General features: G+C 64.7%; 70 protein-coding genes and 1 pseudogene. 35 read left to right on the top strand and 36 right to left on the bottom strand.

Features of this window, described 5'->3' with window-relative positions; translation table 11 throughout:
• The 7 genes from CCR94_RS23015 to CCR94_RS22980 all read right to left on the bottom strand — a co-directional run.
• The coding region (locus CCR94_RS23015; RefSeq protein WP_206605891.1) for a hypothetical protein at positions 1-227 on the bottom strand (227 nt) is incomplete at its 3' end.
• Between the two features lie 97 nt (positions 228-324).
• Positions 325-1,779 carry a methyl-accepting chemotaxis protein gene (locus CCR94_RS23010; protein ID WP_104510602.1) on the bottom strand — a complete coding sequence of 485 codons (1,455 nt, stop codon included), beginning with the start codon at positions 1,777-1,779 and terminating at the stop codon, positions 325-327.
• A 42-nt stretch (positions 1,780-1,821) separates the two neighbouring features.
• Positions 1,822-2,160: a hypothetical protein gene (locus CCR94_RS23005; RefSeq protein WP_104510601.1), complete on the bottom strand. Its 339-nt coding sequence runs from the start codon at positions 2,158-2,160 to the stop codon at positions 1,822-1,824.
• Between the two features lie 188 nt (positions 2,161-2,348).
• The gene (locus CCR94_RS23000; protein WP_104510600.1) at positions 2,349-3,488 is read right to left on the bottom strand and encodes an ABC transporter permease; all 1,140 of its coding nucleotides are present in this window, start codon (positions 3,486-3,488) and stop codon (positions 2,349-2,351) included.
• Positions 3,489-3,714: 226 nt separating this feature from the next.
• On the bottom strand, positions 3,715-4,644 hold the full coding sequence (locus CCR94_RS22990) for an ABC transporter ATP-binding protein (protein WP_104510598.1): 930 nt from the start codon (positions 4,642-4,644) through the stop codon (positions 3,715-3,717).
• On the bottom strand, positions 4,641-5,618 hold the full coding sequence (locus CCR94_RS22985; protein ID WP_104510597.1) for an HlyD family secretion protein: 978 nt from the start codon (positions 5,616-5,618) through the stop codon (positions 4,641-4,643). The genes CCR94_RS22990 and CCR94_RS22985 overlap by 4 nt, the downstream gene beginning before the upstream one ends.
• A complete protein-coding gene (locus CCR94_RS22980; RefSeq protein ID WP_158254884.1) occupies positions 5,615-6,238 on the bottom strand; it encodes a TetR/AcrR family transcriptional regulator in 624 nt (207 codons plus the stop codon). The genes CCR94_RS22985 and CCR94_RS22980 overlap by 4 nt, the downstream gene beginning before the upstream one ends.
• 143 nt (positions 6,239-6,381) lie before the next feature.
• Here CCR94_RS22980 and CCR94_RS22975 point away from each other — a divergent pair, with 143 nt between their 5' ends.
• A complete protein-coding gene (locus CCR94_RS22975) occupies positions 6,382-7,092 on the top strand; it encodes a CBS domain-containing protein (protein WP_104510595.1) in 711 nt (236 codons plus the stop codon).
• A 252-nt stretch (positions 7,093-7,344) separates the two neighbouring features.
• On the opposite strand, the gene CCR94_RS22970 is transcribed toward CCR94_RS22975, so the two are convergent.
• Positions 7,345-9,144: a hypothetical protein gene (locus tag CCR94_RS22970; protein ID WP_146090163.1), complete on the bottom strand. Its 1,800-nt coding sequence runs from the start codon at positions 9,142-9,144 to the stop codon at positions 7,345-7,347.
• Positions 9,145-9,341: 197 nt separating this feature from the next.
• Between CCR94_RS22970 and ettA the strand changes: the two genes are divergently transcribed.
• The 6 genes from ettA (at position 9,342) to CCR94_RS22940 (ending at position 15,869) form a co-directional block, all read left to right on the top strand.
• Positions 9,342-10,994 carry an energy-dependent translational throttle protein EttA gene (gene ettA / locus CCR94_RS22965; protein WP_104510593.1) on the top strand — a complete coding sequence of 551 codons (1,653 nt, stop codon included), beginning with the start codon at positions 9,342-9,344 and terminating at the stop codon, positions 10,992-10,994.
• A gap of 418 nt (positions 10,995-11,412) precedes the next feature.
• Complete coding sequence (locus CCR94_RS22960; RefSeq protein WP_146090162.1) at positions 11,413-12,282, top strand: alpha/beta fold hydrolase; 870 nt, start codon at positions 11,413-11,415, stop codon at positions 12,280-12,282.
• A 140-nt stretch (positions 12,283-12,422) separates the two neighbouring features.
• Positions 12,423-12,944, top strand: coding sequence for a hypothetical protein (locus CCR94_RS22955; protein ID WP_104510591.1), 522 nt, complete (start codon positions 12,423-12,425; stop codon positions 12,942-12,944).
• Between the two features lie 4 nt (positions 12,945-12,948).
• The gene (locus CCR94_RS22950; RefSeq protein ID WP_104510590.1) at positions 12,949-13,989 is read left to right on the top strand and encodes a cytochrome-c peroxidase; all 1,041 of its coding nucleotides are present in this window, start codon (positions 12,949-12,951) and stop codon (positions 13,987-13,989) included.
• 131 nt (positions 13,990-14,120) lie between these two features.
• Positions 14,121-14,792 carry a PAQR family membrane homeostasis protein TrhA gene (trhA, locus tag CCR94_RS22945; protein WP_104510589.1) on the top strand — a complete coding sequence of 224 codons (672 nt, stop codon included), beginning with the start codon at positions 14,121-14,123 and terminating at the stop codon, positions 14,790-14,792.
• Between the two features lie 261 nt (positions 14,793-15,053).
• Positions 15,054-15,869, top strand: coding sequence for an SGNH/GDSL hydrolase family protein (locus CCR94_RS22940; RefSeq protein WP_104510588.1), 816 nt, complete (start codon positions 15,054-15,056; stop codon positions 15,867-15,869).
• 10 nt (positions 15,870-15,879) lie between these two features.
• Here CCR94_RS22940 and CCR94_RS22935 read toward each other — a convergent pair whose 3' ends face one another.
• From CCR94_RS22935 to mobA, 3 genes are all read right to left on the bottom strand, one after another.
• Complete coding sequence (locus tag CCR94_RS22935; RefSeq protein ID WP_104510587.1) at positions 15,880-16,107, bottom strand: PsiF family protein; 228 nt, start codon at positions 16,105-16,107, stop codon at positions 15,880-15,882.
• Between the two features lie 95 nt (positions 16,108-16,202).
• Entirely contained in the window at positions 16,203-16,700 is a 498-nt protein-coding gene (locus tag CCR94_RS22930) for a DUF2478 domain-containing protein (RefSeq protein WP_104510586.1), read from the bottom strand.
• Positions 16,697-17,527 carry a molybdenum cofactor guanylyltransferase MobA gene (gene mobA / locus CCR94_RS22925; protein ID WP_104510585.1) on the bottom strand — a complete coding sequence of 277 codons (831 nt, stop codon included), beginning with the start codon at positions 17,525-17,527 and terminating at the stop codon, positions 16,697-16,699. Before mobA ends, CCR94_RS22930 begins: the two co-directional genes overlap by 4 nt.
• Positions 17,528-17,618: 91 nt before the next feature.
• Here mobA and CCR94_RS22920 point away from each other — a divergent pair, with 91 nt between their 5' ends.
• From CCR94_RS22920 to CCR94_RS22905, 4 genes are all read left to right on the top strand, one after another.
• On the top strand, positions 17,619-18,632 hold the full coding sequence (locus CCR94_RS22920; RefSeq protein ID WP_104510584.1) for an ArsR/SmtB family transcription factor: 1,014 nt from the start codon (positions 17,619-17,621) through the stop codon (positions 18,630-18,632).
• A gap of 11 nt (positions 18,633-18,643) precedes the next feature.
• Positions 18,644-19,525: a methylenetetrahydrofolate reductase [NAD(P)H] gene (gene metF, locus CCR94_RS22915; RefSeq protein ID WP_104510583.1), complete on the top strand. Its 882-nt coding sequence runs from the start codon at positions 18,644-18,646 to the stop codon at positions 19,523-19,525.
• Positions 19,526-19,697: 172 nt separating this feature from the next.
• The gene (gene metH / locus CCR94_RS22910) at positions 19,698-23,399 is read left to right on the top strand and encodes a methionine synthase (protein ID WP_104510582.1); all 3,702 of its coding nucleotides are present in this window, start codon (positions 19,698-19,700) and stop codon (positions 23,397-23,399) included.
• A gap of 39 nt (positions 23,400-23,438) precedes the next feature.
• On the top strand, positions 23,439-25,181 hold the full coding sequence (locus CCR94_RS22905) for a hypothetical protein (protein ID WP_104510581.1): 1,743 nt from the start codon (positions 23,439-23,441) through the stop codon (positions 25,179-25,181).
• Between the two features lie 129 nt (positions 25,182-25,310).
• On the opposite strand, the gene CCR94_RS22900 is transcribed toward CCR94_RS22905, so the two are convergent.
• The 5 genes from CCR94_RS22900 to CCR94_RS22880 all read right to left on the bottom strand — a co-directional run bounded on the left by CCR94_RS22900 (position 25,311) and on the right by CCR94_RS22880 (position 31,462).
• Positions 25,311-25,694 carry an acyl-CoA thioesterase gene (locus CCR94_RS22900; RefSeq protein ID WP_104510580.1) on the bottom strand — a complete coding sequence of 128 codons (384 nt, stop codon included), beginning with the start codon at positions 25,692-25,694 and terminating at the stop codon, positions 25,311-25,313.
• A gap of 14 nt (positions 25,695-25,708) precedes the next feature.
• The gene (locus tag CCR94_RS22895) at positions 25,709-26,179 is read right to left on the bottom strand and encodes a Ros/MucR family transcriptional regulator (protein ID WP_104510579.1); all 471 of its coding nucleotides are present in this window, start codon (positions 26,177-26,179) and stop codon (positions 25,709-25,711) included.
• 689 nt (positions 26,180-26,868) lie between these two features.
• A complete protein-coding gene (locus CCR94_RS22890; RefSeq protein ID WP_104510578.1) occupies positions 26,869-30,249 on the bottom strand; it encodes an acyl-[ACP]--phospholipid O-acyltransferase in 3,381 nt (1,126 codons plus the stop codon).
• Positions 30,250-30,498: 249 nt separating this feature from the next.
• Positions 30,499-30,750, bottom strand: a complete 252-nt coding sequence (locus CCR94_RS22885; protein WP_425332355.1) for a YiaA/YiaB family inner membrane protein — start codon at positions 30,748-30,750, stop codon at positions 30,499-30,501.
• 25 nt (positions 30,751-30,775) lie between these two features.
• A complete protein-coding gene (locus CCR94_RS22880; protein ID WP_158254883.1) occupies positions 30,776-31,462 on the bottom strand; it encodes a PspA/IM30 family protein in 687 nt (228 codons plus the stop codon).
• A gap of 112 nt (positions 31,463-31,574) precedes the next feature.
• On the opposite strand from CCR94_RS22880, the gene CCR94_RS22875 reads away from it, so the two are divergent.
• From CCR94_RS22875 to CCR94_RS22865, 3 genes are all read left to right on the top strand, one after another.
• Entirely contained in the window at positions 31,575-32,159 is a 585-nt protein-coding gene (locus CCR94_RS22875; RefSeq protein WP_104510576.1) for a TetR/AcrR family transcriptional regulator, read from the top strand.
• A gap of 70 nt (positions 32,160-32,229) precedes the next feature.
• On the top strand, positions 32,230-33,546 hold the full coding sequence (locus CCR94_RS22870) for a dicarboxylate/amino acid:cation symporter (RefSeq protein ID WP_425332354.1): 1,317 nt from the start codon (positions 32,230-32,232) through the stop codon (positions 33,544-33,546).
• A gap of 193 nt (positions 33,547-33,739) precedes the next feature.
• Entirely contained in the window at positions 33,740-34,603 is an 864-nt protein-coding gene (locus CCR94_RS22865) for a class I SAM-dependent methyltransferase (RefSeq protein WP_104510623.1), read from the top strand.
• 12 nt (positions 34,604-34,615) lie between these two features.
• On the opposite strand, the gene CCR94_RS22860 is transcribed toward CCR94_RS22865, so the two are convergent.
• The 3 genes from CCR94_RS22860 to CCR94_RS22850 are packed head-to-tail and all read right to left on the bottom strand — an operon-like array spanning position 34,616 to position 35,837.
• Positions 34,616-35,119: a TspO/MBR family protein gene (locus CCR94_RS22860; protein ID WP_104510622.1), complete on the bottom strand. Its 504-nt coding sequence runs from the start codon at positions 35,117-35,119 to the stop codon at positions 34,616-34,618.
• Positions 35,120-35,133: 14 nt separating this feature from the next.
• Positions 35,134-35,526, bottom strand: coding sequence for a GtrA family protein (locus CCR94_RS22855; RefSeq protein WP_104510575.1), 393 nt, complete (start codon positions 35,524-35,526; stop codon positions 35,134-35,136).
• A 5-nt stretch (positions 35,527-35,531) separates the two neighbouring features.
• A complete protein-coding gene (locus CCR94_RS22850; RefSeq protein WP_104510574.1) occupies positions 35,532-35,837 on the bottom strand; it encodes a c-type cytochrome in 306 nt (101 codons plus the stop codon).
• A 319-nt stretch (positions 35,838-36,156) separates the two neighbouring features.
• On the opposite strand from CCR94_RS22850, the gene carB reads away from it, so the two are divergent.
• The 12 genes from carB (at position 36,157) to CCR94_RS22790 (ending at position 54,536) form a co-directional block, all read left to right on the top strand.
• Positions 36,157-39,480: a carbamoyl-phosphate synthase large subunit gene (gene carB / locus CCR94_RS22845; RefSeq protein ID WP_104510573.1), complete on the top strand. Its 3,324-nt coding sequence runs from the start codon at positions 36,157-36,159 to the stop codon at positions 39,478-39,480.
• Positions 39,481-39,601: 121 nt separating this feature from the next.
• Positions 39,602-41,011 carry a hypothetical protein gene (locus CCR94_RS22840; protein WP_104510572.1) on the top strand — a complete coding sequence of 470 codons (1,410 nt, stop codon included), beginning with the start codon at positions 39,602-39,604 and terminating at the stop codon, positions 41,009-41,011.
• Positions 41,008-42,012, top strand: coding sequence for a UbiA family prenyltransferase (locus CCR94_RS22835; protein WP_244594189.1), 1,005 nt, complete (start codon positions 41,008-41,010; stop codon positions 42,010-42,012). Before CCR94_RS22840 ends, CCR94_RS22835 begins: the two co-directional genes overlap by 4 nt.
• The gene (locus CCR94_RS22830) at positions 42,012-42,698 is read left to right on the top strand and encodes an HAD family hydrolase (protein WP_104510571.1); all 687 of its coding nucleotides are present in this window, start codon (positions 42,012-42,014) and stop codon (positions 42,696-42,698) included. Before CCR94_RS22835 ends, CCR94_RS22830 begins: the two co-directional genes overlap by 1 nt.
• A 146-nt stretch (positions 42,699-42,844) precedes the next feature.
• Positions 42,845-43,318, top strand: coding sequence for a transcription elongation factor GreA (greA, locus tag CCR94_RS22825; RefSeq protein WP_104510570.1), 474 nt, complete (start codon positions 42,845-42,847; stop codon positions 43,316-43,318).
• 736 nt (positions 43,319-44,054) lie between these two features.
• The gene (locus tag CCR94_RS22820) at positions 44,055-44,906 is read left to right on the top strand and encodes a hypothetical protein (RefSeq protein ID WP_104510569.1); all 852 of its coding nucleotides are present in this window, start codon (positions 44,055-44,057) and stop codon (positions 44,904-44,906) included.
• Positions 44,907-45,014: 108 nt separating this feature from the next.
• Entirely contained in the window at positions 45,015-46,379 is a 1,365-nt protein-coding gene (locus tag CCR94_RS22815; RefSeq protein WP_146090161.1) for a beta strand repeat-containing protein, read from the top strand.
• A gap of 179 nt (positions 46,380-46,558) precedes the next feature.
• Positions 46,559-47,899, top strand: coding sequence for a glycosyltransferase (locus CCR94_RS22810; RefSeq protein ID WP_104510567.1), 1,341 nt, complete (start codon positions 46,559-46,561; stop codon positions 47,897-47,899).
• Positions 47,896-48,579, top strand: coding sequence for a class I SAM-dependent methyltransferase (locus CCR94_RS22805; protein ID WP_104510566.1), 684 nt, complete (start codon positions 47,896-47,898; stop codon positions 48,577-48,579). The genes CCR94_RS22810 and CCR94_RS22805 overlap by 4 nt, the downstream gene beginning before the upstream one ends.
• A gap of 170 nt (positions 48,580-48,749) precedes the next feature.
• Positions 48,750-51,281, top strand: a complete 2,532-nt coding sequence (locus CCR94_RS22800; RefSeq protein ID WP_104510565.1) for a glycosyltransferase — start codon at positions 48,750-48,752, stop codon at positions 51,279-51,281.
• Positions 51,278-53,623, top strand: a complete 2,346-nt coding sequence (locus CCR94_RS22795) for a glycosyltransferase family 2 protein (RefSeq protein WP_104510564.1) — start codon at positions 51,278-51,280, stop codon at positions 53,621-53,623. Before CCR94_RS22800 ends, CCR94_RS22795 begins: the two co-directional genes overlap by 4 nt.
• A gap of 145 nt (positions 53,624-53,768) precedes the next feature.
• Complete coding sequence (locus CCR94_RS22790) at positions 53,769-54,536, top strand: GntR family transcriptional regulator (RefSeq protein WP_104510620.1); 768 nt, start codon at positions 53,769-53,771, stop codon at positions 54,534-54,536.
• Here CCR94_RS22790 and CCR94_RS22785 read toward each other — a convergent pair.
• A complete protein-coding gene (locus tag CCR94_RS22785; protein WP_104510563.1) occupies positions 54,500-55,456 on the bottom strand; it encodes a PfkB family carbohydrate kinase in 957 nt (318 codons plus the stop codon). The two genes, CCR94_RS22790 and CCR94_RS22785, sit on opposite strands and share 37 nt — an antisense overlap.
• 212 nt (positions 55,457-55,668) lie before the next feature.
• Between CCR94_RS22785 and CCR94_RS22780 the strand changes: the two are divergent.
• Positions 55,669-56,661: pseudogene (locus CCR94_RS22780) on the top strand (glycosyl transferase family protein); the annotation flags it as partial.
• A gap of 1 nt (position 56,662) precedes the next feature.
• Positions 56,663-58,072, top strand: coding sequence for a siroheme synthase CysG (cysG, locus tag CCR94_RS22775; RefSeq protein ID WP_104510561.1), 1,410 nt, complete (start codon positions 56,663-56,665; stop codon positions 58,070-58,072).
• Positions 58,073-58,810: 738 nt separating this feature from the next.
• On the opposite strand, the gene CCR94_RS22770 is transcribed toward cysG, so the two are convergent.
• From CCR94_RS22770 to CCR94_RS22760, 3 genes are all read right to left on the bottom strand, one after another.
• Positions 58,811-59,593 carry a hypothetical protein gene (locus CCR94_RS22770; protein ID WP_104510560.1) on the bottom strand — a complete coding sequence of 261 codons (783 nt, stop codon included), beginning with the start codon at positions 59,591-59,593 and terminating at the stop codon, positions 58,811-58,813.
• A 150-nt stretch (positions 59,594-59,743) separates the two neighbouring features.
• Positions 59,744-60,853: a DNA polymerase IV gene (gene dinB, locus CCR94_RS22765; protein WP_244594187.1), complete on the bottom strand. Its 1,110-nt coding sequence runs from the start codon at positions 60,851-60,853 to the stop codon at positions 59,744-59,746.
• A gap of 44 nt (positions 60,854-60,897) precedes the next feature.
• Positions 60,898-62,964, bottom strand: a complete 2,067-nt coding sequence (locus CCR94_RS22760) for an ATP-dependent helicase (protein ID WP_206605890.1) — start codon at positions 62,962-62,964, stop codon at positions 60,898-60,900.
• A 169-nt stretch (positions 62,965-63,133) separates the two neighbouring features.
• On the opposite strand from CCR94_RS22760, the gene CCR94_RS22755 reads away from it, so the two are divergent.
• Positions 63,134-63,616 (top strand): Dps family protein, encoded by a 483-nt coding sequence (locus tag CCR94_RS22755; RefSeq protein ID WP_104510558.1) that lies wholly within the window; start codon positions 63,134-63,136, stop codon positions 63,614-63,616.
• A gap of 346 nt (positions 63,617-63,962) precedes the next feature.
• Complete coding sequence (locus CCR94_RS22750; RefSeq protein ID WP_104510557.1) at positions 63,963-64,355, top strand: thioredoxin domain-containing protein; 393 nt, start codon at positions 63,963-63,965, stop codon at positions 64,353-64,355.
• 51 nt (positions 64,356-64,406) lie between these two features.
• Here CCR94_RS22750 and CCR94_RS22745 read toward each other — a convergent pair whose 3' ends face one another.
• From CCR94_RS22745 to mbfA, 4 genes are all read right to left on the bottom strand, one after another.
• Complete coding sequence (locus tag CCR94_RS22745; protein WP_104510618.1) at positions 64,407-65,225, bottom strand: ferredoxin--NADP reductase; 819 nt, start codon at positions 65,223-65,225, stop codon at positions 64,407-64,409.
• A 285-nt stretch (positions 65,226-65,510) separates the two neighbouring features.
• Positions 65,511-65,801, bottom strand: a complete 291-nt coding sequence (locus tag CCR94_RS22740; protein WP_104510617.1) for a YARHG domain-containing protein — start codon at positions 65,799-65,801, stop codon at positions 65,511-65,513.
• Between the two features lie 160 nt (positions 65,802-65,961).
• On the bottom strand, positions 65,962-66,834 hold the full coding sequence (locus tag CCR94_RS22735; protein WP_104510556.1) for a metallophosphoesterase family protein: 873 nt from the start codon (positions 66,832-66,834) through the stop codon (positions 65,962-65,964).
• On the bottom strand, positions 66,834-67,805 hold the full coding sequence (gene mbfA / locus CCR94_RS22730; protein WP_104510616.1) for an iron exporter MbfA: 972 nt from the start codon (positions 67,803-67,805) through the stop codon (positions 66,834-66,836). The genes CCR94_RS22735 and mbfA overlap by 1 nt, the downstream gene beginning before the upstream one ends.
• A 165-nt stretch (positions 67,806-67,970) precedes the next feature.
• Here mbfA and CCR94_RS22725 point away from each other — a divergent pair, with 165 nt between their 5' ends.
• Together CCR94_RS22725 and ppc are read left to right on the top strand one after the other, a co-directional pair.
• Entirely contained in the window at positions 67,971-68,411 is a 441-nt protein-coding gene (locus CCR94_RS22725) for an NUDIX domain-containing protein (RefSeq protein WP_244594186.1), read from the top strand.
• A 109-nt stretch (positions 68,412-68,520) separates the two neighbouring features.
• Positions 68,521-71,277, top strand: a complete 2,757-nt coding sequence (gene ppc / locus CCR94_RS22720) for a phosphoenolpyruvate carboxylase (protein WP_104510554.1) — start codon at positions 68,521-68,523, stop codon at positions 71,275-71,277.
• 87 nt (positions 71,278-71,364) lie between these two features.
• On the opposite strand, the gene CCR94_RS22715 is transcribed toward ppc, so the two are convergent.
• The 6 genes from CCR94_RS22715 to CCR94_RS22690 form a co-directional block, all read right to left on the bottom strand.
• A complete protein-coding gene (locus CCR94_RS22715; protein WP_184421551.1) occupies positions 71,365-72,816 on the bottom strand; it encodes a transcriptional regulator in 1,452 nt (483 codons plus the stop codon).
• Positions 72,817-73,263: 447 nt separating this feature from the next.
• Complete coding sequence (gene gatB, locus CCR94_RS22710) at positions 73,264-74,730, bottom strand: Asp-tRNA(Asn)/Glu-tRNA(Gln) amidotransferase subunit GatB (protein WP_104510553.1); 1,467 nt, start codon at positions 74,728-74,730, stop codon at positions 73,264-73,266.
• Complete coding sequence (locus CCR94_RS22705) at positions 74,727-75,041, bottom strand: chorismate mutase (RefSeq protein ID WP_244594185.1); 315 nt, start codon at positions 75,039-75,041, stop codon at positions 74,727-74,729. The genes gatB and CCR94_RS22705 overlap by 4 nt, the downstream gene beginning before the upstream one ends.
• Complete coding sequence (gatA, locus tag CCR94_RS22700; RefSeq protein WP_104510552.1) at positions 75,038-76,534, bottom strand: Asp-tRNA(Asn)/Glu-tRNA(Gln) amidotransferase subunit GatA; 1,497 nt, start codon at positions 76,532-76,534, stop codon at positions 75,038-75,040. Before gatA ends, CCR94_RS22705 begins: the two co-directional genes overlap by 4 nt.
• An 8-nt stretch (positions 76,535-76,542) precedes the next feature.
• Positions 76,543-76,830 (bottom strand): Asp-tRNA(Asn)/Glu-tRNA(Gln) amidotransferase subunit GatC, encoded by a 288-nt coding sequence (gene gatC, locus CCR94_RS22695; RefSeq protein WP_104510551.1) that lies wholly within the window; start codon positions 76,828-76,830, stop codon positions 76,543-76,545.
• A gap of 97 nt (positions 76,831-76,927) precedes the next feature.
• Positions 76,928-77,626: a metal-dependent hydrolase gene (locus tag CCR94_RS22690; RefSeq protein WP_104510550.1), complete on the bottom strand. Its 699-nt coding sequence runs from the start codon at positions 77,624-77,626 to the stop codon at positions 76,928-76,930.
• A gap of 61 nt (positions 77,627-77,687) precedes the next feature.
• Here CCR94_RS22690 and ruvX point away from each other — a divergent pair, with 61 nt between their 5' ends.
• Positions 77,688-78,185 carry a Holliday junction resolvase RuvX gene (gene ruvX / locus CCR94_RS22685; protein ID WP_104510549.1) on the top strand — a complete coding sequence of 166 codons (498 nt, stop codon included), beginning with the start codon at positions 77,688-77,690 and terminating at the stop codon, positions 78,183-78,185.
• 375 nt (positions 78,186-78,560) lie between these two features.
• The gene (locus CCR94_RS22680; protein ID WP_104510548.1) at positions 78,561-78,878 is read left to right on the top strand and encodes a hypothetical protein; all 318 of its coding nucleotides are present in this window, start codon (positions 78,561-78,563) and stop codon (positions 78,876-78,878) included.
• A gap of 41 nt (positions 78,879-78,919) precedes the next feature.
• Here CCR94_RS22680 and dprA read toward each other — a convergent pair whose 3' ends face one another.
• Genes dprA through pyrC form a run of 3 tightly spaced genes read right to left on the bottom strand, consistent with a single transcriptional unit; the run spans position 78,920 to position 82,004 of the window.
• A complete protein-coding gene (dprA, locus tag CCR94_RS22675) occupies positions 78,920-80,110 on the bottom strand; it encodes a DNA-processing protein DprA (RefSeq protein ID WP_338053018.1) in 1,191 nt (396 codons plus the stop codon).
• Positions 80,107-80,697 carry a glycerol-3-phosphate 1-O-acyltransferase PlsY gene (plsY, locus tag CCR94_RS22670; RefSeq protein WP_104510547.1) on the bottom strand — a complete coding sequence of 197 codons (591 nt, stop codon included), beginning with the start codon at positions 80,695-80,697 and terminating at the stop codon, positions 80,107-80,109. The genes dprA and plsY overlap by 4 nt, the downstream gene beginning before the upstream one ends.
• The gene (pyrC, locus tag CCR94_RS22665) at positions 80,694-82,004 is read right to left on the bottom strand and encodes a dihydroorotase (protein ID WP_104510546.1); all 1,311 of its coding nucleotides are present in this window, start codon (positions 82,002-82,004) and stop codon (positions 80,694-80,696) included. The genes plsY and pyrC overlap by 4 nt, the downstream gene beginning before the upstream one ends.
• A 97-nt stretch (positions 82,005-82,101) precedes the next feature.
• Between pyrC and CCR94_RS22660 the strand changes: the two genes are divergently transcribed.
• Positions 82,102-83,745, top strand: coding sequence for a hypothetical protein (locus tag CCR94_RS22660; RefSeq protein ID WP_104510545.1), 1,644 nt, complete (start codon positions 82,102-82,104; stop codon positions 83,743-83,745).
• The last annotated feature ends 46 nt before the right edge of the window (positions 83,746-83,791 follow it).

The following is an 83,791-nucleotide window of genomic DNA, read 5'->3' as shown; positions in this document are numbered from 1 at the left end:
GCCGGGCCGTCGGAGGTCGCCGCCGACGCGCGCTGTTCCCCCAGATGCAGCAGGAAATGGAGCGCCCCGGCGGTGACGGCGACAAAGGCGAAGCCCTTGAAGCTTTCCAGGACGACAAAGGTGTCGTGATCGAAGATCCGCGCGAAAAACTGGTCGGACAGGGCGATATACGCCGAACCGATGGCGGCGTAGATCAGGCTGGCCTTGAGCGCGAAGCCGCGGATCACGGTCGCGCCCCCCCGATGTCGAGGCGGACGCGCGCGCCCGCCGAACTCTTCAGCGCCAGAACCTTCGCCACGGTCATGCACTCTCCCGGTTCAACCTTCAGCTCGCCAGCCGGCGCAAAAACGTTTCAACGGATTTGGCCAGGCCGTCGGTCGCCGTTTCGGCCTTGACCGCCGTCTCGGCGACGCTGCCGGCGCCCTGGTCGGCGGAGCGGGTCTGTTCGCTGGCGCGACGCGACAAGTCCGAGACCTGGCGGGTGGACTGGGCGACGTGGGAGATGTTGGCGGCGATTTCGGAGGTGGCGACGCGCTGCTGGTCGATGGAGGAGACGATGCCGCCGGCGCACTGGCTGGCCTCCTCGATATGGCGAGCGATCTCCTCCATGGCGCCGACGGTCGAGCGCGTCGAGGCGTTGATGGCGGCGATGCGCTGGGAGATGTCCTCGGTGGCCTTGCCGGTCTGGTCGGCGAGCACTTTCACTTCATTGGCGACGACCGCGAAGCCCTTGCCCATCTCGCCGGCGCGCGCCGCCTCGATGGTCGCGTTCAGCGCCAGCAGGTTGGTCTGGCCGGCGATGTTCTGGATGATGGCGACGACTTCGGAAATGCGGCTGGCCTGCTCGGTCAGATGCACGACATCGCCCTGGGCGTTGGCGGCGGCGCCGGTGACCTTGTCAATCAGCGTTTTCATGCCGCCGATCTGATTCTGGATCTCCGCGACCGAATGCGACAGTTGCTCGCTCGCGGCCGCCACCGCGCCGATGGCGCCGGAGGACTGCGACGAGGACTCCGCCGCCTGATCCGCGTCGCGCGAGGCCGAAGCCGCCACGGAGGTCAGGGAAGCGCTGGTCCGCGTCATGTGCCCGGCCTGGGCGCGCAGGTTTTCGATCAGCGTTCCGATCTCGCCCTGGAAGGCGGCGATCGCGTCCTGGATGTCGGCGCGGCGCCGGCTTTCGCCTTCGGCCCGGCGCCCTTCGCTGGCCGCGCGATCCACGGCGGAGCGGCCGGAATCCTCGGCGTTCGCGTGCAAGACCTCGGCCTCGGCGAAAGCAGCGCGCAGGCGCGCCGCCAGCCAGCACAAGGCGATGGTCTGCGCGATCAGGATCGCGGCGTGGATCAGCACGCGCGGCAGGTCGGAGCCGGTTTCGGGAAAGACGGCCCAGGGCAGGACGAAATTGAGGATGAGGTGATGCACCGCGACCACAGCCGCATTGGCGATCAGCGCCTTTTCGTCCACCCATCCGGCTGTGATGGCCAGGGCGGCGAAGAAAACCATGTGCAGGTCGATCTGGAAGGCGTGACCGGCGCTGGCGTAGACCAGCATGGCCACTTCCACGGCGAGCGCGGCCGAGGTCACGACGCGCGTCGCCGGTCCCGTGCGATCCGCGAGCCAAATGGCGGTCGCGCCGCCCGCGACCGCGACGGCCGCCAGGGCCAGAATCCAGCCGCCGTCCAGGCGCAGCGCGCCGACCGTCGCGGCGAGCGCGGCCGACAGCGCGATGGCCGCAATGATGGCCGGCGCGAAAGCCGAACGCAGACGATCGATATTGTTCATAACCTACCCCTTTGTCCGCCTTTCCGGCGGGAGACCAACCCGTCAGGACGCGCAGCCTTGCAAAACCTTGCCATCCAGCACCATCAAGGCGCCATGCGCATAGAGCCGGACGATGAAATCCGGCGCGTCGCCGCGCGCGAGCATGGCGCCCGCAATACCGCTTCGCATGAGAACACCCTGGGCTTGCGCGACGATTGTCGCCGCGTCCGGCCCGAACGGACGGGGGATGACGATCACCGAACGCGCCCCGAGGCGCCCGCCCAGGCTCGACCCTTGAGGCGGCAGCAGCGCCAGCCCGAACAGGGCGACGCTCATCATGAGCAGGTTGAGCCAGAGCAGCAGCCTGACCGGGGACCGCTTCACCGGAAAGCTTTTAGGCATAGACGATCCTCGCCAAACCGAAGCCGCGCGACGGCATCCGCATTCACGGCCATTGATAGCCGAACGCCATTAACAAGCTTTCAATTTTGCGACGTTTGTACTTAAGCACAAACCATGACTTGCGTTTAAAAAATACCTCTATTTAAATTACGCACGTAATAACGAACTCTATACTTGACGCACGTAACTCAGTCCAGCGTCTGCCGGAAGCGCGCGATGGCCACGGTCATGGCGGCCAGCGTAAAGGCGGCGAGCGCAAGCGTGTCCGTGGCGAGATCGGAAAAGCCCGCGCCTTTCAGCATGACGCCGCGCACGATGCGCAGGTAATGGGTGAGCGGCAGGATGGAGCCGACATCCTGCGCCCACACCGGCATGCCGCGAAACGGGAACATGAAGCCGGAGAGCAGGATCGACGGCAGGAAGAAGAAGAAGCTCATCTGCATCGCCTGCAACTGGTTGCGGGCGACGGTCGAAAACGTGTAGCCGACCGAAAGGTTGGCGACGATGAACAGCATGGTGAGGGTGACGAAGGTGGTGAGGCTGCCCACCACCGGCACGAAAAAGATGAACCGCGCCGCGACGCCGATCAGCGCCATCTGGAAAAAGCCGACCGTGGCGTAGGGCAGGATCTTTCCCAGCATGATCTCGACCGGATTGATCGGCATGGCGAGCAGGCTCTCCATCGTGCCGCGCTCGATTTCGCGCGTCACCGACAGCGAGGTGAAGATCAGCATGGTCAGGGTCAGAATGGTGCCGACCAGGCCCGGCACGATGTTGAAGCGTGTTTCGCCGGCGGGATTGTAGCGTTTTTGCACCCGCGCCTCGAACGGCGGATTTTTCGCGGCGAGATAGCGCAGCGGGCCGGTGAGCAGGCGCGTGAACACTTGCGAGACCATGCCGTTCAGCGCCATGGCCGCGCCATTGACCGCCGTGGGATCGGCGGCGTCGGCGATCACCAGCACGGCCGGATTTTCGCCGCGCGTGAGTTTCCTGGCGAAGTCCTGGGGGATCTCGACGACGAATTGCGCGCGGCCTGACAGCATTTCGGCGTCGATCTCAGCCGGCGAAGATAATTCCTTGTCGATTTCGAAATAATCGGTGGCGCGCAGCGAGGCGATGAACAGCCGCGAGACCTCGGTGCGGTCGTTGTCGAGCAGGGCTGTGGGCAGGTGTTTCGGATCGGAATTGATGGCGAAGCCGAACAGGACCAGCTGCATCACCGGGATCATGATCATGGTGGCGAAGGTCAGCCGGTCGCGGCGCAACTGGATCAACTCCTTGACGAAGACGGCGTAGAGCCGTTCGAGCGAGGCGCGGAAGGCGGTCATGGGCAAAACAATCCTTGGCCGCGGTCGGCCTTCTCCCCTTGCGGGAGAAGGTGGCTCGCGGCGGCAGCCGCGAGACGGATGAGGGGTTCGTCCCGCGGAGGCGCCCCCTCATCCGGCGCCATAGCCCGTCGTAAGACGGGCGTCTCTAGACGCCCGATGGCGCCACCTTCTCCCGCAAGGGGAGAAGGGAGCTGCGGCGCCGCTTCGGCGAGAACGGCCAGCACCCTCATTGGTAATTGTCCTGCGCGCGGGTCATCAGGTCGATGAAGACGTCCTCCAGCGTCGGGGCGTCGGGCGTCCAGATCCCCTGCCCGGCATATTCTTGCGCCAGCGCCGCCAGCGCGAGCGCGTCGCGGCTGGCCACATGCAGGCGCGCGCCAAAGGGCGCGACCATGGCGACGGCGGGCTCGCGCTTCAACCGCGCCGCCAATGCGCCGAGATCGCCGCCCTCGACCGTGAAAGTGGAGAGGCCCGCCTGCGCGACGATCTCGTCCGCCGTTCCCCGCGCCAGCAGGTGACCATAGGCGATATAGGCGATCTCGTGGCAGCGCTCGGCCTCGTCCATGTAATGGGTGGAGACCAGCACCGTCATGCCTTCGTCGGTGAGCGCGTGGATCTCGTCCCAGAAATCGCGGCGGGCCTTGGGATCGACGCCGGCCGTCGGCTCGTCGAGCAGCAGCAGGTCGGGCTTGGGCATGATGCAGGCGCCGAGCGCGAGACGCTGTTTCCAGCCGCCGGACAGCTCCCCCGCAAGCTGGTTGGCGCGGGCGCCGAGGCCGAGACGGTCGATGGCCGCGCGCGCGGCTTGCTTCGGGTCGGGCAGGCTGAACACGCGGCCGATGAATTGCAGGTTTTCCTCGATGGTCAGGTCGGCGTAGAGCGAGAATTTTTGCGTCATGTAGCCGGTGCGGCGCTTGATCTCGCGCTGGTCCTTGCGGATGTCGAAGCCGAGACAATAGCCCTCGCCTTCGTCGGGCGTGAGCAGGCCGCAGAGCATGCGGATGGTGGTGGTCTTGCCGCTGCCGTTGGGGCCGAGGAAACCGTGGATGCGACCGCGCCGAACCTTGAGCGACAGTCGGTCCACCACCTTCCGGCCGCCAAAACTCTTGCTCAGGTTGCGGGCGTCGATGACGATATCGTCGGCTGGCCGGCTCATGGCGTTTCCGCCAGCCGCACGTTGACCGGCAGGCCGAGCGGCAAGGCGAGACGGACGTCGTCGGGGCGGGCATCGACGCGGAACACCAGTTTGCCCCGTTCTTCGAGGGAAAAAATCACCGGCGGCGTGAACTCGGCCTGGGGCGAAATGTAGATCACGCGCGCCTTCAGCGGGGATGGACAGGAATCGCAGGAAACTTCCACGGTCTTGCCGAGCGAAAGCCGCGCCAACTGGGTTTCGGCGACGAAGAACCGGATTTTGCGGTTTTCCGGCGGCAGCAGCGCCAGCACCGGCTGCCCCGCCGCCACCACTTCGCCGGGCCGGAAAAACACATCCTGGATCACGCCCGCCGTCGGCGCGAACACCGTCTGGCGGGCGCGGCGCACATCGATCTGGCGCGCCTGCGCCTCCGCCTGCGTCACCGCCGCTTGCGCCGCCAGGATTTCCTGGACGCGGGAGGGCAGCAGGCCGGCTTCGATCTGCTTTTCCGCCTCGGCCACGGCGGCGATGTCGCGGTCGAGCGCGAATTTGGCCTGGTCGCGCGCGGAAACCGTGGCCGCGCCCTTGGTCAGCAGCGCCGACTGCCGCTCGAACTCGGCTTTCGACAGCGCCAGCGACGCCTTGGCGCGGTCGAGGCTGGCGCGCAGCACCGCGACCTGCTCCGGGCGGTTGAGCGCCGCTTTCTGATTTTCCAACGTGGCGCGCGCCTGTTCGACCCGCGCCCTGGCCTCGGCCTGGGCCTGATCGAGCACGGGCGTCGCCATGGTGAACAGCGGCGTGTTGCTGGCGACGGCGTCGCCGGGCTCGACCGCGAGGTTTTGCACGCGCTCGCCCTCGATCGGGCCGATTTGCACCAGATCGCCCTCGACGTAGCCGGAAAAGCCCGACGGCGCCTGCGGCGTCGCAAAAAATTGCGCGCCCGCCCAGGCGAGTCCTGCAAGAGCCAGAACGGCGAGTGGCGCCCGTGGGTTCATTTCGCCTCTCCCTTCAGCGCCCGCAGCAGCATTTCGGTGTGGGCGGCGATCATGCCGGTCGCATCGAGTTTTTCGATCGGATCGAACACGTGCAGCCAGACCGCAGCGACCAGGGCCGGAGCGAACACCAGTTGTGGAAACCGCTCCGGCTCGTCATGGACGAATTCCCCGGAGGCCCGCCCCCTGGCGATGATGGCGCGGATCAAGGCGGCGCCGCGCGAAATCACTTCGCGGTGATGAAATTGCGCGATGGCCGGGAAACGCGCGCCCTCGGAAAACACCAGATGCATGACGCGGCGGCGGTCGGGGTCATCGGCCGCCTGGATCATGAACGCGCCGAACGCGCGCAACAGGTCGCTGGCGGGCGCCGACGAGGCCGCGACCGCTTTTTCCATCGCCTCCAGCGGCGCGCCGATGGCCGAGGCGACGAGGGCTTCGAGCAGGCGCTCCTTCGATTCGAAATAGAGATAGACCGTCCCCTTGGCTATGCCGGCCTGGGCGGCTATATCGTCGAGGCGCGCCGCCTGAAAGCCGGCGTGCGAGAACTGGTCGAGGGCCGCCGCCATGATCGCCCTGACGCGCTCTTCCCGCGCCTGTGGCGTGCGCGCCTGCTTGCTCATCGCGGCCTCCTGTGAAAATGACCATATAGTCATTTATCAACCGGACGTGAAATGCAAGCCTTGATCAGCGTCAACGTTTCGCCAGGAAAGATGTATAGTCTCCCCAATCAGGGAGAGATGCGCGCCACAGCGGGGAGGCTGGCATGAAAGCGTCTGATATCATGACCCGGGACGTCAAGACCGTGAGCCCGGACGATACCATTGACCAGGCCGTCAGCACGCTGCTGTCGATTCGCGCTTCGGGCCTTCCGGTGGTCGACGCCAACGGTCGGCTGGTGGGAATCGTCAGCGAGAGCGATTTCCTGCACCGCGTGGAGATCGGCACGGCCAAGCGCCGCCCGCGCTGGATCGAATTCCTGCTCGGGCCGGGCGAGGTCGCCGAAGCCTATGTGATGAGCCACAGCCGCAAGGTCGGCGACGTCATGACCCGCGACGTGGTCACGGTCGCCGCCAACGCCTCGCTCAACGAGATCGTCGCGGTGATGGAGAAGCGCAAGGTCAAACGCGTTCCCGTCGTGACCGGCGATGAACTGATCGGCATCGTCACCCGCGCCGACGTTTTGCGCGCGTTTACCGCCTTGCGGCAGGCTGAGACGCCCGCGCTCGACGATCAGGCCATTCTCGACCAGTTGATCGCCGAGCTGAAGGCGCAGGGCTTCGCCTCGCCGCGCACGCTCGACGTCAGCGTGGATCATGGCGTGGTGACGCTGACCGGCGAGATTTTCGACGAGCGCCAGCGTCCGGCCCTGACGGTGGCGGCGGAGAATATTCCCGGCGTGACCAAGGTGATTGACCATCTGGTGTGGATCGAGCCGTTTTCCGGCATGACGCTCGACAAGACCGGCATGATGTGAGGGGGACAGCCCATAGGCGCCAGGTTAGGCGCTGGCGGGTTGCGGCAAAAGCCGTGGACCGCCCTCGCGCTTCGAGACGGCTCCTTCGGAGCCTCCTCAGCATGAGGGCTACTCGATTGATTCCATTGAGCCCCTCATGCTGAGGAGGCGAGCAAAGCTCGCCGTCTCGAAGCACAAGGGGCTCAACCCACAAACTTCTCGGCAGCCGCCAAGGTTACCTACTAGCGCGTATGGGGGTTCGTCCCGCACGCGTCAGCCTGCCAAAGCCTCCGCCAGCGCCGCCGCGCGTTGCAACGCCTCTGGGCTGATCGGCGCTGCGATCCGCTGCGCCGTGGCGAAAATTTCGCCGCGTTGGGGCGCCGGGCCGCCTTGCAATATCGCTTCCAGCGCCTGGTGTTCGCCGCCGATTTTCAGCGCGAGGCACAGCGCCAGCGCCGGGCCGAGATCGGCTTCGGCGTCCGGCGCGGGACGCAGGAAGGCGTAAAAATTGCGCAGCCGTTTCTTTGCGCGCGGCGTATGTCCCGCCAGCGGCGCCAGCGCGTCCAGCAGACGCTCCTCCAGCGGCGACAGCGGCGCGTCGAGCGGCGCGAGCGCGGGCGGTTCCGCGGCGACATCGAGGCGCAACGGCAGTTGCAGCAGCCGCGCCCGCGCTTGCGCGCCGCACGGCGCCGGCTCCAGCGCGAACACGCCGACGAAACCCGGCCGCGCCAGCAGCGCGGCCACGCATTCGAACAGCCCGTCCTGAGCCTTTTCGAAACCGTCGACCATCACCGTCACGCACGCATTCTTGGCTTTGAGCGCGGCCGAGAGCGCGGCCAGGAAACCAAGGGCCTGGTCGCGCCGCTGACGCGCGGACTCCGGCTCCAGAAAGCCGGGCTGGGTTTTTGGCGCGCCGGCGCTTTCCGCGCGCAGCTCCGCATCGCGCGCCTGTTGCGCGGCGGCGGACGTCCGCGCCGCCAGCCGTTCGACCACGCGCCGCTGCTCCACGACAGCGTGATCGGCCTCATGCGCCCGCGTGGCCACGTCCTCGTCGAGCTGCCGCGCCGCGCGCAGGAGCGGCGCGGCGAAACTGTAGGCGCGCCAGAGGTTGAGGCCAAGGCAGGCCAGGGCGAGCGCGACGGCGAGGGTCGCGCCGGACTCGAGCAGGCCGATCCGGTCGCGCAGGAAATCGGCGGTCTGCGCCCCCGTCTCATGCGCGCGCGACAACCAGCCGAGCCAGTCGGCCTTGTTGAGGGACAGCCAGTCCAGGCCTTTCGCCAGCAGATAGAACAGCACGGCATAGACCAGCAGATTGGTCTGGCCGCGATAGCCGTGAACCGCGCGCAGGCTCGCCAGCAGCCGGCCTGGCCCGTCATGGGCGGCGAGATCGCGGGTCAAATCCTTGAACGTCAGCAGGGGGTCGCCGCCGAGGCCGAAACGGCGCATCCGCGCCTCGAAGCCGCCGCGCATCCTGCGGGCGAATTGATCGACCGGCGCGCCGGGCAGATCATAGAGCACGGTTTCGGGCAGGGCGGCGCGGCGCGCCTGCTGGTTGGCGAGCGCCTGACGCTCAGCGATCAGTTTCTTGCGCAAATCGTCGAGCCGGTCCTGCGCCAAGGCGCCGCCGGCGGCGGAGTCCTCCGCCTCGCGCGCGGCGGCTTCGACCAGCGCGCCCTGGGTGGGCGCCAGCGCCCGATAAAGCCCGGCGGCCAGCGCGCGCTCGGGCTCGGCGGCGAGATCCGCCGCTTCGAACCGAACGAGCGCAGCCTTGTCCAACCGCGCGGCGATCCAGCCGAGGGCGCTGGTTTTGCCGCCGCCCGCCGGCGCGACCAGCGCCAGGGCGAAAGGCGTGGGCGCGGCGCCCGCCAGCTCCGCGAACCGGGTCAGCAGGCTTCCCTGCGGCGCGTAAGCCTCCGGCGCCAGAGGCGAATCGCTGGCGAAGGCGGCGGGCGCGGCCCCGGAGTGTGAAAGGGCGGGCGCCGCGAGATTTGAAGGGTGCGCGGGCGGGGGTTTGGGCGCGCGAAACCGCGAAATCGAGGGTTCGGACGGAAAATCGCTTTCTAAATCGGTCACATCTGGCTCCGGCTGGCGGGCGGCGCCGGTGATGCTAGCGCAAAGCGCGCCGAGAATTAAGCCGCCGCCGACGATATCCAACACTGAAAAGACGCGCGCGGAAATGCGGCAAATTCCCCTTTGCGTCGGGCCGGAGCCACGGCTACAAGATCGCCTAACAAGACAACCCGGCTCAACGCCGACGACAGGGATGCAACATGGCGCGGCAATTCATCTATCACATGCAGGGACTTACCAAGGCCTGGCCGGGCGGCAAGAAGGTTTTGGACAATGTCCACCTGTCCTTCTACCCGGACGCCAAGATCGGCGTGCTCGGCGTCAACGGCTCGGGTAAATCGACGCTGCTGCGCATCATGGCCGGCATCGACAAGGAATTCAACGGCGAAGGCTTTGTCGCGGAAGGCGCGCGCGTGGGCTATCTGCCGCAGGAGCCCAAGCTCGACGAAACCCTTGACGTGCGCGGCAACTGCATGCTCGGCGTGGCGGAAAAGAAGGCGGTCCTGGATCGCTACAACGAACTCGCCATGAATTATTCCGACGAGACCGCCGATGAAATGACCACGCTGCAAGACGAGATCGAGGCCAAGGGCCTGTGGGATCTCGACAGCCAGGTGGAACAGGCGATGGACGCGCTGGGATGCCCGCCCGACGATTGGGCGGTGGAAAAGCTTTCCGGCGGCGAGAAGCGCCGCGTCGCTTTGTGCAAGCTGCTGCTGGAACAGCCGGAACTGCTGCTGCTGGATGAGCCCACCAACCATCTCGACGCCGAGACGGTGAACTGGCTGGAAGGCCATTTGCGCACCTATCCCGGCGCGATCCTGATCGTCACCCACGATCGCTACTTCCTCGATAATGTCACAAGCTGGATTCTCGAACTGGATCGCGGCCGCGGCATTCCCTACGAGGGCAATTATTCGTCCTGGCTGACGCAGAAGCAGAAGCGGCTGCAGCAGGAAGGCCGCGAATCCGAAGCGCGCCAGCGCGCCATCGAGGCGGAAAGCGACTGGATCGCCTCCAGCCAGAAGGCGCGCCAGACCAAATCCAAGGCGCGTATCCAGCGCTATGACGAACTGGTCGCCAAGCAGAACGACAAGGCGCCGTCCACCGCCGAAATCATCATTCCCGTGGCCGAACGGCTCGGCCAGAACGTCATCGAGTTCAAGAATCTGAACAAGGGGTTTGGCGACAAGCTCCTGATCGACGACCTCTCGTTCAAGCTGCCGCCCGGCGGCATTGTCGGCGTGATCGGCCCCAACGGCGCCGGCAAGACCACCTTGTTCCGCATGATCACCGGGCAGGACAAGCCCGATGCCGGCGAAATCGAGATCGGCTCCAGCGTCCAGCTCGGCTACGTCGATCAGTCGCGCGACGCGCTCAACGACAAGAAGACCGTCTGGGAAGAGATTTCCGGCGGCAATGAAGTGATCTACTTAGGGAAACGCGAGATCAATTCGCGCGGCTATTGCTCGACCTTCAACTTTAAAGGCGCCGACCAGCAGAAGAAGGTCGGGATGCTCTCGGGCGGCGAGCGCAATCGCGTTCATCTGGCGAAAATGTTGAAACAGGGGGCCAACGTCCTGCTGCTCGACGAACCGACCAACGATCTCGACGTCGACACGCTGCGCGCGCTAGAGGAAGCCCTAGAGGAATACGCGGGCTGCGCGGTGATCATCTCGCATGATCGCTTCTTCCTCGACCGCATCGCCACGCACATGCTGGCGTTTGAAGGCGACAGCCATGTCGAATGGTTCGAGGGCAATTTCGCCGATTACGAGGAAGACAAGAAGCGCCGGCTGGGCGTGGACAGCGTGATTCCGCATCGGTTGAAGTACAAGAAGTTTTCGAGGTGAGGCGACCCCTTCTCCCCTTGCGGGAGAAGGTGGCGCGAAGCGCCGGATGAGGGGTTCGTCCCTCCCCCGGCTTTCCCCCTCATCCGTCTCGCGGCTGTCGCCGCGAGCCACCTTCTCCCGCAAGGGGAGAAGGAAGAGTGGCGCATTTTCGCTTTTCCCTGCTGGCGCCGTCATGCCCGCGCTTGCGGCGGCGCGCCGTCACGCCGGGCCGCCTTCCGATCGGTTTGATGGCGCGCTTGTGACGCATTGACGTCCATTGGGCCGACCCTCGGCCTTGCGCCATCAAGGCCGGTTTCAAACGCGCGAAAGAATTCGTTTCAATGGCCTAGCCGCGCTGTTGAGGTCGCGTTAGATTTGATCTTAACGATTTCCCTGTCCCCTGTTGGAGGGAACCAGATTTTTTCAGTGAGGCCCCCATTTGTCCCAAGACGAGATGGAAACCGTTCGCAAATTGAACCCGGAGGCCGTGTCGGTCGCGCGGACTCCGGCGCCGGCAAGGTCTCATCCAGAGGGAGGCGCCCAACTTAATTCCATCGCGGACTTGCCCGACGGCGCGCCAGAGCAAGATGCGCGCCACCCCGTCGTCATTCTCATTCACGGCATCCGCACCTGTTCGTTATGGCAATCGGAAATCCAGGCGACCTTGCGGAATGGCGGAGTCGTGGCGCACCTCACCCATTACGAATATTTCGATCTGCTTCGTTTTCTGGCGCCGGGTCCGTATTTTCGCCGTCGCGTGATCGAAAAGGTCAAAACGCAGATTCGCCATATCGTGCAAGACAGCGCGCCCGCGCCCGTCTCCGTCATCGCCCACAGTTTCGGGGCTTATGTTTTCGCGCAGATCTTTCGAGAATGCCCGGACCTCGCTTTTGACAGGATCATCTTCTGCGGCAGCGTCGCGCCGTCGAGCTTTCGCCTCGAGGACCACGAGACGCGCTTCAACGCGCCGCTGATCAATGAAATTGGCGCGCGCGATGTCTGGCCGGCCATCGCCGAGGCCGTGACATTCGGCTATGGCTCGGCGGGAACTTATGGATTCCGCCGGCCATTTGTTCGGGATCGCAGGCATCACGGTTTTGCCCACAGCGATTTTCTCAATGCCGGGTTTTGCCGGAAATATTGGCTGCCCTGGCTGCGCGGGGGAGAATATATTGAAGGCGATGCGCCCAAGCCCGCGCGTTCGCCGCGATGGCTCTACCTGTTCGTGATCTTCAACATACGGACTCTTCTGGCGTTTCTGCTTCTGTGGTTTGGCGCGCCCTATGCGCGGGCTTATTGGGGCGGCTGAACCCGATCCGGCGCCTCGCTTCAGGCCAAGGAGAAGTTTTGAGCGCCGGAGCGCCGCCGTTGCGGAAGATGATGCTTTTTTGCCCTTGATCTTGTTTATTAATGTAATCACACTTCATGTTGATGAACTGGAATTTTGCAATGCTCCGCTCCCTGCCCGCCCTCGCCCTGTGCGCCTTTCTCGTTACGCCCGCCTGCGCCCAGGAGAGTCCGGCGCCCAAATGTCCGGAAGATGCGGCCCCCCTGCCGGCTGAATTGTCCGCCTGGACCGCGCCGAAACCCTTGACCGCCGCGACCCGGCCGGAGGATGCGGGCAAGGCCGAGATCGCCGTCGGCGCCGCCGTCAAGGCCCAACTGGTCCACACGCCCGAAGTGACTTACGCCGCGCGCCCGACCAAACCGGGCGGCGGCGTGGCTTATGGCGGCCTGCTCCATGTCGCCATCGCCGAGGCCGGAACCTATCGCGTCGCGCTCGGCAACGCCTCTTGGGTCGATGTGGTGAAGGGCGGCGAAAAGATCGAATCCGTCGGCCATGGCGGCGGTCCCGCCTGTTCCGGCATTCGCAAGATCGTGAATTATTCCCTGCAAAAGGGCGACTATTTCGTCCAGTTGTCGGCGGGCGCGGAAGCGCAAACCGGCGTTCTCGTTGTCAAACTGCCCTGATCGCATGGGTCCCATTCGCCGCGCCGCGCTGTCCTTGGTCCTGATGGGCGGCTTCGCCTCGCCTGGGGCGGCGCGGGAGGTCGCGTTTGCGGCGGACAATCCGTCCTCGCCCATAAAGATCGAACTGGGGCGGCGGCTGTTTTATGACGCCGATCTTTCCATCAACGGCACGATGGCCTGCGCCACCTGCCATGAGCAGCATCGCGGCTTCGCCGACGGCAACCGCACCCATCCGGGCGCGCTCGATCATCCGGGCAAGCGCAATGTGCCGGGTTTACAGAATGTCGCCTTGCTCAAGCATTTCACCTGGGCGAGTCGGACGACCGTCGATCTCGAACATCAGGCGCGGACGCCGTTGCTCGGCGAAACCCCCATTGAAATGGGAATGAAAGAGGCTTTGTTGGCGCCGCGTCTCGCGACCCCTTGCTATACAAAACTGTTCGCCGCCGCTTTTCCCGAAAAGCAGGGTGAGATCAGCCTGACCACGGTCACGCAGGCGATCGCGACCTTCGAGCGCACGCTCGTCTCCTTTGAATCGCCCTATGACAAGGCCGAGCGGGGTGGCCCGCCGCTTTCGGCCGACGCGGAAGCGGGACGGGCGCTTTTCAGCGGCAAGGGCGGGTGCCAGACCTGCCATTCCGGCGAGAATTTCACCGACAACGCTTTTCACGCGCTGGAGCCGGCGGCGCATGGTTTGGAGCTGGCGGCGCATGGTTTGGAGCCGGCGGCGCATGGTTTGGAGCCGGCGGCGCATGGTTTGGAGCCGGCGGCGCCTGCGGATCGCGGTCTCGCGGAAGAAACCGGCCGCTCAGAGGATTCCGGGCTTTTCCGGACGCCGGGCCTGCGCAATGTGGCGCTGACCGCCCCCTATTTCCACGACGGCAAGGCGGCGACCCTGCCCGAAGCCATCCGGCGCCACGGTCTGCCGATGGCCCTGTCCGCAACGGAAATGGACGACATCGCGGCCTTTCTCGGCAGTTTGACCGATAAATCCTTGCTGTCCGACCCGCGCTTCTCCCTGCCCGCCGAGGCCTGCCCGCTGTAAGCGCGCGAATTTTGCGCGCGCCGCGCAACCTTTCGGGCCGCTGAAGCTTATTCCGAGCGGCGGCGCGCCCTTGCCATCATGCCGCCGCACGCATTAGTTTAACTCTAAACATTGCTGAGCCGGAGCCGTTCATGTCGCTTCCCGAAAATCATCCGCGTATGGACAAGCGCCCCTATGGCGTCGACGAGTTGGTCGCCGATGGTTTCATCCATGCCCTGGCCATTGTCGCCGGGTTGATCGCCTTCGGCGTTCTGATCGATCATGCCGTGGCGCGCGGCGCTTTGTCCGACGCTTTCGCCTTCGGCGCCTATGCGGCGGGCTTCTTCCTGCTGTTTGGTTTCTCCTGCGCCTACAACATGACGCCGCCGTCCAACCTGAAATGGATCCTGCGGCGCTTCGACCACGCCTCGATCTACCTGATGATCGCCGGCACCTATACCGCCCTGCTGTCGCGCCTGCCGGAGGGGGTTTTCGCCTGGGCGCTGGCGATTTTCGTCTGGACGGTTGCGCTTGGCGGCGCGGCGGTGAAGGTTTTCCTGCCCGGCCGCTACGACCGAGCCTCGCTGTTTGTCTATCTGGCGCTCGGCTGGGTCGGCGTCGTCGCGGCCAAGCCGATTTTCGAGAACCTGCCGACCGCGACGCTGGTGCTGACGCTCGCCGGAGGGTTGCTCTATTCCGTCGGCGTGATTTTTTATCGCTGGCACACGCTGAAATTCCAGAACGCCATCTGGCACGGCTTCGTCGCGCTCGCGGCCGGCTGCCAATATGCGGGTATCGCGCAGGCGGTGGCGGCGGCGGGGTGAAGCGCGGGATCGCATGTCTCCCTGAAAGCGACAGCCGACGCGGCGCGGGCGCGCCAAAGGTGATTATTGACTAGAGTCATGGCGCTGAACATGATTTGGTCATAGTCAGACATTAGTCGAACGCTCGTCCGTCACCTGTTTTCACAATGTGGAAAGTCTAGCGGAAGGTTCGATGTGCTTTTTCGCGCCACGGGATTGACGCCGGCGCGCCTGAGCGGCAAGCATTAGATTGCTTTCAGGATAGCCCATGAATAATAGCCCATGAATAATCGTCTGCGTTTCTCCATGATGATGGTGGTGGTGGCTTTGGCGGGATTTCCCGCCGTCGCGCCCGGCGAGACGCATGAGCATCGGCTGCGCATCGCGCCCGAGGCCTCCTGCGCCGTCACCGACGCCCTGCCCGCGCGCGTCGCCAGCCTGCCGAAATTCTCACGGGCGCTGCTGTCCGGCCGCAAGGTGCGGATCGTCGCCATCGGCTCCTCCTCGACGCAGGGGGTCGGGGCCTCCGCGCCGAACCGGACCTATCCCGCCCAATTGCGGGCGCTGCTCGAACTGGCGCTGCCGGCGAGCGATTTCGACATGGTCAATCTCGGAATCGGCGGCGAGGTGGCGGCGGCCACGGCGGAGCGGCTTCGGCTTGAAATCCCGAAGCTCAATCCAGATCTGGTGATCTGGCAGGTCGGCACCAACGACGCTTTGAGGGGGGTGTCGCCCGACGACTACCAGCGGACGCTTCGCGCGGCGCTCGGCTTTTTGAAAGCGCGCGGCGACGAGACGCTTCTGGTCGGGATGCAATGGACGCGCAAATTCTCCGCCAATCCAAATTATCTGGCGGTGCGTGACGCCACCGCGCGCGTCGCCGGCGAGCAGGGCGTGACTCTGGTCTCGCGTTACGACGCCATGCGTCGGCTCGCCGACCTCACCGGCCGCGAGGACTTGATCAGTCCCGACCAGTTGCACATGAACGACCGCGGCTATCGCTGCCTGGCCGAACAGGTGGCCGCGACGCTTTCGCGCGCGCTGGTGGACGAGGATCTCGCGGGCGCGCGCACCCTCGCCCTTTACGTCCCGCAATAGCGGCGGCGCCTTAAGCCTTCTTGCACTTGCTCATGAAGTGCTTGCGCGGCTTGCCGTGCAGGTTCTGCGCGTCGGCCTGTTTCGAGCATTCCAGCGATTTCGCGCTGCGCTCCGGCTGGTCCTTGGACGCGGCGGCGGGCGCGGCGGCCGGAGCCGCCGGCGCGGCGGGTTGCTGGGCGTAAGCGGCGCCTGTGAAGGCGAACATGGCGACAAGGGCGATTGAAGCAGCGATTTTCATGGCGTTTCCCACTTTTTTTCCGGCCGCTCCTCCCGGAGGGGGCGACCGGCGCGAATGCTAGCCCCGCCGCGCCTGCTTGTCTGCGGTGAAATCGGTCAGGTCGCGAGGCTGTCGCGCCAGGCCAGCACCGCCGCCGCGTCGCAGGGCAAGGTTTCCGCAAAATCGCCGGCATAGGCGCGCCAGTCGGCCTCGCGCTTGCGGGCGACGCCGACCAGCGTCGGCTGGCCGGAGGCCGCCGCCGCGCCGATTTCGGCGAGAAAGCCGCCGCCCTCCGCCTCGACCCGGCCGAATCGGCTGACGATCAGCAGATCGGGACGCGCCGCGAGGCTCTGCGCCAGCAGGCCGGCGACCTCCGCCAGCGCGCCGCTGTCGAGCCGGCAGCCGGTGGCGCAGACGCCCAGGTTCTGCATCAGGTCGAAGGTTCGGCCGCTGTCGATATGGACGGCGTGGATCGTCTCGGCGCAGGGAGTTTGCAGCACGCCGCCGACTTTTTGCCCGCGCCCCTCCAGCGCCGCGCGCACCTGCGCCAACAGCGCGTCGATGGGGTCGCCATCGTCGTAAACCACGGCGGCGAGCGGCAAGGATTCCGTCATCGAGCCTCCCGGCGGATCACGAACACGGCCACGCCGTCGGCGCGGCTTTGGGCTTCCAGCACATCGCCGGTTTGACGCAGGAGATGCGGCACATCGACCAGACTCATCGGATCGGTGCACAAAACCTCGACTTTTTCGCCCGGCGCCATCGTCGCCAGGAATTTCTTGGTCTTCAGCACGGGCATCGGACATTTGAGGCCGCGCAGGTCGAGGGTTTTCACAGCCAGGAGCGCCTCCGCTTCGGCCAGATCGGCCGGCGTGTTGACGTTGAAGAAGGGATCGCGCGGTTGCGCCGGCCATTCGACCGTGGCGCAATCGTAGCGGCGCTGGAACGGACCGATGGCGCGCGCGCCCTCGTCGATCAGGGCGCGGCGCAGGTCTTGGCGCAGGCCGACCGGCCAGAGCGCGATCACCGGATGGACCCGCCCGCCGGAACCCGCGCAGGCGAGGCCGTCGCGGGTGTTCCGCGCGGCCTCGGCCAGACGCGGCGCCAGATCGTCAGGCAGGAAGGGGCAATCGCAGGGCAGGCTCAGCACTGAATCGTAATTTTCGCGCGCGGCATGGTCCAGCGCGCCCAAAATTCCCGCCAGCGGGCCGGCGTGGCCGGGGATGGCGTCGGCGATGACCGGCAGGTCGAGGTCCAGTTGGGCGGCGTCGCCGGAGTCGTGGAGGTTGAGCGCGACCTCCCCCTGGCCGACAGCGCTTTCGACCACGAGGTCGATCAGGCGGCGGCCACCAAGCTTGAGCAACGGCTTGCGCGCGCCCTCCATGCGGCGGGCGAGGCCGCCGGCGAGAATGACCGCGAGTGTCCTGGGATTGGCATGCATGCCCGCATATTATCGCAAAGCGCGATATTGGCGATGGACAGCCGGATAAATCACGCATAAAGATATCTTTATATCCTTTTCAGCGAGTCCGATGATCCACGCCAAAGCCCCTCTGAGCGCAGCGCTCGCCACACTCGACGCCATTGGCGAAGAGACGCGTCTGCGCCTGTGCGCGCTGCTGGGCGAGGCGGAACTGGCGGTGTCCGAACTCGTGACCATTCTCGGCCAGTCGCAGCCGCGCGTGTCGCGGCATTTGAAGCTGCTGCTGGAGGCCGGGCTGGTCGAGCGTCATCGCGAGGGCGCCTGGGCGTTTTTCCATCTGGCGGCGCAGGGAACGGGCGCCACGCTGGCGCGCGCCGTTCTGGCTGGCGTCGACGGCAACGATCCGCGCCTGATCGCCGACCGCGTTCGGCTTGACGAGGTGCGCGCGGCGCGCACGGCGCGGGCGGAGAAATATTTCGCCGCGCAAGCCCCCGTCTGGAGGGAGACGCGTCGCATGCACGCGCCGGAGGCCGAAGTCGAGGCGGCCATCGTCGAGGCGGCCGGGACCGGGTTCGCGCGGCTGCTCGACATTGGCTGCGGCGCCGGCCGCCTGCTGGAGCTGCTGGCGCCGCGCGCGGAGACCGCCGTTGGCGTCGATCTGTCGCCGGCCATGCTCGGCGTCGCCCGCGCGCAGATCGAACAGGCGGGCCTGCGCAACATCCAGTTGCGCCAGGGCGACATTTACGCGCTGCCGGTCGAGGGCGGCGTGTTCGATCTCGCCGTTGTGCATCAGGTGCTGCATTATCTCGACACGCCGGCGCGCGCTTTGCGCGAGGCGGCCCGGGCGCTGGCGCCGGACGGCCGCCTCATCGTGGTCGATTTCGCGCCGCATCAATGCGAGCTTTTGCGCGAACGCCACGAGCACCGGCGGCTCGGGTTTTCGCGGCGCGAGGTTGACGATTATCTCGTCGGCGCGGGCCTCACCCCCATCGCCCATCGCGATCTCGCCCCGGATAGCCCGTCGTCGGAGGGGCGTCCCACCGGACAAAGGCTGGAGGCCCAGGGGTCCGCGCGCGGCGACAAGCTGACCGTTTCACTTTGGCTGGCCAAGAAAAGAGCATAAGGAAGGCGCCCATGGATACGCAAAGACCCAGTCGCGAACGGCACAAGCCCCTCGACGTCTCCTTCGAGTTCTTTCCGCCGAAGACCGATGAAATGGACGCCAATCTGTGGGAGGCGATCGGGCGTCTCGCGCCGTTAAAACCCAAATTCGTTTCGGTGACCTATGGCGCGGGCGGCTCCACCCGCGAACGCACCCACGCCACGGTGGCGCGCATCGTGCGCGAGACGGCGATCGCGCCGGCCGCGCATCTCACCTGCGTCGGCGCCACGCGCGAGGAGGTCGATGAGGTCGCGCGCGCCTATTGGACCGCCGGCGTGCGCCATATCGTCGCCCTGCGCGGCGATCCGCAGGGCGGGGTTGGCGGCGCCTATGCGCCGACGCCGGGCGGCTACGCCCATTCGACCGATCTGGTCGCGGGCCTGCGCCGCTTGCACGATTTCGAGATCACGGTCTCCGCCTATCCGGAACGGCACCCGGAGAGCGCGAGCTTCGATCAGGACCTGGACGTGCTCAAGCGCAAGATCGACGCCGGGGCGACCCGCGCGATCACGCAATTCTTCTTCGACAACGACATCTACTTCCGTTTCCTCGACAAGGCGCGCAAGGCCGGCATCGACATACCGATCGTGCCCGGCGTGACCTGCGTGCAGAATTTCAAGCAGACCGCCAGTTTCGCCAAAAGGGCCGGGGCGAGCGTGCCGGACTGGCTGGGGGAGCGTTTCGAGGGCCTCGACGACGACCTCGCCACGCGCCGGCTGATCGCGGCGGCGGTGGCGGCGGAACAGGTGTTCGATCTGCTCGACCGGGGGGTGGAGCGGTTCCATTTCTACACGATGAACCGCGCCGATCTGGTGTTCGCGGTTTGTCATTTGCTGGGCGTGCGCGCGGGCTGACGCCGCTTCCCTTCTCCCCTTGCGGGAGAAGGTGGCTCGCGCGAAGCGCGAGACGGATGAGGGGGCCGACGGCAGCAGGGGACGAACCCCTCATCCGGCGCTTCGCGCCACCTTCTCCCGCAAGGGGAGAAGGAGAGCTGCGGCAAGATCGAGTTTTTGACGGGATAATACGATGACCACGCAAAATCGCTTCGGCGGCAAGACTTCTTTCGAGGCTCTGAACGACGCGGCGCGCGAAAAAATTCTCGTGCTCGACGGCGCCATGGGCACGATGATCCAGCGCCACAAGTTTACCGAAGAGGATTTTCGCGGGAGCCGGTTCAAGGACTGGGCGAAGGATCTGCGCGGCAATAACGACCTGCTGACGCTGACCCAGCCCGACGCTGTCCGCGCCATTCATCTCGCCTATTTCGACGCCGGCGCCGACATTGTCGAGACCAATACGTTCTCCTGCACCACCATCGCCCAGGCCGATTACGGCATGGAAGCGCTCGCCCGCGAACTGAATGTTTTTGGCGCGCGGCTGGCCGTCGAGGCGGCCATCGAGGCCGAGAAGAAAGACGGTCGCAAACGTTTTGTCGCGGGCGCGCTCGGGCCGACCAATCGCACCGCCTCCATTTCGCCTGATGTCTCCAATCCCGGCTTTCGCGCGGTGTCGTTCGACGATCTGCGCATCGCTTACAAGGAGGCGGCGAGCGGGTTGATCGAGGGCGGCGCCGACATTCTTCTCGTCGAAACCATCTTCGATACGCTCAACGCCAAGGCCGCTTTGTTCGGCGTTGACGAGGCGTTCGAGGAGGCGGGCGTCACCCTGCCGGTGATGATTTCCGGCACCATCACCGACCTGTCCGGCCGCACCCTGTCGGGCCAGACCGTAGGCGCGTTCTGGACCTCGCTGCGCCATGCAAAACCGTTTTCCATCGGGCTGAATTGCGCGCTCGGCGCGCGCGAGATGCGGGCGCATGTCGCGGAGCTGTCGCGCATCGCCGACACGCGCATCTGCGCCTATCCCAACGCCGGCCTGCCCAATGAATTCGGGCTTTACGACGAGAGCCCGGAGGCCATGGCGGACCTCGTTGGCGAGTTCGCCGACAGTGGGCTGGTCAATGTCGTCGGCGGCTGCTGCGGCACCACGCCCGATCATATCGCCGCCATCGCGCGGCGCGTCGCGGGCGTCGCGCCGCGAAACATCCCTGAGATCGCGCCGCTGCTGCGGTTGTCCGGCCTGGAGCCGTTCGCGCTGACTTCGGACATTCGCTTCGTCAATATTGGCGAACGCGCCAATGTCACGGGCTCCGCGAAATTCCGCAAATTGATCCAGGCGGGTGACTATGCCGCCGCGCTCGACGTGGCGCGCGACCAGGTCGCCAATGGCGCGCAAATCATTGACGTCAACATGGACGAGGGCCTGCTGGATTCGCAAAAGGTCATGGTCGAGTTTATGAATCTCGTCGCCGCAGAGCCGGATATCGCGCGCGTGCCGGTGATGGTGGATTCGTCGAAGTTCGAGGTGATCGAGGCCGGGTTGAAATGCCTGCAAGGCAAGCCGGTGGTGAATTCGATTTCGCTCAAGGAGGGCGAGGAGAAATTCATCGCGCAGGCGAAAATCGTGCGCCGCCATGGCGCCGCCGCCGTGGTGATGGCGTTCGACGAACAGGGGCAGGCCGACACGCAACAACGCAAGATCGAAATCTGCGCGCGCGCCTATAAAATCCTCACGGAAAAGATCGGCTTCCCGGCCGAGGACATCATCTTCGATCCCAATGTTTTCGCGGTGGCGACGGGCATTGAGGAGCATGACAATTACGGCGTCGATTTCATCGAGGCTGTCAGGGAAATCCGCAAGAGAATGCCGCTGGCGCATGTGTCGGGCGGCGTGTCCAATCTGTCGTTTTCGTTCCGCGGCAACGAGCCGGTGCGCGAGGCCATGCACAGCGTGTTCCTCTATCACGCCATTCAAACCGGCATGGATATGGGCATCGTCAACGCCGGCCAGCTCGCGGTCTACGAGAAGATCGATCCGGAGCTGCGCGAGGCCTGCGAGGACGTGGTGCTGAACCGCCGAAAGGATTCGACCGAACGGCTGCTGACGCTGGCGGAAAAATATCGCGGCAAGAGCACCGAGCGCGCGGAAAAGGACGCGGCCTGGCGCGAGGCTTCGGTCGAGGCGCGTCTCGAATATGCGCTGGTCAATGGCGTCACCGAATATATCGACGCGGACGTTGAGGAAGCGCGGCAACGCTCGTCGCGCGCCCTGGATGTGATCGAGGGGCCGCTGATGGCCGGCATGAACCATGTCGGCGACCTGTTTGGCGAGGGCAAAATGTTCCTGCCGCAGGTGGTGAAATCGGCGCGGGTGATGAAGGCGGCTGTCGCCTATCTGCTGCCCTATATCGAATCCGGCAAGGACGGCGCGCGCCAGAGCGCGGGCAAGATTTTGCTGGCGACCGTGAAGGGCGACGTCCACGACATCGGCAAGAACATTGTCGGCGTGGTGCTGGCCTGCAACAATTACGACATCATCGACCTCGGCGTGATGATCCCGGCGCAGAAGATTCTCGACGAGGCGAAAAAGCATAAAGTGGACGCCATCGGCTTGTCCGGCCTGATCACGCCTTCGCTCGAAGAAATGGCGTTTGTCGCGGCGGAAATGCAGCGCCAGGGCTTTGACGTGCCGCTGCTGATCGGCGGCGCCACCACCTCGCGCGTCCACACGGCGGTCAAGATCGCGCCGAATTATCCGGCCGCCGTGGCGGTGCATGTCAATGACGCCAGCCGCGCCGTGGGCGTCGTGCAGGGCTTGCTCGGCAAGGACAGAGCGGCGCAGGTGGAGAAAATTCGCGTGGATTACGCGCATGTGGCGGAGACCCACGCCAAGGCGGAACTGGCCAAGCAGCGGGTATCGCTCGCCACCGCGCGAAAAAACGCGGAGAAGCTGGACTGGGCGTCGTACACGCCGCCCAAGCCGACATTCACCGGCACACGCATCCTGTCGCTGATCGATGTGAAAGAGTTGATCCCCTATATCGACTGGACGCCGTTCTTCCATTCCTGGGAACTGAAGGGGCGCTATCCGAAAATTCTCGAAGACGAGAAGCAGGGCGAAGCCGCGCGCGCCTTGTTCGTCGATGCGCAAAAAATGCTGTGGCGCATTGTCGATGAGCGCTGGTTCACGCCGAAAGCCATTTTTGGCTTCTGGCCCGCCAATGCCGTCGGCGACGATATCGCGCTTTACACCGGCGAGTCGCGCACGGAGAAACTGGCGACCTTCTTCACCCTGCGCCAGCAACTGGCGCGCGGGGACGGCAAGGCCAATATGGCGCTGGCGGATTTCGTCGCGCCCGAGGGGATTGCCGACTATGTCGGCGCCTTCGTCGTCACCGCCGGACCGGAGGACAAGCGCATCGCGGAGAAATTCGCCGAGAGGAACGACGACTACGATTCCATTCTGGTGAAGGCGCTCGCCGACCGCCTCGCCGAGGCCGGCGCGGAATATCTGCACGCCCGCGTGCGGCGCGAATTCTGGGGCTATGCGCCCGACGAGACTGTCAACGCCGAGGATCTCGCCCACGACAATTATCGCGGCATCCGCCCGGCGCCGGGCTATCCGGCCCAACCCGACCACAGCGAGAAACAGACGATTTTCGACCTGCTCGGCGCGACCAAAAACCTCGGCGTGGCGCTCACCGAAAGCTTCGCCATGACGCCGACCTCATCGGTCAGCGGCCTCTATTTCTCGCACCCCAAGGCGCATTATTTCGGCGTGGTGAAAGTGGAGCGCGATCAGGTCGAGGATTACGCCAAGCGCAAGGGCATGAGCGTGGCCGATGTCGAGCATTGGCTGGCGCCGGTGCTGAATTACCAGCGCGGGTGAGGCGCGCGAAATGGCTGAAGTTCGGATGAGAACCGTTGCATGATTGAGGCGAAAGTTTCTCCTGATCGGACAACGGCGCTGCTCTGGTGCGTTCTGTGCGCGCTGTTGCTCTGGTCGATCTCGCCGATCCTCGATCCGGTCAATGTCGAAGGCTTCAGCGCCGCGATCGTCGGCCTCGGCGAGCGCCTCTTCCAAGGCGATCTCCAGCGCTTCGATCAGCTTCATCCCTTCAATGTCGAATTTTTCGCGCTGTCGAAATTCGGCGCTGTGCTCAATGTCGCTGTCTTGACGCGCTGGTTCGGTCTTGACGGCGTCACCGCGATAAAGATCGTGATCTGGGCGAGCGAAATCGTGCTGCTGGCCGCCACGGCGGTCCTGGTCCGGCGATGGTCCGGCGCCTCGCGCCTGACCGCCGCCGCCGCGATCCTGCTCGTTCCCGGCCTGCTCGAAAACAGTTTTTTCATCAATGACAACGTCCCGGCGGCGGCGCTGGCGGCGTTGGCCTTGCTGTGCTGGAGCCGCACACCCACCGCGGCGAAAGCCTTGCTGGGCGGCGCCTTGCTCGGCTTCGCCGCGCTGACGCGCAGCGACACGATCCTGCTCGCCGTCGCGGCGCCGCTGATTTTTTTCGAGCAGACCAAAGACGCAAGGCGGTGTTTGGGACTGCTGGCCGCCGCCGCGATTGGCGGCGCGCTGGTCTGGTGCGGCGGCCTCGCGCTGTTCGGCGCCAGCGTGCTGGACGTGTTGCGCGTCGGCCGCCACGCCGTGGCGCTGTGGGCGCGCCCGCAAAACTTCCAATATCAGGAAGTCCTGATTTTCATCGGTGTTCCCGGCCTGTTGCTGGCGATGACTGGCGTCATCGAAGCGCTGACGCAAAAACTGTTCGTGCGTCTCGCCTTCCTGATGGCGCCTGTGCTGGCGGTGGCCATCGTGATCGGGAGCAGCCTGTGGCAGTCGCGCCAGTTGCTGACCCTGGCGCCGTTTTTTGCGACCCTGGTCGCCTTCGGTCTTGACCGCATCGTGGGGAGATCGGCGCGCCAGAACGAAACCGTGTTGCGGGCCTGTGTGATCGCGCTCGTCGCGGTGGCGTGGCTTTGGCCGCAAAAGGCCGCGCTCGACGAGGGGCCGCGCGCCTTGTTCGGGCGCCTCTACAGTCCCTGGCAATGGTCGGATTGGCAAAAGCGGGCGCGGGCCGATGTCGCGGTCATCGACAGACTGATCGCCGGAGCGCCGGGACAGACGCGCGCGCTGGTGACGGACGACTGGAGCATCGATCGCTACGTGAATCAGCAGGCGACGGCGGCCGGCTTCACCCTGGCGTCGCCGCAACAGACTGAGGCGGCGTGCCGGACGATCGCCGAAATCTTCTCACGCGGCGACCGGCGAATCGCCCACATCCGCATCCACCAGCCCTTCCTCCCGGAAACGCGACTGCTCGATCGCGCGCGCTTTGACAGTCTGGCCCTGCCCTGCCTCGACGCCCTTGCGCCGAGCCAAACCGTCTGGCTGCGAAGCGGCATGCCTTCTCCCCAGGACGCCCCCGCCAGCGACAAGGTGACGTCGTCGATCTTGTCCCGCGTCGAGGCTTTTCTGCGCGCGGACTCTCCGCCCCTCATCGCCACCCCGCTCGATCAGGCCGGCTTGCAGCGGCTGAAGGCGCGGTACGCCGAGGAAGAAGCGGAAGAAAAGCCGAAATTCGCGGAGGCGCGGCGCGGCGCCAGATCGGTTGAAGCGGCCATGGCCGCGACGCGCCAGATCATCCCCTTTCCGCGACCCAAGTGAGGCGCTCGAGTTGAGGCTCTCCAGTTGAGGCTCTCGGCCAAGGAGCCGGCGCGCTTCAGTTCAGCCGCGCAAGCCCGCCACGCGTAAAACTTCGTCGTCGGAGTCGATGACCTCGAAGGCCGAGCGCACCTACTGGCTTATCGGAATCGACCGTCCGGTCGCGAGGTTGACGAACGTCCACAAGGTCTCCGACTGAGCGACGATCTGCCGGCGCTCCGCACAGCGCACGAACAGGGTGCGACGCGGCGACTTTCGGTCTGTCATCCCCGCGATCCAGGTGTAAACAGCGATTTCATCGTGAAGCATCGCCGGGCGCAAGTATTCTATCGTGTGCGATCGGACGTACCAGGAGGCTCCGGTTTCAAGGTAGCGCGCCATGGGCCACCCCTGCGCCGAGGAATGTTCGATGGCGATCTCCTCCATCCAGCGGAGGTATTCCTGGTTATTGACGTGGCCGTGGACGTCAATGGCGTCGCGCCCGACCCGAATGGTCTTGACGAAAATTCCTGGCATTGTCGCTGATGGTTTTATTCCGCCGCCGCTTTGATCGCCACCTTCTTTCTGATGGGCTTCTTCTCAACACTGGTCACTACTTCGCCAGCCTTTCGGCCCAGCCCGGCGCTCTTGGCCAACGAGGACCGCTGAGCGGAATAGTCCGGGGCCACGATGGGATAATCGGACTTCAAGCCAAACGCCGCGCGATACTCGTCCGGAGACAGGTTATGTTCGGACTGGAGATGACGTTTGAGGGATTTGAACCGCTTGCCGCAGCACAGGCACGTCAACGCATCCGAACTGATGGACTTCTTGACTGAAACCGCCGGCTCCATTTTCTTCGGCTCTTCAGCCGCAACGACTGTCGCCGTTCCGCCAGCGGCGCCGAAAGCGGTCTTGACCGTTTCAATCACAGACATGAGGTCCGCAGGGGCCACGGTATTATTGGACAAATATGACGAAAGAATTTGCGCTATCAGCGCCGTATTCTCATTCTCGGCCATTTGATTTTTCTCCGAATCACTCTTATAGATCACGACATGAAACTACTCTTTTAATTTTAACATTCAATTGATGAATGACGCTCATTGATTTTTGCATTGCCGAAATCGAAAGCTTTGCCGCAAGTGGAAGCATGTTTCGTCGGTTGACAGTCGCCAGACGAAGAGGCGGTATTTCACCTGTCGATTGATCAAACTGTCGCGAAGCGAAATGGCGGATCAGTGTGAACGCGGCCGCGTTTATTTGGCCGTGCGGAACTTCCTTGCCGGGGAGGCGTGAGGGGCGTGTTCGCTTTTGCCGCGACTGAAAATTTCCATCTCAGGTTGTCGCGGGTTTGTTCAAAACCGGAGAAAAAGCGATATTTTTGGTGAAAACCATGCGGATTCTTGCGCAAAACTGTTGTTTTCGGCGCACGCAACCGAGAGGTTGCCCACGAGATCTGTGGGCGCGCAGGGGCGGCGCGGGATTTTCGCCGATGGCGTTTCCGGTGATTTTATCAGGCAAGTCATTGGTTTATGGAGACGCGCTGTGTGAGGGGTGTTTCACATGAAACAAAACGTGAACACTATGTTGTGGTTTTTGCATTTTCACTTTGGAATTTTGGGATCGGCGCTTTCACTTTTCGCCGCGCGGAGGCGCTGAAGCCAACGCCCGAGTCCCCCTCACCCCTGCCCTCTCGCGCCTGCGGGGCTCACGCCGCCGCCGCCATCTCCTCCGCCATGCGGCCCACCGCCGGATAGTCGATCTTGCCGGAGCCGAGCAGCGGGATCGAGTCCACCACCACGACCTGCGCCGGCAGCATCAGTTCCGTCGCGCCCATGCCTTTGGCGAAGGGGATGAAGTCGCTGCGGTTGGCGTTGGCGTGCTCGGTGAACAGGATCAGCCGTTCGCCCTTGCGCGGGTCGGGCCGCGCCACCACGGCCAGCACCGCCTCCGGCCAGAACTGGCTCGCCAACGCCTCCACCGCCGCCAGCGAGATCATTTCGCCGGCGATTTTGGCGAAGCGCTTGGCGCGGCCCTTGATGGCGACAAAACCTTGCGCGTCGATGGTCACGATGTCGCCGGTGTCGTGCCAGCCGTCTTTCGGCGCTTCCATGACGCCGGGGTTTTCGCTGCGCAGATAGCCCATCATGATGTTGGGGCCGCGCACGTGCAGGCGGCCGCCTTCCGCAATGCCCGGCACGGGTTCGAGCCTGGCCTCGATGCCCGGCAGCAGCCGGCCGACCGTGCCGAACTTGTTGAACATCGGCGTGTTCAGGCCGAGCACCGGCGCGCATTCGGTGACGCCATAGCCTTCCAGGATGCGCAGGCCGAATTTCTCGTCATAGGTGTTGCGCGTCGACTCCTTCACGGCCTCCGCGCCGGCGATGACATAGCGCAGCGAGCGGAAATCGTAGGGGTGCGCGGAACGGGCGTAGCCGGCGAGCAGGGTGTCGGTGCCGAACATGATGGTGGCGTTGCAGCCATAGACCAGTTCGGGCACCACGCGGTAATGCAGCGGAGAGGGATAGAGATAGAGCGGCACGCCGGACACCAGCGGCAGCAGCATTCCGGCGGTCAGGCCAAAGGAATGGAACACCGGGAGGATGTTGAACACCCGGTCCTGCGGGCCGAAATCGATGCGCGCGGCGGCTTGCGCCACATTGGACAGGATGTTGCGGTGCGACAGCATCACGCCTTTTGGCGCGCCTTCGGAGCCTGACGTGAACAGGATGGCGGCGCAGCCTTCCGGGTCGCCGTCATGGATCGGTTCCCGCGCGTTGAGCAGGGCGCGCAGCTTGTCGCGCGCCGACACCTGCGCCTTGACGTCCTCAAGATAGACGAACGCGATCTGTTCGCCGACCTTGTCGACCAAAGCTTGCAGATTGGCCTTCTCGATGAAGCCGCGCGAGGTGACGATGGTTTTCACCTTGGCCGCCGCGCAGGCCGCCAGAATGTTCGCCGGGCCGGCGGTGAAATTGATCATGGCCGGCGGATGGTTGGCCGAGGTCAGGCCGAGAAAGGCCACGGCCGCCGCATTGGAATTGGGCAGCATCAGGCCGAGCGGCGCGCCAGCCTCGGCGAGACCGTCGAGTTTTTCGCCCAGCGCGCGGGCGCCGATCAGCAATTTGCGATAGGTCAGCTTGCCGCTGATCGGGTCCTCCACCGCCACGCGACCCTTGCCGTATTTCGCGGCGGCCTCGACCACGGAGTTGAACAGGGTTTTCTTGACGTCCGTCGTGCGGAACACCAGGTCCGACATCACCTGGTAGAGCGCCGCGCCTGCGGCCATGCGCCGCGCCTTGCCGCGCAATCTTTCGTCCACTTTCAGCTCGACCGGTTCCATCACGGTGACACGCACCTTGGGAAACCAGCGGCGCGGCGCCTGTTCGCGCGACAGCCGCGAGAAGGCGGTGCTCTCCAGGCCGTCGAGCCTGACAGGCACGACTTTGACATCGGATTTGTCCGCGATCATGCCGGCGCCGTCGTAAACCTTCATCAGCGCGCCCGTGACGGTCAGGCGTCCCTCGGGGAAGATCACCAGCGAGGCGCCGTTGCGCACCTCCTGGATCAGGCCGCGCGTCGCCAGCGGCCTTGAGGGATCGAGCGCATAGGTGCGGGCGAAGCGCAGGAACGGCTTGACCCACCACTCCTGGGCGATTGCTGAGTCGATGGCGAACACCGGGGCGCCTTCGAGCAGGGAGAAGGCCAGCGGCGCGTCCAGAAAACTGACGTGGTTCAGCGCCACGATGCAGTTTGGCCCCGCTTTGGCGAAATTTTCGCGGCCGACGATCTCCACGCGATAGAAGGCGCGGAACACGATGGAGAGCAGATCGCTCAGGGGGTTGGTCGGCAAGGTCTTGAACATCCAGATAGCGGAAGCTGCGCAGGTCGCTCCCATTAGCGCGAACAGGCCGGAAAAGCCAAGACCCGCCGCCTGCAACGCCGCGACCGCCACAGCGCCCAAAACCATGAGGGCGGCGTTGAGCACGTTGATGGCGGCGACGACGCGCGCCCGCTTGTCCGTGTCGGCCCAGGCCTGCGCGGCGGAAAAGCTCGGCACAGCCAACACGCCGCCAGCGAAGGCGAGGCCGAACAGGTCAGCGCCGATGCGCCAGGCCAGGGCATGGCCGAAGAAATCGCTGTCCGGCGCAATCGGGGCGACGCCATTCAGCGCCAGCGCCAGTTCGACAGAGAAAAAGCCCATCGCCAGGGTGGCGACCGGCGCGGGCAGCAGCACGATGCGGCCGGCGCAAAGGAAGGCGCCGAGGCCCGAACCAAGCGCCACCGCCACGGCGAAGGCCGCGAGATAATAGGACACCGCCATCTCGTCGCCGCCGAGCTGCATTTTTACCAGAGGCGGCAACAGGGATAGCGCGATGGAGCCGAACATCCAGAACAGGCTGACCATCACCCCGGCGCGCCACAGGCGGCTGTCGCCCCACAGATCCGAGATCAGATGGCCGGTGGAGCGAAAAATGTTCTTTTCGATCTTCAGATCGGGCGCGGCCTCGCCGGTCTTCGGGATGAACAGGCTGGCGATGTAGCAGGCGGCGGCGATGCCAAGCATGGCGTAAGCGAAATGGGCGGGATTGCCGCCGCCGCGCGAGGCGAAGCCGCCTGCGAGCGTGCCGAGCAGGATGGCGACGAAGGTCGCGCCCTCGATCAGGGCGTTGCCGACGGGCAGTTCGCTCTTGTGCAGGTGGTCGGGCAGGATGCCGTATTTGATCGGCCCGAACAAAGCGGAAATGCAGCCGAACAGGGCGAGCGCGGCGAACAGCAGCGGAATGGATTGTAGGGCGAAGCCGCCGACCGCGATGCCGGCCGCGAGCATTTCCGTGAGCTTGAGCCGCTGCGCCAGCTTCGCCTTGTCGAAGCGGTCGGCCATTTGACCGCCCAGGCCCGAGAGCAGGAAAAACGGCAGGATGAACAGGCCGCCGGCGAGCGTCACCAGCGATTGCGCCGATGATCCCGCCATTTTGAACATGATGAGGAAGACCAGGGAGTTCTTCAGGAAATTGTCGTTGAAGGCGGAGAGGAACTGCGTCCAGAACAGGGGCGCGAATTTGCGGCCGGTCATCAAAGCGAACATCTGGTCCTCCCGAAGCCGCGTAAAATGCAGCCAAAAACGGAAATTATCCGTTGACTTAATGTCGCAGGGGCGCGCTCCCGAAAGCGGGAGCGACCGGGCCGGACGATATACGGTTTCCGCGAGATTGCTTCGCAATTCGCGCAAACAACTCGCGCGGAATTCCTTGGATCGCGACGGCGAATTTCCGCGCGAATGGAATGCGAAATCAAAAATGAATCACTCGGATTTCGTATTACTTGCCGATGTCCATCAACAGCCGTTCGGTCTTGGCCTCCCGATGCGGGTGAGGAGCCTGTCGGACTCATGCTTGTCGCGGGCGGTTTTTGTTACGGAAACGCAGGACTGCGCCAGCATGACCACGCCCATGCCGAGATAGGCCTTGGTCCACAGATCGACCGGCAGGAAGAAGATGCCGGCGGCAAGCGTGAAGAACGCCAGGATGAGTGTGGCGTAATTGAAGGTCACCCAGGCGGAGGAATGAGAAACGACGTTCTGGTTCACGGCCTTGGTCCTTTGGTTGGGGACATCACGCGGCGGTCTTCGCCCTCAGCCTTGCGAACACATCCTCGGCGGTGGCGCGCAGGCGCGGGCCGCGGCCGGCCTCGGAGAGTTTTTCGGCCATCTTTTGCGGGTTGCGGTCGTCGTCCAACCCGGCCCGCGCCTCTTCGACGTCCTCGGCCAGCAGGTTCCTCTCGGTCAGTCGCGCCAGCGTCGCTTCGACTTCGGCGAAACCGGCGCGAAACGGGTTGTCGCCCTGCGCGTCGCGGCGCAACTGGCCGAGCGCGTTTTTCGCGCGCACGAGATTGCGGCCCCGGTGCAATTCCGAAAGGCGGGCTTCCGACTTGCGCAGGCGGCGGCGCATTCTTGCGCATTGGCCTTCATACAGCGCGCAGGCGCAGCTGACAGCGTTGCGGTCGGCTTCGAGATCGGCCAGCAGCCCGGCGGTCTCCAACGCCAGATCGTCACGGTCCTGGTTCAGCGCCGCGCAGGCCCGGATTTCGAGATCGGCGATCTCGGCTTCCAGCATGGCGAGGCGGCGCTGCTCGCCCTGATGCTGGGCGGTGGCGAGCGCGGCGGCCTTCTTCGCCTCGGCCAACGCCGCGACGCAATCCCGGATCTGCTGGTCGAGCAGGGTGAGGGCGTGGGCGTCGGAAAACTGCTCCTGGGTTATAAAAGTCTTGGCGCGGAACAGTTTGACAAGCGTCTTGAACATTGCGGTCCCCGTGATATGAACATCGTTCATAATCTAGCTGTAGCGCAGACTTGAACGCCGTTCAAGATAATTTTTGAACAGAGTTCAACATACCGCGCATAAAGGTTAAGACATGACTAAAGCCGAGGAGCGCCGTGGCGCCCAGCGCGAGCGCCTGATCGATGCCGCCGAGCGCACCGTCGCAGAGTCGGGCCACGTCGCGTTGAAGGCGCGGGAGTTGGCCGCCGCCGTCGGCGTGTCGCTCGGCGGCGTCTATAATCTCGTCGGCGACCTCGACGAATTGCTGCTGCGGGTGTCAGCGCGCACGTTGCGCCGACTCGACGCCGCGCTGGCGGCGGAAGACGCCGACGATCCAACCGAGCGTCTCGTCGCAATCGCCCTGACCTATTGCCGGTTCGCCCGCGACAACCTGTCGCTGTGGCGCGCCCTGTTCGAGCACCACCCGGCCGAGGCCCCAGACTGGCATGTAGAAATTCAGCTCGGGCTGTTCCGACACCTGGCCGAGCCGTTGCGGCGGATCGCGCCCGACAAGAGCGAACCCCAACGCCAGATGCTGGCGCGCACGTGGTTTTCCGCCGTCCACGGCGTCGTGCTGCTGGGCCTCGCGGAAATGCTGGTGGCCGTGCCCTATGACGCGCTGGAGGCGCAGATCGCGGAAATGGTCCGGGCGCTTTGCGCGGGGGAGCGGCAAGCTTAACGAAATTTCGGCAAAACGCTTGATTGTGCGCCGCACCCACGGTCATAAGCGAAAAAGATGAAGCGACAATATGACGCAAACGGAGCAGGGCATGGCGGAGTTGCAGGCAGCGGGCGGCGTGAAAAAGGCGAAAACGCCGTTTTACCGGCTGCTCTACGTCCAGGTGCTGGTCGCTATCGCGCTCGGCGTCGTGGCCGGCATTTTTTTCCCCGACTTCTCAACCTCCCCCGGCGTGAAGGCGCTCGGCGACGGTTTCATCAAGCTGATCAAGATGGTGATCGCGCCGATCATTTTCTGCACCGTCTCCTCCGGCATCGCGCATATCCAGGACGCCAGCAAGGTCGGCCGCGTCGGCGTCAAGTCGCTGATCTATTTCGAAGTCGTTTCCACTTTCGCGCTGGTGATCGGGCTCATCGTCGGCAATGTGCTCCAGCCGGGCGCGGGTTTCGCCGGCAAGGCGGGCGACGTAGCGTCGGTGGAGCAATACGCCAAGGTCCATCGCACCACGGTCGAGTTCCTGCTCGGCATTATCCCGGATTCCGTGATCGGCGCCTTCGCCAACGGCGACATTCTTCAGGTGCTGCTGTTCTCGATCCTGATGGGTTTCGCACTATTGGCGCTAGGCGAGAAGGGCGCGCCGCTGCGCGCCTTGATCGACACCTCGGCGCAGGCCGTGTTCGGCGTCATCAATATCGTGATGAAGGCCGCGCCCTTGGGCGCTTTCGGCGCCATGGCCTATACGGTCGGCAAGTTCGGCGCGACCTCGCTCGGCAGCCTGGCCTCGCTGGTGGGAACCTTCTATCTCACCTCGGCCCTGTTCATTTCCATCGTGCTCGGGACCATCGCGGCGGTCTCCGGGTTCAACATCTTCAAATTCCTGGCCTATATCAAGGACGAACTGCTGATCGTGCTGGGCACTTCATCGTCGGAAAGCGCCCTGCCCCAACTCATGGCCAAGCTGGAGCGCGCCGGCTGTTCGCGCTCGGTGGTCGGCCTGGTCGTCCCCACCGGCTACAGCTTCAACCTCGACGGCACCAACATTTACATGACGCTGGCGACGCTGTTCATCGCCCAGGCGCTCGGCGTTCACCTCGACCTGACGCACCAGTTGACCATCCTGCTGGTGGCCATGCTGACGTCCAAGGGGGCTTCGGGCATCACCGGCGCGGGCTTCATCACCCTGGCCGCGACGCTGGCCGCCGTCGATCCGCGGCTGGTTCCGGGCATGGCCATCGTGTTCTCCATCGACAAGTTCATGTCGGAGAACCGCGCGCTGACCAACATCATCGGCAATGGCGTGGCGACCGTGGTGGTGGCGTCCTGGGAAAACGAACTCGACCGCGACAAGCTAAAGGCGGCATTGTCGGGCAAGGCGGCCGTCTCTTGACGGGAACGACGTATCCACGATCTCAACTAAGCAAGCTTCGCGCAAGATTCAGGCTTGCGCGAAGCTTGCTCTGAATGAGCAACTCCGCAAGGCGTGATTGATTTCAACTCCATCCTGTTTATGCTCGCGCCAACTTTATTGGCGGAACCTTTTGTTCAGCGTCACCGCGCTCTCCAAACGACAGATTTGTCCCATGCACCCGTGCCAAGTCGATCCCACTTACTACCGGGAACACTATCCCGACCTGAAAGCGCTCACGGACGAGCAATTGCTCGCGCATTTCCATACCCTTGGCAAACATGAGGGGCGCGTCGGAACGCGCTTCGCCTTGCGCGAGAACCAAAGCGACTTGCTGAATGGCGCTTCGGAGGCGTTGGAGATCGGCCCCAGCCTATTCCCGATGATCAAAGGACCAGGCGTCAAATATTTCGACTTGCTCAGCCAGGAAGAGTTGCGCGCCGCCAGAGGATACGCCATCGCGGACCTCGAACCCCCTTACATCGATTTCGTCTCGCCGACCGGCGACCTTTCGATCGTGACGGGAACCTATGACGCCGTGGTCAGTTCGCACTGCATCGAGCATCAGCCCGACCTCGTTCAACATCTGAAGGACGTCGGGCGATTGCTCAAGCCCGGCGGCAAATACGTCCTTTACATGCCGGACAAACGCTATTGCTTCGATCACTTCATCGCGGAAAGCTCGCTCGCCGATGTGATGCAAGCCCATGTCGAACAACGCAAGGTCCACACCCTCGCCAGCATTGTCGAACATCTCGCCTTGGCGACACATAACGACAAGGAACGGCACTGGAGCGGCGACCACGAGGATCCCGGCTATCGCTCAGGCGTCGCCGCCAGGGCGCAGAACGCCGTTCGTCAATTTGTCGAGGCCAACGGGGCCTATATCGACGTCCACGCTTGGCAATTCACGCCGGACAGCTTCCATTTCGTCGTGGATCGCCTCGCGGAAATGGGCCTGTCGCCACTCAAGGTCGATCAGGTCTATTGCACGACGCGCAACCAAAGCGAGTTCGGCGCCGTCCTGGCCCGGGCGTGAGAGGCCAGGTTTTCACCCGTTCAACCGCCAGATAACAAGATTGAGCGCCCCGGCGAAGCCGACCCAGAGCGACAAGGGGACGAAACACAGTCCGGCCAGCCGGTCGAACCGCCAGAACACCACCAGCGTGGCGACGACCAGCAGCCATTGCGGGATGACGACGACCAGACCGAGCAGCGGGCTCTGGCCGGCGAAGAAGGCGAAAGACCACAGCACCGCGAAAAGCAACTGGCCGATGAACAGACCGATCGCGAGCTTGCGGCCGGGCTGGCGCGGCAGGATCAGGATTCGCCAGAACGCCAGCGCCATCAGGCAATAGAGCACAGTCCAGACCGGACCGAACACGACGTTTGGCGGGTTGAAGGCCGGCTTATGCAGGCTCTCGTACCACGGGAACAGATTGGGCGCGGTCGCGAGTTGGCCGAGAGCTGAATCGAAGAACACCAGGCCCGCGGCGACCAGGCCGGCGCGGCCTTGCCGCATCCCCGGTTGCGGCGTGAGCGTCGTTTGGGTCATGGCGTCGTCCTGGGTCATAACGTTTCAGATCGCGTTGCGCGAAACGTCCACAGGCGATGGGCGATGAAATTGTAGACCAGAACGACGCCCGTGGTGAACATTTGCGCGAGAATGTAGGGGATGCCCAAGGCGCCCGTCAGCATCGCCATCAGCGCCCAGGTCAGGAAAAAGCCGCCGGCCGCCACCACGGCGAAGCGCCAGCCGGCCTCGGCATGGGTGCGCTGGGTGTCGAAGGTGTGGCGGCGGTTGAGAATGTAATTCACCACGCCCCCGACGACATAGCCGGTCAGGGTCGACGGAATCACCGGCGCATGGACCAGTTCCTTCAGCCCGATCATGACTGCGTAATGCGCCGAGGTCGAGAGGCCGCCGACGATGAGGAAAGACGAAAACTGGCGTCGCAACATGGCGTTCAGCGCGGCGGCAGGCTGGAGAAATAGGCGGCGAGGCTCTGCATCTCCAACTCGGTCATGTGACGGCTCATGTACTGCATTTCCTGATGCGCGCGGCGCCCGGCGCGAAAAGCCCGCAACTGGTTGAAGAGATAGGCCTCGTTCTGCCCGGCCAGATTGGGTATTTCCGCGTCGCGGCCGATGCCGTCAAGGCCATGGCAGGGCGCGCAGCCCGCGATCAAGTCCCCGTCCATCGCCCAAGACGCGCCAACCCAGCCCGGAGTGACGCAGCATAGCAGGGCGAGAAAGAGGAAAATACAGCGCATGAGCGGCGATCTCGACGATTTTGCCCGCGCTGCTTACCATGCCGCAATGAAAAAGTCGTCACCCTGGCGCAATCCCCCTCCATTGCGTGCAAATGGGGTTCACAGCAGAAAAAAACTCGTTTAACAGGTTCGCCGACAAGAGGGACTGCGACAGCAGCCCCGGGCCGGGCGCGCGCCACGTCCCGACAGGGACAGACGGCGGAGGACGCGCACCGGCAAACAGGCCGGAGCGCGGCCTTTTTTTGTGTGCGGCCTCGCCGGACCAGGCGCCGCCGAAAAACGACAAGCCGGGCGCAGCCCGTCATAACAAAGAGCAGACATGCCGAAGCGCACAGACATCCAGACGATCATGATCATCGGCGCGGGGCCGATCGTCATCGGGCAAGCTTGCGAATTCGACTATTCCGGCACGCAGGCCTGCAAAGCGCTCAAGGCCGAGGGCTACCGGATCGTCCTGGTCAATTCCAATCCGGCGACGATCATGACCGACCCGGATCTGGCCGATCGCACCTATGTCGAGCCGATCACCCCGGAAATCGTCGCCAAGATCATCGAGAAGGAGCGCCACGCCGTTCCCGGCGGCTTCGCCCTGCTGCCGACGATGGGCGGCCAAACCGCGCTGAACTGCGCCCTGTCGCTCAAGAAAATGGGCGTGCTGGAAAAATTCGATATCGAGATGATCGGCGCGACGGCGGAAGCCATCGACAAGGCCGAAGACCGCGAGTTGTTCCGCAAGGCCATGACGAAAATCGGCCTGGACACTCCGAACTCGCACCATATCAAGACGCTGACGCAGGCGCTGGAAGCGCTGGACGACATCGGTCTGCCCGCCATCATCCGCCCGTCCTTCACGCTGGGCGGCACCGGCGGCGGCATCGCCTACAACAAGGCCGAGTTCATCGACATTGTCGAGCGCGGCATCGACGCCTCGCCCACCAACGAGGTGCTGATCGAGGAAAGCGTCCTCGGCTGGAAGGAATATGAGATGGAGGTGGTCCGCGACAAGGCGGACAATTGCATCATCGTCTGCTCGATCGAGAACATCGATCCGATGGGCGTACACACCGGCGATTCCATCACCGTCGCCCCGGCGCTGACGCTGACCGACAAGGAATATCAGATCATGCGCGACGCCTCGCTGGCGGTGCTGCGCGAGATCGGGGTGGAGACCGGCGGCTCCAACGTGCAATTCGCCATCAATCCGGCCAATGGCCGCATGATCGTGATCGAGATGAACCCGCGCGTGTCGCGTTCGTCGGCGCTGGCGTCCAAAGCCACCGGCTTTCCCATCGCCAAGGTCGCAGCGAAGCTGGCCGTGGGCTACACGCTCGACGAAATCGCCAACGACATCACCGGCGGCGCCACCCCCGCCTCGTTCGAGCCGACCATCGATTACGTGGTCACCAAAATCCCGCGCTTCGCGTTTGAAAAATTCCCCGGCGCCGAACCCATCCTGACCACGGCGATGAAATCGGTCGGCGAAGCCATGGCGATCGGCCGCACCTTCGCCGAATCGCTGCAAAAAGCCCTGCGTTCGCTGGAAACCGGCCTGTCCGGTCTCGACGAGTTCGAGATCGACGGCATGGGCAAGGGCGACGACATGAACGTTTTGCGCGCAGCGTTGGGTACGCCCACGCCCGACCGCATCCTTGTGGTCGGACAGGCGCTGCGCATGGGCATGAGCGAGCAGGACATCTTTGAAGCCTGCAAGATCGACCCCTGGTTCCTGTCGCGCATCGCCGAGATCGTCGCGTTGGAAAACAAGGTCAAGACTTTTGGCCTGCCCAAGGACGCCGAGAATTTCCGCGCTTTGAAAGCCGCCGGCTTTTCCGACCTGCGCCTCGCCTCGCTCACCCGCCAGAACGAGGACGAGATCGCCGCGCTGCGGCGCGCGCTCGACGTGCGCCCGGTGTTCAAGCGCATCGACACCTGCGCGGCGGAATTCTTTTCACCCACCGCCTATATGTACTCGACCTACGAGACGCCTTTCGCTGGCGTCCCCGCCTGCGAGTCGCGGCCGAGCGACCGCAACAAGGTGGTGATTCTTGGCGGCGGCCCCAACCGTATCGGCCAGGGCATCGAGTTCGATTATTGCTGCTGCCACGCCTGTTTCGCACTGAGCGACGCCGGCTATGAAACCATCATGATCAACTGCAATCCGGAGACGGTCTCAACCGACTACGACACCTCGGACCGCCTCTATTTCGAGCCGCTCACCCGCGAGGACGTGCTGGAGATCCTCGCCAAGGAGCAGGAAAACGGGACGCTGCACGGGGTGATCGTGCAGTTCGGCGGCCAGACCCCGCTAAAACTCGCCAAGATTCTCGAAGACGCCGACATTCCGATCCTCGGCACCTCCGTCGAGTCCATCGACCTCGCCGAGGACCGCGACCAGTTCAAGCGCCTGCTCGACAAGCTCGGCCTCAAGCAACCGAAGAACGGCATCGCCTATTCGGTGGAACAGGCGCGCATGGTGGCCGGCGAACTCGACCTGCCGTTGGTGGTGCGCCCCTCCTACGTGCTGGGTGGGCGGGCCATGGCTATCATCCGCGACCCCGGCGAACTCGACGATTACCTGCTCGGCACTTTGCCGGGCCTGGTGCCGTCCGACGTGAAGACGCGCTATCCCAACGACAAGACCGGCCAGATCAACACGGTGCTGGGAAAAAATCCTCTGCTGTTCGACCGCTATCTCGTGGACGCCGTCGAAGTGGACGTCGATTGCCTTTGCGACGGCAAGGACGTGTTCGTCGCCGGCGTGATGGAACATATCGAGGAGGCCGGCATCCACTCCGGCGATTCCGCCTGTTCGCTGCCGCCCCGCTCGCTTTCGCCGGAGATCATCGCGAGACTGGAGGACCAGACCCGCAAGATGGCGCTGGCGCTCCATGTCGGCGGCCTCATGAACGTGCAATATGCGATCAAGGGCGGCGAAATCTACGTGCTCGAAGTCAATCCCCGCGCCTCGCGCACCGTGCCCTTCGTCGCAAAAGTGATCGGCATGCCCATCGCCAAGATCGCCTCGCGCGTCATGGCGGGCGAGAGCCTCGCCTCCTTCGCGCTGAAACCCTGGAAGGGCGGTCATGTCGGCGTGAAGGAAGCCGTGTTCCCCTTCGCGCGCTTCCCCGGAGTCGATACCGTGCTCGGCCCGGAAATGCGCTCGACCGGCGAGGTGATCGGCCTCGACCGCTCCTTCGACGTCGCCTTCGCCAAGAGCCAGCTCGGCGCCGGCGCCAAGGTGCCGACGTCGGGCGCCCTGTTCGTCTCGGTGCGCGAAACCGACAAGCTGCGCGTGCTCGACGCGGTCAAACTGCTCGCCAGCCTTGGTTTCAAGGTGCTGGCGACCGGCGGCACCGCCCGCTTCCTCAACGAACAGGGGATAAAGGCGCAACGCATCAACAAGGTGTCGGAAGGGCGCCCGCATGTGGTGGACGCCATCAAGAACGGCGGCGTGCAGCTCGTGTTCAACACAACCGAGGGCGCGCAAGCGCTCGCCGATTCGCGCTCGCTGCGCCGGGCCGCCCTGCTGCACAAGGCGCCCTATTACACCACGCTGGCGGGCGCGCTGGCGGCGGCGGAAGGCGTGCGCGCCTATCGCGCCGGCGACCTGGAGGTGCGGGCGCTTCAGGATTATTTCGACTGAGCGCGCCGCCGCCGCCGGCGGATTGCTTGCCGATGGCGGCGGAAAAAGATATCCAGTGTCCGATTTGGCGGGCGCGCAGCCGCCTTGTTTGGAAATATCGATTGTACGCAAAGGATGCGGAATGCCCCTTTTGGAATTCATAAAGGCAAAAAATTCAATTTCGAAACTTACGCTTGCCTTTGAAAGATCTTCGTCCTTCATTGAGCAGAAAAACTTATGGATCTGTGGTCTTTTTTCTCTGTTTTTGACTTTGAAGTTTTATCCAGGGTTGTTTTATTACGATGTCATTTGGCAAATAAACTGGGTTGAATATATCTGCAAGGCCATCAAGGCGCACACGCTCGCGTTCCCGCCAGACTTCTTTAATCAATGGCCGATCTGGAACGTTTTCATTCGAATTCCGCTCTTCCTTATAACCAAGGATTTCGGCATATTCATTTTACTCTCCGCATTTTTCTTCCTTTATTCGGTTCTTGAGCTTCATCGTAAGCTAGGCTACCCGAAGACATTCATTATCACCGCATCAATCTTTGTGTTTTCGCCTTTTGCGGGATGGATGATCCTGCATGGGCCACATCTGTTCGTCACCGCTTGCGTTTTTTGCTTTGTCAGCTGCCAGATCAGCGGAGCCTTCCGGCGCGCGCTGATCTTCGTCGGCGCGGCGATCCTCCTCCGCCCGGAAATGGCGCTGATTTTCTTCCTCTGCGCACTGCTTCTGATCCTAAGCAGACGCCTGCCCCCGAAGGCGGGAATGGCGACCTTGGCCGCTTGCGTCATCGCCGTGGCGGCTTCCCAGATCAAGGTTGGCCACGGTGGGCACATAAGAACGATGAACCTGGGTCCTTCGCTCGTCGGCCTTTATCTTCTTTCGCAAATCCCCGGGACATCAGCGCCCGTCGGCGACTTCGCCCCGGACAAGCCGGTAATCGACGCCACTTGCTCCTTGAACATGTGGTGCCAGGATCTTCAGAAAAGCGTCAATTGGGACAAGCTCTACGCCAGCCGCCTCTCCGGCATACTCCCCGGCGTCGGGCGTATCATTGCTGAAAATCCCAGGGAAGCCGCCGCGTTGATGGCGGAAAGAACGAAGATCTTCCTGTTTCGACGGCTGAGCCTCGCGGAACTCGGCCGCCCCGACATGCTGAAATTTGCAAATTCCAAAGTCATTCAGAACTCCCTGACCGATAACGTCGTATCGCTCGTCAGCCGCCATCAGTCGTTCTATAATTCCGCTCTCGGGGCGATCTATATCCCCATCGTCTTCATGCTTTTGCCGTTCGTGTTCGCCATACCGCTGAGAAGCGGGCGCATTTTCGTGACCAGCCTCGCGCTGGCGATCTCGACGCTGTGCTTCACGCTGGTCTATCCGACCGACGAAATCCGGTATTACTTCCCCGAAATCGCCTGGATGATTGTTCTGGCCCCCGCGAGCATGGCGAGCCTCGCGCTCATGGTGGCGCGAAGGCTTTCGTCCCCGCGACCTCGCCAACCCGCGCAAGATCGCGATCTCGTTCCGGGACCAACATCATGACCGCCACGCCGCCGATGTCCTCTCCGCAAATCGCCGCCGATCCGACGCAACCGCAGCCCGCTCGCCTTGCGGACTACATCGCCATCGCCCGGCTCGATCACAGCACCAAGCATATCTTCATCGCGCCGGGCCTTGTGCTCGCCTATCTCCTCCGAGGCGTCCGGGTCGAGAACCTCCCGGTCTCGCTCGCGCTCGGGCTGCTGACCGCAGTCTGCATCGCCTCGGCCAATTATGTCATCAATGAATATCTCGACCGGGAGTTCGACCGGCATCACCCGACGAAATCGCTCCGCTCCGCGGTCCAGCGCGCGATGGACGGTCGGATCGTCGTCGCGGAATGGCTGGCGCTCGCCGGCCTAGGCCTGACCTTCGCCGCATGGCAAAGCCCGCTCATGCTGATCATCGCCGGATTGTTCGCGGCGCAGGGCCTTGTCTACAACGTCGCCCCGATCCGCAGCAAGGACAAGGCCTATCTCGATGTCATTTCGGAATCGGTCAACAATCCGCTGCGCCTGACGATCGGCTGGGCGATTATCGATCCGACTTCCCTGCCGCCGGCCTCGCTGATCCTGGCTTATTGGTTCGGCGGCGCCTTCCTGATGGCCGCCAAGCGTCTGTCCGAATACCGCGAGATCGGAGAATCGCACGGCCCCGACCTCCTGGCCCGCTATCGCGCAAGTTTCGCCCACTACACTGACGCCACACTGACCGCGTCCTGCATCGCCTTCTCGCTGCTGTCGGTCGCCTGTCTCTCCATTTTCCTGGTCAAGTACCGCATCGAATACATTCTGGTGGTGCCCTGCGTGGTCGCCCTATTCACCTTCTATTTCATCATGTCGGTCGAACCGGATTCTTCCGCGCAGAAGCCGGAAAGGCTGTTTCGCGAGCCTACTCTGATGGCGCTTGTCGCCCTGCTTGTGATCGTGTTCCTCATCGCCAGCGTGTTCCACATTCCCCTGCTCGACCAATTCGTCGAACAACATTTCATAGTCGTGCGGTGATGACGGCGCTGGACTGGAGCCGAATCCGGCTGGTCGCGTTCGATGTGGACGGAACACTTTACGACCAGCGGGCCTTGCGGCTGAGAATGGCGTGGGAGATCGCCTCGCACGCCCTGGCGACACAGTCGATGCAAACCCTGCGCATTCTTCGCCGTTACCGGTCGCTTCGCGAGACCCTTGGCGACGCGGAAATCGAGGGCTTCGAACCCATCCTGATCGCCAGGACGGCGCGGGAGGCCGGCGTCGGCGAAGCCGACGTCCGCGGGGTCGTCGGGGAGTGGATCGAGCGGCGCCCACTCGCGCATCTCGCCGCCTGCCGATACGCCGGCGTCCGGGAACTCTTCCTTGCCTTGAAGAGCCGCGGCATCTTGATCGGCGTGTATTCCGATTATCCCGCGCGCGAAAAACTCGAAATCCTGCAATTGCGAGCCGATCTCGTCGCCTGCGCGACCGACACCCACATTGGCGTCCTCAAACCTAATCCGCGCGGTCTTCAAGTCTTGATGCGCGAGGCCGGCGTTGCTCCCGAGGAGACGCTTATGGTGGGCGACCGCGTCGATCGCGACGCGGAAGCCGCCCGCCGCGCGGGAGCGCTAGCCGCGATCAGGTCCAGCCGGCGATTACCCGGACTCGTCACCTTTGCAAACTACACGGACAAGCTGTTCCCGCCGGCCCTCGCGCCGTGACCGACGCCCGCCCCCAGAGTTGACCTGCCGCCGGGAATGTACGATGGTATCTGCCCTCTTGCAGAAAGCCGACGCGCCCCACCGGGGCGCGTTGCGCGTTTGATCCCCGGCGCGTCCGCGGACGGCCCGAAACGAAAGACGTAAGGATGGAAAAGCTGCCCATGACCGCCGCCGGCTTCTCCGCACTGGAAGCGGAATTGAAGCATCGCCAGCAGGTGGAGCGGCCGCGCATCGTCGAGGCCATTTCGGAAGCCCGCTCCCATGGCGACCTGTCCGAAAACGCCGAATATCACGCGGCAAAGGAATCGCAGTCTCTGAACGAAGGCCGAATCGCCGAACTCGAGGACAAGATCGCCCGCGCGGAAATCATCGACGTCAGCAAGCTGTCGGGAAACAGTGTGAAGTTCGGCGCGACGCTCACGCTGATTGACGAGGACACCGAGGAAGAAAAGCGCTACCAGATCGTCGGCGACACGGAAGCCGACGTGAAATCTGGCCGCATCTCCGTTTCCTCGCCGATTTCGCGGGCGCTGATCGGCAAGAAGGTCGGCGACACCGTCGAAGTCAACACGCCAGGCGGCGGCAAGAGCTACGAGATCCTCAAGGTCGAATTCATCTAAATCTCGTCGGCGCGCCCACCCCGCACGATTGCCCGAGGCAGCGCGACGGCTCCGTGGGAATGCGGGGCCGCCATCCGCAGGGGCGATGCGCGCGAACCTGCTTTTTTTTCGCGCCATGCCCGCGATCTGCAATGGTGGGGTTAAATTGTCCCGCCGCGCCCATTCATCCTCCTGCTTATTCAATAAACCCTTGTTTTTTAGATAGCTTCAAAAACCAACGCCCCGCAGCGCGCATCGGCGTATCGCCCCGGTCTGCAACCGGGGATCACAGCCGTCGGTTGCATTCGCCCCTGTCACCGCGCGCCGACGGCATCAAGCTCGCTCCAACTTTCGTCTATTCTTTCAGGAGTTAGGGCGCTGCCACGGTAATTCAACGCGACACGCTGTATACACCTTTTGGTTGTATTTTTTACCATTTGATCAAAATGCGCGAAACGTCCACGAAAACGAGCGCGAACTTAACCACGACCGTGTGGGTATTCCCGCAGATCACCAGAACAAGAACACAACAGAATTCTTAATACATTGTTTAGATTTAGCTTTTGACCACCCTTCCAAGGGGGCGCACGTTCGTTCCTGCGCGTGTCAAGGCCCGTTCAGCGCAATCTCGCAACCGCAGCAAATTTTCGATTGGCAAAACCGCCGAGCTGATGTTACCAAAAGTAAAGGATAGCTGCTGCAAGGTGAATGTTGCGGATGCTATACCTGCGGTTGTAATGCCTATCAGGAGGTTGTATTGGCGCAAGCGCCGCAAGAGCAGGAAACGACAATCACGGTCAACCGTGGTCTGATCCTTTTGCGTTATGCGACTGGCGCCACGAGCGGCCCCTCTCCATTCGCCTTCGTCAAGCCGACGGCGGCGAGCGCTGCCTTTATCGAAGTCATTTCAGCACCCGGCGTCGTCACAGGATACCTCTCGGAGCCGGGCGATTTCGTCATCGTTCGCGCCGAACAGATCGGTCAACTCCTCGTGAAGATCGTCGCGAAGACGCTCGGCGACCCGCTTGAAGCGTCCTTCCGGATCGAGCCGTTGGGTGGAGATCAGCCCGCCCCCCAGGTGGCGCAGACCATGCCCCCGGCCGCTCGGGGCGCCCCGATCCTTCTCGCGCACGTATCGCGGCGCGGCGATGTTCAGACGACGCTTGGCGCATGGATCGCCGGCCCTGAAGCGCCGGCGCCGATTGAAGGCCTGGAGGTGCGCGGCGCGCTGCCGGATGGACTCTCGCTCGAACTTCAACCCCTGCTCGCCACCAATCCGCCGCGCTGGCTGGACTGGGCTGGCCCGGGACATTTTGTCGGCACGCGATGCCGCGCGCTACCGCTCGCGGGCCTACGCCTGCGCCTGTCGGGCGCGGCCGCCGAGAATGCCGAGATCGTCGTCAACGCTCTTTTCTTGGGATCTCCCGTGATGAACCGGCGTGGCCGCGAAGTCGAAATCGTCAGCGCGGCGGGCGTCGATCCGCTGGTCGGTCTGCGTGTTGAATTGGTCGCGACCACGGTGGGGGACGCCACGATCGCTGGTTGGGCTCCGGTAGCGCGACCGCAAGAGTCGAAACTAAAGGTTTTCCGCGCGACAGCGAATGGCTGAGCGCGAATTTTTGGGCATGTAAGCTAAAAAGCGGGGGCGGCTGTGGCTTTTACTTATAACTTGGACAAATCAGGCCTTGAGCACTATCTTGGCGTTACAGTCAATGGCTTGACGCAGCAACTCATCGAGCAGGCTTTGACTGCCGGCGGTCTTCAGCCGGCGTCGGGAAAGCCCCTCACGGTGATCTTGGATACGGACGGCGCGCCGGCGACGCTGACGAGTCCCGGCCAGCTGTTCATCGCCGATGACCCGAACAAGTCCCAGATTTCGGTGACTGACACAGCCGGCGGAAATGTCATCGTGATAGGCGATTTCGCCGACACGCTGAACATCGACAATTACGGACCGTTGATGGACACCGTCTACGGCGGCAGCAATAACTTCGAAACCATCAAGCTTGGCGCTGGCGCTTTCTTGGCGGTCGGCGGCGCGGGCGTGCTGGAGACGATCACCGCCGGTTCGGGATTTGACAACATTTACGGAGGCGCCGCCGGCCGCACCTTCATCCAGGCTGGTTCGGGCAGCGGCTACTATGGCGGCGACACCTCGGCGTCGGCCGCTTATTCCTATGACACTATTGTGGCGGGGACGGGCTCCGGCCAAATTCTTGGCGTCGCCGACGGTCACAATGTGCTCTATGGCACGCAGATCGGCGCGACGGTGGCCTCGGCTGTGCGGAACATCCTCTGGGGCGGAGCCGGAACCGACACGCTCTATGGCGGCGGCCACAGCGAAATCCACGCCGGCCGCGGAACGGAATCTCTTGCGGGTGGCCTTTGGACGGGTTCGTCCGATACGTTGGTCGCCGGTTCCGGTTTGGACACGCTCAGCGCCTCGGCGGGCAATAACCTGATCATTGGCTACAACACCGACAATATTGAAAACATCAGCGACTCGAGCAAGGGCAAGGTCTGGCAGACGGGCTCGAACACGATCTTGACGGGTTCGGGCAACGACACCGTTTATGGCGGCGGTCACAGCGTGATCGACACGGTCAACGACACCCTGCACGCCGGTGGCGGCTCGGCCACGATCTGGGCTGGGAGGTTCGCGAGCTCGGCCGATACGATCAACGCCGGCATTGGGGACACTTGGGTCGGCCTCGGCCAGGGCAACAACTCGATCCACGGCGGCAGCGGATCGCTCATCGCCTGGACCGGCACGGGACACGACACGATCACCTTGGGCTCCGGCTCCGATACGATCGGCGTGGCCAGCGGCAACGCCAGCATCGTCGGCGGCACGGGACACGACACGATCTTCTACTCGACCAACGCCAATTCGACGATCGTCGGCGGCTCGGACACCAAGATCGATATCGTTTCGCCTCTGGCGAACGGCGGCATAAATTCAACGGTCACCTCGGGCGGGGCCACTACCTTGACGTTCAGCACCGGTCATACACTCACCTTCTCCAATGCTACGTACAGCATCGTCGCGGAAGCGACCATTCCGGGCGCGACCAAGGTCTGATCGACGCCGACCAACACAGAAAACGCCGCGCGATCATCGCGCGGCGTTTTCATTTCAGACTTGCCCAAGTTAACGTTCACCCAAGTTAACTTTCATCCGCGACCAATCTATCTTTTACGGGGAAATGCTCTAATCAAGAGTCGCAAGGACCGCTTCGCGGCCCTCGCGAGACGAGCAGGATGCAGATCTTATTTGTTCATAACAACTTTCCCGCGCAATTTCGGGGACTCGCGGGAGAGCTGGCCAGATCGCCCGACCATCGCGTTGTCGCCGTTGGTTCGCAAACCGCGCAGGACATCCCAGGCGTGGAACTGCTGCGCTATCGGATGCCATTCTTCAATGTGTCGCAGACGCATCCCTTCGCCCGCCGCCTCGATGTCGAAGGCCGCCGCGCCACGCAGATCCTTTACGTCCTGAGCGAATTGCGCGCCAAGGGCTTCGTTCCCGACCTGATCGTCGGCCATTGCGGCTGGGGCGAGACCCTGCCCCTGCGGGCCTTTTTCCCCTCGGCGAAAATCGCTGTTTACTGCGAATTCTATTACCGTCCGGAAGGCCAGGACATTCATTTCGATCCCGAAGATCCAAAATTCGGCGTGGACGGAGTCGTCACGCTTCATTGCAAGAATGCGGCGACGCTGCTGTCGCTGGTCGACGCCGATCTCGGCCTGTCGCCGACGTCATGGCAGAAACAGACCTATCCCACCGAATTCCATTCCAAGATTCAGGTTGTCCACGAGGGCGTGGACGGCGAACAGTTGCAGCCGGACGCCAATGCGCAGTTCGAACTTCCCGGCGGCCGGGTGCTGCATCGCGGCGACGAGATCGTGACCTTCATCGCCCGCAATCTCGAACCCATGCGCGGCTATCATGTCTTCATGCGCGCGCTTCCATCGATCCTCGCCGCGCGTCCCAACGCCCATGCGGTCATCATAGGCGGCGACGATGTGTCCTACGGAGCCTCTCCCGAGGAGGGCAAGAGCTGGAAATCGATCTATCTCGACGAGGTCGCCGGTCAACTGGACCTGTCGCGCGTGCATTTCTTGCCGCCGCAACCCTATGACCGCTTCGTCGAACTGCTCAAGACCACGACGGTCCACGTCTATCTCACCTTTCCCTTCGTGCTGTCCTGGTCGATGATCGAGGCCATGGCGCTCGGCTGCGTCGTTGTCGGCTCCGATACGCCGCCGGTGCGGGAGGCGATCACCGACGGAGTTGACGGGTTGCTGACGCCGTTCCACGACCCCGTCGCCCTTGCCGAAAAGGTGACTCGTATCCTGGCCGCTCCGGGCGAGTACGCGGAGCTGGGGACCGCGGCGCGCGAGACGGCCCTGGCGCGCTACGACAGGAAGGATTGCCTGCGTCAGGCGATGCAGATCCTCGGGCTGCCCTCCGCGGCGCCCGAACCCTCCCCGCCCGGCGATGGGATCGAAGCCTCCGAGCGTCCGGAAGACCGCACAGCCCCCTTCATTGTTCGGCGCGGACGCAGCGCCCCGGGCGCAACTCAAGAGGACGTCGGATGACGGAAAGCGTGAAGAGAACCATCCTGAACGCGGGCTCCGGTCCGCGCAATTCGGGTCGCATTCCCCAAATCTTCGCCCCGCAGGACTGGTCCGAGATCCGGCTCGACATCGTTCCCGCCAACGAGCCCGACGTGCTCGGCTCCATCGTGGACATGCGGGCGCTCATCCGCGACGCGGCGGTCGATGTGGTCTATTCCTCGCACGCGATCGAGCATCTCCACGCCCACGAGGTCATTCCCGCCTTCCGCGAATTTCGCCGGGTGCTCAAGCCGGGCGGCTTCGCCTTGGTGACCTGCCCCAGCCTGATCGCCATCGCCCGGTTCATCCTCGAGAAGGGTGCAGAGGCAGTCGCCTACCAGTCCCCGGCCGGCGCCATCCGCCCGATCGACATGCTGTACGGCCATAGCGAACTCATCGCCAATGGCGCGCATTACATGGCCCACAACACCGGCTTCACCGCGCAGCGGCTGGGTCGCATCGCGATGAACGCGGGATTTTCCGAAGTGCGCGTTATCGAAGGCAAGTACTTCGACATCTGGGGCTTGCTGATGACGCCGGGAACATCCTGGGAGGCGCTGACGCGTCTGTTCGCCGGTTCGATGCTCGAACCCTTCCTGACCCTGGGTCAGGAGGAGAAGGTTTCGTCAGCCGAACCCGCGTCGCACCCATACCAACGCTAGAGCAAGTTCGGCGAACTCCCTTTCACCGAACTTGCTCTAGATCTTTGGTTTTGCGCATATTCTTTTCCGAAAACCGCGCACACTTTTCGGGGATATGCGTTAAGCGGGATTTTTCTTTTTCCGCGTTTTCCCGATGCGAACCCGCCGTGAAAACGCCCTGAGAGACTGAAGTGGACGGCGACTCCCTGTTTATTGACCGCGCGGACCATGGCGAGGCGCTGGCGAGGCTGGCCGCGGAGCATTTGCGGCGCGGCGATTTCGCCAGCGCTTTCCGCTTCGCCGACCGGCTCTGCCGCGTCGGCCAGGCCAGCGCGATCGATATCCTGCTGCGCTCCGAGGCGGCGCGCGGCGCGGGGTTCGAAGACCTCGCCGATGCCGATCTCGCCCGCGCGTTCGACCTCGACCCCACCCACCGCACCGTGCTGCGCTTCGTGCTGCAAAGGGGCGGGCGACAGGAAAAATTGGCGTCCGCGCGCGCGCTGATCGACGATCCCGCCTGCGACCCCGACCTGCTGCGGGTCGCGCTCGCCGAAGCGTTCACCGGCGGCGCGAAAGCGGTCCTGAATCTGCGACCCGTCGCGGGACGCCTGAGGGGCTGGGCGGTCTGGCGCGCGGAAGATCAACCCGATCTGTTGGAATTGCGCGACGAGTCCGCCGCCGCTCCTTTGGCGGCGGACCCACTCCATGTGCTTCGCCAGGACGGCCTCGACGCTGCGGACCTGTCCTTGGACGCCACCGGCCTGCGCCGCGTCGCGCTTGGAATCGGCGACCGCGAAATCGCCTGCTGGTCGTCGGCGCCGCCGCCCCCCCCTCCGCTCGACCGCGCGCCGGAAACCGCGAAACTCTGGATCGTCGTTCCCGTCTATGAGGATTTCGAGGCGACCCGCGCCTGCCTGATGGCGACGATGGCGCAACTCGACGACGCCCGCGCGCGACTGGTGGTCGTCGATGACGCCACCCCGAACGCCGCCCTGAGCGGCTGGCTCGACATCACCGCAGCGACGGGGCGGCTGGAGCTGATCCGCAATCCGGTCAACCTTGGCTTCGCCGCCTCGGTCAATCGCGCGCTGCCGCAGTGTCGCGGCGGCGACGTCATTCTGCTCAACGCCGACACACTGCCTCCGCCCGGCGCGTTCGCGCGACTCGCCGCCCTGTCGCGCGCGGCGCCGGACGTCGGCGCGCTGACGCCTTGGTCGAACAACGGCGAAACGTGCAGCTTTCCCGCGCCCAACGCCAGCGCCCCGATGCCGCGCGAAAGCGAAATCGCCCGGTTGGACGCCCTGGCGCGGAAAGCCAATGGCGATCTGTTGATCGACCTGCCCAATGGAATCGGCTTCTGCCTGTACATCACCCGCGCCTGCCTCGACGCGGTGGGTCCGCTGCCGGAAATTTACGGACGCGGCTATTACGAGGATGTCGAGTTCTGTTTGCGGGCGCGCGAAAAAGGCTTTCGCATCGTCTGCGCCGCCGGGGTCTATGTCGGCCATGCCGGCGCGCTGTCGTTCGGGGCGGACAAGCGCCGGCTGGTGACGCGGAACATGCAAGTGCTCAGGACCCGCTTTCCGCATCACGAGGCCGAATGCGCCGCCTTTCTGCGCGCCGATCCGTTGCGCGCGGCGCGGGGGGCCATGGAGCGGCTCGACGCGCCGCGCCGCCCGTTGCGGCTGATCGTGGCCGCGCTCGGCGCCTGCGCGATCGAGGCGCAAGCCGAAGCGCGCGGCTTCGCGCCGGACGCGCCGAAGCCGCTGCTGTGTCTTTACGACCCCATGCGCCAAACTGTGGCGCTACGCGGTCCCCAGGGCCGGACTCCGCAGTCGCTCGAATTCGACCTCAGCGACGCGCGCGGCGTCGCCGCGCTCGGCAAATGGCTGTTTCGCCTGCGTCTGACCGGGATCACCCTGTTCTTTTCGACCGCCTTGCCCGAGGCGCTCGTCGCCATGCTCCCCGCTCTGGGGGAGATGGAGCTGGTGATCGCCGATCTCGAATGGTTCGCGCGGCCGCCCCGACCCGACGGCGGCTGCGCACAACCCTTGGACGCGATCCCCTGCCCGTCTTGCGCCCACGCGCTGTCCGACTCGCGGGACACGGCGGATCGACTGCGGACCTGGCAGGACGCCGCCAGGCACGGCGCGCCGCTGCGTCCGCTCGACCGCATGGGCGCCTTTGTGGCGCAACGGCTGTTTCCCGAGGCTCGGCGGCTTCCGCCGCCGGACCTCGCCGCTTTCGCGCCGAATGCGACGGGCGGACTTGTGCTCGGCCTGCTGTCGCCGCTCCCCGACGCCGGCGCCGATTCGCTCATCCTTGCCTTGGCGCAGGCGCTGCGCCGGCGCGGCGATCCCGTCCTGCTTGTCGTGTTCGGAGTCTGCCTCGACGAATTCGCGGCGATGGCGCCGGGCAATGTGCTGGCGACCGGGCCAGTGGGCGACGACGAACTGGCGCGGCTGGTCCAAGCCCATGACGTCACCGAACTGATGTCCTGTTCGCGGACGCGATTCCTGGGCCGACTCGACGCGCTGGCGGCGGCCAGCGGCCTGGCGCGGGCCGGTTTCGACTGGTCTTCGGGCGCCCTGCCCTTCCACGAAGCGGATCTCGCGCTCGATCCGCGCCTGTGCGACCGCAAGGCGGCCGAATGCGTGGCCGACTGGCTCCAGTCGCGCCGCGCGGTTGACTTGCGCGCCGCAGCGAAGGACGAAAGCGCATGAGCGATGTCACCCAGACGATCAAGGCGGCCCTGATTCTCCTGTCCGACGATCGGGTTGGCGGCTACGCCTTCGACGCGGGAATCCCCCACCGGCGCCTCGCCGTGGACCTGCTCGTGGATGGCCGCCCGGCCGGGCTGGCGCGCGCGGACCTCTACGACTCCGGTCTCGCGCGCGAACAACAGGGCGACGGCTGCCACGGTTTCGCATTCGCGCTGCCGGCGGGCGCGCTGGCGCAGGCGCGGCGGCTGGAGCTGCGGCTCGCCAATGGCGATGACGCGCTCGCCTGTCTCGACGCCCCCTTCGTCGCCGCGCAACAGGGGGGATTGGAGGGTGAGGCGCGCTGGCTCGGCGGTCTCCGCCTCAACGGCTGGTTCGGCGCCGGCGTCGCGGAGGGCCGGGTCCGCGCCTTGGTGGAAGGCCAGGTGGTGGCCGAAGCGCCCGCGTCGAGCTGGGTTCACATCGACGACGGCCCGCGCGCCCGCCCCCGCCGCGCCTTCGACCTGTTCCTGCCGGAAAGCCTCGCCGATGGCCGCGCCCACCAGGCGCGCGTGATCGACGACAATGGCCAGGAGCTTCCGGGCAGCCCGGTGTTCTTCGCCGCTTTCGCCGACGGACTGGCGCGCTTCATTCGCGACGGCGCCGATCTCGACTCGCAGCGCCTTCGCGCGGAATTTTTCGACGAGATCATGCCGCAATCCCTGCCCTTCACTGCGATTGGCGACTGGCGGCGGCGGTTCGCGCCGAAGATTCCGCGCGAGATCGAACCGGCGCCGATCGCCATCGTGCTGGTTGGCGAGGACGGCGCGCAGGAAAGCCTGGAGACGCTGGAGGCGCAGGAGAGCTGCGACTGGCTCGCGGCCGTGCTGGACGGCGGCGGCGCGGCGCGGTTCAACGCCGCCAACCTGATCCAGTACCTCGAACAGGACGCGAGCGCCTGCGACATCATCGTCTTCGCCCTTGGTGGAACCCTGTTCGAGCCGGGCGCCCTGACGGCTTTCGCGGCGGCGCTGAGAGCTTTTCCCTCGGCGCCCTGGGCCTATGCGGACTTCACACTGACCGCCGCCGACGGCGGCGAGTGGCCGGTCGCGCTGCCCGCCTTCGATTACGAACGCCTGCTCGAACAGGGCGCGGGCGCGCTGCTGTTCGCCGCGCGCCGCGATTTTGTGCGCGCGGCGCTGCGGGTCGGGGCGGACTCCCTGTTCCGGCTCTGCAATTTCGCCTTCGACGGGCGCCGCGCGCGCGGCCCGCGCCAGTCGGTTCCTCTCGCCCTCACGCCGGTCCACATTCCCGGCTTCCTCGCGCGCCTGCCGCGCCTGGACACCCGCGCCATGGCGCCGGCGCTGATGCAGGCGGCCAAGGCGCATTTCGACGCGCGCCAGGCGCCGGCGCGGATCGACCCCGCCGTCGGTTTCACCTTCCCCCGCCTCAAGCTGGCGCGCCAGCCCGCGTCCGGAAAAGTCTCCATTCTCATCCCCACCCGCGACCGCGTCGACCTGCTCAAACCCTGCATCGACTCGCTGTTCGCCACACTGGATCTCGCGCCGCACGAGATCATCGTGCTCGACAATGAATCGGGTCAGCGCGAAACGCTGGACTATTTCGAGGAAATCGTCGCAAAGGGCTTGCGGGTGTTCCGCGTCGGCGGCGCGTTCAATTTTTCCGCCATCGTCAACGCCGGCGCCGCCGTGGCCACGGGGCAATACCTGCTGCTGCTCAACAACGACGTCGAGGCGCTGCAAAAGGGCTGGCTGGACGAGATGCTCGGCCGCATGGCCGAGCCCGACGTCGGCGCGGTCGGCGCGCATTTGCTGTGGCCGAGCGGCGTGGTCCAGCACGGCGGCGTCGTGCTCGGCCCCCGTCTCGCCGCGACGCACGCCTTCAACGATCGCGTCGATGGCGATCCAGGCTATGCCGACATGCTGCTCGCCGCCCATGAATGCAGCGCCGTGACGGGCGCCTGCCTCTTGACGGAGAAGCGGCTGTTCGACGCCGCCGGCGGGTTCGACGCCCTGAACTTCCCGATCAATTTCAACGATGTCGATTTTTGCCTGAAATTGCGGGCGCAAGGATTGCGGGTCGTCCAGACGCCGCACGCCCGCCTGCTGCATCGCGAATCCGCCTCGCGCGGCAAGGATGAAACGACGGACGCGTCGCGGCGCATGCAACGCGACCTGCGCAACCTGCGCGCGGCCTGGGGCGACGCGCTGGTGGCCGATCCGTCCTACAGCCCGCTGCTTTCGCTCGATCCCATCCCGTTCAGCGCGCTGGCCTGGCCGCCGCGCGCCGCCGCGCCGCGCCAACCGGGCTTCCCGCGCCGGCGCGTCGTCCCTCCCGGCTTCTGACCATGGCAAACACCTGCGGCATTATCGCCATCGCCCGATGTCGCCGCCATTCATCTTCCATTCAGCCAGCGCAACGCCATGATGTGGACATCATCGGGGTGCTTCGAATCCCGGCTCGAATGGAATTGGAAGACCATTGAATATCATGCTCTCCAGTGAACGACTCATCGAATCCCTCGCGCCGGATCGGGGTTTGGCCGAACCTGTCTACAAGCAGATGGCGCGCGCCTTCAACAAGATGCTGGAGACCGGCGAAATCGGCGAGGGACAGAGCCTGCCGGCCGAGCGCCTGCTCGCCGAAAAGCTCGATCTCAGCCGCACCACCGTGCGCCGGTTCTACGAGGAATTGCGCAAGGACGATCTGCTCAGCACCAGCCGGCGCAGCGGCGCTGTGACCAAGGCCCCGCCGCGGCTGTCGCCGCGCATGGGCCGTCTCAAGGGGTTTACCGACGAAATGCGCGAACTGGGCGTGGAGGCGTCGACGCGCGTGCTGTCGCGCGACATCGTCCGCGACCGGGTGATCGCCTCGGTGTTCAACCGGCCGTCCACCGCGCATTTCCTGAAACTGGTGCGGTTGCGGCTCGGCGACGGCGCGCCGCTGTCGCGCGAGATCGCCTGGTTCGACCTGACGCTCGCGCCCGACATGGCCGACTGGAATGTCGAGGGCTCCGCCTATCACCAGCTTTCTCATGTCTGCGGCGTCCGGTTGGGCGAGGCCGAACAGAGCATCGAGGCGGTGCTGAGCAGCGACGAGGAAAACGCCGCCTTCGGCTTCGAAACGCCGCAGCCCTGCCTGCTGATCAAGCGCAAGACCCGCGCGACGTCCGGCCAGATCGTCGAATATGTCGAGGGCACGTTCCGAGGCGATTCCTATACCTACCGGCTCAATCTGGAGCCGTGGTCCACCAACTGACGGGCGAGGAAATCCGCGACCTCTTCCGCGCGCGGCAGCGTGTCGAACACGCCTGTTTTAGCGGCGACGATGGCGCCGCAAGCGTTGGCCCTGGTCAGCGCGGCGTCGAGCGTTTCGCCCGCCGCAAGGGCTGACACCAGTCCGCAGCCGAAGGCGTCGCCGGCACCCGTCGCGTCGATCTGGTCGATGGCGAAGGCCGGGGCCACATGACAGGCGTCCCCCTTGAGCGCCACGGCGCCGCGCTCGGCCAGGGTGACCACCAGCAAGGCGCCGCGCCAGCCGCGCCGGCGCGCCAGTTCGGGAAGTTTTTCCGCGTAGACCTCGGCCGGAGCGCCCGCCGCGTCAAGATTCAGAAAATCCATCGCCTCGGGTTCGTTGACCACGAGGATGTCGGTCAGCGCCAGCAGTTCCTCGGTCGGTTCGCGCCAGGGCGAGGGATTGAGATAGGTGGCGCGGCCCGCCGTCTTGGCGATGCGGAAGGCGGCCAGGATCGGCTCATCCGGCGATTCGAATTGCGCGAGGCAGAAGGCGGCGGCCTCGATGTTGTCGCGGGCGCGCGCGACATGGGTCTCGTCCAGCAACGCATTGGCCCCCATATAGGCCACGAGCATGTTGCCGCCGTCGGGCGCGATCAGCCCGACGCCAAAGCCCGAGGCCGCCGCGACGCCGTGGACATGGTCCGTGGCCATGCCGATCTCGCCGAGCAGCCGCGTCACGGCGCGCCCCGGCGCATCGTCGCCGACCGCGACCAGCAGATCGGTCGCGACGCCGAGGCGGTGCAGGCCAACCGCGAGATTGAGGCCCTTGCCGCCATGGTCATGGAAATAGCCGGTCGCCGCGGCCGTCTGGGCCGCCTGGGGCAACGACGGAACGAACAGGAAATTGACGCTGATGTAATTGCCGACGACGAAAGCCCGCATGCCCCATCTCCCCTTCGTTGAAGCCTCTTGGTTGAGGCCTCTTGGCTGATTTGGAGCCTAGCTTTGCTCAAGATCAAATAACATCCAACTGTCGAAGGGGAAGCGCGCTGGGAAGGCGTGACTTCGCGCCGCATCCCGCCCGGCGACAAAGCCGGTTTCGCCTCTTCGTCAAAGCGCGCAAGCCGTGATAAGGAAGGCGAACCCAGGAAAGGCCCATGTCGCAGCACCCTTTCGCCCGTTTCATCGCCATCCTCGGACGCGGCCGCAATCTGTCGCGCGCCCTCGCCGTCGAGGAGGCCGAGGAGGCGATGGCCATGATCCTCGCCGGCGACGTGCTGCCCGAGCAGATCGGCGCCTTCCTGATGCTGCTGCGCGTCAAGGAGGAAAGCCCCGCGGAAATCGCGGGTTTCACGCGCGCTGTGCGTAAAACCCTGCCGGCGGGTCTGGCCGGCGCCGACATCGATTTCTCCTCCTATGCCGGCAAGAAGCGACAATTGCCCTGGTTCCTGCTCGCCGCCTTCTGTCTGGCGCAATCCGGGCGAAAAGTGTTCATGCATGGCTGCGACGGCCATACTCCGGGCCGGCTCTACACCGGCGAAGTTTTGCATGCCCTCGGCGTCGCGCCGGCGCGCGACCTCGCCGAAGCCGGCGCGATGTTGGCGCGGCGCAATTTCGCCTATCTCGATCTCGCCGCGATCAGCCCGCCGCTGGCGCGCATGATGGGTTTCAAGGCGATCCTCGGCCTGCGTTCGCCGGTCCACACCCTCGCGCGCATGATCAATCCCTTTGCGGCGCCCTGCCTGCTGCAAGGCGTTTTTCATCTGAACTACATGGCGACCCATCGCGGCGCCGCCGAGATTCTGGGCGAGACCAACATGATCGCGTTTCGCGGCGAGGGCGGCGAAATCGAGCGCCGTCCGGCAAAACCCTGCGAGACGCTCGGCCTGCGCGACGGCGTTCCGTTCGAGGAGCGCTGGGAGCCGCTGATGGAGGAGCCGAGGCAATCTCCTGACGACGACATGGACCCAAAACATCTCGTCGCGGTCTGGCGCGGCGAAACAAACCCCTATGCGGAAGCCGCCATCACCGGCACCATGGCGCTGGCGCTGAAAACCAGCGGCGCGGCGCCGGACCAGGTTTCCGCGCAGGCGCTGGCGACGCGGCTCTGGAGCGCCCGCGACTGCGGCGCATGGATGAAACCCTGACATGGACCGGCAGCCTCTCTTCCTCACGTTAAAAGGCCGGCGCATCGCCGTCGTCGGCAATGGCCCCATCGCCGCGCGCCGCGCCGCCACCCTGCTCTCCGGCGGCGCCGAGGTCGTGGTGTTCGCGCAAAACCCCTGCGAGGAGTTTTCGGCCCTCGATGCTTTTACACGGGGCGATCTGACCGCCGACGACGCCTTCGCCGGCTGCACCCTGTGCTATGTCGCGCCGGACGGGGACGAGCCGCCAGACGCGGCGCTGCTGGTGCGGGCGCGAACAGCCGGCGCGCTGGTCAATGTCACCGATCACCCTGATATCAGCGATTTCATCAATCCGTCCGTGCTCGACCGTTCGCCGCTGATCGTCGCCATATCGACCGGGGGCGAGGCGCCTTTGCTCGGGCGCATCCTGAAGGCCCGGCTCGAAACCCTCATCCCCGCCGCTTACGGCCGGCTGGCGACGCTGGCCGGCGAAGGCCGCGCCGCGCTCGCCGACAAGCTTTCGAGCCATTCGGCGCGGCTGCGCTTCTGGGAGCGCTTTTACGACGGCCCGGCGGTGGAAATGGCGCTGGCCGGCGACGAGGTCGGCGCGCGCGCCATGCTCGACCATGAAATCTGGCGGACGCGGCCCGATGGCTCCTCCCCGGACCATGACGTCAGGGGCGAGGTCTATCTGGTCGGCGCCGGGCCGGGCGATCCCGATCTCCTCACCTTCCGCGCCTTCCGGCTGATGCAGAAGGCCGATGTCGTGCTCTACGACCGGTTGGTCGAGCCGGCCATACTGGAGCGGGCGCGCCGCGACGCCGAACGCATTTATGTCGGCAAGAAACGCGCCCACCACGCCCTGCCGCAGGAGGAAATCGGCGAACTGATGGTGCGGCTCGCTGAAGCGGGCAAGCGCGTGCTGCGGCTCAAGGGCGGCGACCCCTTCATTTTCGGGCGCGGCGGCGAGGAAATCGACAAGCTCGCCGATCACAACATTCCGTTTCAGGTCGTGCCCGGCGTCACCGCCGCCAGCGGTTGCTCGTCCTATGCCGGCATTCCCCTGACCCACCGCGATTACGCGCAATCCTGCGTCTTCGTCACCGGCCACGGCAAGGACGGCCCGATCGATCTCGACTGGTCCACCCTGCTGCGGCCCAATCAAACCGTGGCCGTCTATATGGGCCTCGCCCATCTCGATTTCCTGATGCAGGAATTCCTCAAGCGCGGCGCCGACCCCGCCTTGCCCGCCGCCGTGATCGAGAACGGCACGCGCCCCAACCAGGTCACGGTCACCGGCACGATTTCCGATCTCGCGGCCAAGGCGGTGGAGGCGGGTCTGAAAGGCCCGACCATCATCATCATCGGCCATGTGGTGAAGCTGCGGGAGAAGCTGAACTGGTACGCGCCGAACGCTAAGGCGACGCGGTGAAATAACTGAATCGATGCCTTGTTTGGACTCTGGCGCCAAGGGTGGGCGCCACTTATCCCCAAGGCCCGTCACAAGACGGGCGCCTTCCTTCTCCCCTTGCGGGAGAAGGTGGCACCGAAGGGGCCGGATGAGAGGTTCGTCCCCTGATTTCGAACGGATATGCGGCGATTGGCGCCCCCTCATCCGTCTCGCGGCTTCGCCGCGAGCCACCTTCTCCCGCAAGGGGAGAAGGAGAACCGAGGCGCACTTGGCGCGACTATTTCGCGGAGTCTCCTAAACTGGCGTCAGGACAATCCGCTTGACGCGGCCAGAACGGCAAGCGGCAAAGGACTCTTCACAGAAAGTGAAAACCGGAAAGCCGCGAAACGAGCGCGTCCGGCGCAGAATGTACTTGTTTTGTTCCACGTGAAACGCCGGAAAATGCGAGCATATCCATTTGTTTCATAATGAATAATCGTCAGCGCCAAAAGCGACGCGGCGCCCATTTTCACCCCGCCCCGCTTTCGCAACCGGAAAGCTGTAGATGCGGAAACACCCGTTTTTTTTCACAATTTCGCATATTTTTCACAAAAATCCGCAAGATTTCACGCATATCGCCCGCATGGACCGCAACCAAGGGTCGAAATTCTCTCTAAACCGTCCTTCGAAACCCGTGACTAAGGCGCCAAAAACAATCCAGCCAAGGGGGTCAGAGGCCGAAGCGCGCAGGGGCGTGTTGCAACAATGACGGTCCCGCCCTCATGGTCGAGAACCACGAAGACGAGCGCTTTTGGCCGAGGGAAGGTCGCAGAACGGCCTGGAGCAGGGCGATCCATGCCGCGCCGGCGCGGCATGGTGGGTCATGCCGGGATGCGGCTTGGCTGTGTGACGGGCGACGGGACCGGCGTGAATCGCGGGCTTGACGCCGCCCTTGGATGGCGCGGCGGCGCGCTTGACGATGGACGCGGCGGCGCCCTTGGGCGGCGCGGCGGCGCGCTTGACGATTGACGCGGTGGTGAGATCGTCATCCGGTTCCGCCTGCGTGATCTTGATCGGCCCGAACGCCTGCGGCTCCAAAATCTCGTCCGCCAGCGCCGGCGGCGCGGCGGCCGGCGACGCAATCGTCGCTGTGGCGATGTCGTCCTCCGGTTCCGCCAGCGTGACCTTGATCGGACCGAACCCCTGCGGCTCCAAAACTTCATCCGCCAGCGCCGGCGGCGCGGCGGCCGGCGAAGCCATCGCCGCCGGGGCGGCGTCGCCCTCCAGTTTCGCCGGCGTAATCTTGATCGGAGGGAACGCCCGCGGCTGCGCAATCCCGTCCTTTGGCGCCGTGCGGGGCGCGGCCCTCTGGGCTTGCGCCGCCGCAACGGGTTTCGGCGTCGCAACTTTCGCGGTGTTCGACGTCGGGGCGTCGTAACTGACCAGATAAGTCACCAGGACGACGAACGCGATGATGGCCGCAATACCGCCGCCGCCGATCGAACCGGCCGACCTGTCCGCCGCGCCAGCGGCCTCGTCATTGCGTGAGTCCAGGGACGGCATGATCAATCTCCGCGGTCGGGCTCGCGATTCAATTCGCGAGCATTGCGACTCAAACAGCAGGCCTCATCGGCCTTGCGCGGTGCTTGCCGCCCCGTTTTTTTCTTTCGCGGCGAGGCATTTGCCGCCTCGAGACCCCCGACGCCCACGGCGTCATTCCGCGTCCGTTTCGCGCCCGGCTCCGTGTGCCTCGTCCTGAAAAGAAAAGCCGAGTTGATCCGTCCCATGCCCTGGCTCGTCAAACCCCGAAACGGTGACGCCGAGCAGACGCACGCCCTTGTCCGACGGAAACAGCGGGTCCAACAAATCGCGCGACCGCCGCGACAAATCCCGCGCCGACGCGACCGGCGCGCTTTCCGTATGCGCGCGCGTCACTTGCTGGAAGTCGGCATATTTGACTTTCACCGTCACCGTGCGGCCGAACATTTTTAAGCGCTCGCAGGCGGCGAAAACTTTTGCCACGATGGGCGCGATCTTCTCCCGCATCGCCTCCGGCGCGAAAATATCTTGCAGAAACGTGTTTTCCGCGCCGATGCTCTTGCGCTCGCGATTGGGCTTGACCGGCCGCAAATCCTCGCCGCGCGCGATGGCCCAGTAGAACGCGCCGGCCTTGCCGAAATGCTGCGTCAAAAACTCCGGCGCGCAGGCGCGCAGATCGGCGCCGGTCTCTATCCCCAGGCGCTTCATCTTGTCGGCCGTCGCCGGGCCGACGCCGTGGAATTTTTTCACCGGCAGCGCCGCCACGAAACCCGGCCCCTGCTTCGGCGTGATCACGAACAGACCGTTCGGCTTGCGCTGGTCGGAGGCCATTTTGGCGAGGAACTTGTTGTAGGACACGCCGGCAGAAGCGGTGAGGCCGGTCTCGGCAAAAATGGCGGCGCGGATTTTTTCGGCGACCTGCGTCGCGGTCTCGCCGTCCCGCAAATAGTCGGTGAGGTCGAGATAGGCCTCGTCCAGCGACAGCGGTTCGATCAGCGGCGTGTGGCGGGCGAAAATCTCGCGGATTTGCAGCGACACGGCGCGATAGACCTCGAAGCGCGGCGGGGTAAAAACCAGCTCCGGGCATTTGCGCAGCGCCGTCACCGAAGGCAGCGCGGAATGGACGCCAAAGGAGCGCGCCTCATAACTCGCCGCCGCCACGACGCCGCGCGCGCGGCCATGCCCGACCGCGACCGGCTTGCCGCGCAGATCCGGATTGTCGCGCTGCTCGACCGACGCATAAAACGCGTCCATGTCGATGTGAACAATCTTCCGAGTTTTCATTGAGGCGCCCGGCGGCGGAGCCGCCGGGGTGCGCGCTTCCGCGCTCATTTCCACATGCCGCGCATACGCGCGCCAAGATCGACGCGGGTCTGGAGCGCCGGCCCCTTCTCGTCGGCGCGCACCGCCGGCCAGCCGATCGTGTCGAAGTTTGGCAAAATTTCTGTCGGGATGAAGCGACTGCGCGCGGCATAGACGTGGCGGTCGCCCCGGCTGTGCTGGCCATGGGTGAAGAACCGCTGCGGCGTGATCAGCCGCAGATGATCTTTCGCACGCGTCATGGCGACATAGAGCAGGCGGCGCTCCTCCTCGATCTCCGCGCTGGTTCCGGTGGCGAGATCGGAGGGGATGCAGCCGTCCACCACATTGAGCACGAACACGCTTTTCCATTCCTGCCCCTTGGCGGAATGGATGGTGGAGAGGATGAGATAATCCTCGTCGCGCAAGGGAACGCCAGCTTCGGCGCTGGTGGCGTCGGGCGGGTCGAGCGTGAGTTCGGTCAGGAATTTTTCGCGCGAGGGATAGTTTTGGGCGATGACCTCCAATTGCGCGAGATCGATTTTCCGCGTGACGGCATCCTCGTGCAGCCGTTCCAGATGCGGCTCATACCAGTTTTTTGCCCGCGAGAGATCAGACGGCCAGGACGAGGGGGCGCGTAAAACTTCAACCAGCGCGCCCCAATGCTCGCCGGTTTTTGAAGGCGCCGGCAGTGACGCCAGCATGTGCAGCGGCGCGGCCTCGGGCGCGATCCTGTCCAGAATTTTGCGCGCTGCGGCGGGGCCGACGCCCGGCAGCAGTTGCAACAGGCGGAAGCCGGACATGCGGTCGCGCGGGTTCTGCGAAAAGCGCAGGAAAGCCAGCACGTCCTTGACATGGGCGCTGTCGAGAAACTTCAGCCCGCCGAATTTCACGAAGGGAATGTTGCGGCGGGTCAGCTCCACTTCCAGCGGCCCGGAATGATGGGAGGCGCGGAACAGCACCGCCTGGTCCTTCAAGCGCATCCCGGTTTCGCGGGCCTCCAGAACCTTCTCGGCGACAAAATTGGCCTGGTCGGTTTCGTCGCGCACCACCACCAGCGCCGGACGCTCGGCCGACGTGCGCTCGGTCCAGAGATTTTTGCTGAAACGCTCCTTGGCCAGCGCGATGACGCTGTTGGCGGCCTCAAGAATGTGTTGCGTCGAGCGGTAATTGCGCTCCAGCGTCACCACTTCCGCCGGCGGCGTGAACTGGCCGGGGAAATCCAGGATGTTGCGCACCTCGGCCGCGCGGAAGGCGTAGATCGATTGCGCGTCGTCGCCCACCGCCGTCAGGCCGCGCCCGTCCGGTTTCAGGCCGAGCAGGATGCTGGCCTGGAGGCGGTTGGTGTCCTGATATTCGTCCACCAGCACATGATCGAACCGGGCGCCGAGTTCGGCGGCGAGCGCCGGCTCCTGCATCATTTGCGCCCAATAGAGCAGCAGGTCGTCGTAATCGAGCACGTTTTGCGCCTGCTTGGCCTCGACATAAGCGGCAAACAGTTTTTTCAGTTCGTCGGCCCAGCCCGCACACCACGGGAAATTGCGCCCCAAAACCTCTTCGATCGGCGCTTGCGCATTCACCGCGCGGGAATAGATGGCGAGGCACGTTCCCTTGGTGGGAAAACGCTTTTCCGTCTTCGACAGGCCGAGGTCGTGGCGGGCGAGGTTCAGCAGGTCGGCTGAGTCCTCGCGGTCGTGGATGGTGAAATCAGGATCGAGGCCGATATTCAAAGCCTGTTCGCGCAGCAGCCGCGCGCCGATGCTGTGGAAGGTGCCGGCCCAGGTCAGCGCGTCGGCCAGAATGTCGGCGCGCGCGTCCATGGCCTCCTTGCAGATGCGGCGCACCCGCGCGCACATTTCGCTGGAAGCCCGGCGTGAAAACGTCATGAGCAGGATGCGGCGCGGATCGGCGCCGGTGACGATCAGATGCGCGACGCGATGGGCCAGCGTGTTGGTCTTGCCCGAGCCCGCGCCGGCGATGACCAGCAGCGGGCGTTCAACGCCAAATTCGGCGGCGCGCCGCTGGGCGTCGTTGAGTTTGGCGAGATAGGCGGCGGTCAAGACGGCTCCGAATCGGTGGTCTTCGCGCTCGAACATAAAACGAACACGGAGCCGTTCCAAACGCTTGCGAACTAATCGGAAAAACCGATCGGAAAACACCGGCTTTTCTGTTGGCGCAAATCAGCGCGCGCCCCCTAAATGCAGCGTCGGTTTCGGCATCGGGCGCCAAGGCGCAACACTCGCACACAATTGAAATGAGATCGAGATGAGCAAGAAGTCCACCATAAACATCGGCATTCCCGAGGGCGTCCGCATAAAAATCGCGGGGGGCCTGTCGCATCTGCTGGCGGATTCCTACACGCTCTATTTGATGACCCATAATTTCCACTGGAACGTGAAGGGTCCGATGTTCAACACGCTGCATGTGATGTTCATGCAGCAATATACCGAGCAGTGGACCGCGCTCGACCTCATCGCCGAGCGCATTCGCGCGCTGGGCCTGCCCGCCCCCGGCACCTACAAGGAATTTGTCAAACTCGCCTCGATCAAGGAGGTCGAGGGCGTGCCGAAGGCGACCGACATGATCCAGCATCTGGTGGAGGCGCAGGAAGCCACCGCCCGCACGGCGCGCGACCTGTTCCCGATGGTCAACGACGCCAACGACCAACCCACCGCCGACCTGCTGACGCAGCGCATCGATGTCCATGAAAAGACCGCCTGGATGCTGCGCAGCCTGCTGGAAGAATAAGGCGCCGAAAAAAGCCCGGACACGGGCCAAGGCGTCGGAACAACACCATTGCAACGCCGGGGCGGGGCCATGATGATCCGAGGCGGCTCCGCTGGAGCCGCCTCGAAGACAGGCCTGATTCCACTTTTGACATCAGGACTCCCCGGCGGAGAGGCGAGTTTTCCGCCTCCGCGCGTTGGCGACTTGCCGCACATTTCGTCTCATGATCCGGCATTTTTCCACTGGAAAGTAATATCGCCCGTGGTCATCACGCTGTAATGTTCACGCGGCAACTTCACGTGGCAGAGGACCGTGGCGTGGCGTGATTTTTGCTTCTTCGCTACTGCGACTACAGGGAGTTCTTCCCATGCAGAAAATCACCTTTTACGTGAAACCCGGCGAAACCAGTGATTTTCCTTGTCAGCAGACCCTCGCCGACAATGGCTACGACATTGAAATCCGCGATCTCGCGGAGGAAATCTGGACGTCGGCGCTGCTGCGTCCGTATTTTGGCAACAGGCCGGTGGCGGACTGGTTCGATCCGCGGGCGCCTAAAATTCTGTCAGGCGCCATAAATCCGGGCGCCATGCACGCGCAAGGAGCATTGGTGGCCATGACCGCCGATCCCGAACTGATCCGCACCCCTCTGGTCAAGCTGGCCGGACGCTGCGGCGCCGGCCTCACCGACGCGGAATGGCCAGCCTTCCTGGCCGGCCGGAGCACTCAAGCGCCGGAGCCCGGCGTGATGTCCGAATTCTGAATGGATCGCGACTGAAAAGACCCCCGCGGCGACGCCGCGGGGGCAAATCCTTCAGCCTTCAGCAAAAGCCTTTTCAATCACATAGGAGGCGGGGTCGCCGCCCGAGCCTTCCCTGAAACCGCGCTGTTCCAGCATGCGGACGAGATCGCGCAGCAGGCCGGGGTTGCCGCAGATCATCACGCGGTCTTCCTCGGGATTGATCATGGGCTGGCCGAGATCGGAGAACAGTTTGCCGGACTCCATCAGATCGGTGCAGCGGCCCTGATATTGGTAGGGTTCGCGGGTGACCGTCGGATAGTGCAGCAGTTTTTCGCGCACGATCTCGCCGAAGAATTCATTGTCCCGGGCGGCTTCGACGATATCGAGGCCATATTGCAATTCGGCGATCTCGCGGCAACCGTGGATCAGGATCAGGTGATCGTAGAGGTCGTAAACCTCGGGATCCTTGATGATGCTGGAAAAAGGCGCGACGCCGGTGCCGGTCGAGAACATATAGAGGCGCTTGCCCGGCAGCAGGTTGGACTGCACCAGCGTGCCCGTGGGTTTTCTGCCGATCAGAACCTGATCGCCCACTTTCACCCGCGCAAGATGCGAGGTCAGCGGCCCGTCCGGCACCTTGATGGAAAAGAATTCGAGATCGTCCTCGTAATTGGCGCTGGCCATGGAATAGGCGCGCAGCAGCGGCTTGCCGTCCACTTCGAGGCCCATCATGGCGAACTGGCCGTTGACGAAGCGGAAGGCCGGATCGCGCGTGGTGCGGAAGCGGAACAGACGGTCGGTGTAGTGCTGCACTTCCAGCACGGTCTCGCGATTGAAGGCGCCGCCGGCTTTCTTCTTCGGCGCGGCGCTGGCGGCTTCGGCATTGGTCATCGTCATGCGTCTCCAATAGGGCCGCCGGAAGCGTCGGCCGGCTCGCGCATCGCCTGAACGCGCGGTGAGGATGATCAGGAGCGAAATCAGCCGCGAGAAAAGCGAGGCGCTTTCGCATCGACCCGGTCGCCGGACGCGAGGACCGACGTAAACTCAAGGATTTTCCCCTATAACGCAACAGGGGCGAATGCAAGCCAAACCCGGCTAAAATTTTGATCTGGAACAAACGGTCCCGGCATGGAAAATGCTTCGCGAGGACATAGCCGCGTGCGCCCGCCGCCCTTTTCAGCAGCCCTTGCGGGCTTCCCACATCTGGATTTCATCGACGCGGGCCTTTTCCCAGCCGCCGAGCTGGCCATAGGGCGGGAAGCAGCCCTGGCCGAACACGGAGACGGCGCGCTCGGTCTTGAAGCAATAGCCGTTGCGCGCATAAATCTTGTTGCGCGCATACCACAGCTCGCCGCACGACATATAGGCGGCCTCCTGAGCCTTGGCCGGCGTGACCGCGCCCGGCGCCAAGGTCGAGGCGAACGCGATCAGCAGAGCTGTCAGGATGAGTTTCGGGGCAGACACCATGACGCCCTCCGCGCTTTGATCGCCGGGTGGACGCGCCCCGCGTCCGGCAATTTCGTTGTCAAGCATAGACGACCGGGCGCGCGCCGCATTGTGGCAAGTCAACCCGCGCCGCCCGGACGCGCCCGCCGCGACCACGGCGCGGGCCGTCCCGGCGGCGGGGTCAGCCCGGTTGCAGGTTGGCGATGAGGTGAAACTGGCCGTCGAACCCCAGTTGCCGCGCGGATATGTGCAGGCGCCGTGTCGCCGCGTCGATGTCGATCAGATAATAGGCGGCGCGCCGCCGGGGATTGCGCCCGATCGACGAGGCCGAACCGATGCCGAGCACGGGAATCGGGCCGTCCGGGCCGGCCATGGTCTTGCGCGAGATGCTGTGGGCGTGGCCGTGCAGCACCAGTTCCGCCCCCTGTCGCGCCAGAACCATCGCGAAATCGCGGTTGTCCTGCAAATTGCGGATGGCGCCGCCGCCGTCCACCGGCGGATGGTGCAGCAGCACCACGCGCATGTCTTCGCGCGTGGCGTCGAGCATGTCTTCCAGACGCTGCAATTGCAGCGCGCCGAGCTTGCCCGCGGCGATGAAAGGCAAAGTGGGCACGCCCGAGCACAGGCTGATGATCGCGACGCCCTCGCGGCGACGCAGGTAGGGAAAACTCTCCTCCGCGCCGTCGCCGCACATCCAGGGCCGCCATTCCCTGACCATGTGGCGGACGGACGTGCGCAGATAGGCGTCGTGATTGCCCGGCGCCAGGCTCACCTCGGCGGGGTCGCCGAGCGTGCGCATCCATTGCGCGGCAAAGGGAAATTCCGCCGGCAGGCCGATGTTGCAGATGTCGCCGGTCAGGGCGACGTGGTCGGGTTTTTGCGCGCGCAGGTCGCTCACCAGCGCGGCCAGCGCGGCCATGTCATGCGCGCGATGGCGGCCGCGTTGCCAGTTGATGTAGCCCGTGGCGCGCTTGCCCAGCAGTTCCCGCCATTTCGGCCGGGGCAGCGGGCCGATGTGCGGATCGGAGAGATGGGCGAGCCGGAACAAAGCCATCACGCGCCGCCAATCAGAATGCCGGTGAACAGGACCACGACGCCGCCAACCACGATCTGCGCCACCGCCTTGAGGAAGGGCGTGTCCATGTAGCGCGCCCGGATATAGGCGATGAGCCAGAGTTCGACGAAGACGACGACGCCCGCGATGGCGGTGGCGGTCCAGAACGCGTTGGGCCAGGAATCCGGCACGAGATAGGGCAGCGCATGGCCAAGCCCGCCCAGCGTGGTCATCAGGCCGCAGACCACGCCGCGAATGAGCGGCGCGCCGCGCCCGGTGATCGCGCCGTCGTCGGACAAGGCCTCCGCGAACCCCATGGAAATGCCGGCGCCGAGCGAGGCGGCGAGGCCGACCAGCAGCGTGCTGAAATTGGTGTGGGTGGCGAAGGCGGCGGCGAACAGCGGCGCCAGCGTGGACACCGAGCCGTCCATCAGCCCGGCGAGGCCCGGCTGGATATATTGCAGCACGAAGAATTTTTGCGCGGTGTGGCCCTCCGCCTCCCGCGCGCTTTCGGTGAGGATGGCTTCCGACAGGGCGCTGGCCTTCTCGCCATGGCTGCGCTCCACCAGCGCGAGATCGCCGAGCAGTTTTCGCACGCCCACATCCTGCGAGGCCTTGGCCGCCTGAACGTAAAAGCGCTGGGCGTCCTTCTCCATCGCCTCGGCCTGCCCGCGAATCGTTTCGAGCGGCAGGTTCGTCATCAGCCAGGTCGGGCGGCGGCTGTAATAGCCGGTGACGTCCTCGCGGCGAATCGCCGGCAGGTTCTGGCCGAACCGGGCCTGGTAGATTTCCAGCAACTGGCGGCGGTGACCGTCCTCCTCCTCGGCCATTTCGGCGAAAACTTTCGAGGTCGCGGGGTAACGCTCCGCCAGTTCCTCGGAAAAGGAAACGTAGATTCGGCTGTCCTCTTCTTCAGATGCGATGGCGATGGCCAGGATTTCGCGTTCGGTGAGTTCGGCAAACTTCTTCAAAGCCAAGGCATTCTCCTTGCCGCGCCTATTTCCCGCGCGATTCGCAATTTGGCAGGAATTTGCCCGCATGATCCGCTCGGGCTTCGGATGCTTGGGGTGTGCGGGATGACATGCGCGGAGATTAGGCGAGAGACGGTTCCGGCTCAAGCGTTGTGGCAGAGTTTCGTGCGCTTGGGACAGCGGGTCGCCGGCCTGCTGCTGCGGCCGAAAACCCTGGGCGTGCGCGCGGTGGCGCTCGACGACCGGAACCGCGTCTTTCTGGTGCGCCACACCTATATTCCCGGTTTCTGCCTGCCCGGCGGCGGCGTCGAGGCCAGGGAGACCGCGCTGCGCTCGCTGGAGCGCGAACTCGACGAGGAGGGCGAGCTGGAGATCGCCGGCCCCGCGCGTCTGATCGGGTTCTACTACAATCCCAGACATTCCTCGCGCGATCACGTCGTGCTCTATCTCGTGCGGGTGCGCCAGGTGAAACCGCGCCTGCCCGACTGGGAGATCGCGGAATCCGGCTTTTTCCCGCTCGACGCCCTGCCGGACGATGCGACGCCGGCGACTCGCGCCCATATTCAGGAGGCGCTCGGACTTTCGACGCCATCGCTGCATTGGTGAGCTTGCCGAAATCTTAGACTTTCGTATGATAGGCGTCTCAGACGATCAGACGCCCGTCTGACGACGGGTTTTGCGCGATTCCGCGCCGACTTTTGCTTACGGAGCAGACATGAACGGCGACATCATCGACACCGCGCCCGAAAACGAAGCGGAAATCGCCAAACTGGCGCCTTTGTTCGCGGACATCCGCCTGCTCGGGCAGATTCTCGGTGAAACCGTGCGCCAGCAGGAGGGCGAGGAGGTTTATCGCCGCATCGAGCGGATACGCCGGCTGTCGGTGGCCGAACTGCGCGGCCGGGCCGAAGCCGCCGCCGATCTCGACGCCATTTTGCGCGGCCTGAGCAATGATGAGGCGGTGATCGTCGTCCGCGCCTTCACCTATTTCTCCCATCTCGCCAATATCGCCGAAGACCGCCATTTCCTGCGCCGCCGCGCCGCCCATGCCGGCGACGTCCAGCCCGGCAGTCTCGACCACGCATTTGCGCGACTGGACCGCGCGGGCGTGACGGCGGAGACCATCGGCGCGGCGCTTGCCGACGCCTATGTTTCGCCGGTGCTGACCGCCCATCCCACCGAAGTGCAGCGGCGCTCGACGCTCGACGCCGAAACCGACATCTCGGATTTGTTGCACCAGCGCGAACATTGCCACGGCGAGGCGGATCTGGCCGAAAACGAATCGCACCTCGCCGAGCGCGTCACCCAGCTCTGGCAGACGCGCATCATCCGCACGGCCAGCCTGACCGTTCACGACGAGATCGAGAACGCCCTGCTCTACTATCGCTCGACCTTCCTGAAGCAGATTCCCAAACTTTACGCCGAACTGGACCGCCGGCTCGGCGCGCCCGCGCCCTCCTTCTTCCGCATGGGCAACTGGATCGGCGGCGACCGCGACGGCAATCCCAATGTCCGCGCGGACACGCTGGAGGACAGCGTCCGCCTGCACAGCGAAACCGTGCTGCGGCATTATCTGGCGGAGGTTCACCGGCTCGGCGGCGAATTGTCGATCTCGGATCTGGTCACGCCCTGTTCCGACGCGCTCAAGGCGCTCGCCGAAGGCTCGGGCGATCACAACCCGCACCGCGACGACGAATTCTACCGCCGCGCGCTGATCGGCGTTTACGCCCGGCTCGCCGGCACGCTGCGCGCGCTCACCGGCGCCGAGGCCATGCGTCACGCGGCGGCGCCCGGAGAGCCTTACGCGCGCCCCGACAACTTCCGCAACGACCTTCTGATCATCCGCGAGTCCCTCGACGCCCACCACGGCCGGGCGCTGGCCGCCGGGCGCCTCGCCGCGCTGATTCGCGCCGTGGACGTGTTCGGCTTCCACATGGCCACCACCGACCTGCGGCAATCGTCCGACAGGCATGAGGCCACGCTGGCCGAGCTTTTCGCCGCCGTGCGCATCGAGCCGGATTATTCCGCTCTGCCCGAACCGAAAAAGGTCGAGCTGCTGCTGCGGCTGCTGGCCGATCCGCGCCCGCTGCGCGCGCCCGACCGCGAATATTCGGCGGACTGCGTCGCCGAACTCGCCGTGCTCGAAACCGCGCGGCGCTTGCGCGAAAAACTGGGCGCGGGCGTCATCCGCCACGCCATCATCAGCCATACCGAAAGCGTGAGCGACCTTTTGGAGCTGATGCTGCTGCAAAAGGAATGCGGGCTGTTGCACGGCGCGCTGCATGACAGCGAACAGGCGATTCTCGGGCTGATCGTCACGCCCTTGTTCGAGACCATCGAGGATTTGCGCGCCGCCGAAACCATCATGCGCGAATTCTACGCCCTGCCGGGCATGGCCGCTCTGATGCGGCGCTCCGGCGGGGTGCAGGACGTGATGCTCGGCTATTCCGATTCCAACAAGGACGGCGGCTATCTCACCTCCAACTGGGAGCTTTACCGCGCCTCCACCGCGCTCGCCGCTTTGTTCGATTCGCTGGAGGGCATGAGTCTCAGGTTGTTCCACGGACGCGGCGGCGCGGTGGGGCGCGGCGGCGGCCCCTCCTACCAGGCCATTCTCGCCCAGCCGCCGGGCACGGTGCGCGGCCAGATTCGCCTCACCGAACAGGGCGAGGTGATCAACGCCAAATACGCCAATCCCGAAATCGGCCGGCGCAATCTGGAAACGCTGATGGCGGCGGACCTCGAAGCCACGCTGCTGTCCGACGGCCAGCGTCCCCCAACCGAATTTCTCGACGCCGCCGCGACTCTGTCGGAGGCCTCGATGCGGGCCTATCGCGCGCTGGTCTATGACACGCCCGGTTTTGTCGATTATTTCTACGCCGCCACCCCCATCGCGGAAATCGCCGAACTCAACATCGGCTCGCGCCCGGCCTCGCGCAAGGCGACTCGGAAAATCGAGGATTTGCGCGCCATTCCCTGGGGCTTTTCCTGGGGCCAGAGCCGCGTCACCCTGCCGGGCTGGTACGGGTTTGGAGCCGCTGTCGAAACCTTTGTCGCGCAAGGCGGTTCGGCCGAACTGCTCCAGCGCATGCACAGGGAATGGCCGTTCTTCCGCACGCTGCTGTCCAACATGGACATGGTTTTGGCCAAGGCGGATTTTTCCATCGCCCAGAGCTACGCCGGACTCGTCCCGGATCGCGCGCTGGCCAAGACGATCTTCTCGGCGATCGAGGCCGAGGCGCGGCGCACGTTCGGCGCGCTCGAAACCATCACCGGCGAAAACAACCGCCTCGCCGACAATCCGGCGCTGGCGCGCTCCATCGCCCACCGCTTCCCCTATATCGCGCCGCTCAACTATCTTCAGGCGGAGCTGTTGCGCCGCTGGCGCGGCGGCGACCACGACCGCAAGGTGCGGATCGGCATTCTGGTCGCGATCAACGGCATTGCGGCGGGGTTGCGCAATACGGGGTAAGTCAGATGCGCCAATAGAAAGACGCGCCGCAATGGCGCGCCTTGCCTTTCCACGTTCCCGCCGGGTTTGCGGCCTTTGGCTTGCGCCTCAGCCTTGCGTGTTTTCCGGAGCCGGTTCAACCGGCGCGTCAACGGCCGGCGGTTCAACGGCCGGCGGTTCAACAATCGGAGCTTCAACAGGCTGAGCTTCAACGGCCGGCGCTTCAACGGCCGGAGGGACGACCTTCGCCCTCGGCTTGCGCGGCGCCTTCGGCTTTACGGGCGCGAGCGTCTTGGCGGACTCGGGCGTCTCGACGGATTCGGGCGTCTTGGCCTTCACCGGGTCGGCGGCGGGCGCGGCGGCTTCCACCATTTTCTTGCTCACGCGGCGCGACGCGGCGGCGCTGCGCGCGGCCGGCTTGACTTCCGTCTTGGCGGCGGCGGGTTTTTTGGCGGCGGGTTTTTTGGCGGCGGACTCGGCCTCCCCCTCGATCTTGGGCGCCGCGACCTTTGCGGTCTTGGCTACCGCAGCCTTGGCCGCGCCCTTCCTGCCGACGGCATTGACGGCGATGGGGGGTTGGGCGACGGCGGCTTTCCCGTCAGACTTCTTGGCTTCGGCCTTTTTCGGCTCGGCGGCCTTGGTGCGGGCGTTCAGGCTTGCGGCGCTCTTGGCGCTGGTCTTGGGGGCGCTCTTGGCGGCCGCCTTGGGGGCGATCTTCGCAGCCGCCTTGTCGGCGCTCTTTGCAGCCGCCTTGGGGGCGATCTTGGCGGCCGACTTGGGGGCGCTCTTTGCAGCCGCCTTGGGGGCGATCTTGGCGGCCGCCGCCTTGGGGGCGCTCTTCGCAGCCGCCTTGCCGGCGCTCTTTGCAGCCGCCTTGGGGGCGCTCTTAGCGGCCGCCTTGGGAGCGCTCTTTGCAGCCGCCTTGGGGGCGCTCTTCGCGGCCGCCTTGGGGGCGCTCTTGGCGGCAGTCTTGCCGGCGCTCTTGGCAACCGCCTTGAGGGCGCTCTTGCCAGCAGTCTTGGCGGCCGTCTTTCCGGCGGGCTTTTCAGCGGCGGTCGACTTGGTGGCGGCGGGTTTCTTCGCGACCGCTTTCTTCTCCGTCGATTTTGCCGCAGTGGTTTTCGTGGCGGATTTCTTCGCGGCGACAACCTTGGTCGCGGACTTCCCGGCGGCGGACTTCTTGCCTTCGGCGGGCGCGGTTTTGGCGGCGGCTGTCTTGCCGGCGCTCTTGCCGGCGCTCTTGCCGGCGCTCTTGGCGGCGACTGTCTTCACTTTGGTCTTGCTTGCCGGGGGGGTCTTCGCGGCGGCGGCCTTGGTCGCGGACTTCCGGGCGGCGGGTTTTTCTGCTGCGGTCTTCTTCGTCGGAGCTTTGCTGGCGGACTTGCTTTCAGCCTTCTTGCTTTCAGCCTTCTTGCCTGCGGCGGGCGCGGCTTTGGCGGCGGCCTTCTTCTTCGTTTCTGTCGCAGCTTCCTCGGCTTTCGCGGTCTTGCCCGAAGCCTTCTCGGATTTGCGCGCCGGCGATTTGGCGCCGTCGGATTTTGTTCTTGATGCTTGCGCCATCTCAATCCCCTTTGCAGCCGGCGCTCTCAAGCCGGAATCGCGGAGTAAGCCTAAACCTGTTAACGCCGTGTGCAAGTGTTCCCCGCGCGAAGACTTGCGCAAGACTTGCGCTTTCACGCCAACGGCGCCAACGAAAACATGCCGTGTCGCAACAGGCGTTCATCGCGTCTTGCATCGCCCCGCGCCAAGACCCACCCCCTTGCGCACGGAAGATTAAAATCATTATTTTTCAGTAATTTACGTCATACTTTTGCGCGCGGCGAAGACTCTCTTGCGCGCAATTGCGCAAGCTTGCGGCACAGGTCCGCCCACGCGCGCGGAGCCACGTCCGGTCACATGCCATGCAAGAAAACTTTTTTGCGTATAACTCTAAACGCGCGTCGAAAACGACGCGCGTTTCACTCGGGTTTCGTATCTTCCACGCGCTTGCGCGAAAAAACGCCCGAATCAGAGTCCGAGTTTGCTCTTCAGCACTTCGTTCACGGCTTGCGGATTGGCCTTGCCGCCGGTCGTCTTCATCACCTGTCCAACGAACCATCCGAGCATGGTCGGCTTGGCTTTGGCCTGCTCGACCTTGTCCGGATTCTTGGCGATAATCTCGTCCACCGCCGCCTCGATCGCGCCGCTGTCGGTGACCTGCTTCATGCCGCGCGCTTCGACGATCGCCTTGGGATCGCCGCCTTCGCTCCACACGATTTCGAACAGGTCCTTGGCGATCTTGCCGGAGATGACGTTAGAGGAAATCAGATCGACGATGCCGCCGATCTGCGCCGCCGAAACCGGCGAGTCTTCAATGCCCTGGCCCTCCTTGTTGAGGCGGCCGAACAGTTCGTTGATCACCCAGTTGGCGACGAGTTTGGCGTCACGTCCCTTCGCGGCCTCTTCAAAGTAATCGCCGAAGGCGCGCTCCAGCACCAGCACGCCCGCGTCATAGGGCGACAGGCCATAGGTCGCGACGAAACGCGCCTTCTTCGCGTCCGGCAGTTCCGGCAGACCCGCGCCCAAAACATCGACATAGGCCTGGTCGAATTCGAGCGGCAGCAGGTCGGGATCGGGGAAGTAGCGGTAGTCGTGCGCCTCTTCCTTCGAGCGCATCGAACGCGTCTCGCTTTTGGCCGGATCGTAGAGCCGCGTCTCCTGGTCGATCTTGCCGCCATCCTCGATGATGCCGATCTGGCGGCGCGCCTCGACCTCAATGGCCTGACCGATGAAGCGGATCGAATTGACGTTCTTGATTTCGCAGCGCGTGCCGAGTTCGCCGCCCGGCTTGCGCACGGAAACGTTGACGTCGGCGCGCAATGATCCCTGCTCCATATTGCCATCACACGTCTCGGCATAGCGCAGGATGGTGCGCAGTTTGGACACGTAGGCCTTGGCCTCTTCCGATGAGCGCATGTCGGGCTTGGACACGATTTCCATCAGCGCCACGCCGGAGCGGTTGAGATCGACATGGGAATCGTTGGCGCTGAGATCGTGCAGCGACTTGCCCGCATCCTGTTCGAGATGCAGGCGCTCAATGCCGACCTTGATCTGCTCGGTCGGCGACAGATCGACCAGAACCTCGCCCTCGCCGACGATCGGGAATTTGAACTGGCTGATCTGATAACCCTGCGGCAGGTCAGGATAGAAGTAATTCTTGCGGTCGAACACCGAGCGGTGATTGATTTGCGCCTTCAGCGCCAGTCCGGTGCGGATGGCCTGCTTGACGCATTCCTCGTTGATGACCGGCAGCATGCCGGGCATGGCCGCGTCCACCAGCGAAACATGGGTGTTCGGCTCAGCCCCGAATTCGGTCGAGGCGCCGGAAAACAGTTTTGACTTGCTCGTCACCTGGGCGTGGATTTCCAGACCGATGACGACTTCCCAATCGCCGGTCGCGCCCGCGATCAGCTTGTGTTTGGCGTGCGTGTTCATGCGCGATCCTTCGAGCGCATCAGGCGCTCCTCATACCCAATCGACCATTCCACCAGCGCGGTCCAGATCGACCGCGCCAGTTCCTCATCAAGGTGTTTTTCGCCCGCGCGGACAACGACGCGATTGAGCACATCGTCGACGCGCGGCGGTATGCGCGCCGGCCAGCCGATCCGGGTCTTGATCCCGGCCGCGCTCTCGATGCAGCGCTGGCGTTCGGCCAGGAGATCGACGAGCTTTGCGTCGAGCGCGTCGATCTTTTCGCGAAGCGCCGACATTTCCGGGTTGGAGGCCGTGGGCGTTTCTGAACTCATCCCCACCACGACTCCGGCAAGACAATTTTCGGCGCCGCCTGTTCGATGGCCTCGCCGAGCGAGAACAGCGTCTCCTCCTCGAACGGCCGCCCGATCAGTTGCAGGCCGAGCGGCAAGCCATCCGACGACATGCCGGCGGGGACCACAAGGCCCGGCAAGCCGGCCATGTTGACCGTCACGGTGAAGACGTCGTTGAGGTACATTTCCACCGGATCGGACGATCCCTTTTCGCCCTGGGCGAAGGCGGGAGACGGCGTCGCCGGGGTGAGGATGGCGTCCACGCCCGCCGCATAGGCGAGATCGAAATCGCGCTTGATCAGCGTGCGGATTTTTTGCGCGCGCAAGTAGTAAGCGTCGTAATAGCCCGCCGACAGCACGTAAGTGCCGATCATGATGCGGCGGCGGACTTCCTTGCCAAAGCCTTCGGCGCGGGTCTTTTCGTAGAGGTCGGCAATGTCCTTGCCGGTCTTGCGCAGCCCGTAGCGAATGCCGTCATAGCGCGCGAGATTGCTCGACGCCTCCGCCGGCGCGACAATGTAATAGGCCGGCAGCGCGTGTCTTGTGTGCGGCAGGGAAATCTCGCGAATCTCCGCGCCCGCCGCGCGCAGCCACGCCACGCCCTGGTCCCACAAAGCGGCGATTTCGGCGGACATGCCGTCGAGACGGTACTCCTTGGGAATGCCGATCACCTTGCCCTTGACCGAGGCGCCCACCGACTTTTCGTAATCCGGCACGGGCGCATCGAAGCTGGTGGTGTCTTTGGCGTCATGGCCCGCCATCGAGCGCAGCAGGATGGCGGCGTCGCGCACGGTGCGGGCGATCGGGCCGGCCTGGTCGAGCGAGGAGGCGAAGGCGACAATGCCCCAGCGCGAGCAGCGGCCATAGGTCGGCTTGATGCCGACAGTTCCCGTGAAGGCGGCGGGCTGGCGGATCGAGCCGCCGGTGTCGGTCGCCGTGGCGCCCAGGCACAGATGCGCCGCCACCGCAGCGGACGAACCGCCCGAGGAGCCGCCGGGAACGATTTTCGCGTCGGAAATCTTTCCATCCGCGCCCTTGCGGCGCCAGGGCGACACCACCGGGCCGAAATAGCTGGTCTCGTTCGACGAGCCCATGGCGAATTCGTCGAGATTGAGCTTGCCCAGCATCACCGCGCCGTCGCGCCACAGGTTGGTGGTGACGGTCGATTCGTATTGCGGGACGAACCCTTCGAGGATGTGGCTGCCGGCGGTGGTCTGCACGCCTTCGGTGCAATACAAATCCTTGATGCCGAGCGGCAGGCCCTCCAGCGCGCCGCCCTCGGCTTTCGCGAGCTTCGCATCGCTGGCTTTCGCCTGCGCCAGCGCCTTTTCCGGCGTCTCGACAATGTAGCAGTTGAGTTGTTTCGCGCGCGCCACGGCGTCGATGTGGGCCTGCGTCAGCTCGACGGACGTAAAACTTTTCGCCTTGAGGCCGTCGCGCGCCTGCGCGAGCGTGAGGCGGGTCAGATCGGTCATTTCAGAACCTATTCGATCACTTTGGGCACGACGAAGAAACCGTCCTCGCGGGCGGGCGCGTTGGCGAGCACTTTTTCGACGATATCGCCGTCGGTGATCTCGTCCGCGCGCTTTTTCATGCGCATGGGCAGGACGGAGGTCATCGGCTCGACGCCCTCGACATCGACGCTGTTCAACTCCTCGACGAAGCCGAGAATGGCGTTGAGTTCGTTTTGCAGATGCGGGGCCTCATCCGCGCTCACGCTGATGCGCGCAAGATGGGCGATGCGCCGCACCGTCGCCAGATCGACCGACATGTTGGCTCCGTGCTGATGGAAGGACTCGCACAGGCTATACAGAAGGCGGCGACGCGGCGCAACGATGGCGGACTCGGCTTTGCTCCCGCGCCGCCGCCTAAAGCGTCAGCGTTTCGCCGATCGCCGGCGTGTGGATTGTGGCCCGCGCGCCGGTCATCGCGTCGATGAACGCTTGCGGCGTCGGGTCGATGATCGGAAACGTGCCGTAATGCATGGGCACAATGTCGCTGAACGCGAAGTAGCGGCGCGCGGCCAGCGCCGCCGCCTTGCCGCCCATGGTGAAGCGGTCGCCCACGGGGATGAGGCCGATCTCCGGCCTGTAAAATTCGTGGATGAGCGCCATGTCGGAAAATACAGCGGTGTCGCCGAAATGATAGAGGCGCGGGCCGCTGTCCGGCAGGATCACCGCGCCGTTCGGGTTGCCGAGCGCGGTCGGCTTGCCATCCACGGTCGCGCTGGAGGAATGCAGCGCCGGGGTCAGCGCCACCGAAAAGCCCTGGGCGCGAATCGTCCCGCCGGTATTGCCGGGATTGATGTTTTCCACCCCCTGCCCGGCCAGATACATGCAGATCTCGAAATTGGCGATCACCTCCGCCCCGGTCTTTTGCGCGATTTCGGCGGCGTCGCCGATGTGGTCGTCATGGCCGTGGGTGATGACGACATGGGTGGCGCCGGCGGTAACGGCGTCGAAATCCAGCTCGAATTTGGGATTGCCGCGCAGAAAGGGATCGATCAGGATCTTCGCCGCGCCGAAATCGATGCGAAAGGCCGAATGGCCGAGCCAGGTCAATTGCATTGCTTCCCCCAATGGTGTGGGGCAAATCTAGCTCGCCCCCGTGACGAAGTGAAAGCGCCCGATGGAAGAAACCGTCCTGACCCTGGAAAACCTCATCGCGCGCCTGCCGCCAAAGGCGCGGCTGATGGGAATCGATCTGGGAACCAAAACCATCGGCCTCGCGCTGTCCGATGTCGAGCGCCGGCTGGCCTCGCCGCTCGAAACCATCAGGCGGACCAAATTCACGGCCGACGCGACCAGAATGATCGAACTCGCCTGCAAGCATGAGGTTGTGGCTTTTATCATCGGCCTGCCCCTCAACATGGACGGCAGTGAAGGCCCCCGCGCGCAATCCACCCGCGCCTTCGTCCGGCAAACCGCCCCTTTGGCGCGGATTCCCTTCGTGTTCTGGGACGAGCGCCTGTCCACCGCCGCCGTGACCCGCGAATTGATCGCCCAGGACGCCAGCCGGGCGAAGCGCGCGGAAGTTGTTGACCGCATGGCCGCCGCCTACATTCTGCAAGGCGCCCTTGACCGGCTCGCGCGGCTCGCGCCCAAGCCTCCGCTTGACGCAATGTGACGCGCGATCCTGTTATAAAACAGGATGTTAAAGCCTGTTTACCTCCGGGGAACCGCGCCAAGGCCCGCCCAACGCGCGAATTGCGCGCGGCATGTCGCTAAAGGTTGAAGCCAAGCGCAATTATCTGGCTCGACGACGCCAAGTTTACTGGATATTCTGAAAATTCGCGTTACTTGAAGGAAACGTCGGCGCAGGGACGCTCAACTGGAACTTTCCGCGGGGCAAGAAATTATCGTTTGTAACCCCGGCGATAATGCGGCTATGGTAAACAACCACTGGTTGTACATCGTCCTGGGAGGGTACGATTGTCACTGAAGCGGAACGTTCCCTTTTGATCGCTCCATGGCGACACCAATAAGGCTGGGTTGAGGCGAAATGTTCAAGAAAGGCAAAAGCAGCGCGTCCCCTGCTCACACCCGAGCCGTTCCGATCGAGGACGAGGGCCAGGCGACACTGCACGAGGCTCTGGCCGCCGCGGAAGCGGATCTGCGCTACGACGAAGCCGAGACGGAAGCCGAGCCGGTTGGTTCGGCGGAAGACACGGCCCGCTACATCGCCGACATGGTTGGCGCCCTGGCGGCCATGGCCGGAGACGCCCGGCTCGACCTGCTCACTTATTTGCTGAACATGGCGCGCGTCGAAGCCGAGCTACAGGCGCGCCAGACCGAAGAACCCGAACAAGCGGACGATTAGGCGCGAGCGCTGGCGACACGCGGTCGCCAGCTTTCCTTTCGTTATGGAAGGGGACGCAGCGACACACGGTCGCCGCTATGGCGCTCGATTCGATTCTCCAGCTCCAGATCCTGAAGGCGCTGCCTGATCTCCGCCGGCGGCCAGCCGGAGGCGCGCGCCAACTCGTCCACGGACAAGGGCGTCGGGCTTAAAAACTGTTCGACGGGGGCCGCGACCGCCGTCCGGCTTGTATTCCTTGAGGCGGCGAACCGCTCCGGCGGCGCCGGCTCCACGGCGGGAGCGTCTTCGTCATACTCGTCCCACAGCGGTTCGTGAACGTAAGCCGCGCCGGGTTCCGCCAGCATCCCATAGCCCGCGCCACGCCGCGCCAGCGGCGCCAATCGCTCCACCACATCATCAGCGCTGCGGCACATGAACGCGCCTTCCGCCAGCAGGTCGTTGGTGCCTTCCGTGCGCGGGTCGAGCGGCGAGCCGGGCACGGCGAACAATTCGCGCCCCTGTTCGCGGGCGAATCGCGCGGTGATCAGCGTGCCCGAGCGCCGCTCCGCCTCCACCACCACCACGCCCAGCGCCAGCCCGGACACCAGGCGGTTGCGGCGGGGAAAATCGCGGCCGCGCGGCTCGCAGCCCAGCGGCATTTCCGACAGAATCGCGCCGCGCGCCGCCACCTGCTCGATCAGGCCGGCGTTCTCCGGCGGATAGAACCGGTCGAGCCCCCCGGCGAGCACGCCCAGAGTTCCCGTCGCCAGCGCGGCCTTATGCGCACACGAATCGACGCCGCGCGCCAAGCCGGACACCACGACAAACCCCGCCGCGCCAAATCCCCGTGTCAGACGCTCGGTGAAGGTGAGGCCGGCGCCGGAGGCGTTGCGGGCGCCGACCACGGCGACAATCGGCCGCGCGAACAGGCCGGCGTCGCCACGCAGGCAGATCAGCGGCGGCGGCGCCTCGATATGAACCAGGCCTTGGGGATAATCGGCCTCGCCGAACGCGACATAGCGCGCGCCGATCTTCTCGGCCGCCGCCAGTTCGCGCGCAGCCGATTCGCGCGAGGCGATGGTGATCTTGCGCCCCACGCCCATACGAATCAGCGCCGGGAGCGCCGCGAGGGCTTCCGCCGCCGAACCGTGGCGGAGCATCAATTTGTGAAAACTGCGCGGCCCGATATTGTCGCAGCGAATCAACTGGAGCCAATCCAGCCGTTGCGCGTCGGTGAGGGCCGACGCCCTCACGATGTCTTGCCGATGCGCCCTTCGGTTCCGGCGCGCAGGCGGACGATGTTTTCGCTGTGCTTGACCCAGACAATCACGGTCATGATCGCCGCCGCGCCAGCCGCGAGCTTGTCGCCCATCGCCAGCAGGACCAGCGGCGACGCGAGGCTGGCGAGCAGGGCCGACAACGAGGAATAGCGGCTGATCTTGGCCGTGGCGAGCCAGATCGCGGCGAAGGCGAAGGCCGCCGGCCAGGCCACGCCCAGCAGGAAACCGATATAGGTCGCGACGCCCTTGCCGCCCTTGAAACCGAGCCAGACCGGGAAAATATGGCCGAGAAAGGCGAACAGGCCGGCGACGACTGCGGCGTTGGCCGAGAAATGGCCGAAGATGAGCGCGGCGGCGGTCGCCTTGAGCGCGTCGAGCAACAAGGTGGCGGCGGCGATATCCTTGCGGCCGGTGCGCAAGACATTGGTCGCGCCGATATTGCCCGAGCCGATGTCGCGGACATCGCCCAGCCCCGCCGCCTTGGTCAGCAGCAGGCCGAACGGGATCGAGCCGAACAGATAGCCGAAAACCGCCGCGCCCAGCAGAATGAGGCCGCTCATGCCAAAACCCTCGCATCCAAACCGTGAACCACAGCGCCCGCGACCATGGTGGTCTTCACCACGCCCTGCAACCGCGCCTCATCGAAAGGCGTGTTCTTGCTGCGCGATTTCAGCCTGTCCTTGTTGAGCACGAAGGGCTCGTCCGGATCGAACACGATCAGATCGGCCGGCGCGCCCTTTTTCAGGCGTCCCTGCGGCAGCCTTAGGATTTCGGCCGGGCGAAAACTCATCGCGCGCAACACCTGGGCTAGCGACAGGGCGCCGCCATGAACGAGGCGCAGCGCCGCCGGCAGCAGGGTTTCGAGCCCGACGGCGCCGAAATCGGCCTCGGCGAAGGGCAGGCGCTTGGTTTCGACGTCCTGCGGATTGTGGTCCGAGAAAATGATGTCGATCAGCCCGCTGGCCACGGCCTCGACCAGAGCGAGGCGCTCCTCCTCGCGGCGCAGCGGCGGCTTCACCTTCAGGAAGGTGCGGTAGTCGCCAATGTCGTTCTCGTTGAGCGTCAGATGGTTGATGGTGACGCCGCAGGACACCGGCAGGCCCTCGGCCTTGGCCTTGGCGATGGTTTCCAGCGCCAGCGTGGTGGAGATCGGCGCGGCGCAATAGCGGGCGCCGGTCATGCGGACGAGGCGGATGTCGCGGTCGAGCGTGATGGCCTCCGCCTCGCGCGGCGCGCCGGACAGCCCGAGCCGCGTCGCCAGTTCGCCCGCGTTCATCACGCCCGCGCCGGCGAGATCGCGATCTTCGGGGAAATGCACGATCAAGGCGTCGAAATCGCGCGCGTAAGTCAGCGCGCGTCGAAGAGTCTGGCTGTTGCGAATCGAACGTGAGCCGTCGGTGAAGGCGACGGCGCCGGCTTCGCGCAGCAGGCCGAATTCGGAAATTTCCTGACCGTCGAGATTTTTGGAGATCGCCGCCGCCGGCAGCACCCGGACGCGACCATGGTCGCGCGCGCGGCGCTTCAAGAAGTCCACCACGGCGGGGTCGTCGATGGGCGGGCAGGTTTCCGGGCTGGCGACAATGGTGGTGACGCCGCCCACGGCGGCGGCGGCCGTCGCCGTGGCGATGGATTCGCGATGTTCGCCGCCGGGTTCGCCGACATAGGCGCGCAAATCGATCAGGCCGGGCGCGAGCACATGGCCGCCGCAATCGATCACGCCAAAATGCGCCGCCAGCGCGGCGGGCGTCACATGCGGGCCGAAATCGAGGATGCGGCCGTCTTCCACGAGAAGACCGCCGCGCGTTTCCGCTCCCGTTTCGGGATCGACCAGGCGCGCATTGACGAAAGCGAGAGGTTTTGCCGACATGGGCGTTTCGTAACGCGCGGCCGCTGTTTCCGCAATGCCTCGGGTTGCCGCACCGCCACGCCTTGGCTAATCTGAGGTCGAAACATTCGGATTCCCCATGAGCGCACAGCCTCCGCACCGCGCCGAAATCGAGGCCGAACTGGCGCTTCTGCTGGCTTGGCCGGATTTCGAGAGGAATCGCAGCGCCTCGCAATTCCTCAAATTCGTCGTCGAGGAGACGCTGGAGGGACGCGGCGACCGTCTAAAAGCCTTCACCATCGCCACGCGGGCGCTGGAGCGCAAGGACGATTTCGACTCCCAGAACAATTCCGCCGTGCGCGTGCAGGCGCTGCGGCTGCGGCAACTTCTGAAGGAATGGTACGAAGGTCCGGGCGCGCAAAACCCGGTGCGCATCATCCTCAAGACCGGGACGTACAAGCCGGTTTTTGAGCGCTTTTTCCCGCCGGTGCCGGTCGCGGACCCGCCGGCGCAAGCCGCCGCGACGGAGGCGGCGCCGCCGGCCGAGTCCGCGCCCCGCCCCTACTGGCGCCGGTTCGCCGGCGCCGTGGGCCTCGGCCTCGCCACTTTCGTCGTGGCCTTCACCGGCCTGATGACCGAGCCGGCCTCGCCGCCGGGGGCGAGGAGCGGCAACGCTCCGCCCATTCCCAGCCTGCGCATCGAGCGCGCGTCGAGCGATAAATTTTCTGGCGATCTCGCCCAGGCGCTGGAGGTCGAATTCAGCGCCTTCGACAATGTCATCGTCAGGAAGCCGGAAAGCGAGGCTCCGGCGCCCGCGACAAACGCCTACACGCTTTCCCTGCGGCCGACAGACAAGGATTATGTCGCCGAACTGCTGCGGCTGAGCGACCGCACCATCGTCTGGGCCGGGCAGTTCGCAAAACCCGCCGACGACGCGCTGGCCCGTCAGGCGCGCCAAATGGCGCAGACGCTGGGCGACGCCTATGGCGTGATCGACCTCGACGCCCTGCGCCTGCTCAACGATTTCGACGGCATGCCGCGCGGCTTCAACTGCACCCTCAACGCCTTCACCTTCCTGAAAACGCAAAGCCTCGACCGGCTGCGGGTGGCGCGGGAATGCCTGGAGATCGCCGTCAACGCCAACGCCCGCGACGACGACGCCCGCGCCATGCTGGCCATCGTGCTGGTGCATTATTACTATTTCGCGCCGCCGGAGGGCGACCCACAGGCCGATCTCGCCCGCGCGGAAAAACTGGCGAAGGAGGCGTTCGACCTCGCGCCTTTGCGCGCCCGCTCCTATTTCGCGCGCTTCGTCACCGCTTTCGCCGCCCGGCGTTACGACGAGGCTTTTGCCGCCGCCCGCACCGCGCTGGCGCTCAACGGCAATTCCACGCTTTTCGCGCGGGGAATCGGCTCGGCCTATGTCCTGCGCAGCGAGGTCGAGGCCGGCATGGCGCTGCTGAGCCCGCTGATCGACCGCACCGACGACAGTTCGGCGGCGCTCGGCGCCACCGCGCTCGGTCATGAATTGCGGGGCGAGCCGCAGGAGGCGGCGCGCCTGCTGGCCCGCCCCGGCGCCTCCGAGCGGGCGCTCGCCCTGATCCTTCAACTCAGCCTGTGCGCGGACGCCGCTTGCGCCCGCGACCGCGCCGCCGACCTGCGCCGCAATTTTCCAGGCGTCGCCGGCGACATCGGCGCCGCCCTCGACCGCCTCGGCGCGGCCGATCCGATCAAGGCGCGCCTGCTCGCGGGCGCGGCGGGTTCTCAACCTGACCAAAGGTAACGAACGGAAACATCTGCGTTATTTGCGCCTAACCCACGCGTAACCC

The organism is Rhodoblastus sphagnicola (genome assembly GCF_002937075.1).
GTDB classification, from domain to species: domain Bacteria; phylum Pseudomonadota; class Alphaproteobacteria; order Rhizobiales; family Beijerinckiaceae; genus Rhodoblastus; species Rhodoblastus sphagnicola.
The sequence above is the reverse complement of the archived record's forward strand: the minus strand, read 5'-3'. Positions and strand labels throughout refer to the sequence as shown.

Excerpts from the sequence above, each read along its gene's own strand:
- CCR94_RS23010 (WP_104510602.1), bottom strand. The coding sequence starts at position 1,779 with ATGAACAATATCGATCGTCTGCGTTCGGCTTTCGCGCCGGCCATCATT.
- CCR94_RS23005 (WP_104510601.1), bottom strand. The coding sequence starts at position 2,160 with ATGCCTAAAAGCTTTCCGGTGAAGCGGTCCCCGGTCAGGCTGCTGCTC.
- CCR94_RS23000 (WP_104510600.1), bottom strand. The coding sequence starts at position 3,488 with ATGACCGCCTTCCGCGCCTCGCTCGAACGGCTCTACGCCGTCTTCGTC.
- CCR94_RS22990 (WP_104510598.1), bottom strand. The coding sequence starts at position 4,644 with ATGAGCCGGCCAGCCGACGATATCGTCATCGACGCCCGCAACCTGAGC.
- CCR94_RS22985 (WP_104510597.1), bottom strand. The coding sequence starts at position 5,618 with ATGAACCCACGGGCGCCACTCGCCGTTCTGGCTCTTGCAGGACTCGCC.
- CCR94_RS22980 (WP_158254884.1), bottom strand. The coding sequence starts at position 6,238 with ATGAGCAAGCAGGCGCGCACGCCACAGGCGCGGGAAGAGCGCGTCAGG.
- CCR94_RS22975 (WP_104510595.1), top strand. The coding sequence starts at position 6,382 with ATGAAAGCGTCTGATATCATGACCCGGGACGTCAAGACCGTGAGCCCG.
- ettA (WP_104510593.1), top strand. The coding sequence starts at position 9,342 with ATGGCGCGGCAATTCATCTATCACATGCAGGGACTTACCAAGGCCTGG.
- CCR94_RS22955 (WP_104510591.1), top strand. The coding sequence starts at position 12,423 with ATGCTCCGCTCCCTGCCCGCCCTCGCCCTGTGCGCCTTTCTCGTTACG.
- CCR94_RS22950 (WP_104510590.1), top strand. The coding sequence starts at position 12,949 with ATGGGTCCCATTCGCCGCGCCGCGCTGTCCTTGGTCCTGATGGGCGGC.
- trhA (WP_104510589.1), top strand. The coding sequence starts at position 14,121 with ATGTCGCTTCCCGAAAATCATCCGCGTATGGACAAGCGCCCCTATGGC.
- CCR94_RS22940 (WP_104510588.1), top strand. The coding sequence starts at position 15,054 with ATGAATAATCGTCTGCGTTTCTCCATGATGATGGTGGTGGTGGCTTTG.
- CCR94_RS22935 (WP_104510587.1), bottom strand. The coding sequence starts at position 16,107 with ATGAAAATCGCTGCTTCAATCGCCCTTGTCGCCATGTTCGCCTTCACA.
- CCR94_RS22930 (WP_104510586.1), bottom strand. The coding sequence starts at position 16,700 with ATGACGGAATCCTTGCCGCTCGCCGCCGTGGTTTACGACGATGGCGAC.
- mobA (WP_104510585.1), bottom strand. The coding sequence starts at position 17,527 with ATGCATGCCAATCCCAGGACACTCGCGGTCATTCTCGCCGGCGGCCTC.
- CCR94_RS22920 (WP_104510584.1), top strand. The coding sequence starts at position 17,619 with ATGATCCACGCCAAAGCCCCTCTGAGCGCAGCGCTCGCCACACTCGAC.
- metF (WP_104510583.1), top strand. The coding sequence starts at position 18,644 with ATGGATACGCAAAGACCCAGTCGCGAACGGCACAAGCCCCTCGACGTC.
- metH (WP_104510582.1), top strand. The coding sequence starts at position 19,698 with ATGACCACGCAAAATCGCTTCGGCGGCAAGACTTCTTTCGAGGCTCTG.
- CCR94_RS22905 (WP_104510581.1), top strand. The coding sequence starts at position 23,439 with ATGATTGAGGCGAAAGTTTCTCCTGATCGGACAACGGCGCTGCTCTGG.
- CCR94_RS22900 (WP_104510580.1), bottom strand. The coding sequence starts at position 25,694 with ATGCCAGGAATTTTCGTCAAGACCATTCGGGTCGGGCGCGACGCCATT.
- CCR94_RS22895 (WP_104510579.1), bottom strand. The coding sequence starts at position 26,179 with ATGGCCGAGAATGAGAATACGGCGCTGATAGCGCAAATTCTTTCGTCA.
- CCR94_RS22890 (WP_104510578.1), bottom strand. The coding sequence starts at position 30,249 with ATGTTCGCTTTGATGACCGGCCGCAAATTCGCGCCCCTGTTCTGGACG.
- CCR94_RS22880 (WP_158254883.1), bottom strand. The coding sequence starts at position 31,462 with ATGTTCAAGACGCTTGTCAAACTGTTCCGCGCCAAGACTTTTATAACC.
- CCR94_RS22875 (WP_104510576.1), top strand. The coding sequence starts at position 31,575 with ATGACTAAAGCCGAGGAGCGCCGTGGCGCCCAGCGCGAGCGCCTGATC.
- CCR94_RS22870 (WP_425332354.1), top strand. The coding sequence starts at position 32,230 with ATGACGCAAACGGAGCAGGGCATGGCGGAGTTGCAGGCAGCGGGCGGC.
- CCR94_RS22865 (WP_104510623.1), top strand. The coding sequence starts at position 33,740 with ATGCACCCGTGCCAAGTCGATCCCACTTACTACCGGGAACACTATCCC.
- CCR94_RS22860 (WP_104510622.1), bottom strand. The coding sequence starts at position 35,119 with ATGACCCAAACGACGCTCACGCCGCAACCGGGGATGCGGCAAGGCCGC.
- CCR94_RS22855 (WP_104510575.1), bottom strand. The coding sequence starts at position 35,526 with ATGTTGCGACGCCAGTTTTCGTCTTTCCTCATCGTCGGCGGCCTCTCG.
- CCR94_RS22850 (WP_104510574.1), bottom strand. The coding sequence starts at position 35,837 with ATGCGCTGTATTTTCCTCTTTCTCGCCCTGCTATGCTGCGTCACTCCG.
- carB (WP_104510573.1), top strand. The coding sequence starts at position 36,157 with ATGCCGAAGCGCACAGACATCCAGACGATCATGATCATCGGCGCGGGG.
- CCR94_RS22840 (WP_104510572.1), top strand. The coding sequence starts at position 39,602 with ATGCCCCTTTTGGAATTCATAAAGGCAAAAAATTCAATTTCGAAACTT.
- CCR94_RS22835 (WP_244594189.1), top strand. The coding sequence starts at position 41,008 with ATGACCGCCACGCCGCCGATGTCCTCTCCGCAAATCGCCGCCGATCCG.
- CCR94_RS22830 (WP_104510571.1), top strand. The coding sequence starts at position 42,012 with ATGACGGCGCTGGACTGGAGCCGAATCCGGCTGGTCGCGTTCGATGTG.
- greA (WP_104510570.1), top strand. The coding sequence starts at position 42,845 with ATGGAAAAGCTGCCCATGACCGCCGCCGGCTTCTCCGCACTGGAAGCG.
- CCR94_RS22810 (WP_104510567.1), top strand. The coding sequence starts at position 46,559 with ATGCAGATCTTATTTGTTCATAACAACTTTCCCGCGCAATTTCGGGGA.
- CCR94_RS22805 (WP_104510566.1), top strand. The coding sequence starts at position 47,896 with ATGACGGAAAGCGTGAAGAGAACCATCCTGAACGCGGGCTCCGGTCCG.
- CCR94_RS22795 (WP_104510564.1), top strand. The coding sequence starts at position 51,278 with ATGAGCGATGTCACCCAGACGATCAAGGCGGCCCTGATTCTCCTGTCC.
- CCR94_RS22790 (WP_104510620.1), top strand. The coding sequence starts at position 53,769 with ATGCTCTCCAGTGAACGACTCATCGAATCCCTCGCGCCGGATCGGGGT.
- CCR94_RS22785 (WP_104510563.1), bottom strand. The coding sequence starts at position 55,456 with ATGCGGGCTTTCGTCGTCGGCAATTACATCAGCGTCAATTTCCTGTTC.
- cysG (WP_104510561.1), top strand. The coding sequence starts at position 56,663 with ATGGACCGGCAGCCTCTCTTCCTCACGTTAAAAGGCCGGCGCATCGCC.
- CCR94_RS22770 (WP_104510560.1), bottom strand. The coding sequence starts at position 59,593 with ATGCCGTCCCTGGACTCACGCAATGACGAGGCCGCTGGCGCGGCGGAC.
- dinB (WP_244594187.1), bottom strand. The coding sequence starts at position 60,853 with ATGAAAACTCGGAAGATTGTTCACATCGACATGGACGCGTTTTATGCG.
- CCR94_RS22760 (WP_206605890.1), bottom strand. The coding sequence starts at position 62,964 with ATGTTCGAGCGCGAAGACCACCGATTCGGAGCCGTCTTGACCGCCGCC.
- CCR94_RS22755 (WP_104510558.1), top strand. The coding sequence starts at position 63,134 with ATGAGCAAGAAGTCCACCATAAACATCGGCATTCCCGAGGGCGTCCGC.
- CCR94_RS22750 (WP_104510557.1), top strand. The coding sequence starts at position 63,963 with ATGCAGAAAATCACCTTTTACGTGAAACCCGGCGAAACCAGTGATTTT.
- CCR94_RS22745 (WP_104510618.1), bottom strand. The coding sequence starts at position 65,225 with ATGACCAATGCCGAAGCCGCCAGCGCCGCGCCGAAGAAGAAAGCCGGC.
- CCR94_RS22740 (WP_104510617.1), bottom strand. The coding sequence starts at position 65,801 with ATGGTGTCTGCCCCGAAACTCATCCTGACAGCTCTGCTGATCGCGTTC.
- CCR94_RS22735 (WP_104510556.1), bottom strand. The coding sequence starts at position 66,834 with ATGGCTTTGTTCCGGCTCGCCCATCTCTCCGATCCGCACATCGGCCCG.
- ppc (WP_104510554.1), top strand. The coding sequence starts at position 68,521 with ATGAACGGCGACATCATCGACACCGCGCCCGAAAACGAAGCGGAAATC.
- CCR94_RS22715 (WP_184421551.1), bottom strand. The coding sequence starts at position 72,816 with ATGGCGCAAGCATCAAGAACAAAATCCGACGGCGCCAAATCGCCGGCG.
- gatB (WP_104510553.1), bottom strand. The coding sequence starts at position 74,730 with ATGAACACGCACGCCAAACACAAGCTGATCGCGGGCGCGACCGGCGAT.
- CCR94_RS22705 (WP_244594185.1), bottom strand. The coding sequence starts at position 75,041 with ATGAGTTCAGAAACGCCCACGGCCTCCAACCCGGAAATGTCGGCGCTT.
- gatA (WP_104510552.1), bottom strand. The coding sequence starts at position 76,534 with ATGACCGATCTGACCCGCCTCACGCTCGCGCAGGCGCGCGACGGCCTC.
- gatC (WP_104510551.1), bottom strand. The coding sequence starts at position 76,830 with ATGTCGGTCGATCTGGCGACGGTGCGGCGCATCGCCCATCTTGCGCGC.
- CCR94_RS22690 (WP_104510550.1), bottom strand. The coding sequence starts at position 77,626 with ATGCAATTGACCTGGCTCGGCCATTCGGCCTTTCGCATCGATTTCGGC.
- ruvX (WP_104510549.1), top strand. The coding sequence starts at position 77,688 with ATGGAAGAAACCGTCCTGACCCTGGAAAACCTCATCGCGCGCCTGCCG.
- CCR94_RS22680 (WP_104510548.1), top strand. The coding sequence starts at position 78,561 with ATGTTCAAGAAAGGCAAAAGCAGCGCGTCCCCTGCTCACACCCGAGCC.
- plsY (WP_104510547.1), bottom strand. The coding sequence starts at position 80,697 with ATGAGCGGCCTCATTCTGCTGGGCGCGGCGGTTTTCGGCTATCTGTTC.
- pyrC (WP_104510546.1), bottom strand. The coding sequence starts at position 82,004 with ATGTCGGCAAAACCTCTCGCTTTCGTCAATGCGCGCCTGGTCGATCCC.
- CCR94_RS22660 (WP_104510545.1), top strand. The coding sequence starts at position 82,102 with ATGAGCGCACAGCCTCCGCACCGCGCCGAAATCGAGGCCGAACTGGCG.